Source organism: Vibrio sp. D404a (genome assembly GCF_030248535.1).
Classification (GTDB): Bacteria; Pseudomonadota; Gammaproteobacteria; order Enterobacterales; family Vibrionaceae; genus Vibrio.
Map to the genome: position 1 here is coordinate 1 of NZ_JAHGAJ010000044.1, position 115,343 is coordinate 115,343.

The following is a 115,343-nucleotide window of genomic DNA, read 5'->3' on the forward strand; positions in this document are numbered from 1 at the left end:
TTCAAATTTTTCTTTAGACACGATCGTGTTCCTTCCTAGTTATGATTCGCCACGACCATTATTGGTCGAGACGCGCCAGAAATTGCTATTTTATGCGCCAACTCTCGTTAGCGCAATATTTGGACGCATTAGATCTTTCAAAAAAATGAAAAAAATGCAGCCCTATTGTTTAACCACGCTCTGCAATGATTGCTTTTGCAACATTGTTAGGCACTTCAGCGTACTCACTAAACTCCATAGAGTAAGAAGCACGACCTTGTGTCGCAGAACGTAAATCAGTTGAGTAACCGAACATGACAGACAACGGAACTTGTGCACGAATTATCTTCAGGCCAGCTGTCCCCTCGTCCATACCTTCGATGATGCCGCGACGACGGTTAATATCGCCAACAACGTCACCCATCCAGTCTTCTGGAGTAGTCACTTCAACTTTCATCATAGGCTCAAGCAGAACAGGTTGCGCTTCAAGTGCACCCGATCTGAAAGCCATAGAGGCAGCGATTGTAAACGCCATCTCACTTGAATCTGTTTCATGGTAAGAACCATCGTATAGTGTAGCTTTGATATCCAGAACTGGATAGCCAGCAAGCACACCATTGTTCATCTGCTCTTCAACGCCTTTAGCAACTGAAGCGATAAACTCTTTTGGTACCGTACCATTGGCAATTTCATCCACGAAGACAAAGCCTTCGCCAACTTCTGATGGTTCCAGTTTTAGCCACACGTGACCGTATTGACCTTTACCACCGTGTTCACGGATAAATTTACCTTCCGCTTTCGCTGTACCACGAATTGTTTCACGGTAAGCCACTTGCGGGTTACCAACGTTGCAGTTCACGCTAAATTCGCGCTTCATACGGTCAACGATGATATCTAAGTGTAGTTCACCCATACCAGAAATCAGAGTCTGACCCGTTTCGTCGTCCATATCGACGCGGAACGATGGATCTTCTGCTGCTAGCTTAGCTAGAGCGATCGTCATTTTATCTTGGTCAGCTTGCGAGCTAGGTTCTACAACGATTTGGATAACTGGATCTGGGAATTCCATGCGCTCAAGAACAATCTTATGGTTCTGATCACACAGAGTTTCACCCGTGGTCACATCTTTCAGGCCGATAATAGCGGCGATGTCACCCGCTCGTACTTCTTTTACTTCTTCACGCTTGTTCGAGTGCATTTGTACAATGCGCCCTAGACGTTCACGTTGTTTTTTCACTGAGTTGTAAGCAGTTTTACCACTTTCAACTACACCAGAGTAAACACGGATGAAAGTTAAAGTACCAACAAATGGGTCGGTTGCGATCTTAAATGCAAGTGCAGAGAACGGTTCGTTGTCATCTGCGTGGCGCTCAGCTTCATTCTCATCTTCATCGATGCCCTTGATTGCTGGTACATCAACTGGAGAAGGAAGGAAATCAACCACTGCATCAAGAACAGCTTGTACGCCTTTGTTTTTGAATGCACTACCACAAGTTGCTAGCACGATTTCGTTATTAAGGGTACGAGTACGAAGACCTTGTTTGATCTCTTCTTCTGATAGCTCACCTTCTTCAAGGTATTTGTCCATCAGTTCTTCAGACGCTTCAGCCGCAGCTTCAACAAGTTCTGTACGATATTCTTCAGCCATTTCTTGCATGTCTGCAGGAATGTCTTCGTATGTGAACGTCATGCCTTGGTCAGCTTCGTTCCAGTTAATTGCCTTCATCTTGATAAGATCGACAACGCCTTGGAAGTTTTCTTCAGCACCAATGTTCAATTGAATCGGAACCGGTGTCGCGCCTAGGCGATCCTTGATCTGTTCAATAACACGCAGGAAGTCTGCGCCTGTACGGTCCATTTTGTTAACGAAAACCATACGTGGAACTTGGTACTTGTCAGCTTGACGCCATACTGTCTCTGATTGAGGTTCAACACCAGATGAGCCACAGAACACAACAACGGCACCATCAAGTACACGCAGAGAACGTTCTACTTCGATAGTGAAGTCAACGTGTCCAGGAGTGTCGATGATGTTGATACGGTGATCTGGGAATTGAGCTTCCATACCACGCCAAAACGTAGTGGTTGCTGCTGAAGTGATTGTGATACCACGTTCTTGCTCTTGCTCCATCCAGTCCATGGTTGCTGCACCATCGTGAACTTCGCCGATTTTGTGAGAAAGACCGGTATAGAACAGAATACGTTCACTTGTGGTTGTTTTACCTGCATCTACGTGAGCAACAATACCGATGTTACGGTAGCGCTCAATAGGAGTTTTACGAGCCACGGTTGAATCCTCTTAACTTAGAGACTTAGGGACTATTGCTATACCCAGAGTAGTTGCTAAAAAAGCATCCCTCTAGAAATAGCAATAGTTCCTAGCATACGCATAGGAACTAAAGAAGTGCTGCAAGGAACCTTGCAGCACTGAAAAGGTATTACCAACGGTAATGTGCGAACGCTTTGTTTGCGTCAGCCATGCGGTGAACGTCTTCACGTTTCTTAACCGCAGTACCTTTGTTCTCAGACGCGTCTAGCATTTCAGCTGCTAGGCGTTGAGCCATAGATTTTTCACCACGCTTACGCGCAGCTTCAACTACCCAACGCATAGCAAGTGCGTTACGGCGAACCGGACGTACTTCTACAGGTACTTGGTAAGTTGAACCACCTACACGGCGAGATTTAACCTCTACCGCTGGGCGAACATTTTCAAGAGCTTCTTCAAATACAGCTAAGTGATCTTTACCAGATTTCTCAGCCATTGCATCTAGTGCAGTGTAAACGATTTTTTCTGCAGTAGATTTCTTACCGTCAACCATTAGGATGTTAACGAATTTTGCCAGCAGTTCAGATTTGAACTTTGGATCTGGAAGGATCTTACGCTGACCGATGACGCGACGACGTGGCATGGATTTTCTCCGTTGTCTTCTTCAGGTTATCCAAAACTTTTCAGTTTCTTCAAAAATTAAAATTAATTTAGTGTTTGGCCTTACTTAACGGATACCATTAAGATTTTGGACGCTTAACACCGTACTTAGAACGACCTTGCTTACGGTCGTTAACGCCAGCACAGTCTAGTGCGCCGCGAACTGTGTGGTAACGTACACCCGGAAGGTCTTTTACACGACCGCCACGGATTAGAACAACACTGTGCTCTTGAAGGTTGTGACCTTCACCACCGATGTACGAAGTTACTTCGAAACCGTTAGTTAGACGTACACGACATACTTTACGTAGTGCCGAGTTAGGTTTTTTAGGTGTAGTAGTGTAAACACGAGTACATACACCACGTTTTTGTGGACACGCTTCTAGTGCAGGCACGTTGCTTTTAACAACTTGCTTTGCACGAGGCTTACGTACCAACTGGTTAATAGTTGCCATTAACTAGCTCCTGAAATTTACTTGAAAGTAAGCTTTGTGAAAAATCTATCCCTAACTACACGTGGCAATTAGGGACGCAAAATTCTATTCAGCAGTGGGATGTGTGTCAAGAAATATACAGATCTTTTTTAGCCATCTAGAGCTAAGGATGCTCTATTGCACTGAGAAATGCGGCTAAACGCTACCAAGTGATGGACTGTTGGTGCTGTTCTGTCAGGGTGACAAACCCTAAGTAGTCGACTTTATCTAAAGACTCTGGCACCAAACCTTGCAAACCACGACTCGTCAGATCGGCTTGTAACACAGAGAGTTCTTCCACTGCCATTAACTGATTGGCGAGTTCATGGCTTGGTAGTACCGCATAAACCGCATCTTCCGTTAATAGTAGGTGTTCACCCGGCTGGCGATAAGCCAACGCGAGCGTAAGTTTTTCAATCGTCTTGATGATATGCAGCATCTTCAGCCCTTAAAACGTCAGTATCTGGTCGCATTGAGCAAATTGTTGCGCCATAGCGTTTGGCGCAAGTGCTTTAGTATCAATGATGAGTTGCTCACTGGTTAACCCAAAGCGCTGTAAGCTCTGCTCACACACGTACACCTGCTCGATATCGTAAAGCTCCATCAACTTAAATGCTGCGATGTAATCACGTGATAAAGACTCACTAGGTTGCTGGTGCTCGAGAAGTTGAGTCACACCATTGCCAACAAAGAACACGGCGATCTCTTCGGTGTAAGCGGATGCTGCTAACAGTGCATCCAAACCTTCTCGCCCAGAAGCCGTGCTGTGCGGAAAGCTGTTAAAGACATATCCTAACTTTTTCAAAACTGTACTACCCTATCTTGAGTCAACATCGCCTCTGCAAGACTACCTAACCCGGCCTGCTCGAAGCCAACAGCCAAGTTGTGGCTCTCTAACTGGTGCTGGTTTGCCTCTTCTTGGCTCACGACACCTCGACGTAAGGCTGCAGCAACACACGTCTCCATACGGACGTCATGCTGTGTTGCTAACTCTTGCCATGCGCCAGCGAGATCAAACTCATCATTGGCTGGTACCGTCAACGCGGAGCCATTACTCACGCCATCTTGATAAAAGAAGACACTCTTGAGTTGGTGTCCTCTTTCTATTAAAGCCATTGCAAACTGATAAGCATTTTTCGCAGACTGGGAGCCGTAGATGGACCCATTAACTAACAGGGTATACGTTAGGCTTGAACTCAACTCTCATCATCCTCTGTTTTACGCTGACGGATATACAAGTAGACGGTATGTTTAGAGATGTTCAATCGCTCGGCCACACGGTTAATAGCATCTTTGATATCAAAGATCCCTTTGTCGTATAGCTCCATTACGATTTGACGGTTCTTGGTGTTGTTCGATACCGACTTATCCGCATTAATCTCTTCGATTGTGCGCTCTACGGTTTGGTCTACCAACTCTTCAACATCACTCGCGAAGTTCACTGAAGACGCAGCTTCATCCGCATCTTGGGTCGGCATGAAAGATTGCAGCACTTGTGAGAATGGGGCATCAAGGTTTACGTTGATACAAAGCAGGCCGATAACGCGGTCATCACCATTACGGATCGCTACCGTGATCGATTTCATCAATACGCCGCCTTTCGCGCGGGTAAAGTACGAGCGTGAGAAGTTACGCTTAGAGCCTTCAATATCCTTAAGCATTTTTAGCGCAAGGTCGGTAATTGGAGAGCCCACCTGACGACCGGTATTCTCACCGTTGGCAATCTTAATCGCAGAGGTATTGAGATCCTCTAACGAGTGCAAAACGATTTCACAAAACGGACCAATAAGACTTGCGATGCCATCAACGACGGCCTCATAAGATCTTAGAATGATTTTATCGTGTTCACTGAATGGCATGACATTGACTGATTCCATTTCAAGTAACACATCCGCATTGACTGTTTCTGTAGTAGTCACTTAATTCCTTACCTTCGTGTGAAAAATCAACAAATTTATGTAAGTTTATCAGAAAATTTTAATTGCACACCTAGCTAACATTGCAACTAGTGATTTAGAACAAGTTAAAAAACCAAATACTCAAAATGAAAGCATAAAAAAAGGCCTAACTGAGTTAGGCCTTAGAACACGTTGAGAAATGCTTACTGTGCAGCTGTTTCTTCTGCGTTATCAATCTTCAGTAGCTCAACTTCAAATACAAGCGTTGAGTTTGCTGGGATTGTTGGCGTGTCTTGCTCACCGTATGCTAGCTCTGGCGGGATAACGAACTTGTACTTAGAACCCACTTGCATCAGTTGAACACCTTCAGTCCAACCTGGGATTACGCGATTTAGTGGGAACGTTGCTGGTTCGCCACGATCGTAAGAGCTATCAAACTGAGTACCGTCTGTTAGCGTACCTTTGTAATGTACTTGAACAGTGTCAGTGTCTTTTGGAGACTCACCTTCAGCCGCTGTCATTACTTGGTATAATAGGCCAGTGTCAGTTTTCTGAACGCCTTCTGTTTTCTCAAACTCAGCGCGGTAGTCTTCACCCGCTTTCTTAGTTTCTGCTGACTTCTCTGCTGCTTGAGCTTGCATTGTTTCAGCTACACGTTGGTCAAGAGCTTCAAGTGCCGCGCGCGTCTCTTCTTCGTTCAGTGCAGTGTTGCCTGCGAATACATCTTCGATACCTTGAAGTACCATCTCTTTGTCTAGGTTAATACCTAGCTCGCTTGGCTTATCAATGCTTGTGCTTAGGTAGTTTGCAAATGAAACACCGATTGCGTAAGCCGCTTTGTCGTCTTCTGTTTTAAAGTTTACTGCTTCAACTTTCACTTCTTCGACTTGAGGAGCTTCTGCCTTTGGTTCTTCTTTCTGACAACCAACTGCTAGCATAACCGTCGCGGCAAGCAGTGATACTTTTAAAACTGATTTCATGAATACTCCAATTAATGGCCAAGCCATTGGTTATTGTGCACAAATCTAGTGATTAGATTGGTGTGAATGCGTTAGTTATAACAATATACTAGTTCTATGTCTTTTGACACAAACCGGATTGTTAGACGTGATGCGAATATTTTTTCACTCATTACTATATGCAATTGTCATCACTCTGTTAAATGGATGTTTTTTCTTCCAAGAGGATGATCAACGTTGGGATATTGAACCCAATGGTGCCACCAGCTTTGCGCTAAGCAGAGACGGTCGCTTTGCCCTGCTCTACTCCCAACAAAAACACTTGCTGCTTTGGGACTTGGCGGAAAACCAAGAGCTCGCTCAGCTTGGCCAACAAGACCAAGTTAGCTCCCCAATTACGCGCATCAAGATCTCTGACAATGGTCGCTATGCGGTGACAGCCAGTCAGATGAACTTTGCCGTTTGGGATCTCACTTGGACGCAAGCCGAGGGACTTTGGTCGATCTCTGACGGACTGATCCGCGATGTCGACATCTCCAGTAATGGCGAGAAAGTCTTGCTCGGGTTATCAAACGGTAAAGCCATCTATGTGGACTTAGTCACTGGTCGTCGCCTAGAGTTCCTCGCGCACAGAGAAAAAGTCAATTCTGTCTCGCTCTCTTCCAATGGGCGCTACGCACTTTCAGGCGGTAATGACTACAAAGCCTACCTTTGGGATACGGAAACTGGGCTGGTACTGCGCACCTTCGAGCACGAACAACGCGTCGTTCGTGTGGTGCTACAACGCGACGGTGAATTGGCCTTCACCTCTGACGGTGGAAACCAAGCCATTGTTTGGGATCTAAAAACAGGCGAGCCACAAGCCGAGCTGCAGAGTTGGTCACGTCAGCTCATTTTCTCTACCGCTCGTTTTTCTGATGACGGCACGCAATTGGTTACGGGTACACCATCGAGCCAAGTCAGTATCTGGGATACTCAAAGCGGCAAACGGATAGCTCGCTATGACGCCGAGCCATTAAAAGATGCTCGCCCTCCCCGTGCCGTAGTGTATGATGCAGCCTTTGATAATCAGAGCCGTGTAATATCGGGAACATCAGCGGGCATTGCCCAAGCTTGGAATGTGGATTAAGAACGATGACAGAGAAGCGAGTTGAACAACTAGAGAGCCGAGTGAATGACCTAGAGTGTCAACTGGCTTTCCAAGAACAGACCATTGAAGAGCTCAATGAGGCGCTAAGCCAACAACAATTGCTGATCACTAAGATGCAAGACCAAATGAAATACGTTGTCGGTAAGGTTAAGAATATCGACGGCTCTAATCTGGCTGATGCCTCAGAAGAGACGCCACCACCGCACTACTAATATCTAGATGTGCGCGAATAACTATCGGTACTAAAAGAATTGCTATCGATACCAAAAAGGGTGACCGCGAGTCACCCTTTTTGTTTTATTTTAATCAGTTAACGACTAAGCCTCGCCTGCAAGGCCGCTTAATCATCGGCGTAGATTTTCACCTCAACCACACCGTTGACATCAACGCTCGCACGATACATTCCAGAGCTGTTCATGCCGAAGTGAATCTCACCTTGGCCATCAATGGCAATTAGGCCACCTTCACCACCCATCGCTTTCAATTCACCTTGGATGATATGTTCACATGCAGTATGAACGTCTTCTGTGAGATAACGCATACGGGCAGCTACATCACTCGCGACCATTTTTCTTAGGAAGAACTCACCCATCCCGGTTGTAGAAACCGCAACATTACCATTTTCAGCGATAGTGCCCGCACCAATGATTGGCGAATCTCCAACACGTCCGTACTTTTTATTGGTAACCCCACCGGTACTGGTCGCCGCAGCTAGATTACCGGCTTGATCTAATGCTACAGCGCCAACCGTGCCGTACTTTTCATCATCTGGGTATTTCTCGGCGTGTTGCTCATCATATTTCGCTTCAGATAGGGCAAAGATGCCTTTCTCTTTCATTGACTGCAGTTGATCGTAACGGCGCTCGGTAAAGAAGTAATCTTGCTCGGTAAACTCATATTCGTTCTCGAAGGCAAACTTCTCTGCACCTTCACCAATCAATAACACGTGATCACTCTTTTTCATCACATCGCGCGCTAACTCAATTGGGTTGCGAATGTGTCGAACTCCAGCCACCGCCCCCGCATCCATTTCTCTACCATGCATCACAGATGCATCCATCTCGACGAATTCGTCATGTGTCAGTACCGAACCTTTACCTGCATTGAAGTGTGGGCTGTCTTCCATCACTTTCACCGCAGCAACAACCGCATCCAATGCATCACCACCTGACTCAAGGATTTGATGTCCCGCCAATACGGACTTTTCTAATGCTTCAACGATGCCAGTTTTAAGTTCATCACTCATCTGCTCGCGTAAAATCGTTCCAGCGCCGCCGTGTATCGCGATAGAAAAAGGGTGTGACATAGATGCTCTCCATTTGCCTGTCTTGGTCTTTTGCTTACCAATACCATAATCATTGAGCTGTGTCTGGTAAAGGCGAATAATTTAGGTCAGCCAGCTCGAAGAGTCTGTCTCAAAAGTAACGATGTAAACCCGCATCGACAACGCCCATACAGCAGATACAAAAAAGCCTCCACGAGGGAGGCTTTCTATATTCAGCTTGGGTTCACTAATTAGTGAGAACCACAGCCACCGCCACCGCAGCAGCCTTCTTTTTTCTCTTCACCGTGGTCGTGACCTTCGCCACCACAGCAGCCGCCTTCGTGGTCGTGACCAGCTTGGTGGATGTGACCGTGTTGAATCTCTTCTTCAGTCGCTTCACGAACCGCTACTACTTCAACGTCAAACGTTAGTGTTTGGCCAGCAAGCATGTGGTTTCCGTCAACAACAACTTCGTCACCGTCTACTTCAGTAACTTCTACTGGGATTGGACCTTGGTCTGTGTCTGCTAGGAAACGCATGCCAACTTCGATCTGCTCAACACCTTGGAATACGTCTGCTGGTACACGTTGAACTAATGCATCGTTGTGCTCACCGTAAGCGTCTTCTGGAGTCACTGTTGCAGAGAACTTATCGCCCGCAACTTTGCCTTCAAGCTCTTTTTCAAGACCTGTGATTAGGTTGTTATGACCGTGAAGGTAATCTAGTGGAGCTTCTGCAGTTGATTGGTCAACTACTACGCCATCTTCAAGTTTCACTTGATATGCAACACTAACTACTACGTTCTTTTCAATTTTCATGAGAGCTCCAAGGAGGTTTGGACTAAGCTCCAACAAATGAGCTTAGGAAAAATTCTGTACCGGGACATTATGGGGATCAATTAACGAAACTCAATCATTCCGGCTTAAAAATACCGATCATTTCTTGATTCGCGTGTTCAGATTTCTCTACAGTTTTCGGTTTACGTTGCTCTGTAAAGTCACAATCCACACACTCCACCAGCTCAATATTGTTCTCAACCCACCAGCGAAGCGTGTCTTGGCTACTACAACTTGGGCAGCTTGCGCCGGCAATAAAGCGTTTCTTCTGTTTCACGTTATCTATCCTTTACAACTTGGATGCATGCCATTTGGTGATGGCTGTTATCTTATAATTTTACAAGCAATGAGTTACTGCCAGTAGTTTCGAGACTGATGGTCGTTTTCCATCTCATGCCCGAAGATTTCTTCCAACTCTTTGCGAGCCTCTTTGGCTCTTTGCGCTAATTCAGTGTCTTCATTGTGCTGAGGGAGAAGATCTTTCAGCATGGCATTATCGAGTTTACGGAAGTGCGCCTCGGCACGCTTCGCTTTATACGGGTGCATGCCGAGCTCAGTCAAAGCTTGCCTGCCTAAGTCTAACGCCCCTAGGAAGGTTTCACGAGAGTAGTTGGTCACACCGTGGTTCAATAGTTGATAAGCTTCAACACGACTTCGAGCACGCGCCAAAATTTTTAGGCGTGGGAAATGCTGACGACACAGGTCGACCGTTTTCATGATCTCATCTGGAGAGTCTGTACAAAGAATAATAGCTTCGGCTTTATCCGCGCCGGCTGCACGCAGTAACTCCAAGTGCGTGGAATCGCCATAAAACACCTTGTAGCCAAACTTTCTCAGGATATGGATTTGGCTCGCGTCACTCTCAAGGATGGTGATACGAATCTTATTGGCGTACATCAAACGTCCAATGATCTGACCAAAACGACCAAAGCCGGCGATGATCACGCGAGGGCTGCGATCGACCACATCAGATGACATCGCATTCTCGCTGATCTGGTTCAATTGGCGCGCAAAGAACTTATCTTGCAGCTTCAGCATTAGAGGTGTAGTCACCATCGACAAGCTGACCACAACCAGTAGGAACGAGACTTGGTCAATGCTCAAAATGCCTTGAGCGCTAGCAGCCGTGAAGATAACAAAAGCAAACTCACCACCTTGGCTCAAGATCATCGCCATACGACTGCGCGCTTTGGCTTGAGTCCCAAAAATACGAGCAAGGGCATAAAGTACGAGACCTTTCATGACGACCAGTGAGAGCACCGCCATCAAGATGGCAAATGGGCTTTCTGCGAGTAGCCCAAGGTTCACCGCCATACCCACAGAGATGAAGAATAACCCAAGTAACAGCCCTTTGAATGGTTCAATCGCAATCTCTAACTCATGACGATACTCGCTCTCAGCCAGTAGTACACCTGCTAAGAAGGTGCCGAGTGCCATTGAGAGGCCAATCTGCTGCATGATGACGGCAATACCAATCACCAGAAGCAGCGCAGCGACCGTAAACAGCTCACGAACACCGCTCAATACAACGTAGCGAAACAGCGGGCGAAGTAGAAAGTGACCACCAACGAGTAAGCCAATCACACCCGCGAGCATCCAAATCATGTCAGCCCAGCTACCGCCCGTATTACCTGCAAGCAATGGCAACATCGCCAGCATAGGGATCACCGCGATATCTTGAAATAACAGCACCGCAAAACCAGACTGCCCTGCTTCTTTGCCGCTCAGTTCTCTCTCTTCAATAACGCGCAAAGCGATTGCCGTGGAAGAGAGTGCAAGGCCCATACCGATCACTAGGCTAGTTTGCCAACTCAAGCCAAACAGACACGCGACGCCAGTGATCAGCAAGGTTGTTATGACAACTTGGGCGCCACCGAGCCCGAGTATCGGCCCCCGCATGGTCCAGAGTTTTTTGGGGTTCAGCTCCAAGCCGATGAGAAAGAGCAGCAACACCACCCCGAACTCGGAGAAGTGTAGGATGGCTTCTACGTCACTGATAAGCCCGAGTCCCCACGGACCAATCGCCACACCCGCTAGTAGATAACCGAGTACCGAGCCCAATCCAGCACGCTGAGCAATCGGAACTGCAACCACGGCCGCCGATAGGAAAATCACACTGCTCTGGAGGAATTCATTGGTTAAAGCCATTACTGAGCCTCCTCTTGGTTCTCTTCAAGAAGTTGCAATGGATCCCTTAACCAATTGCGGTAAGACTCAGCATGTTGATAACGCGTCATATCCGATACGTTTCTTGCCCAGTGCAGAACTAGAGGGTCAAGCCAGTGCATTTGACACAAGGCTGCCGTTAGCTCAAAGGGTTGCAAGATCTCTTGTAATGGATATTTATTATAGCCCGAAGCGCCAAATGCCTCTTCTTTACCACCTGTCGTGATCACACTGCGCCAGTACTTACCTTTGAGTGCACTCTGCTCACCAAAGGCAAACCCTTTACCAAGCACACGATCAAACCACTCTTTGAGAAGAGCAGGACAAGAGTACATAAATAGAGGGTGCTGAAAAACGATGATGTCATGCTCAAGCAGTAGATCATGCTCGAATGGGACATCAATAAAGAAGTCTGGATAGGCCGCATACAAATCATGAATTTTAACATGTCCGAGCGACTCTATTTTTTTCAGCATCACTTGATTGGCGATTGAGGTTTGAGGCTCTGGGTGTGCAAAAATCACCAAGACCTTGGGTACTGTGTTATTTGTAGATAACAAATCACTCATTCCTTTGAAACATTCCTTACAGGGCAGACGGTGGCAATGCCAAGAAAATTCTAACAAAAGTTATTAATATGTTATTGGCATCATAACCCAATTTGCATTGTGATCGACTTTTATCTGGTTTCCGCCTACTATGCAGGCGTCTGTTCACCTCTTAATTCATTGCGATTTCTATGATTACTTTCTCTGATATTCAACTACTGCGCGGCGGTAAACCACTCCTAGACCAAGCCTCTGCCACTCTACACCCTGGCGACAAAGTGGGTTTAGTCGGTAAAAACGGTTGTGGTAAGTCCACACTGTTCGCTCTGATCAAAGACGAGCTGTCGATTGATGCAGGGTCATTCAGCAAACCTGCGCACTGGGAGTTGGCTTGGGTTGCTCAAGAAACGCCAGCGTTAGAAAGAACGGCAATTGAATACGTGATAGATGGTGATCGCGAATACCGTGGCCTAGAAGAGCAGCTACTCAAAGCAGAGCAAGCGGACAACGGCACCCTAGTTGCTGAGCTCCACGGCAAAATTGAGACCATCGGTGGCTACAGCATTAAGGCGAGAGCGGCTGAACTGTTAGACGGCCTAGGCTTTAGCCAAGACCAAATGACTTGGAACCTGACTCAATTCTCAGGTGGTTGGCGTATGCGTTTGAACTTGGCGCAGGCTCTATTGTGTCGCAGTGATCTACTGCTACTCGATGAACCGACCAACCACTTGGACTTAGATGCGGTAATGTGGCTAGAACGCTGGCTACAAACCTATCCGGGTACACTGATCCTGATCTCGCACGATAGAGACTTCCTTGATCCAATCGTCAATCGCATTGTTCACGTCGAGAACCAAAAGCTAAATGAGTATACGGGTAACTACTCGTCGTTCGAGAACCAACGTGCGCAAAAGCTTGTTCTGCAACAAGCGATGTACCAGAAGCAGCAGAAACAGATGGCGCACATGCAGAGCTACATCGATCGCTTCCGCTATAAAGCATCGAAAGCTCGCCAAGCACAAAGCCGTATCAAGGCACTCGAAAAAATGGAGCAAGTGCTGCCAGCTCAATTTGATAACCCATTCAGCTTTGAGTTTAGGGAGCCTGATGCCCTGCCGAATCCAATCTTGATGATGGATGAAGTCTCTGCAGGCTACGATGACAATCTGATCCTTGAAAAGATCCGCTTGAACCTTGTTCCGGGTAGTCGAATTGGCCTACTGGGTCGAAACGGTGCAGGTAAATCAACCTTGATCAAATTGCTGTCTGGCGATCTTAAGCAACAAGCCGGTGAACTGAGTTACTCGCAAGGGGTGAAGATCGGTTACTTCGCTCAGCATCAACTAGAAACACTTCACCCAGAAGAGACGCCACTGCAACACATGATGCAGATTGCGCCTAAACATACTGAACAACAGTTGCGTGATTACCTAGGTAGCTTTGGCTTCCAAGGCGAGAAAGCACTGGATAAAGTCGCGCCATTCTCTGGTGGTGAAAAGGCTCGTTTGGTTTTGGCTCTGCTAGTTTGGCAGAAACCGAACCTATTGCTACTCGATGAACCGACCAACCACCTAGATCTCGATATGCGTCAAGCACTTACCATGGCGCTGCAAACGTTTGAAGGGGCAATGGTGATTGTATCGCACGATAGATATCTACTGCGTGCAACGACCGATGACCTATACCTAGTGCATGACCGTCAAGTTGCACCTTTTGATGGTGACCTAAACGACTACTATAAATGGTTAACTGACCAGCAAAAAATCGAGCGCAAAGAGGCGCAAGCGCAGGCTCCAGCTAAAGATGGCGCAAACAGTGCGGCAGCTAAGAAAGAGCAGAAACGCCGTGAGGCAGAGTTTAGAAAACTGACAGCACCACTGCGTAAAAAACTGACCCAGTTTGAGAAACAAATGGATAAGTTCACTGCAGACCTCGAAGACGCTGAACAGCAATTGTCAGACACTTCGCTGTATGAAGCGGAAAATAAAGCTAAACTTAACCAAGTACTCGCACTGCAAGCCACCAGCAAATCTCAACTTGAAGAGGTTGAAATGGAATGGATGTCGATCCAAGAAGAGCTTGAGCAGATGGAACAGGATATGGAAAGCTTATGAGTTCAGAGCATGCACCGAACACACTGACACTAGAGAGACTCTGGCAGTTTAGCCTGAGTTACTACAGTGCTCGCGGTGTGAAGGATGCATGCCTAACCCTGCAGAACCAATATCACGGTAACGTCAACTTGCTGCTGCTTCTCAAATGGCTTGATGAGCAGCAGTTGGCCTTCGCCGAGACCGAATGGCACCATATTCAGCAATGTTTAGGTCGTTCGGAATCACTACTGCTCAGTTATCGTGAGCTGCGCAAACACCTCAAGCCTCATGTGGTCGACTCACTCTATCGCGAAGCGCTTCAGTTTGAGCTTCAGCTAGAAAAGCAGCAGCAGTCTGACCTCGTCGACTGCATTAATCGTACTGTGCTTACCCCAAATACCGAAACACCACTGGTGTTGCAATATTGTCGCCTACTGTCGGCAGACGCACTTTATGGGTGCTTCTCTAAGCCTTCACCGTCGGCAGATCAAAGTGCAACGCTCTGAACATCTTGATACAGCACTTAAGATTCAACACATTAGCTGCGTCAATTCTTGGTCAACACTCATCACTCACCACTTGCACACCAAGCTAAGATAGACCAAGCTCAAAGAGAAACGCGAGTGATATCTCAGCCACAGAGAATGATGGAACCTCTACTATGACAATTTTTACCGCTGCGACTGGCCTATCTAACCCTCACCTTCAGACCTTGGTCCCTAGGTTTATTCGCAAGCAGGCGCTGTTTCATCCCCACTGGCAAACACTAGAAACTCCGGACCATGATTTTCTCGATTTAGCATGGAGTGAAGACCCAGGCAATAAAGGGCTAGATTGCAAACCCATTTTCATTCTATTTCATGGCCTTGAGGGGAGCTTTGAGAGCCCGTACGCCAATGGACTGATGAACGCCTTTGCCGAAGATGGTTGGCTGTCTGTGATGATGCATTTTCGTGGCTGCAGTGGTAAACCGAATCGCTTAGCTCGTGCCTACCATTCCGGTGAAGTGGAAGATGCGCGCTTTTTCTTAAGAAACCTGCATGCTCAGTTCCCTAATAACCCAAAGGTGGCTGTCGGTATCTCATTAGGCGGTAACATGTTGGCCAACTACTTGGTTGAGTATGCAGACGATCCACTGCTCTCTGCAGCGACTATAGTCTCTGCCCCATTTGATCTTGCCAGTTGCTCGAGTCGCATTGAACAAGGCTTCTCTAAGGTCTACAAAAAATACCTGTTGAACTCACTAAAATCGAATGCGTTGAAGAAAGAGAAACTGCTCTCTGAAAAGCTCGGCATTAGTGCAGACACGATCAAGAAGATCGAGAAATTATATGAGTTTGATGACCTGATCACCGCGCCACTGCATGGCTTTAAGAATGCACAAGATTACTACGCGCAATGTTCCGCTTTGCCCAAGCTGAATAAGATCAAACTGCCAACACAGATCATTCACGCCAAAGACGATCCATTCATGACTGATGATGTGATCCCTAAATTCATTCTGCCGGATAACATCGATTATCGACTGTTCCAGAAAGGTGGTCACGTTGGCTTCATTACAGGCAGCACCCTTAAGCCAAAGTTTTGGTTAGAAGAAGCGCTACCTGCCTACTATGAAAGCATTCAAGATTCGGCATAATAGCGCCACGTTGAGTCGGACTTAACCCTACTTAACAACATATTCCAAACCTATCCATGAACATAAAAGAGAGATGTATTTATGATCATTCCATGGCAAGACATCGCCCCTGAGACTCTAGAAAACTTGATCAAAGAGTTTGTACTTAGAGAAGGCACCGACTACGGCGATGTTGAAATTTCACTGCAATCTAAAATCGACCAAGTGAAGCACCAGCTGCAATCCGGTGAAGCCAGTATTGTCTTTTCTGAGCTTCATGAAACGGTCGATATTCAGCTCACTAAACGCTTCTAGGCTGCCAATAAAAAATAGCCGTGTTATAGTGGAAAACGATTGCTAACAAGTAAGTTATTCTAACGACAAGGGTTGTCATGTCCGCTAAACATCCAATTATTGCGGTTACAGGTTCTTCCGGAGCCGGTACCACCACCACCTCAGAAGCCTTCCGAAAAATGTTCAATATGATGGACGTGAAGGCTGCTTGGGTTGAAGGCGATAGTTTCCACCGCTTTACTCGTCCTGAGATGGATGTCGAAATCCGCAAGGCGCGTGAACAAGGAAAACACATCAGTTACTTCGGCCCACAAGCGAATGACTTTGGTGCGCTTGAGGAGTTCTTCCGTCAATATGGCAATGAGGGTACCGGACAAGTCAGACGCTACCTGCACACCTTTGACGAGGCGGTGCCTTATAACCAAATGCCGGGCACCTTCACTCCTTGGCAGGAGATCCCTGAAAACTCAGATGTGATGTTCTATGAAGGCCTGCATGGTGGCGTGGTTGATGGCGATGTTAACGTCTCACAGCACGTTGACCTGTTGATTGGCATGGTGCCTATCGTTAACCTTGAGTGGATTCAAAAATTCGTTCGCGATACAAGAGACCGCGGGCATTCACGTGAAGCAGTAATGGATTCGATCGTCCGCTCAATGGATGACTACCTCAACTACATTACCCCACAGTTCTCACGCACCCATATCAACTTTCAGCGAGTACCGACCGTTGATACCTCTAACCCGCTTAACGCGAAGGGCATTCCGAGCCTTGACGAAAGTTTCGTAGTTATTCGCTTACGTGGTATCAAGAATGTCGATTTCCCGTACCTACTCGCTATGATTGATGGCTCATTTATGTCACGTCACAACACGCTTGTTGTGCCTGGCGGGAAAATGAGCTTTGCTATGGAGCTCATCGTAAGACCTATCTTGCAACAGCTCATCGAAACGGGAAAAATTGGCTAACGGAATGGCGTTCTGGTTGATTACTTTTCATACCGTGATCATGTGCACAATTTTGCGTAAAAAATCGTAGCTTGGTCACGATTAAAATCAAGAAATAGTGACTGAAAAAGGATACTATTCTTAACCGAAACACAAGATAGCTTGCAGCACCGAACAAGTGCTCTTATCCTAAGAAGTCAAATTCAGGCTTAGCTAAAATATGGAAAGCGGCAAGCATACCCTGCAGAGGAAGTGAGATATTATGGTTCTAGGTAAACCTCAAACCGATCCAACATTAGAGTGGTTCCTTTCACACTGTCATATTCATAAGTACCCTTCAAAAAGTACTCTGATTCACGCTGGTGAAAAGGCTGAAACCTTGTACTACATCGTGAAAGGTTCTGTGGCAGTTCTTATCAAAGACGAAGAAGGTAAGGAAATGATTCTTTCTTACCTAAACCAAGGCGACTTCATTGGCGAACTTGGCCTATTCGAAGAAGACCAAGAGCGTACTGCATGGGTTCGTGCAAAATCTCCTTGTGAAGTAGCTGAAATTTCTTTCAAGAAATTCCGTCAACTTATCCAAGTGAACCCAGACATCCTAATGCGTCTTTCAGCGCAAATGGCAAGCCGTCTACAGGTTACAAGCCAAAAAGTAGGTGACTTAGCGTTCCTTGACGTAACTGGTCGTATCGCACAGACGCTACTAAACCTAGCGAAACAACCAGATGCAATGACGCACCCAGACGGCATGCAAATCAAGATCACTCGTCAAGAGATTGGCCAAATCGTTGGTTGTTCTCGTGAGACAGTAGGTCGTATCTTGAAGATGCTAGAAGAGCAAAACCTAATTTCTGCTCACGGTAAGACTATCGTTGTTTACGGTACTCGTTAATCCCGATTAACTGAGCAAAAATTCAAAAGCCACCAAATGCGAATTTGGTGGCTTTTTCTTTATCGATAGAAGATACGAGATACGAGATACGAGATACGAAAAGAACTCACAGAGTCCTATTTGTAAACTGTCTCGAAGAGAAACGTATCGCACCTCTAGGGCAACCCAGTGCTCGTATCTTTCTTTAACCGTTGGTGCTCTCGAAGATTTTGTCGGCCGATGCGGCAACAAAACCTGTGTAAAGCTCACCATTGGCCATTGGGTAGCGCTTAGCAAACTCGTAGAAGCCCCCAGGAATCAGCTCAGCACCTTCAGAGAACTCAACCTTAACTTTGTCTGCCATTGTTGATGATTGCTCCAATAGCACCTCTGGAGAGCCTTTCACTTGACCACCAGCACTGTTGATCGTGAAGCCGGAATCGCTCAGGTGATCATTCACTGCTTGTACTTCGGTAAAATCATTCAACTGATTCACACTCACCGTAAAGTGATTAGCACCGTAGCCATGTGCAGCTAGCCAAGAAGCGTATTCACTCTCTGTCGCCAACTGTTTGAAATCTTCATAACTTAGGTCCCATAAACGACCACCGTATAGGAACGCCTCTCCCTCTAACTTGCTTGCATCCACTTGCGCGACCAACTTAGCCACAATCGCTTGTAGCTCTTCAGAACACTCTTCAACCTTAAGTTCACTGATGAACACCTTAGGTTGATTCGGGTCTGGATGCTCAAAGTGTTTTGCGACCAGTTTCTTGCTTTCAAACAGGTAATCACCATACGCCTTATAACCGAGCGCCAAGAATGGCTTAGCCAAAGTCTCAATTCCCAAAGGCGCAACATTAAATGTACGCAACGCAATATGGTCGTTGATAAGGTCTTCCTCTTCTTTCAGCAGCTGATGTACCTTCTCAGCTGAGGGGCAGAGGCGTACGATATAATCATCCCACAGGGATTTGAACAATAGGTCGGGTGTCATGGTGACTCCTTGTCGGGTTCTAGCGAGCTAGAGGATTGGATTAGAAAGAGAGTGGCTGCGACAAAGCGTCAACAGCCATCAGCTTGTGACATACTTATTTATAATTATATCTCGCTGGATCTAACGCCCAGAGAGTGGTTCAAAAGGAGGCGTAACTTCCCTGCCCCCACTTGAGATTTACGTGTTCAGTTACAGCTCGACACCCGGGCTAAATGTTGCTGGCAATTGAGTTTCACCACCTTCCATTGAAGCCATTGGATAAGCACAATAATCAGCCGCATAGTAAGCGCTTGGACGTAGGTTGCCAGAAGCACCCGGACCACCAAATGGTGCATCGCCGCTAGCGCCTGTAAGTTGGCGGTTGCGGTTAACAATACCGGCACGGATATGATCAACGAAGTATTCCCACTCAGAATCGTCTGTTGATACAAGACCTGCAGACAAACCAAAACGTGTATCGTTCGCCAATTCAACCGCTCGCTCTAGTGACTCATAACGAACAACCTGCAGCAGTGGGCCGAAGTACTCTTCGTCTGGCAGCTCTGCAATGTTAGTTGCATCGATGATGCCCGGAGTGACGAATGCAGCTTCACCAGCTTTCGCTTCAACTAGGCTTACACCACCTAAAGATTGCAGATTTGCTTGCGCATCTAGAATGAACTTAGCCGCTGCTTCTGAAATTTGTGGCCCCATGAAAGGCGCTGGCTCAGCAAAAGGCTGATCGACTCGAATCTTCTGAGTTGCCGCTACCAACTTCTCTAGCAGCAGGTCGCCTTTCTCACCGACAGGAACATAGAGACGACGTGCACACGTACAACGTTGACCCGCACTGATGAAGGCTGATTGGATGATGGTGTACACGGTTGCATCCGCATCGCCATAGTGATCACTGATCACCATTGGGTTGTTGCCGCCCATCTCAAGCGCCAGCATCTTACCCGGTTGACCCGCGAATTGACGGTGCAGGATGTGCCCCGTATTGGCACTACCTGTGAATAGCACGCCATCAAGACCTTTCGCATCCGCCAGTGCAATACCTGTCTCTTTGGCACCTTGCACTAGGTTGATAACGCCAGCAGGAAGGCCCGCTTCTTGCCATAGTTTCATTGCAAACTCACCCGTCCAAGGTGTTTGCTCTGAAGGTTTGAATACAACCGTATTACCAGAAAGTAGTGCTGGCACGATATGACCATTAGGTAGATGGCCCGGGAAGTTGTATGGCCCAAAGACTGCCATTACACCTAGGGGACGGTGACGCAGAACGATCTGGTTACCTGCCGCTTCACGAGATGATTCACCAGTACGGTCGTGATAAGCACGAATTGAGATAGCAATCTTGCCCGCCATTGCACCCGCTTCAGTGCGCGTTTCCCAGATTGGCTTACCGGTTTCTTTGGCAATGATCTGTGCGATCTCTTCGCTGTTCTCTTTCACTTTCTCTGCAAACTTCAGCACAATCGCTTCACGCTCGGCAAAGCTAAGCTTCTTCCACGTCAAAAATGCTTCACGCGCTGCGGCAACCGCTGATTCCACTTGTGCAGGTGTCGCGCTGTCGCCCTGCCATACTACTTGGTTGTCGTATGGGCTAACTGATGTCATCGCTTCGCCTTGACCGGCTACCCATTGCCCTGCAATCCACTGAGTCATACTTCTATCCTTCTTTGACTAACCATCAAGCTCTATTGAGCCAACATACGAACAAAATCGCCTTCTTGAACTTCCAAAGCTTTTGCCACATTTGGCGCAAGAATCACTTTACCGCTAGCTTGGTCATAAGCACCTTTAGCAGCGACCGCGCGGAAGTTTTCAAATGAGGTGTTACCAATTAGGTAATCCTGAGAGCTTGCATGCTCACTAATTTCTACCTGAGCACGAATTGAATGACGCACCGATTCGATATTACGCAAGTCACACTCAACCGTTGGGCCTGCATCGAAGATGTCGACGTAACCACGGTTGGTGAAGCCTTCACGCTCAAGCAGCTTAAGTGCTGGACGGGTGTTGTCATGTACTTGCCCAATCACGGCTTGTGCTTCTGGGCTCAGCAGGTTGATGTAGATCGGCAGCTTCGGCATTAAGTCAGCGATAAACCCCTTCTTACCGATACCGGTTAGGTAGTCTGCCAACGTAAAGTCAATCGAGAAAAAGTGCTCTTGCAACCACTGCCAGAATGGAGAATTACCTTCGGCATCTGATACACCACGCATCTCAGCAAAAATGGTTTCAGAGAAGCGCTCAGGGTGCTCTGCCATAAGTAGGAAACGACACTTAGACATTAAGCGACCGTTTAACCCTTTGCGGTAATCAGGGCGCAAGAAAAGCGTACAAATTTCGCTGCAGCCTGTGTAGTTATTACCAAAAGTCAGTAGCTTAACGACGTTATTTACTTTAAGTCGTTGCGAAGAGTGCACCACTTTGCTGATGTGGTAAGAGTAGAAAGGCACGTCCCAGCCAATCGAGGCTTCAATGCCCGTTGTGCCAGCCACTTCACCCGTTTCAACGTCAAAGCCCACCATTAGGTAGCCTTCATCACCCGGTTCGGTGACGTTTTCTTTAGCAAAGCTGTATTCAGAGTGTGTAATTCGATTGGTTAACAGTTCTTCGTTAACCGGAAGAGATGTGAATCCATGTCCTGACTCGACCGCACATGTGTGTAGCGCATCGTAATCAGATAATTTAATTGGGCGTACAACAAGCATCATTATTCCCTCCAGATGCAAAACAGGCCCAAAACTAGAAGCTTGGGCCTTGAGCTGTGCGTCATGGGATCGCTCTTGTGGCGATCATTCCTATGACGCCGCTTGAGGCTTACACTAGTGAAGCGATCGCTTTATCTAGTTTTGCTAAGCCCTCTTCAATTTCTTCTTTAGTGATCACCAGTGATGGTGTGAAACGCACAACGTTTGCACCTGCAACCAGCACCATCAGACCTTCTTTACCCGCAGCAACTAATACGTCCCGTGCACGGCCTTGCCATTCGTCATTCAGCGCTGCGCCTAATAGCAGGCCTTTACCACGAACTTCACTAAAGATTTGATACTTTTCATTAATCTTGGTTAGACCATCACGGAACAACTGTTCACGAACCTTCACGCCCTCTAGCGTTTCTGGCTGGCTAACAACATCAACAACCGCTTCTGCAACCGCACATGCCAGTGGGTTACCACCGTAAGTTGAACCGTGAGTACCCACTTTTAGGTGCGTCGCAAGCTCATTCGTTGTCAACATTGCGCCAATTGGGAAACCGCCACCAAGAGATTTTGCTGTGCTCAAGATATCTGGCGTAACACCTAGACCTTGGTACGCGTAAAAGTTACCGGTACGACCGTTACCCGTTTGAACTTCATCAAAAATAAGTAGCGCGTTGTGCTTGTCACACAACTCACGAACTGTGTTCACAAACTCAGGCGTTGGAGAAATGATACCGCCCTCACCTTGTAGAGGTTCCATCATGATGGCACAAGTGCGATCAGAGATATACGCTTCTAGCGCTTCGATATCATTGTACGGAAGGTGAGTAACATCACCTGGCTTAGGACCAAAGCCATCAGAGTAAGCTTCTTGACCGCCCACAGTTACAGTAAAGAATGTACGACCGTGGAAGCCTTGTTTGAATGCGATGATCTCAGATTTTTCTGGACCATGAACGTCCGCTGCCCAGCGACGTGCAAGCTTCAATGCTGCTTCGTTCGCTTCTGCACCAGAGTTTGCAAAGAACACTTTCTCTGCAAAGCATACGTCTGTTAGCTTTTTAGCTAGACGCAGTGCTGGTTCGTTAGTCATAACGTTACTTAAGTGCCACAGCTTATTTGCTTGTTCAGTCACAGCATCAACCATTGCTGGGTGACAGTGACCCAAACAGCTCACCGCAATACCACCAGCGAAGTCGATATACTCACGACCTTGCTGATCCCAAACGCGTGCCCCTTCCCCTTTTACTGGGATCATTTCCATTGGGTTATAACAAGGCACCATGACCTCATCAAATAGACTACGTTCCACTTTATTTTCCACTGTCATCACACATTCCTTCTCGATACTGCAAGCTTCGCAAAATAAGCGTAATGGTTCATATCTGAGACAAAGGTATTTTGTCTCGCCATCATCCTGCTGCAGCATTATATTTACATTTAATTAACCTTTTCAATAGTAGATTATTCTTTCACCACGTTAAACAAGCAGGTGAACGTTACTACCTATGACTATTTATGCATCAACATATCTATTTTATGAAGCTTTTTTTGCTATGAGGGACTTATAAGGGCAACAAATGTAGGCAGAACAAGCGCTGGAGGGGGATTGAAAGGATATAACGCGAATAAGTTTGCAGCGGCTAAAAAACCACACTTATTCTCTATAAATGTTATAAAAAGTGATCAGCGTCAGAAGGATTCAAACGCTCAGCGAGCAAGAAAATTAGCAAGCAACTGGTGTCCTTGCTCTGTTTTAATCGATTCAGGGTGAAATTGAACCGCGTCGATAGGTAAAGTCTTGTGTTGGTAGCCCATGATCTCATCCATACTGCCATCCTCAAGTTCCGTCCATGAGGTCAACTCAAAGCAGTCTGGTAGGGTGCCGTTCTTTACAACTAAGGAGTGATAACGAGTCACGGTCAGTGGGTTGTTGAGCCCTTTAAATACACTGGTGCCAGTATGACGAATTGGCGAGGTTTTACCGTGCATCACTTGTCTAGCGCGCACCACTTCTCCACCAAATACTTGAGCAATGGCTTGATGCCCTAAGCACACACCTAAGATAGGCAGCTTACCTGCAAAGTGCTCGATTGCTGCAAGTGATATTCCCGCATCGTCTGGGGTGCAAGGTCCCGGAGAGATCACAAGGTGATTTGGGTTGAGCGCTTCAATACCGGCAATATCAATTTCATCGTTGCGCACTACCTTAACCTCTGCACCCAACTCACAGAAGTATTGGTACAAGTTGTAGGTAAAAGAGTCGTAGTTGTCGATGATAAGTAACATACGTAAATCGTAACCGTATTGAAGAGAACAAGAGGGTGTGTATTGTGCAGTAAGAGATTAGAAAGGCAAGTCTTTCTCTTTATTTCCTATTTAAACTAAGGCAATAAAGAAGAGGCGCACTAGGCGCCTCATTTAGGTTTTTATAGATTAGTTACAATCTTTCGCAAAGATAGTATCAACCCAGTGTGGGTTATCTACGAATGGGTTACGGTTGCCCTGAATCTTTTGAATTTTGCTGTTGCGGTTGAATTCAAAACTATCGACAGGATCTTGTTCATTCCACTTTAGAAGTGCACACACATTACCTAAAGCAGTACCATTATTGGCAACTGTAGGCACCAATTCGAGATCTGGAGTGTCAGGATCATTACCTTCATAACGCGTCGCCATATAAAACATCATGCGGGCAACATCACCTTTTACTGCATCACGAGGCTCAAATGAATTGCTGCTTACGTAGTTACCTGGTGCTTCCGCAATTTCCGTACCGCCTTCATCAAATTCATGGCTACTACGTTTGCTGTTCACCGATTCATCCGTTGGACGCAAGTGGTGAATATCTGTGTAAGCATAAGGGCCTTCATTTGGGAAGCCGCCATTAGATTTAGGGTAAGTATGCTCACGGTTCCAGTTATCTTGACCAAGGTTACCTTGACCGCTTCTCTGGCTTTTCTCTTGAGAACGACCAGTATACATAAGAATCACATTTGCACTATTGTTAGGATCTTCATCCGTTATACCTAGCGCTTTCCAAACATCCATTGCATCAGGTGAAGAGTTATCGGTATAAGGAAGTTTCGTAATACCCGTAGAAATAATGGCATTCAGAGCCGCTTTCAGCTCATCGCCTGTTTTGTTCAATGCGCTGTCGTAGTAGCCATCAGGGTTGTGTACTTCGCCCGGTGGAACCGGTGGCTCAACAATCGTTGTTTGGCAAGTTACCTTAGGTAGTGTGCCGACAACATGGGGATCATGTGCTTGTTCATATGCCGCATTAACACTGAATGCACACGGGATAAGTAAAGTCAGTAGTGTCTTTTTCATACTTTTCATTAGGGGCGACAAAGCCCCTACTCCTTAATGCAATCAGGTTACTTGTTAAAACGACGACGTAGGAAGCCAAGTCCTAGTAGGCTCAATAGACCGCCTAGACCAAATGAGCCACCATCACTGCCAGAGTCACTCATTTGAGTAATCGACACTTGCTGCGTTTCAATCACTTTACCTTCAACAGCCGTAGTCACGGTGTATTCACCCACTTCTAGACCTGAGATAGGTACTTCCGTCCAGCCAAGTGCAATCTCAAATTGGTCAAGCACATCTTTTTGAACATTTGAAGAAGTCGCGACAAACGCTTGAGTTGCATTGTTGAAGCTCACCGACACTTCGTCACCCACTTTTAAGTAAGCAGAGTCAGAGTATTTAGTTAGATCAACAAAGTGCTTAAAGGTACCGCCACCGATAGGCGCCTGTGGACGAGGCTCGTTAATTGGCTCATCAGGAAGTTCGACTGGCGTACCCGGCTGCACAGGTTGGTCTGGATCAGGGAATACTGGGTCAACAGGATCAATTGGTTTACCCGCAAAGGCAATCGATAGTACAACTGGGTCATGGCCTGCTGCGCGGAATGAATCAGAGTACGCTTGACCCAGTTCGTGCTTAGCGTCCAGCGTTTGAGATTCACCAGCATTGATATTCCAATGGGTTGCACCAACAACCTTCGATTTAAGTCCTGCAGAAGTCAGAATGTAGTCAAGGCTACCATTCTCATCTCCTTGAACGACGTTGTAGCTATTTGGATCTACAATCTCCATTACGTTCTCAAAACCGTAGCTATCAGCAACAACCACACCTTCTTCGTGTAGAGATTCATCACCGATGAAGGTTTTTTCAGCCGTCTTGATTTCATAGTTTTCAGGTGCGCCTGAACGATCAGTCAGTACTGTGATTGCATCTTCATTATTGAACGCATTTAGGCTACCAAGAATAACTTTTTCGCCTTCCATTTCAGCCAGTTTTTGGCCTAGATAATCCGCAGCAGACACACGTAGATTCTCACAGCCGCCTTGGCGATCGTCGTCCGATGTATCTTCTAGACAAACTTGTTCTTTATCTGCAAAGTGGTTAACCGCAACCACAAGTTTCTCTTCACGATCTTTGAATGAGAATACCGGCACAACCGCAGCATGCTGAGTCGTAAACTCACCATTTTCCGCCTCTTGCTTCGGCATAGGGATCACTTGTAGCGAATCTAAGCCAACTGTACTCGGACGGAAAATTACGAAGTTCGCTGTCGCTAGCTCACCTACAGTTGTTAGCCCTTCACTGCTAGCAATGTTGTACTGCTTAGCCTCTGGAAGATCAGCATTAAGCTGAGTTACTAGGTAAGAAATCGCAGAGCTCTCTTCAAAGCCGTTGTTTTCAATTTCCATCAAACCAACAATATCAGCATCAAGTGCAGTTAATGCCGCAACAAGCTTCGCGGTTTGATGATCAAACTGAGTTGAATCCTGCGCACCAGGTGTCGCATCGAACGCTAGGAAGTCATTGCTCTCACCGCCACCTTGCAAGCTATTGAAGTACTCTTGAGCGTTAAACGTTGCGATACGAACGTCGCCCTCATCAACTTTAGGTGCTAAGTCACGGTTGTTACCACGTGCAATGAAAGTATCGTTGTTCGCATCTTCTGTTACGTAGAAGCGGTAGTCTGAATAAGAGTACCCGAGCACACCTTGAAGGTTACTTGCTCGGTCGCCAACTCGGATAAAATCTTCGGTTGAACCATTTTGGTCAATGTCAGTTTTAGCAAAGTCTGGGTACCACGCTGGTGCGCCAACCGTATCTTTCTTAAATGACTCAACCACTAAGCGTGCATCATCATTACAGTCCGCAGCTTTTGCGGCTTCGTCAGTCCCCGGGAAATTCGCTTGGTTCGGGTGAACACTAGCTTTGCCTTGGCTAAGAACAAGGTTATAACGCTGTGGCCCTTCATCCATGCTATAGCTGCGTGATACTTTCATATCTGAGGTCGAAGTTAGCTTCACTAGCATCCCTTCATGACGCTCTAAAGTGAAATCAAACTCAGCATCGCTATCAAGTTGCGTAAGTTCTACTGGAGAAATAGTACCAGTGCCATTTTTCACCACCGTTGTTGCTGGGATCTGAGTCCAACCATAGTTTTCTTCAACAGGACCAGTTACCAGTACCTTGTCACCTACAACCAAGCCGGTTACATCTGCAACAACAAAAATACCGTCAGACGTATTTGGATCAGAATCTGGCTTTTCATCTTGCATGAAGAAGCCAATTGCGCCATCAGTATCCAAAGCTTCTGCTTGAATCGCTGTGATCACACCTTCTACCGTAAACTCTTCGTCCGAAATGAATTTACCATTTGCTGGATCTGTGTGTGGTGACGCCCAAGATTTACCTTGAAGGTCACTGATTAAAGTGTCTGGTGTTGGGTCAGGGTCGGGATCTGGCGTGCCACCACCAAGATCAACGTTACCAATATCGGTCCAGTCATCTTTTGAAAGTTCTTCAAACTTAGTATGGTCATAAGCGGTGCTAGCCGTCATAACTATTCGTTTAAGAGTTTTATCTTTGTTGTAATCTGTGTCATCTACATAACCTAAGATGTCAACAATTTCACCATCTTTAAATAAAGCTAGTGAATCATCACCACTAAAATATGTAATATCTCCTGTATCATCAGCTTTATCTAAAAGGTCTTGAACAGAAGATGAATTAGCAATTACAAAAGTTTGGCCTGGCTCTAGCGTTACTGAAGAAAGATCGTAAGGGTTTTTCCATTCCCCAGCACCATTAAACTCTACCATTAATGTGTAACCCGTCAGTGTAGCTGTAGCACCTCCAACGTTCGCAATTTCAATGGCTTTGTTATTTGAACTGCCTTCGACAACTTCCGTAATCAGTATATTGGGAGCCCCTTCATCCAGTTCGACCTTGCCTAAATCACTCCAGTCATTTTTATCAGCTGTAGCATCAAACTTTGCTGCGTCATATACAGTACTAGGAGAGAAATCAATACGTTTTAAGGTGAGATCTTTGTTGTAATCGACATCGCCCAATACACCAATGAGGTCAACAAGAGCCCCATCTTTATGCACCGCGATAGGGTCATCGCCATTAAAGTTGGCAACTTGATCGTCAGTAATATCAGCAACTGCGAGTATAGCTGGATCAGCATCAGGGTGAGCAACAACCAGCGTTTCACCAGAGTTCAATGTATAATCTGAGAGATCTAAACTACTCCCCCACTCACCTTTACCGTTTGTATCTTTTAAGAGCGTATATCCCGCTAGCGATGTGGTGGCATTGCCTACATTCGCGATCTCGATAGCTTTGTTAAAGCTGGAACCTTCGGTTGTTTCCGTAATAACAATATTCGCATTTGCCATAGGCGCAATAACCGCACCAACAGCAATCGCTATTAAACTTTTTTTCATGTTTGAACCTCAAAGGTAAACAGATTTATATCCATATCAGCCAAGGTAACGTTGTGTTTCCTCAGCTCTACTCAAAAGAAAGGGTTAGTAAAAATTACTAACCCTTTTATCAATTACTGACGACGGCGGCGTAGGAAACCAAGACCAATCAGTGACAACAGAGCGCCGAAGCCGAAGCTACCACCAGAACCATCGTATTCAGGTATTACTGGGCTAACATTGCTTGAATCACGCTTAGTGATATCCGCTTTCATCGACATAGAGTCAATCACTTGAGCCGCCGATGCACCTGCGCTTTGTGCCGCGGCACGATCACCTGTTAGCTTCATTGAGATGGTGTAAGTACCAGTATCAAGACCAACCACATCAAACATTACAGTTTGAGCACCTGAATCAGATAGCGTTACTTTTGGTAAACTCACATTTTTCGGACGAGGAGAAATCGAGATCTCTGCTACATCACCAGACTGCGCGTCTGCAGATACAGGGAACGCGATATCAGCACGGCCACTCTTAATAGCAATATTTACATTCGTTTCACCAGATTCACCATATTTGTAACCTAGAGAAACCATTGCAGGATCGTGGTCTGAAGAGCGAATTGGTGTTTCAGCGTAGAATGGGTTACCTATTTCATTCGGCTCTTTCTTGTAGTTACTGTAATCATTCAACGATGATTCAGCTGCATTGATATGCCAATCAGCCGCATCAACTAAACGATCTTTTAGCGATGGCGTGATTAACAGGTGATCCAATGAACCAATTTCGTTGTTGTATGAGTAACTCCAAGCGGTTTTGCCTGCTGGGGTTTTCAAGTCAACCGCATTTAGGTAGCCAAATGTTGTCGTGATCTTTTGACCATTCTTTTCAAATACTTCATCACCAATAAAGGTGTGGCTTGAAGCATAGATGTCTTTCTTAGTTGGGTTGTCAGTAAGAACCAACATAGGATCTTCATAGGTGTATGAGTTCATGTCACCTAGAACAACCTGATCACCACCAATTTTCGCCATCTCTGTACCTAGCTGGTAAGCAGCTGACACACGGAAGTTCTCACACGAACCTTGGTAGTCATCGTTACGAACATCATCATTTACTGGGTCAAAGTCGTCCCATGTTTCCCAACCAACCCAGTCTTCATGACACGTAGAGCCTTTAGATTTTAGGTGGTTAATTGCTACCGTTAGTCGTTTACCTGTGTTGATAACTTTAAACGTTGCTGCAACAGTATTACGTTGGTAGTTGTCACCACTTTCACGAACCGCACCATCGCCATCAACGATAGCACCGCCTTCAGGGTACTCGACTAATGGAGCGTGCTGCTCTGGCATTTGGATAATTTTACCAGAAACAATCGATACCTTAGATGGACGGTAAATAACTGCAGAGGTGATTGCATCTGTACCTACTGTGTCATTTTCATCAAGGATGGTATCGCCGTTTTTGTCAAAGCCTACAAATACATAACGATTATGAATTGAGTCTTGATCACCACGTTTTGCGTAATCTTCTTCCGCATAGTTCGCATTAACTGCAGCTAAGAGCTCTTTAAGTGCACCGAAATCACCAAAACCGTTATTTTCGATTTCCATCAAGCCCAAAATATCAGCATCTAGGCCGTAGATAGCCTTAACAATCTTGGCTTTTTGACGCAGGTACTCTTCTTCTGATTCTGCGCCGCGGTTGTCACCAAATTGGTTATCACTGCCACCATAAGGAGAGTTAAACAGGTTCAATACGTTTTGTGTTGCGACTTTAATGGTAAAGCCACCATCGAACTCTTCGTTGACGATGTCATATTCGCCAGTGTCATCACCGTAACTATTTTTCTTCGACTCTGGGCGTGGTGTATTTGGCGTAATATCAGATGTTTGCATCTGGAAGCCACCCGCTGCAGGATCTTTAACCACTAGACGGTACTCATCGTAGGTGTAAGCAATCACACCTTCAACGTTCTTAATACCATCATTAATTCGAATTGGGTTATCGTAGCTAAAGTCAGCGTAGTAAGGGATATTACCGTTACTTGGTGCTTTTTCACTCTCTAAGAATAGAGTCGCATCGCGGTTTTGTTCGATCTTAGCAATCGACTCGAAGCTGCCCGCTACGTACTCTTGGTTAGGGTGGAAGTTTGGCTTTTCATATGCAAGTGCAAGGTTATTACGGAATTGACGCTTGTTGTAAAGCTCAAAGTCGAAGGCAAAGGCTCGCGTTACGCGCATATCTTGATTGCCCGTTTTAGTATCGTCCATGTCCTCAACTAGCTTAACGAACATACCTTCGTGGCGCTCAAGTGTTTTCGCAAAAGATGCACCGTCTTCAGGGATACGTTTCAACTCAACTGGAGCAGGAGCTGGAATAGTGCTGCCTGTTGCTACCCAATCTTCAGTTAGGTTAAATTGTGTTTGGCCATAGTATTCACGAACGGTACCAACAACAGTAACCTCTGCACCAACTACTGGCAGGTTATCTTTTGCGTAAACAAACAGGCCGTCTGATGTTAGTGGGTTTCCATCGTTATCGTATAGGAAAAAGCCTTTAGAAAGGGCACTGCCAGCACTTGGTAGCGCATAACCAACATAAGCGGTTAGCTTATAAGTTGCTTCTGTTTCGTAAAATTGATCTTCTTTTAGTGGCGTTCCAAACTCAGCCTCAACAAACGGAGAGAACATGCCTGTACCTTGCACTTCTGCCAGTGTCGTTTCTACTGGTGGCGGTGGCGGTGGCGGCGGTGTTAGTAGTGTCGAGTCACCTAGACCATCAAATGTGTCTTTCGGTTGTTCAACCCATGCTCTCGGGTCATAGCTACTATTTGGGGTTGTTGCATCAATGCTTCGCACAAATGTTTTATCACTTCCCCAGTACTCACCTGTTAGGCCAATTAGATCGTGAACTTCACTGTAGCTACTTTTCTTTGCGATGAAAACAGTATCATCACCATTAAAAGTCATTGAGTTGTAAAAGCCACTCTCATAACCATGAGCTTCTACTACTGCACCAGAGTTTGCTGCAATTGCATCTTTTAATGCTTGGGAAGCATCTTCATTAATGATCGTTAACGTACCTTTCGCCGGAACAGTTTGCCCATCAAGAAGGTGCCCTTTCGTCTTTGACTGGATTTCATTTGTGTACTTAGCATCTGCTCTAAACAAAGTGTAAGTCGCATCAAAAGTGAAATCTGTATCACCGGTATTTAGTAACTCAATAGCCTTATTATCATCTGAGCCTTCAACATACTCAGAAATAATAATATTATTGATGTCCGCCAGTGCCGCGCCGCTAAGCACACTACTAATCGCACCAGCAAGTAGAGTCATTTTTTTATTCATTTCGATATCTCTCTGATTTAATTAGAAGTAAACACGTGCGTAAGCGTAAGCGTCTTGAGCAGCTTCACCAGTATTCCACTCAAGTGCGATAACACTAGAACGTGTTGGACGGTAGTTGACACCCAATGTGCCCCATACGCGCTCATCACCCCAGCTGTGCTTGTCGTTGCCACTTGCTGCTTGCTCATTGCGATTGTCAATCGCCCATTGCTCATACTCTTCGTAGTTGTATGAAGCAGTGAACTCCCAATTATCAGTAAACTGGTACTTCGCGGAAGCCAGGTAACCTTTGTTCTCTAGAGTTTGAAAATCATTGTTCACGTAAGTTTTCTCACCGGTAACAGGATCAACTGAAACCAGTGTTCTTGACTGTGCAATATCTTCTTCTTCGAAGAACGCATTAACACCAAGGTGGAAAGTTTCCGTAACAGCAAGGCGTGCGCCAGCACCTAGTAGACGCTGCTCGCCATATTTTGATTTACCATCAGAGCCACCGCGACCTTCCGCACCAGCTACGACAGAGAAGCGATCGCCAAAGTAACCAATGTAACCATTCACAATTTCGCCAAGTTCAGAACCCGAAGAGGATTCAGCACGGTTGGTGTATGACGCGCCCACTTTGATCGCACCAAAGTATTTACCTTCATACTTTGCGGTCATGTCTTGGTCGCCCGCTTCACCGGTTTCAACCGTGGTATCGAAAGTGAAGTCGCCCCACTTGTCGTAGTCATCAAATGCAGTATCGGTTAGACCTACCTCTACGTAGTGTTCTTGATTCTTGCTCTTGTACAGGTCATATCCAATAAAGACCTTGTCGATCGCCAGAACCATATCACCTGAACCGTATTCCCAGTTCTCACGCTCATAATCCAGCTCTAAGCGATAGTGCATCTTGTCTTGTTTGCCCTTCACACCCATGGTTGCGAATGAGTCATCAATGAAGGTTTGGTCTGCGTAAAACTCACCGTATTCATAGTTGGCACCAATATGACCACCAACACCCACCTCTCCATAAAGTTTTACGAAGTCACCATTTTCATCTTCATAAATAGTTACGGCATTTACAGCCGATGCCATGAACAAAGAAGAAATAGCCAGCGCCACTGCATTTCTTTTTAACATCACTTATTTCCTTAAATTCAACACTCGTAATGGAATATCGTTCCAAAGCCAGTTAGCGCGCAGAAATTCCAACCATTTATTTTATAAATATGGTTTCGATTGAAATTTACGCGTGAAAAAGCACAGATTCACAAGAGTGATTCTGAATGTAGCCAAGCTTACTCAGTTATATTAAACCTGTGTAATCTCTTACTTTTATGTAATTAGATAAAGCGATAAACACCATAAATGGGGTTTGTTTCACATTTATGTCGCTGATATTACGAGTGTGATTATAAATTCAACAGAATGAGTGATGTGTAATAGAGCTTTTTGTCTAAATTTCTAATATATTGCTCAAGATCTCAGAAATTTAATTTACTTGGTGATAACTGATTTATTAATAATGTCAGATTTTTAGATCTTAAATAATTGGTACAATATAACAATTAAGGTGTGTTTGATTACGCAGGCTTACAAATATATTTATTAGTTACCACAAAAATATATTTAACTGGTGAATACTTCGATTTTATAAATCAAACCTAACAGAAACAAAAAAGCCCCTGCACTAGACAGGGGCTTTAGCAATGATTTAGCAGTTGAATACTATGGGCGAGTCACAAAACCTACTGCTTCGTATGCTTTCTTCAGCGTTACTGCTGCGCGCTCTGAAGCTTTTTCTGCACCCGCTTTCATTACTGCGTCCATGTAGGCACGGTCAGCACGGATGCGGTGGTATTCTGCTTGAATTGGCTCAAGCATCTCAACAATTGCAGCACCCACATCTTTCTTGAATGGACCGTACATTTCAACGCCTTGGTACTGCGCTTCGATCTCTTCGAATGTTTTACCTGTTGCTGCTGAGTAAAGGCCCATCAGGTTAGAGATACCCGCTTTGTTTTCCCAATCATGAGCAATACGTGGTGGTGTTTCTGCATCCGTTTGCGCTTTGTTGATCTTCTTGATGATCGACTTAGGCTCTTCTAGCAGAGTAATCACGTTCTTACGGTTGTCGTCTGACTTAGACATCTTCTTGGTTGCATCTTGTAGGCTCATTACACGTGCATTCACTGTTGGGATGTACGGTTCTGGCACTTCGAAGATTGGCTGCTCTGGTGAGTAGATGTTGTTGAAGCGAGTCGCGATATCACGCGCTAGCTCAAGGTGTTGCTTTTGGTCACTACCTACAGGTACTTGGTGAGCACCGTAAAGCAGGATGTCTGCAGCCATCAACACTGGGTAATCAAACAGACCTACGTTTACGTCGTTTGAGTGACGCGCAGATTTGTCTTTAAACTGAGTCATACGGCTCAGTTCACCCATTTGTGTGTAACAGTTAAGAAGCCAACCAAGTTGAGCATGCTCTGGTACGTGAGACTGAACAAATAGCGTGCTCTTCTTTGGATCAACACCGACAGCAAGACAGATAGCTAGTGCGTCTAGAGTTGCTTCATGCAGCGCTTTAGGATCTTGACGAACCGTGATCGCGTGAAGGTCTACCACACAGTATTGGCAATCGTAATCATCTTGCATCTGTTGCCATTGACGTAGAGCACCCAAGTAGTTACCGATACTTAGTTCACCAGATGGTTGAACACCACTCAATACGATGGGCTTGCTCATGGTTTTAATTCCTTTGCTTATTCGCTAAGTTTATTGACCGCTTAGCTTCTTAACTTAAATATAGAAAAGCCGCACAGCTCTTCTGTACGGCTCATCCAGTGTACTCATTGACAAGTATTTTGCCAGTAGCTTAACTAACTTTTGTACGCTTTATGCTGAAACGAGAACAACATCGAGCAATTGAGCGACACTATCAGCCACATAGTCAGGATTTGATGCTGAAATAGGCTCACCGTGGTTGTAGCCGTATGTCAGACCAAACGAGTGACAACCTGCATTCTTCGCCGCTTTAATATCATTACTAGAGTCACCAACCATCAACATCTCTTCCGCTTTCACATTGTGTTTTTCTAGTAACCAGTTTAGCGCGACTGGGTTCGGTTTCTTTTCTGGGAACGAGTCACCGCCAAGTACATCAACAAAGTACTTGTCGATGCCGTGTTGCGCGAGAACGTCTGGCACAAACTTCGATGGTTTGTTAGTTACCAATGCCATGGTAAAGCCCGCTTTGTGCAGCTCAGCCAACGTCTCTTTTACTGACGGGTAAAGATGGCTCAGCTTGTGGCCGCCTTGCTCGTAGAAATCATCAAACAAGATACGCGCTTTCTTCAGAAGCTCTGGTTCTAAGCTTGGGTCAACGGTTAGGTTGCGGCTGAGCGAACGTCCAATAAGCACGTCAGCACCATTACCAACGTAGTCACGAACTTGTTCTTCACTCACTGAAGGGAAGCCTAGCTCCTGACAAGCTTGGTCAGCAGCGACTGCCAAATCAGGTACGCTGTCTAACAAGGTTCCATCTAAATCAAAGGCGATCAGTTTTATTGAGCTTAATGACATCTTACTTTCCTATTCATTATATGCGTCTCATGTGTTGAGCAATAAGACGTAAAAAGGGGCCAATCAGCCCCTTTATCTAAATTCTTTAGTTTAGGTCAACAGACCCTAGTTCTACTTTTATGCGTTTACTTTTGCAAGCTCTGCACGCATCTCATCAATGACTTCTTTGTAATCTGGCTGATTGAAGATAGCTGAACCCGCAACGAACATATCTGCGCCCGCTTCTGCGATTTCACGAATGTTATCAACCTTTACGCCACCATCGATCTCTAGGCGAATATCGCGACCTGATTCATCGATCATCTTACGAACAGCACGCAGCTTATCTAACGTGTGAGGAATGAACGATTGACCGCCGAAACCTGGGTTCACAGACATCAGTAGAATCATGTCTACTTTGTCCATGATGTAATCTAGGCAAGATAGAGGCGTTGCTGGGTTTAGAACCACGCCCGCTTTACAGCCGTGCTCTTTGATCAGCTGTAGAGTGCGATCGATATGCTCTGATGCTTCTACGTGGAAGGTAATCATCGATGCACCAGCTTTAGCAAACTCAGGCACGATGTTATCAACCGGCTTCACCATTAGGTGAACATCGATTGGAGCGGTAATACCGTAGTCACGCAGTGCTTTACAGATAGGCGCACCAAAAGTCAGGTTAGGTACGTAGTGGTTATCCATCACATCAAAGTGCACAACGTCGGCACCCGCTGCGAGTACTTTTTCAACGTCTTCACCAAGACGAGCAAAATCTGCAGACAAAATTGATGGAGCGATTAGAAAATCTTTCATACCAAACCTCTTAAGAGTAAGTAAATTGCAAGTTCACCGCCTTGGCGACATCTCATAAACAAATACAAGACTCAATCGCAAGACTATTTGGTGCGCAATTCTACCTAACCGATGACAGAGATCCTAGCAGTTCAAGAGAATTGTTTATCAAAGTGCCAACTCAGCAGCTGGCATGAAGGGGGGATATTTCTAAGAGCGATAAACGGGTACAGATGTATCAGATTACTCTACAGCCTGCTGTTTTTTTCAGCGTGGAACAAGGCCAATAACTCATCAACTTTATTACGACCAGCGCCGTTACGACTGATAGTACGCTTCACCTTCACAACATTAAGGTCGGCACCGTGGTATAGGCGACGAGTCAGCGTCGTATCGTGGTTCGAGATCAATACTGGAATACCGCGTTCCATCGCCGTTCTTTCTGCGACATCAGCCAGTGCAGCTTGGTCATCTAACGAGAAACCATTACCTGCGTAAGAGGTGAAGTTTGCCGTGTTAGAAAGTGGCGCATAAGGAGGATCACAGTAAACCACGCATCCCTTACGAGCACGACTAAAGGTTTCACTGTAGCCTTCGCAGACAAACGTCGCTTTTTTGGCTTTTTCAGCGAAGAACTCAAGTTCAGCTTCTGGGAAGTAGGGTTTTTTGTAAGAGCCAAATGGCACATTAAAACCACCTTTTTTGTTGTAACGACACAAGCCATTAAAACCAAAGCGGTTCATGTACAAGAATGCCAAAGAACGATACATGACATTATCAGTATCATTAAATTGAGCTCGAATATCTAAGTACGCTTCTTTGCGGTTGTTCTCGGGGCAGAACCAGCGCTTTGCCTCCGCAATGTAGGTCTCAGGATCGGTCTTGAGGAGATTGTACAGGTTGATAAGATCAGGGTTGATGTCAGCCAGTAGGTATTGGTCGTAATCTGTGTTCAAAAACACAGAACCTGCACCAACAAACGGTTCCACCAATTTACGAGCAGGCGGCAGGTGACGTTGGATGTCTTCAACTAGGCCATATTTACCACCAGCCCATTTTAGAAAGGCACGCTGCTTTTTCATTTACTGCTCTATCTATCAACTCAAAAATACGGCTGCGGAATGTAACATATTTTGAGACTAAGCTCAGGGTTATTTCGCACGTTCTATCTCTCTATGCACCTGATTCATCGATTTTGCCCAAGGTTCCAACTGTTGAAGAGGTTTTGAGAGTGTACTTACCGCATCTCGCGCCACCTGAATGGTTGGGAAATCTTGATAGGTGACAATAAACCACTCGGTGTCATTTCGAACCGTTGGGTAGATACGCACATCGTCAGCGATGTCGTATTTTTCAATGAAAGCCTGAACATCTTCCAGCTCTGTCATTGCCCCCAGTTGCAGAGTATAAGCTCTTGGCGACAAGGCTTTGAGTTCATCTCTTGCGAACGAAAACGTGATGGTTTTCGCTGGTGCTTGAGCCGCTTCTTGTGCTGCCAATTCGGCTTGCTCACGCGCAGATCCGTCATCATCGCTTGAAGCCTCTAGTGCAGCCTGAGAAGGGGTTACTAAAATCTCGCTTGGTGAACTGTTCGCTTCCACTGCGTCTTCAATGTTTTGCGTATCGACACTCTCTGGCTTGCCTTCCAATAGAGCATCAACAACATCAGAGGTGATAACGACTCTTTGTTGAGTATCTTGCTCTGCACCGACACTGACTGTCTCTTCAACTACAACAGGCGGTAACGATGAGGTATCGTCTTCAGCACCACGGTAGTTGTCATTGTCATCAGAATCTGGCGCAGTTACATCTTCTAGATTCTGGTCGTTTCGACTGGTTTCCGTTTCAAACGTCGGGATAGCCGTTTGTTCAATTGGAGCAATCAGCGATTCCGCTTTATCGTCCGGCGTTGGCTGACTTAGCATCCACCAGTAACCACCACCAATCACAACCAAAAGCAAAGCGACCAAAATCATAATGTTGGTTGGTGAGCCAATAATTGAGCGAATAATAATCCTTTTTTCCACTTTTAACTCTCCCAGAGCCATTAACTCACCCGGTAGAGGCGCTGCTTTCCTAAATGCGCTTCGTACTCGGTTTTCCATATCATCATCAACATAGCGCACCACCAACGACTCAAAAAACTGCAACGCTTCTTGCTCCGACAGCGGGTCAATTTCAAGATCAATCGGTTTATGCTCTTGCCCGTAACTCAAGCGAGTGAGTAGCGCGTCCAAATGTCCTGCTTCAGAAAACAGCACAATATTGATTGTCCATTGAGGATTGTTTTGCGCCTCTAGGACCAATAACCACAGTTCAGAGATCAGCACTTCTGACAAGCGGTGAGCATTATCGACCACGATCACCACATCGCACGAATCACCATCGAGTATTCGCGTTAGGCTTTCACTAAGGGAGTCATGTTGATTGAAAAGCGGATCTGAAACGATTTGGCTCAGAATGAGCGCGCGGCGTTGTTGGTCATCTTGATTAGGGTGACAAAACAGTAGGCATTGATTCTTATCGGTTGCCCATGCCTCTAGGTAGCGTTGCGCTAGCCATGTCTTTCCTGAACCGGGTTGCCCCGCCACAGTCACTAAGTTTGAACCAAAATTGGTGAGTAGGCGTAACCGCTCGAGCAGTTCAACCTGAGACTCTAACTCCAATACTCTTAATTCATGAGCCAAACTCATTAGGCTTCCCTACAGACAAATCAATCAAACGCCATGATGATGACTCTGAGCCATGATAGCCCAGAGCAACATTACTTCTTGCTTAGAGAGTACGACAGAAATCAATCGCTTGTTTGATGATGTCCTGAGGTACATCTGCAACCACCTCAGCCGTACCAATGCTGGTTGGTAGAACGAGACGGAGCTGACCTGAAAGCACTTTTTTGTCACGCATCATGTGCTGCATAAAGTCTTCAAAAGACATGCTTTCTGGTGTGTGAATCGGCAACTTCGCACTCTTGAGTATAGAGATAATACGCTCAAGTTGCTGTTCGTTAATCAAGCCCTGCAGTTGCGCCGTTTTCGCCGCCATCACAGTGCCCGATGAAACCGCTTCTCCGTGCAGCCAATTACCATAGCCTAGTTCTGCTTCAATCGCATGACCAAATGTATGACCTAGGTTCAATAACGCACGGATTCCCGACTCTTTCTCATCTTGAGCCACAACCTCAGCTTTAATCGCACAGCAGCGTGCAATCGCCGTTGTTAGGGCTTGTTCGTCAAGTTGATACAGCTTATCGAGATTCTCTTCTAACCAGCTAAAGAAGGCTTCGTCATAGATGATGCCGTACTTGATCACTTCAGCAATACCGGCAGCAAACTCGCGCTCTGGCAGTGTGGATAGACAGTTGGTATCAATGATCACCGACTTCGGTTGATAGAAGGCGCCAATCATGTTCTTACCCATAGGATGGTTAACCGCAGTTTTGCCACCTACTGATGAGTCCACCTGTGAAAGCAGAGTCGTTGGAATCTGAACGAAATCAATACCGCGCTGGTAACAAGCCGCAGCAAAACCGACAAGGTCACCAATCACACCGCCACCCAAAGCAATCACCACCACATCGCGGCTGTGATTTTCTTCAAGCATGTAGCTCATTACGGTGTTAAAGGTTTCAAGCGTTTTGTATTGCTCGCCATCAGGCAGCTCAAGTAGAGATGCTTGACAGCCAACATCACTTAAAAGCGATAGGATTTTATCGGCATACAAAGGAGCTACCGTGACATTACTGATCACGACAACTTTTTGCTTCCCAGATAAAAAAGAAAGGTACGCCGGGTCTTCAAATAACCCGGCGCCAATAGAGATAGGGTAGCTACGCTCAGCTAGATTGACCGTAATCCGTTCCATGGTTTGCTCTCCGAAAAAATTGAACTTAACGTTCTTCTAGCATTTTTACGATCTGGTTGGCTACCACTTTTGCACTTTGATCGTCTGTACGAACTGTGTAGTCCGCTACTTCTTCATACAGTGCGTTGCGAGACATTGCTAGATCTTCTAGCACATCACGCGGGTTATCCGTTTGAAGTAGAGGGCGCTTCTTGTCGCGGTTTGTGCGCGCAAGTTGCTTTTCAATTGTTGTTTCAAGGTAAACAACAATACCTCGTGCAGATAGACGGTTGCGATTTTCTTTGCTCATTACTGAACCACCGCCTGTCGCAAGAACAATACCTTGCTCTTCAGTCAGATCGTTGATTACAGATTCTTCGCGTTTACGGAAACCTTCTTCACCTTCTACATCAAATACCCAAGCGATGTCTGCGCCAGTGCGCTCTTCGATTACAGTATCAGAGTCTAGAAACTCCATGTGCAGTTGGGAAGCTAGGTGTCTACCAATTGTACTTTTGCCGGCGCCCATTGGGCCAACAAGAAAAATATTGCGTTTCTCAGCCATGTTTAGCAGTAATTTACAACGTTAATTCAATGACATCGCCACAAGGTAGGTCAGTACTAATACTGAAATTAAAAGGCCCGTGGCACCAATTCCTCACAGATAATTCGTGATAAGACCCGAAATTATCAAGGTTAGGTGCCACTAATGCAACTTTATTTTTGATCTAATTGTTCCTTATTGAATCACAACTTTAGGTGTAACAAAGATCAACAGTTCACTTTTCCCTACATTTTCATAGCTTCGACGAAATAATGCGCCTAAAAGCGGTAAATCCCCAAGAACGGGAACCTTATCCACCGTGTTGCTGACACTGTGTTGGAAAATCCCCCCTAACACGACAGTTTCACCGTTATTCACCAATACCTGGGTACCAATTCTCTGTGTGTCTATCGCCACCGCCTCACCAGTGCCCGTTTTCACCACTTGTCCCGGTCTATCCTGTGTCACACTCAAATCCAGAACTAAGCGATTGTCTGGGGTGATTTGTGGCGTCACCTTTAGACTCAGCACAGCTTTCTTAAACGCCACCGATGTTGCGCCACTTGAAGAGGACTCTAGGTAGGGAATCTCTGTCCCTTGCTCAATATAGGCGGGCTTTTTGTTGGTCGTGATTAAGCGCGGGCTGGAGATAATCTCCGCTTTAGACTCTTGTTGCAACGCTGATAACTCAAGATCAAGCAAGGTATCGGAGCCCAGCTTAGCCACCTGAAACGCGATACTCGACGCATTCGGAGATGTTGCACCGAGATTGACGTTGAGGTAGTTATCTATCGCATCTGATTCACCACTATCGTCATCACCATCATAAGGTTGAATCGTTGGGTAGTTGCCTTCGATTGAGCCGCCTACTTTGAAACTGCCATTGGTTGAGGAGATGCCCCAACGAACCCCCAGCTCATCAAGGTTACCCTCAGTTACTGTGACTATTCTCGCTTCTATCTGTACCTGCTTAACCGGAATATCCAATGACTCCACAATCTCTCGAATCACCGAGATATTCTCGGATAGCTCTCTAACTAACAGAGAGTTGGTCCGCTCATCTATAGTGATACTCCCCCGATCTGAGAGCATGCTTACCACTCCGTCACCACCAATCATCTCGGCGATATCAGAGGCCTTAGCAAAATTGATTTTGATGATCTCAGATTTCAGCTCCCCCAGCTCCTCTTCTAGACGTGACTTTTCAAGGGCTTGTTGCTCACGCAGATCCAACTCAGCCCGAGGCGCCACTAAAATCACATTGCCATCAACCCGCTTATCCAAACCTTTAACCTGCAGGATGATATCTAGCACTTGCTGCCACGGCACCCCATCTAACCGCAAGGTCAGGTTACCCGAGACAGAATCCGAGACCACTAGGTTGAACTCGTTATAGTCAGCGATAAGCTGTAGGACATTACGCACAGGGATATCTTGGAAGTTAATCGAGATAAGCTTGCCCTCTTTTTCAAGGATGCTTTTCTCTGGCTCAGGTTCATTCACAACGGGCTGACTGATCACAACCTCGATTTCTCGCCCTTTAAGCTGATATTCATAATCGTAATCGGCACTGATGGAGGCCAACAATCGAGTGCTCGGGGCTTCCCTAAAGACCTCAATCTCATCGACTAGGGTGGAAAAGTCCTTCACATCCAGCAGGTAAAGTTTGTCGTCTGAAACCTCAGTATTAAGCAGTTCAATACTCAAGCCTTCTTGGGCTTTTTGCACGTCAACCACAGTACTGCTTGATGCCAACTTGATGATAATCACCGCTTCACGCGCTTGATTAACCCGAAAATCGATATTGAGTAATTCATTGGTCATCGTTTGTGCGCTCGCCCCAGCAGTGACGCAAAACAGCAACACAACGAAAATAACTTGCTGCACTCGGTTCATTATCCGATTTATTCCTTTAATCATATCTACATCTCTATCCACGACATGTGGTTGGTTTATTTGAGTGCTAAGCGGACATTGCGTCGATGCCAACAACCTAGACCATCTGGAAGGGTTTCATTAATCAATACATACTGACTGGTGACCTTGGTAACGCGTCCATTGTTCAAGCCGATAAACTGCCCTTTTTGGACTTTAACAACGTTACCTTTGGGCGTTTGGACAAGACCCGACACCTGACTGCCACTGCCCATCACCCCTTTGAGCCTCAGGTTGCTCAGCGGGTACTTCTCCAGTTTCCCAGTGCGTTTACGCTGACTCGGCTGCCAACAATCTTTCTTAACCTTGGGCTGACTGTGAACGATCGCCTCTTTGGGCAATTCGAAAGGAGGTCGTTGGGTTCTTTTTTGGTATTGCGCTGCTATAAATTCAGAAGCGGGTACGAGTTGATCGACATCTTTGCGTGCCCGCGCCTCAACTTGCACTACAAAGTCCTCAAGTGAGTCTTGATTCGCTTTACACCCCACCACCGTCGATATCGCAAGAAAAAGCATGAGTGTTTTAGCGGGACTCATCTTTCACCTCCGCCTTAAACTGGTAGGTGTATGCTCGAACACGAAAATGCAGCGTGCTGCTCTCTTGGCTGACCCTTTGCCAGGTCACGTCATCGAAGCTAATTATGCGCGGCAGTTTGGCAATCGCTGCCGAGAAATCACCAATCTCATGATAATCACCGGTCAATTCAATATTGAGAGGCAGTCGATATAGGAAGGCCTTGTTTTGTTTCTCGCCCCAATCAATGCGGGTGAAGGTGAGTTTATTGTCTAAACCAAGCTCATTGACCGAGGCGAGCATACTGGCCAACTCCTTTTGAACAGGCAGTTGTTCGAGAAGGTAGTCGTAACGACTGGTCAACTCATCCAATTGATTCTGCAGCGCAGGTAGAGTGGCCACTTTGTTGGCTTTAATACGAAGGGTCGTTTTTAGTGTCTGCTCTTGCTGCTTCATCTGCTCCAGTTCGTCGTTGAGTGGCATCACATAAAACCAAGTACCAAACCCCTGAATAACCAGCATCAATAAAACAATCACTAGCAACTGCGGCAATAAAGGCCACTCGGTAATCTCATCAACATCGAGGTCTTGCAGATTAACCATGTGACGCCCCTTGTGTATTACGAGCTGCTTGAGCCTCTTCTATCGACGGTGGCACAAAACCAAACGAGACCTTGAAGGTTTGGAACTCTTTATTGAAGCGCTTGCGGTTGTGCACAATCGAGTGCATCTCGACATTTTTGAGTGAAGGAGAGCGTTCTAGATTATCGAGCATGGTGGCGAGTCGCGCGGTGCTATCACTGATCCCCGACATCTCAATCTCTTTGCCATTCATCTTGATCTTATCGACGTAGACGCCCTCTGGGATCAGTTCCGGCATCAGATTCATGAAGTGCGTGGTTTTGTTGCGTCCAGATTGAAGAGACTCCACCACATCCAAGCGAGTCAGGATCGCCTTGTGTTCTCGCTCTGCGACTTTAAGAGAGCGAATCTGTTTGTCGAGTTGGCTGATGTATTGCTCTAAGTAGTTAAGTCGCGCCTGCTGGCGTCCCTTCTCTTGCTGGAAATAATACCCCACCGCCCACTGCCCCATAACAGCAACCAAGGTGCCTAGAATCACTAATTGAATGAAGCGCTTCTTGTGTTGTGCTCGCAGTTCATCCCGCCATGGCAGCAGATTAATTTGATGCAACATGCTTCACCCCTTGCCACTTCAAGCCACTAACTGCCATACCAGCAGCGATACCAAAGGCATGACGATCCATACTCTTATAGCGTTTATTGGAGGCTCTATTTTCAAACAGCGCTAAAGGATTGAGTGATTCGCAGGCGAGCTGAAAGTGGCGCTCCAATTGTTCGGCCAATAGCGGAGTTTCTGCTCCCTCACCCGTCAACCAAATCCCTTTCAATGACTGCATTGAATTGACCGAAGCATAAAGCTGAAACTGCCTTTTGAGCTTCTCAATTAGACTGACCGTAAAGGCTTGAGTCTGTTGAGCAGAGCCAAAGCTATTTGCCGCCTCATCACCAGAGTCATTTTGATAGAGAGCTTGCGTACCGAAGGCGATATCTTTGAAAAAAGGCACTCCGCTTTGAGAAATCAGGCCAAGCGATGTTTGGGTCACCCCAATATCGACCAGCATCCAGCTCTGCTTCTCGGGATAAAGTCGGGTGGCTAACTGCCAGATGTTGAGGAGACCGTGGGCTTGGGTATCAACAACGATTGGTCGGAACCCTGCCTTGGTCAGCGCCAAAGAGCGACTCTCGACCACCCCTTTGCGCGTCGCATACACCTGATAATTGGTGGTTGACCCGTTACCAAACCGGTTATCATCCAGTTTGACAAAATCCAGACTCAGTTCTTCAATAGGAAAAGGGGATTGATGGGCAAAGGTTTGATAGATAGAGAACTCTTTTTCTCGGTCTTCAAGCTCACTTTCTATCTGCAATACCTTACTAATAACGGTATTATCAGGCACTGAGATGGCCGCATGACGACAGCCAAACGGTAAGCCTTTCCTAAGTTCTTTGAGTTTCTTTACAGTTTTCTGATACTCCAAGGTGTGGTTATCTGTGAAAATGTCGTCCGTAATAGGCAGTTCTTTGTACCCCACTAAGGCATACAACTCTCCAACGGGCTTTAAAACCACAGCTTTTATGCTGTGATTGTTTATATCTATACCTGTAACTAATGATGAACCCATACCAGCTCCTGACATGCCCAGCATTTCGTTGCTTATATAGGGGTTGTGATTATTAGTTAAATAAGCGTTAATAAACGAAAGCTAAGTTTTTAGCCTAGAGTACAAGGGTTTGCTGCTTATCAGCCTTAACTAATCAGGGATTATCCGGTGAAGTTCATAAAGCGATTATTCATATTTACATTGGTTTGCATGATTCTTGGAGTCAGTACAATTTTTGGGTTTTATTATTACGTAAAACCAGAATTGCCAGATGTCGCGACACTGCGTGACGTTGAACTTCAAACGCCAATGCAAGTCTTCAGTCAAGACGGCAAATTGATCTCTCAATTTGGTGAGAAGCGACGCAACCCAGTCAGCTACGATGAGATTCCTCGTCACCTAGTAGAGGCACTGATTGCAACTGAAGATAGCCGTTTCTACGACCACCCAGGTATTGACCCGATTGGTATTACTCGTGCTGCGATTGTTGTTGCTATGTCTGGCTCAGCAAAGCAAGGTGCGAGTACCATTACTCAACAGCTTGCGCGTAACTTCTTCTTATCTAATGAGAAAAAGATCATGCGTAAGATCAAAGAGATCTTCATCGCGATCCACATTGAGCAACTGCTGAGCAAAGAAGAGATCATGGAATTGTACGTGAACAAGATTTTCTTGGGTCACCGTTCTTATGGTTTCGGTGCAGCTGCACGCGTTTACTTTGGTAAAGACCTACCGGACCTCACCCTAAGTGAACTCGCGACATTGGCGGGTATGCCAAAAGCGCCATCAACCATGAACCCTATCTACTCATTAGAGCGTGCGACCAATCGTCGTAACGTGGTTCTAGGTCGTATGTTGGATGAAAAATACATCACCCAAGAAGAGTACGATGAAGCGCGTTCCGAAGAGCTTGTCTCTAAGTATCACGGTGCTGAAATTGAGCTAAGCGCACCGTATGTCGCTGAGCAAGCACGTGCATGGATGGTTAGCCGCTACGGTGAAGACGCCTACACATCAGGCATGAAAGTCTACACAACGGTAGACTCTACCCTGCAAGATGCTGCAAACCGCGCTGCCATCACTAACCTGCTTAACTATGATGAGCGACACGGCTACCGTGGTGCTGAGAAAGTACTGTGGGAAACGGCGCAATCGGCGTGGGATCAAGAGCAGATTGTTAAACACTTAAGATCACAACCAACCTATGGCGACCTAACACCAGCGGTTGTTACTAAGGTTGATGCTCAAAGTGCACACGTGTGGGTTAAGAACCAAGGCGAAGGCGTTATTGAGTGGCAAGGCATGAATTGGGCACGTAAATTCTTGACCGATGATCGTCAAGGTCCAGCGCCTTCCAACGCACAAGAAATTCTAGCGGTCGGTGAACAGATCTGGGTTCGCAGTGAAGCCATTTCTGGAAAAGAAGCCACGGCAGAAGAGAGTGAAGAATCCACTGAAGTCGCTGCTGTTACGCCTGCCAACTGGCGCTTAAGCCAAGTGCCAAACGCCAACACAGCGTTTGTTGCGATGAACCCAGACAACGGTGCTGTACTGTCTATGGTGGGTGGCTTTAACTTTGTTCACAACAAGTTCAACCGTGCAACTCAATCTATTCGTCAGGTTGGTTCTGGTATCAAGCCGTTCATCTACTCAGCGGCAATCGATAAGGGTCTAACCCTAGCGTCACTGATTAACGATGCACCGATTAACCAGTGGGATAAGAGCCAAGGCACGGCATGGCGTCCGAAGAACTCACCACCAACGTATGTCGGCCCTACTCGCCTTCGCATTGGCTTAGCACAATCGAAGAACGTGATGGCAGTACGTGTCCTACGTGAGGTTGGTCTAGACGATACACGTAACTACCTAACTCGCTTTGGTTTTGATATTGATGAAGTGCCTCGTTCTGAGACTATCGCACTCGGTGCGGGTAGCTTAACGCCAATGAAAGTGGCGCAGGGTTACTCAGTATTCGCAAATGGTGGTTACTACGTAGAACCTTTCTACATCAGCCGCGTTGAAAGCCCATTCGGCGACGTTGAGTTTGAAGCATCACCAAAAGTGGTTTGTCACCAAGATTGCGAAACTAATCTAGAAACAGACCCAATCGCTGATGAGTTTGCAGAGCAAGATGTGGATGCAGAAACACAATATGCGCCACAAGTGATCTCAGAACAGACGGCTTTCCTCGTTCGTGAAATGATGTACAGCAATATCTGGGGTGGCGGTAACTGGCGTGAAGGTACCGGCTGGAACGGTACAGGTTGGCGTGCTCAACCACTTAAACGTCGTGATATCGGTGGTAAAACCGGTACCACCAATGACTCAAAAGATACTTGGTACAGCGGTTATGGACCGGGCGTCGTGGCAACAGTATGGGTCGGTTTTGATAACCACAACCGCAACCTAGGTCGTACAAAGAACAACAGTAATCTAGGCAAAGGTCAGATTACTGGTGCAGAAGCTGGGGCGAAAACCGCTCAACCAGCTTGGGTTGATTTCATGGGCTTGGCGCTAAAAGATGTACCAGCACAGCGCAAAGATATCCCTGAAGATATTGTTCGTGTGCGCATCGACCGCGAGACGGGCCTATTGACCAATAAGTCTGATGGTTCTTCGATGTTTGAGTATTTCGTGAAAGGCACAGAGCCGACCGAGTACATTACCGAGCGCTTTGGTGATGATATTTACTCATCGTCAGGTGATGCCGAAGAAGAACTCTTCTAAGGCTAACACTAGCAATCAATTAAAAGGGCTGATACCAAAAGTATCAGCCCTTTTTTCTATCGGTCAGATTGCCTGAGAGAGATTATTTTTCTAACTGAGTCTTAATCGATTCAGCGAGCTGCTCAAAGCGCCCACGCAGTGGAGAACCCGGTCGGTACGCCACCACAATACGACGTGAAGGCGTTGGGTTCACCGCAGGTACGTAACACACCCCGTCCTTTTTCTTCTCGGTCGGTAGAGAGAGTTCAGGCAGTAAGGTGATACCTGCACCAGCGGCAACCATGTTACGCAGAGTTTCCAGACTGGTCGCTTTAAAGCGCTCATCATCGCGCGCTCCTGCTGCAAAACAGAAACCTAACGCTTGGTCACGCAGACAGTGTCCATCGCCCAATGCCAATACTGTTTTACCATTGAGTTGGAGCATATCAACGCTCTCTTGCTCGGCCCATTCATGATCGCATGGAACGGCAACACTTAATGGCTCATCGTAGACATCGATCTCTTTAAACGCCGCCGTCTCATCGACCGCAGCCAAGACCAAACAATCTAGCTTGCCATCTTCCAGCTGGCTTACGAGTTGATGAGTTTGCGCCTCATGAAGATACAGTTCCAACTCTGGAAACTGCTCTTTGAGTTGCGGAATAATCTTAGGCAAGATGTATGGCCCAACCGTCGGAATAAAGCCAATATGCATCGGTCCTGTCATGGCATCACCATGGCCGCTCGCCATATCTTTAAAGGTTTTCACCTCGTTCAAGATACGCTTTGCTTGTTCCACCAGCTGCAGGCCAGACTCAGTAAAAATAACCTTCCTTGGGCTACGTTCAGTCAACTGTAATCCAATTTCTTCTTCAAGCTTACGGATCTGACCGCTTAAAGTTGGTTGACTGACAAAGCACGCTTCTGCGGCTTTTCGAAAATGTTTGTGCTCGGCTAAAGCCACCAAGTATTCAAAGTCACGAATGTTCATGATCGGTCTCTTACCTAGGGTGTAAAGAACGCATTTTCTTTAAAAGAATACTCTTAATAGAAAATACCTATCAAAACCATAACATCAAACGATTAGAGCTATCAAAGATTTTATCTAATAATGGGCTCAACAAAACGAAACAGAGCGCAGAAAAACGCTAAGCTCTATACGAACCAAATTAAAAGTAATCTCTAAGGAAACCATTATGTTTGCATCTAAAGAAGGTCAATCAATTCCTCAAGTAACATTCCCTACTCGCCAAGGTGATGCTTGGGTGAACGTTACAACAGAAGAGCTATTCAAGGACAAGACGGTTATCGTATTTAGCTTACCAGGCGCTTTCACACCGACATGTTCTTCAAGCCACCTGCCTCGTTACAACGAGCTTTACTCTGTATTCAAAGAAAACGGTGTTGATGACATTCTGTGTGTATCGGTAAACGACACATTCGTAATGAACGCTTGGAAAGCAGACCAAGAAGCAGAAAACATTACCTTCATCCCAGACGGTAACGGTGATTTCACAGACGGCATGGGTATGCTAGTTGAGAAAAACGACATTGGCTTCGGCAAGCGTTCATGGCGCTACAGCATGCTGGTTAAAAACGGCGTGGTAGAAAAAATGTTCATCGAAGAAGACGTACCGGGCGACCCGTTCAAGGTTTCTGATGCAGACACTATGCTGAACTACATTGCACCAGAGCACAAAGAGCAAGAGTCAATCACAGTATTCACTAAGCCAGGCTGCCCATTCTGTATGAAAGCAAAACAGAACCTAATCGACAAAGGTCTGAACTACGAAGAAGTGGTACTAGGTAAAGATGCAACAACTGTGAGCCTGCGCGCTATCTCTGGTCGCTCTACGGTTCCTCAAGTATTCATCGGTGGTAAGCACATCGGTGGTAGCGAAGAGCTAGAAGTCTACCTAGGTTAATCATAACCGACCTGCTAGCCCATGCACCTATGGGTTAGCTAACCCTATCGGGTTGAATTGAGCTTGTGGCTCGCTATATCCGCAGTCACAAGCTAAACCTAATAAAACAAACCACAAAACGTCACTGTCCTGACTCTCCGATCACCATCAGAGTTGGAGGGATTCGTGCAACTTCCATTTAGCCATTACGAGAAATTACTATGAAACAAGTCAATGTAGATGTCGCAGTTATCGGGGGCGGTACAGCTGGTCTAGGTTCGTACCGTGCTGCAAAAGCACACACTGACAGTGTCGTGATGATTGAGGGTGGTCCATACGGCACCACATGTGCTCGCGTTGGTTGTATGCCTTCTAAGTTGCTGATTGCGGCTGCAGAAAGTGTTCACCAAATCGAAAAAGCACCGGCATTTGGTGTTCACCCACAAGGTGAAGTCATCATCAATGGCCACGAAGTAATGGACAGAGTGAAACGCGAACGTGACCGTTTTGTTGGTTTTGTTTTAGAAGGCGTGGATGAAATACCAGAGCAAGACAAAATCGTTGGCTACGCAAAGTTCTTAGACGACAACACACTGCAAGTGGATGAGCACACGATCGTGAATGCGAAACGCATTGTGATTGCGACAGGTTCTCGCCCTGCCTACCCAGCGGTATGGAATGAGCTGGGTGATCGCCTGATCATCAATGATGACGTGTTCAACTGGGATAATTTACCAGAGTCCGTTGCCGTATTTGGCCCGGGTGTTATTGGCTTAGAGCTTGGTCAGTCGCTGCATCGCTTAGGCGTGAAAACTAAGCTGTTTGGTTTAGGCGGACAGGTTGGCCCAGTTACCGACCCAGAGATCATGGCGTACGCCGATAAAGCCTTCAATGAAGAGTTCTATCTGGATGCTGACGTGAAAATCGAAAGCATGAAGCGTATTACCACTGAATCAGGTGAGCCACGCGTTGAAATTCAATTCATCAATAAGCAAGGCGAACTAGAAACTAACATCGTTGAATACGTGCTAGCTGCAACAGGCCGTCGCCCAAATACGGACAAGCTTGGCCTAGAGAATACCTCTCTTGAGCTTGATGAACGTGGTGTGCCAGTTGCCGACCACTACACGCTGCAAACATCATTACCATCAGTGTTCATCGCTGGTGATGCAAGCAACCAACTGCCTCTGCTGCATGAAGCTGCAGACCAAGCACGCATTGCCGGTGACAATGCAGGTCGCTTCCCAGAGATTCGTGCCGGCCTGCGCCGCTCAAAAATCTCAGCTGTTTTTTCTGACCCGCAGATCGCGATGGTCGGTGAAAGCTACAAAGAGATCACTACCCGCTTGGGCACATGTGGCTGTTTCGCTACCGGTGAAGTCTCTTTTGAGAATCAAGGTCGCTCGCGAGTGATGCTACGAAACAAAGGTATTCTGCACGTTTACGGTGAGCAAGGTACCGGCCGCTTCCTTGGTGCCGAAATGATGGGACCAAACGCCGAGCACTTAGCGCACCTGTTGGCTTGGGCGCACCAGAACAAAATGACAGTGTCTGAAATGCTGGACATGCCTTTCTACCACCCAGTGATTGAAGAGGGTGTTCGAACTGCACTGCGTGACCTCAATGCGAAACTGCACCTTGGTCCAGAGATGGTGAAACACTGCCTAGACTGTGGTCCAGGTTGTTAAGTCTTCCATCACGCCCATGAGATACGAAAAAGGAAAGCCACTGGCTTTCCTTTTTGTTTTTTGGCTAAACGCGTCAGTAAGTAAAACTCTAACTCGTCATTCCAGAATCGAGGAACGAGATGTCTGGAATCTCTTACGTTACTCGAAACTTAACAGCAGCTGCTGTTCTTCTCTGCCGCAATAACCGAGATCTCAACCAATAGCGCTTCGCGAGCCATGTCAGCAGTTACACAAGCGCGAGCTGGTGCGTGACCTTCTGGAACCCATGCGTCCCATACTGCATTCATCTCTTGGAAGTCATCCATAGTTTTCAGGTAGATCGTTGCCGACAGCATGTGTTCTTTATCACTGCCCGCTTGCTCAAGCAGAGTCTCAACCTTGTCTAGCATAGTTTGAGTTTGCTCTTTGATACCTTGAGTTGCGTCTGCACACACTTGGCCACATAGGTAAATCGTGCCGTTGTGCTTAACGATACGGCTCATACGTTGTTTGGTTTCTTGACGTTCAATCATCACTTTCTCTCTCGGTGTCACCGTGATTAACCATAGGGTGACGTGTTATTATCAAAGGCTAATAGCATAACGCGAATTCCACCCAAGATGACATGTAAGCACTGTAATAAAAGCGAAAAAATCCGCGACAAACTCGGTCGATGCCAACGCTGCATGAATCAGCTGACGATATTGTCGATTCTCAGCTGGGGGGTATGGTGGTTGTTTTTCTTAGACCAGCCCAAAAGCATTAACGCAATTGCACTGGCCATGGCTGCAAGTGCCTTTAGTGGCCTGCTGATGATCCATTGGATCATGAAGTGGTTGATCCTGCCCAGGCGAGACAGAAAACGGAAATCAAAGGCTAAATAGGGTCGTAAATAGCAGGCATAAAAAAAGCCCTGAAGCCAATCGGTTTCAGGGCTTTCTTAGAAAAATCTAAGAAAAAGCAGTGGTACTTTAATAGACCGAGCTTTTCTTAGTTTGTTCCCAAAAAAATGATCTTTTTTTATCTTTTTTCGAAGAACTTTAAAATCAACACCTTATGCAACATTGACCTTAGCAATTACTTGTTCAGCCAGGTTCACTTCCAACGCAACTTCATCGCAAGCATGCTGACGAGGACACTGGTCGCAATCTTTAAGCACTTTCTCTGGAAGTAGCGACTTCGATGTTGGCAAGAAGTCATGCTTCATAAAGAACTCTGGAGTACGAGTCAGTACAAAGACTTTCTTGATTGCCATTTGGCGCGCTTTCTCAACCAAGTGCTGAACAATCGCTGTGCCCTGCCCTTGACCTTGCCAGCCAGCCTCAACACCTAGAGAACGAATTTCCGCTAAACCAGAGTCATAGACATAGAGCGATGCACAACCCGTCACTTCACCATGATGCTCAGCTACCGCAAATGAGCCAATATCACGCACAAGTTCGTTACGAGAACGCGGTAGGTTTTCACCCATATTCGCCCAGTAAGCCACCATGCCTTCCAACGCTTCAACATCGGTCAAGCGTGCAGGACGCACCTTAACAATCGAGGTATCACGCTGCGCAAGACGCTTCTCTGCTTGGTCAACAGCGTAAGCCACCTGTTTTGGTGATACGCCACCCAATGCACTACGCTTCTCAAGGCACGAATCAATGGTTAGGATGTCATACACATCCTCTTCAATCACCTCAGAGAACTCTTTCATCTCTGCGATGGTTAACTCTTCCAGTGCGCAGCCTTTCGCAATCGCCGCGACAACCGTTACACCGACAATATGGTGTGCTTCACGGAAAGGAATGCCCTTCGCTACTAGGTAATCAGCTAGCTCTGTTGAGTTTGCATAACCTTGTTTCGCCGCTTCTAGGGTACGTTCACCGTTCACTTTAATGCCGTCGAAACACAGCGCCGCCATTTCCATACAGTCATTCCAAGTATCCAGAGCATCAAACAGCCCCTCTTTGTCTTCCTGCATGTCTTTGTTGTAGGCAAGTGGCAGTGCTTTCACTGTCATCATCATGCCAGCCAGTGAGCCGTAGACACGGCCGGTTTTACCACGGATAAGCTCCAGTGCGTCTGGGTTTTTCTTTTGTGGCATCAGAGATGAACCTGATGTCACGGTATCCGCTAACTCGATGAAGTTCGATTCACCAGAGTTGTAGAAAATCATGTCTTCTGCAAGACGCGAAAGGTGAAGCATAGAGATAGAAGCAATCGACATTAGCTCCATCACATGGTCACGATCCGATACTGAATCCAGTGAGTTACGCGTTGCACGACGGAAACCTAAGTTGTGAGCTAACTCTTCACGGTCCATCGGATACGCAGTACCAGCGAGTGCGCCAGATCCCAACGGACAGGTATCCAAACGCTTGATCGCGTCACTCAGACGAGAATAATCACGCTCAAACATCTCAACGTACGCCAGACACCAGTGAGCAAAGGTAACAGGCTGTGCACGTTGAAGGTGGGTATAACCCGGTAGAACGGTTCCTTGATGCTGAGCAGCCACATTAACCATTTGGCTTTGTAAACGATCCAGAGCTAGCAATAGCTGATTACCCTGCTGACGACACCATAATTTAAGGTCGGTCGCGACTTGGTCATTACGAGAACGGCCAGTGTGAAGCTTTTTGCCAAGGTCACCGACCTTGCCGATCAACTGCTGTTCTACCCAGCTATGAATATCTTCTGCATCTGAGCGTAGAATCTGCTCAGGATCTTCCATCACTTCCAACTTGAGTTCATTTAGCGCCAGCTCAAGCTTTTGCTGTTCTTCTTCAGTTAGAACATTGACTGACAGTAGAGCTTTTGACCAGGCAATAGAGCCTACAATGTCTTGCTCAGCCAAGCGGTAGTCAAAACGAAGTGAATCGTTAAAGTCTTTAAACCGTGTATCTGCTGCTTGGGTAAATCTCCCGCCCCATAATGCCATTGTGTCTCTCCTAATTGCCCAGTGCTCACTGTTTTTGCAAATGATAATTCTGATTAATATTCAGTATTTTTCTGATGGTTTAAACTTACGGCAAATCAAATTAAAAATAAAGTATTAATTCATTATTTCTACATATTTATTCACCGGGTAACCTATAGAATCGATTTCTACAGCCATAAGGTGGGATTATATGTCATTCAACTGTAAAAGCCGATGCTCAATCACCAAACAAAAAGCCCACTCGCTAAACCAATAGCGAATGGGCTATGAACAGTTTCCAGTATCTTAAGTAACTGTATTCGTTACTTTTGGCTGTTTAGAGCACGGATACGGCTTGATAGAGAGTAAAGACGGATGAAGCCTTCTGCATGGCTTTGGTCGTAAACTTCGTCTTCACCAAAGGTTGCAAACTCTTCTGAATATAGGCTGTTGTCAGAACGCTTTTGAGTCACAGTTGCATGGCCTTTGTAAAGCTTAACAACGACTTCACCATTCACGTCTTGTGCTAGCTCGTCTGTCGCAGCAAGGATTGACTTACATAGCGGAGTGAACCAACGACCATCGTATACAAGGTGAGAAGCTTTAACGCCTAGCTCTTCACGGAATTCGAATGCGGCTTTGTCTAGCACAAGTTGCTCTACTGCACGCAGTGCTTCCATGATGATTGTGCCACCCGGAGTTTCGTAACAGCCACGAGACTTCATACCAACAAGACGGTTCTCTACGATATCGATACGACCAACACCGTGCTTCGCGCCCTTTTCATTTAGGTAAACCAGCGCGTTGTATGGCGTCATTGCTTCGCCATCTACCGCGACTACTTCGCCTTTTTCTACTTTCAGCGTTACTGTTTCAGATTCGTTTGGTGCTTGCTCTGGATCTACCGTCCATGCCCAGCAATCATCATTTGGTGCATTCCATGTGTCTTCTAGAACGCCGCCCTCTGTTGAGATGTGCCATGCGTTCGCGTCACGAGAGTAGATCTTAGTCAGAGAAGCAGTACAAGGAATGTTACGCTCAGCTAGGTAATCCAGACACTCTTCACGGCTCACTAGATCCCACTCACGCCATGGTGCAATTACGTGTAGGTCTGGTGCTAGTGCAGCAAATGCACCTTCAAAACGTACTTGGTCGTTACCTTTACCGGTACAACCGTGACACAGTGCATCAGCACCTACTTTACGTGCTACTTCAACCTGTGCTTTAGCAATAATTGGACGAGCCATCGACGTACCTAGAAGGTATTTGCCTTCGTAGTAAGCGCCTGTTTTTAGCGTTGGGAAGATGTAGTCTGCAACCATCTCTTCTTTTAGATCTGCGATGTAACACTCAGATGCACCAGACGCTTTCGCTTTCTCTTCAATGCCTTCAAGCTCTTCTGCGCCTTGACCAACATCGGCCACGAACGCCACTACTTCACAGTCGTAATTCTCTTTTAACCACGGAATGATTACCGAAGTATCTAGACCGCCAGAATAGGCTACAACAACTTTATTAACTTTAACCTTGCTCATTTGAGTTTCTCCTAAATTCCCGGGCCTGCACTTTGGCGGTCAGTTCCTCGGGGGTTATCCATTCGACTTAAATTATTCTTTAACTTCACTTACTGAGTTCAGAAGCTACTGAGATGAAAACACCTTACTGCGGTAGAAATTGAGTACCGATGCTCTCACCTGAAAATAGTTGTGCCAGTTTGTCTGGGTAGCGCCAGGTTGCGACTTCAATTGGACGACCAAGATCATTGGCCGCTTCGAGTGCCGCTTGCACTTTCACGATCATGCCATCAGTGATGACTTTGCCTGCAATCAGTTCGTCTGCTTGCTGCTGGTTAAGGCTTGGAATCAGGTGCCCCTTACCATCAAGAACACCGCTCACATCTGACAGCAGTACCAGTTCTGCATCCAATGCACCCGCGACAGCAACCGCCGCTTGGTCTGCATTGACGTTCATCAGTTGACCTTGGTCAGTCAGACCGATCGAGCTAATGATTGGCAGTGCGCCCGTATCAAGGATCGCTTGCAGAACCTGAGAGTTACCCGGCGCTGCTTTACCTACGGCACCCAATTCAGGATCTAACTCGCTTACCTGACATAGGCCGCCATCAGCAAGGCTTAGACCTACAGCATTGAGGCCATCTTTGATCGCTTGGCCTTGAAGAAGCTTATTTGCTGTTCCTGCTAGTGCGCCAGCAATCACAGGAATCTGATCATAAGGCGTCACACGTAGGCCCTGCTTTTTTACGGTCTCTAGATTGAGCTTGCCCATCAGCTCATCAACCAGGTAGCCACCGCCATGAACGATGACGATAGGTCGCTGCGCTTGCTGTTTGTACAGTGAAATTGCCCCGAAAAGCTTGCTCAACGTTTCGCTACAAGACAGTGCAGCGCCACCTAACTTTATGATTAATGGTTGATTATTTTGGCTCATTAGAGAATTCCTTACACTAGCGCAGTTAATGGCGCAAAGCCATACCGTAAATTTAAACACTGCATCGCTTGGCTAGATGCACCCTTCAATAAGTTATCAATCGCTGAAACAACGATGATGTGTTGACCCTGAACCTTCCATCCCAAATCACAGAAAGGAGTATGTTCAATGTCTTGAATTCTTGGCAGTGTTTCTTCGAGCAGTCTCACTGCCGGCTTATCTTGGTAAGCAGTAGCAAACGCCTGCTGTACTTGCTCTTCAGTCACGCCATCTGCCAACTTCATGGTGATGGTCGCTAAAATGCCACGCTTAAAGTTTCCTAGGTGCGGCGTAAAAATAACATCGCAACCCAAGTGCGCTGCAATTTCAGGTTGATGACGGTGATTGAATACACCGTAAGGCTGCAAGCTCACTTCACAGAAGCTATTGACCATGCTTGCCTTGCGACCTGCACCACTTACACCACTGGTTGCGTTAATCACAGGCCATTGGTTCTCATCTAGCAGCTTGCTTTCTACCAAAGGCTTGATTGCCAGTTGAGAAGCTGTTGGGTAACAACCTGCGACAGCAACCAATTGTGCTTCTTTAATTTCAGCTTCATTCCACTCAGCCAGTCCATAGGCAGCGCTATCTAGCCACTGCTCATGCTGATGCTCAAAGCCGTAAAAATCTTGATAGAAGTTCTCACCCTTAACTCTGAATGCGCCCGAAAGGTCGAACACTTGGCAGCCCTGCTCTAGGAAAACTGGTGCAAGGTCGTGACTCACCTCGTGTGCCGTTGCCAGAAAAACCACATCACTCTGCTTAGCAACCTCGGCTGGATTCGTCAGCGGCTGTACCGGCATATCAATCATGCCTGCTAGCTTGCCGTGTAGTGCAGCAATAGGTTTACCAGCGTCTACACTATTGGCTGAAACATATAAACCTGATAGCGTGAGCTCAGGGTGTCTGTTTATCATTAGAGCCAGTTCTGCTCCTGTGTAGCCGCTTGCGCCAATGATCGTGGTTTTCAACATCTCAACACATCCATTCTTGAGTTAAGTTACATTTCAAATTTGACTAATCATACTTAATTTTTAGCTTTATTTGATTTTTTATTCAGTAAATATGATTTAATATGTGTTTTACCGCCTTATGGTTTTTCTGTCAATAGTAGAAGTGAAGATATTATGCAATTACCGAGTTTTCTTGAGGTCTACCAAGGCCTAATTTCAACCGACTCCATCAGCTCTACTGATCCGAGCTGGGATCATGGCAATGAAAAGGTCATCGAAAAAATGGCTCAATGGTTTAAAGACCTAGGCTTTAGCGTTGAAGTCGTAGAGGTAGAGCCGGGCAAGCATAATATGGTGGCAAAGATGGGCTCTGGTGAAGGCGGCTTACTATTAGCAGGCCACAGCGACACCGTTCCATTTGATGAAGGACGCTGGAACTTCAACCCACACGCACTGACTGAGCACAACAATCGCTTCTACGGATTAGGCACGGCAGACATGAAAGGCTTCTTCGCCTTTATCTATGAAGCGGTAAAGAAGATTGACTGGAGTAAGCAAACCAAGCCGCTCTATGTACTGGCGACCTGTGATGAAGAGACCACCATGCTCGGCGCACGTCACTTCACTGAAAATGCACCGTTTAAACCGGATTACTGCATCATCGGTGAACCAACCAGTCTCGTACCTATCCGTGGACACAAAGGCCACGTGGCAAATGCAGTGCGAGTCACCGGTAAATCCGGTCACTCTTCAGACCCAGCATTAGGCGTCAACGCAATTGAGATCATGCATGAGGTATTGTTTGCCTTGATGCAGCTGCGAGACAAGCTGATTAAAGAGTACCACCACCCGGGCTTTGCGATTCCTAGCCCAACTCTGAACCTAGGCCATATTCATGGTGGCGACAGTGCCAACCGCATCTGTGGTTGTTGTGAATTGCACTACGATGTTCGCCCTCTGCCGGGTATTAGCTTGGATGGTTTAGACAACATGTTACGCAGTGCGCTTAAGGAAGTGGAAGCGAAGTGGCCGGGGCGTCTTGAGATCACGCCATTGCACGAGCCGATTCCGGGGTATGAGTGTCAGCACGATCACCCATTCATTGGTGGCATGGAGTCGGTATGTGAAACCGAATCACAAACTGTGAACTACTGTACTGAAGCTCCTTTCTTGCAGCAGCTGTGTCCAACGCTGGTGCTAGGGCCGGGTTCGATTGACCAAGCCCACCAGCCAGATGAATTCTTGAGCTTTGACTTCATCGATCCAACCATCAATATTTTGAGTAAATCGATTTATAAATATTGTTTCTAGCTATTGCGCGATAACTCAATATCGCTCGCACTATCGAACAAAAGCGACCTAGAAAGGTCGCTTTTGTGCTGTTTTAACATCATCATCATGAATTTGTAATTAAATTTCACCTTCGTTCTCTCAGAAAAGAAAATATCCGCCTTCCCCATTTATCAAGCTAATAATTGCAAACTTAGGATGCTTTATTTGACTAGATACAGCAGTTTTCGCTAGATTGTGTACCTAACAAGGAACAATGGATGTAATTTTTTTACGAGGCAGGATGACAATGAACGAGAAATACGCCGCTCTCAAGAGTAACGTAAGCATGCTAGGACGCTTGCTAGGTAACACTATTCAAGACGCGCATGGCGACGTAATCCTAGAGAAAGTGGAAACTATCCGTAAACTTTCCAAGTCAGCTCGAGCTGGTAACCAAACTGACCGCGATAGCCTAGTTGAAGAGATCAAAAATTTACCGAACGAGCAGCTCACGCCAGTCGCTCGTGCTTTCAACCAATTTCTAAACCTCACCAACATGGCAGAGCAATACCATACGATTTCTCGCCACTGTGAAGAGCACGTTTGTGAACCAGACGTACTTCAATCTCTGTTCTCTAAGCTAAACCAAAATGACATCAGTAAGCTCGATGCAGCTCAAGCTGTACGCGACCTTAACATTGAGCTGGTGCTTACCGCGCACCCAACCGAAATCACTCGTCGCACCATGATCAACAAGCTAGTTAAGATCAACGAGTGTCTATCTAAGCTTGAACTTAGCGACCTATCAAACAAAGAGCGCGTCAAAACCGAGCGTCGTCTAGAGCAACTGATCGCTCAAGGCTGGCACTCAGACGTGATTCGTCAACAGCGTCCTACTCCGCTTGATGAAGCGAAATGGGGCTTTGCGGTTGTTGAAAACTCTCTTTGGGAAGCGGTGCCTGACTTCCTGCGTGAAATGGATGGCCGCTTGAAAGGCTTCCTTGGCGAAGGCCTTCCAATCGATGCGCGCCCTGTTCACTTCTCGTCTTGGATGGGCGGCGACCGTGACGGTAACCCATTTGTAACCCACTCAATCACCAAAGAAGTACTGCGCCTATCTCGCTGGAAGGCAGCTGACCTTTACCTAGGTGACATCAACGAGCTGATCACTGAACTGTCGATGACCAAGTGCAACGACACCGTTCGTGAACTGGCTGGTGATGAGCACGAGGCCTACCGTGCGATCCTTAAGAGCCTACGCACGCTGCTTACCGACACGCTAGAAGTGCTAGATGCGAAACTGCACGACGCAGAAGTACCGAAGAAAACAACACTACAGAATATCGACCAACTGTGGACACCACTGTATGCGTGCTACAAGTCTCTGCACGAGTGCGGCATGGGCGTAATCGCTGACGGTTCACTACTGGATACGCTGCGTCGCCTTAAAGCCTTTGGCGTTCACTTGGTTCGCCTTGATATTCGCCAAGAAAGTACGCGCCACTCAGATGTACTGTCTGAGCTAACACGCTACCTAGGTATTGGCGACTACGACCAATGGAGTGAGCAAGATAAGATTGCTTTCCTAACCAACGAACTTAGCTCGAAACGCCCGCTGCTACCACGCGATTGGGAGCCTTCAGAGCAAGTTAAAGAGGTTTTGGACACCTGTAAGGTGATTGCTGCACAGCCACGTGAAGCCTTTGGTGCTTACGTTATCTCAATGGCACGCACAGCATCGGATGTACTGGCTGTTCACCTATTGCTGCAAGAATCAGGCTGCCCGTACCGCATGGACGTATGTCCTCTGTTCGAAACGCTCGATGACTTGAACAACTCAGAAGCTGTAATGAAGCAGCTAATGGGCATTGACTTGTACCGTGGCTTTATCCAGAACCACCAGATGGTGATGATCGGTTACTCTGACTCAGCGAAAGATGCGGGTGTAATGTCTGCAGGTTGGGCGCAGTACGATGCAATGGATAAACTGGTTAAGGCATGTGAAGAAGAAGGCATCGAGCTGACTCTCTTCCACGGCCGTGGCGGTACAGTAGGTCGTGGTGGCGCTCCAGCGCACGCTGCACTCCTTTCTCAGCCACCAAAGAGCTTGAAAGGCGGTCTACGTGTAACAGAACAAGGTGAGATGATTCGCTTTAAACTGGGTCTACCCGACGTTGCAGTGAACAGCTTTAACCTATACGCAAGCGCGATCCTAGAAGCGAACCTACTTCCACCACCAGAGCCGAAGCAAGAGTGGCGCGATCTGATGGAAGTACTGTCACAGGTTTCTTGTGAAGCGTACCGCGGCGTAGTTCGTGGCGAAGAGAAATTCGTTCCTTACTTCCGTCAGGCAACCCCTGAACTAGAGCTTGGCAAGCTGCCTCTAGGCTCTCGTCCAGCGAAACGTAACCCTAACGGTGGTGTTGAGAGCCTGCGCGCTATTCCATGGATCTTCTCTTGGAGCCAAAACCGTTTGGTACTTCCAGCATGGTTGGGTGCCGGTGAAGCGATTCAGTACTCAGTCGACCAAGGTCATCAAGCCCTGCTCGAAGAGATGTGTCGTGAATGGCCATTCTTCTCGACTCGCTTGGGTATGCTTGAGATGGTTTACTCGAAGTGTAATATGGAAATCGCTAAGTACTACGACCAACGTTTGGTTGACGAAGAGCTACTTCCGCTAGGTGAGAAACTTCGCGAACAGCTGCAAAAAGACATCAAAGCGGTACTAAATGTAGAGAACAATGAGAACTTGATGCAGAGCGACCCTTGGGGACAAGAGTCCATCCGTCTGCGCAACATCTACGTTGAGCCATTGAACATGCTGCAAGCCGAGCTTCTATACCGTACTCGTCAGAGTGAAACACCACCAGCAGAGCTAGAAGAAGCACTAATGGTGACCATTGCGGGTATCGCGGCAGGTATGCGCAACACCGGTTAAGCAGAATAATATTCTAAATAGAGTACAAAAGGTCGCCTATAGCGGCCTTTTTATTTCACCCAACAAACACTATTGAGTCTTTTATCAGTTTTTTGGGTTATTTTGTCCATGTATTCTACTTTATGCTTATTATTTAGATATACTACTGCTCCGCTGCGAGAACACTCCAATCAAAATATTTCGTGGCATCGGACTACGCAAGCTAGTCCAACTAGGTGATAAACGGCTTTATAAGGTGACATAACCAACAACAAAGAGTGTTGGTGCAACTTAGACATAACCCAATATATCGTGCCGCAAGAAGCACACTTGATGTTTAAGTTTTTGTTTACTGTTTATTGACCATTTGGATTGAAGACATGTCATTACCACACGTAATTCTAACCGTTTTAAGTACACGCGATGCTACTGGTTACGATATCACTAAAGAATTCTCAGCAAGCATTGGATACTTCTGGAAAGCTAGCCACCAACAAGTCTACCGCGAGCTCAATAAAATGGCTCAAAATGAACAGGTGACTTGCGTACTAGAACCTCAAGAAGGCAAACCTGACCGTAAAGTTTACTCAATCACAGACGCTGGCCGTCGTGCACTAGGCGACTGGTTCGAACAACCAACCGCTCACCCAACTGTGCGTGATGAGTTCTCAGCAAAATTGATGGCTTGTGCTGTTCAGCCATCTGCAGCTTATCAAGTACAGCTTTCTGAGCTGGTTGAAGAGTCTCGCAAGCTGGTTTCTCACTACAAAGAGATCGAAGCGGCTTACTACGCAACGCCGTCAACTTTAGACAAGCAAGCGCGTCTAGAGCGACTAACATTGCGTCGTAACCTACTGATCCGTGAAGCTTGGATCATTTGGGCTGAAGAAGTTCTACTAGAGCTAGAAACGTTAGCGTAAGTTAGACACTGGTAGCTTTCACCAGTAATTAGATAGGCAAAAGGCTTGAATACTGAGTATTCAAGCCTTTTTTGTACCCACTAGGAAGGGTTTTAATTTATAGCGCTGCTACTTGAGGACGTACGCCTAGCGTATGACAAAGTGCGTAAGTCATCTCAGCACGGTTTAGCGTGTAGAAGTGGAAATCCTTCACCCCTTCACGGCTTAGTGTTCTTACCATATCAATCGCTTGGCTCGCACCCACTAGCTGACGCGTTGTTGGATCATCGTCTAGGCCTTCAAACTGCTTCGCCATCCAACCCGGTACTTTCACGTTGTTCATCGCCGCAAAGCGTGATGCTTGTTTGAAGTTAGATACAGGTAAAATGCCCGGTACGATCTCAACATCGATGCCTGCAGCCACACAGCGGTCACGGAAACGTAGGTAGCTCTCAACATCAAAGAAGAACTGAGTAATCGCACGGTTGGCACCCGCATCAACTTTACGCTTTAGGTTAAGTAGGTCCGCTTGCGCACTTTTTGCCTCTGGGTGAACTTCAGGGAAAGCGGCGACTGAGATGTCGAAATCATGGCGTGCTTTAAGCAGTTCAACGAGGTCAGAGGCATACATCTCTGGCGCACCGCCACCAGGTGGAATGTCACCACGTAGAGCAACAATGCTCTGAATGCCATTCGCCCAGTAGTCGTCTGCGATTTGAATCAGTTCGTCACGGCTTGCATCAATACACGTAAGGTGAGGCGCTGCCACTAGGCCAGTTTGGTCTTTGATCTCTTTGATGATTGAGTGGGTACGGTCACGTTCACCGGAGTTGGCACCGTAAGTTACTGAAACAAACTTAGGCTGGAGTGTTTTTAGACGGTGTACAGAATTCCACAGTGTCTCTTCCATCTTCTCATTGCTTGGTGGAAAAAACTCAAATGACACATTAATGTTGTCAGAAAGCTCAGCAATGTTCTGATTCAAAGCGTCTATGTGACTTGCGTGTGTGTATCCCATCTTACTCTCCCTGTGGCCAACTCAACCACTAAAAATCTCAAATCCTCAAACCGACGTTTAGACGTCTATATGTCCACAGAATGTATTGAATACGATTTAATGTCAACAGATCCATTATGAATTTTTCTCAAGTTGATCGTGAGGAATCTTCAAGTCGATAAGTGGATCGCAAAGCAATAATAACGTACAAAAAAGGCTGAAAAACACATTGTGCTTTCAGCCTTATTTATCTTAGTGGATAGTATGCTATTTACGCTTACAAACCATCGATCTGAGTTTTAGAACAAGCTCGACATTCTGTTCAAATCAGACTGAATCGCACCAGCCGTTACCTCACGACCCGCACCCGGTCCACGAATCACCAATGGATTATCTTTGTACCATTTGCTCTCAATCGCAAAAATATTGTCACAAGGCAGCAAGTTCGCCAGAGCATGCTCTTTCGATAGAGCCTCAACCCCAACAGTTGCCTTACCATTCTTCTCAAGACGAGCAACATAACGCAGAACTTTATGCTGAGATTGCGCTTTCTCTAGACGCTCAGCCAGCACTTCGCTAAGTACCGATGCCTTGTCAAAGAAGTCATCAACAGAAAGGTCTTGTAGCTCTTGTGGTACCAAAGATTCGACTTTAACGTTCTCCGGCTCAATATCGAGACCAGACTCACGCGCCAAAATAACCAGCTTACGCATCACATCAGAGCCGTCTAAGTCAGCACGAGGATCAGGCTCCGTTAAGCCCTGCTGCCACGCAAGGTCCACCAACTCACTAAACGGCACCGTGCCATCAAATTGTTGGAACAACCATGACAGTGTGCCCGAGAAAATACCTGACAGCGCGATGATGTCATCGCCGCTCTCACGTAAATCACGTACGGTGTGGTTAATTGGTAAGCCCGCACCAACCGTTGCGTTATAAAGCCAATGACGACTGATCTTAGCAAACGCATCTTGCACTTGGTGGTAGTACTCGCTCGATGCTGAGCCAGCAACTTTATTAGCTGAAATGAGGTGGATACCTTGCTGAGCAATGTCGAGATACTTGTCTGCTAACACCTTACTCGCAGTAACATCCAGCACCACCACTTCGTCATAGCCTTGAATAGAGCCCAGTTTAGTTAGCCATTCGCTGCCTTCATAAGCAACCGCTTCGTCACCAAAGCGCTTCACCACTGCTTGTGCATCGATGCCTTGTTCGTCATACCAATAAGTTTGACTATCAATCACCGCGACCAACTCAAAGTTCATTCCACGACGCTTTTCTAGCTCAACCTTTTGCTCAGCAAACAGTGATAGCCAGCTCGAGCCAATGTTGCCCTTGCCACACAGCGCAATCGCAACGCGCTTCTGAGCTTGGAACAACTGAGAGTGGATGCCTTTAACTAGGATATCGGTTTCAGATTTGCGCACCACAGCAACCAGACTTAATCGAGAGCGAGACTCAGAGATAAACTCAACCGGTGCACTCTTTAATTGTTGGTAGAAACCATAGCAATGATTCGGGTTCTTAGTCACACCCGCACCAACCGCGGCAACCAGCGAGAAGCCCTCTTTAAGTTTGATTTCAGCTTCGATAGCGTGGTCTTGCAGATACTCCAACGCTCCACCTGCGATCTCTTCGGTGTAAGCGAGACGCAGACAGTTTTGATCCGCTTGTAGCTCATAGGCCAGTGGCTCTAGCTGAGCACGCTTCAACCCTTCTAGCACTTCGCTTTCAAGGCGTTCAAAGTCATGACCGTGACCAAAGGTCAGCTGAATCAGTAATACATCATCTAACGACGTAATGATCTTAGCGCCGCGTCCCGACGCCAATACACGCTCAATCTGGGTAGAACCAGACTCAGGCTGATAGCTGCAGCGTAGGCTAAGATCCATCGCACTCTGCGCGACAGGTTGTAGTGTACGACTGTGAAGTACAGGTGCCGCCAGACGTGCTAGCTCACTCGCCTCATCTAAACGTAGCAAAGGCAGCAGACAAGCATCCGAGACCAATCTTGGGTCAGCACTGTACACGCCGGCAACATCACTCCAGATGGTCACACGATCCACTTCAGCCAGTGCGCCAATCACCGTTGCAGAGTAGTCTGAACCATTACGGCCCAGCAGTACCGTTTCGCCAATGCTGTTTTGAGCCATAAAACCGGTAATCACCACGCGACAGTGCGCGTGTTGAGCTAGAGATTCTTTGATCAGGGCGTATGAGCGAGCGCGATCCACTTCTGGTTGAGCCCCCGCTTCTGCACGAAGAAAATCACGAGCATCTTGAGCAACCGCTTGAAGGTCACTCTGGCATAGAAGAGCAGCCAACAAGCGAGACGACCAAACCTCACCATGACCAAGTACCGCTGCTTTTTCTGCCTCATTCAGCGGTGCTGTAAGCTCACCTAACGCGGTAAACTCGAGTTGAAGACTTGCTGTCAACTGTTCAGCCGCTTCACCGTCTAGCAGCTCTGAGACCAACTCCAGTTGGAATTGACGCAGCGATTGCAGACACTCATGAGCCAAGCGGCCATCTTTATCCAGTGCCTCTAAGAATTCGATCAATCGGTTAGTCGTTTTGCCTGCCGCAGACACCACCACTAAATCGGTGTCATTCGAGTACTCTTTAAGAATACTCACGACACGCTGATAGCACTCAGGGTTTGCCAAACTGCTACCACCAAATTTATGCAATTGGCGAAAATTAGCCATTACTTGCTCTCCCCGTTCTCAATGAACTGTTGTGCTTTCGCGAAAGCTTGTTCAAGGTCAGCAATCAGGTCTTCTGCATCTTCTAGACCGACTGACAATCTCAATAGCTGATGAGAAACACCCGCCTCAGCCAAGGCTTCTTCACCCATTGCGCGGTGTGTCATTGAAGCAGGGTGACAGATCAGACTCTCAACACCGCCCAAAGATTCTGCCAGTGAAAACAGCTCCAGCTCGCCAACAAAGTGCTTAAGCGCCTCAAAAGAACCCGCAAATTCAAAACTCAGCATAGAGCCAAAACCCGATTGCTGCTTCTTTGCGATTTCATGACCCGGGTGCTCCGGTAGGCTTGGGTGATAAATGGTATCAACCAAAGGTTGTTTCTGTAGCGCCGTTAGAATCTCACGTGAGCTCTCTTCATGGACACGCATACGCGCACCTAGGGTACGAATACCACGTAGCGTCATGTAGCTATCAAATGGTGTCCCCGTCGCACCAATACAGTTGCCCCACCAAGCCAGCTCTTCAGCATGCTCTTCCGTTTTGGTGATCACAACGCCGCCAATCACATCTGAGTGACCATTGATGTATTTGGTTGTAGAGTGAATAACAAAGTCCGCACCCAGCTCTAAAGGCTTTTGGAACACAGGTGTCAAAAAGGTGTTATCGACCGCCACTAGCGCACCCACCTCTTTCGCCTTGCGGCAAGTCTCTGCAATATCCACCACGCGAACCAACGGGTTAGATGGCGTCTCTAGTAAGATCAACTTAGGCTTGAGAGCGATCGCTGCATCGAATGCTGCTTGATCCGATTGATCCACAAACAGCACTTTAAAATCGCCTTTTTGTGAACGAGTGTTAAACAGACGGTAAGTACCACCGTAGCAGTCGTGTGGCGCTACGATCAGGTCATCACTACCGAGAAAAGCAGAAACCCACAGATTCAAAGCAGAGGTACCACAGTTAGTGACCACAGCTCCCTTACCAGACTCCAATTCAAACAGCGCTGTCTCTAGCAAACCACGGTTTGGGTTGCCTGAACGCGTGTAGTCATACTTAGGCACTTCACCAAAAGCGGGAAAACCGTAGTTAGTCGACAGATAAATGGGTGGAACTACGGCATGATGTTGAGTGTCTGACTCGATACCAGTACGTACGGCGATGGTTGCTGGTTTCCGGCTGCTCATAGGTGTTTCCTTACAGGTTTTGGCGTCTGAGAGTCACAGCGGCTTGTCGGGGTTTTGCGGCTGTGTTAGATATATGTTATTCACTTTACTTTCATAAGAATGAGACGTCAACACTTCTAGACGTCTATATGTCTTTGCTTATGGCGGTAAATCCCGCTAAAATCACCCCTATTAATTTAATCTAACAACTAAAGTGATGAAGGTACGCAATGGCCGACTGGAATGGTGAATACATAAGCCCATATGCTGAGCATGGAAAGAAAAGCGAACAAGTAAAGAAAATTACAGTTTCTATCCCTCTAAAAGTGTTGAAGGTTCTCACTGACGAGCGTACTCGCCGCCAGATTAACAACCTACGCCATGCAACGAACAGTGAACTGCTATGTGAAGCTTTTCTACATGCGTACACGGGCCAACCACTACCAACGGATGAAGACCTGCGTAAAGACCGCCCAGACGATATCCCTGCTGAAGTGAAAAAGCTGATGACAGAGATGGGTATCGAGTTCGAAGCGTTTGACGAAGAATAAAAATAACTCAGTCACTACCTTCATATTTGATTCGCTTTAGCTGAGCCATATTGATTGCCGAAATCATCTAACATGAATTTCAGGCATAAAAAAACCGACTCCAGATGAGTCGGTTTTTTATTATTCTCTTCGCTCTACTGCACGACGATTACGCCATCCAGTCTCTATGACATATGCATCTACGACATATGCTCCTATGCCATATAGTTTGCTGGCATCTCGATACGAGCCACACCAGAATCAACCGCTGCTTGAGCAACTGCTTTTGCTACGCGAGGCAATAGACGTGGGTCCATTGGCTTAGGAATAATGTAACCATTACCAAACTCAAGCGCTTCTGCACCTGCTGCTTTTAGTACGTCTGCAGGAACTTCTTCTTTCGCAAGTTCACGAATCGCTTCCACTGCCGCTAACTTCATTGCATCGTTGATTTCGCTTGCACGAACATCCAATGCGCCACGGAAGATGAATGGGAAACACAGAACGTTGTTTACTTGGTTCGGGTAATCACTACGGCCAGTACCCATGATAAGGTCGCTACGAACTTCGTGAGCAAGCTCTGGCTTGATCTCTGGATCTGGGTTAGAACACGCGAATACGATCGGCTTGTCAGCCATCAGCTTCAGCGATTCTGCTGGTAACAGGTTAGGACCTGATACACCTAGGAATAGGTCTGCACCTTCAATGACATCTTCTAGAGTACGCTTGTCAGTGTTGTTCGCGAACAGCTGCTTGTATTCGTTCAGATCGTCACGACGAGTGTGAATCACACCTTTACGGTCTAGCATGTAGATCTTCTCACGCTGCGCGCCACACTTGATCAGCAGTTCCATACACGCAACTGCCGCTGCACCAGCACCCAAACAAACAATCTTACACTCTTCCAGCTTCTTACCTTGAAGCTCAATCGCGTTCAGCATACCCGCAGCTGTTACGATCGCCGTACCGTGCTGGTCATCGTGGAATACTGGAACGTCACAACGCTCGATTAGACGGCGTTCAATTTCAAAACAGTCTGGTGCTTTGATGTCTTCTAGGTTGATGCCACCGAATGTATCGGCAATGTTCGCTACTGTATCTACGAACTCATCGATTGTGCGGTGTTTTACTTCAATATCGATAGAATCTAAACCTGCAAAACGCTTAAACAGGAGCGCTTTACCTTCCATTACTGGTTTAGAAGCAATAGGACCTAGGTTACCTAGGCCAAGAATCGCTGTACCGTTAGAGATAACTGCAACCATGTTGCCTTTACCTGTGTACTTATAAACGTTATCCACGTTCTGTGCGATTTCACGAACTGGCTCAGCCACACCTGGGCTGTAAGCAAGGGCCAGATCTTCTGCAGAATTTGCAGATTTTGTCAGTTCAACGGCAATTTTGCCCGGAATTGGGAACTCATGATAATCAAGAGCTTGCTGACGGAATTGTTCTTGAGGTGATAGTTCTTCAGATTGAGCTTGGAGAGTGTCATCAGACATGGGTGTAGGTTTCCTAGAATATTATTATTTGGGGGAATCCATTTTATATTAATGGATGTACTTCAAAGTTCCTAGGTGGTAAAGCCCCCTGTCTCATTAAAAAACGAGAATTCACTACTAATAAGACCAGTGCCCAGTTGAAATTACTAAACGCCAGATAACAAAAAAGGACACCGAAGTGTCCTTTTTCATGTCTACTAAGCGAGAATTACTTCTTGCTAGATAGAGCACCGAAACGCTTGTTGAAGCGATCTACACGGCCGCCTGTATCAACGATACGTTGCTTACCAGTGTAGAATGGGTGACATTTGTCACATACGTCTAGGTGGATAGAATCTTTACCTAGAGTAGAGTTGAATTCAAATGTGTTGCCGCAAGAGCAAGTAGCTGTTACAGCTTTGTATTCTGGGTGGATACCAACTTTCATGGGAAAACCTCAATTAGGCCGTGTCGCCATCCGATTCTAAGCCGGACACCACACGTTGTTAAAAAATAGATTAAAGACACCGCATCTCACGAAAACGTGATAAAGCCATACCTTTAAGGCGCCGTATAGTAATGAATCTGTGAGGCAGGATCAACCAGTTTGGATGATTTTTTCGCCACTATTATACGATTTCTTCTTTTATTGCCTTTTTATGCTTTGCATAAGTACATCGACCACTTTCATCGGCGAACTGTTTCTCGAATTTAGCGCCCTTATCCTTTAGACTGGTCGCCCTGCACTCTCCAGAATTAACAAGCGAATCTATGCGTCCAACGATAGCCCGAGTGGCTCTGCCAGTCCCTTTAGACAGACAATTTGACTACAAAATCCCAGGTCATCTGTTTCCTATCATTGGTGGACGTGTATCGGTTCCTTTTGGTCGTCAAACGCTCACCGGCATCGTGACCGCACTAGTGAACGAATCAGAGTTTGAGTTCGACAAGCTTAAGCCTATTAAAGCGCTGCTGGATAACCAACCTGTATGGCCCGACTCGGTCTACTCCTTGTTAGTATGGTGCAGCCAGTTCTATCAATACCCGTTAGGCGAAACCTTTGCTAACGCACTCCCAAGCGCACTGCGTAAAGGAAAACCAGCTGACTTCGCTACACTCGTCGAATGGCAAATAACACCATCAGGCAAAGACCAACTGATGCAAGGCTTTGGACGCGCAGTCAAACAAGCCAAAGTGATGCACTTGCTTGAGAATGGCCCAGTGCCACATCAAGAGTTTATTGACCAAGAGATCTCTAGCTCGGTACTCAAAACCCTTGAAGAGAAAGGCTGGATTGAATCACGCGAGAAAAAGCCTACTCGTTACGCTTGGCCAAGCGATCTTGAAAACGACCAAGACAAGCCAAAACTCAACGAAGAACAAGCGATCGCGATTGCAACGGTGAATAGCCAAACCGACTTTGGCTGCTTCCTATTAGAAGGGGTTACGGGTTCGGGCAAAACAGAAGTTTACCTAAATATGATTAAGCCGGTGCTGGAGCAAGGCAGACAAGCCTTAGTTTTGGTTCCTGAAATCGGCCTGACCCCACAAACCATCAACCGCTTCAAGAGACGCTTCAATGTACCCATCGAAGTAGTACACTCGGGGTTAAATGACTCTGAGCGCCTCAACGCATGGTTATCTGCTCGCGATAAAATCGCAGGCATTGTGATTGGCACTCGCTCGGCGCTGTTTACGCCGTTTGCTGACCTCGGCATCATTATTGTCGACGAAGAGCATGACGCGTCATATAAACAACAAGATAGCCTGCGTTATCATGCTCGTGATGTGGCTATTATGCGCGCCCACAAAGCGCAGATTCCAATTGTGCTTGGCTCAGCAACCCCTGCATTTGAAACCCTACACAACGCGCAAGTTGGCAAGTATGGCCATCTGACATTGAGCTCACGTGCGGGTGCAGCCGTACCAACCACTAACAAGGTTCTGGATGTTAAGGGGGAGTACCTTGAGAGCGGCTTATCGGCCTCATTGATTGCTGAGATGCAAAGACACCTCAAGTCCGGTAACCAAGTGATGCTGTTCTTAAACCGTCGTGGCTTCTCTCCAGCATTGATGTGCCATGACTGCGGTTGGACGGCAGAGTGTAAGCGCTGTGATGCCTACTACACCTATCACCAATACAGCAATGAGATACGCTGCCACCACTGTGGTTCTCAGCAGCCCATTATACACCACTGCCAAGGGTGTGGTTCATCGAATCTAGTTACGGTCGGTGTCGGCACTGAGCAGCTTGAAACCCAACTAGGACAGCTATTCCCTGAATACAAAACCATTCGTATTGACCGCGACAGTACTCGCCGTAAGGGCAGTTTAGAGAATGCACTAGAATCCATTCGTCGTGGTGAATACCAGATTTTAATCGGCACTCAGATGCTGGCCAAGGGGCACCACTTCCCAGACGTCACGCTGGTTGCGCTGCTCGACGTCGATGGCTCGCTCTACAGCAGTGACTTTCGAGCTTCAGAGCGATTAGCTCAACTCTTCATTCAAGTTGCCGGTCGTGCTGGGCGCGCAAGTAAGCCGGGCGAAGTGATTCTGCAGACGCATCACCCAGAACATGGCTTGCTGCAGGCACTACTGCATAAAGACTATAACCACTTTGCTCAGACCGCGCTGGCCGAGCGAAAGCAGGCGATGCTGCCACCCTATACCTTTATGACCCTGTTCCGCGCAGAAGCGAATGACCCACACCTTGTTGAAGAGTTCTTGAGACAGGTGCGCCACACTTTAGAATCGCACCCACTGTTTGACCAGTTCTGTATGGTACTTGGGCCAACGCCTGCCCCACTAGCAAAACGAGCAGGGAAATCGCGCTGGCAGCTGATTTTGCAGACGCAAACTCGCTCACTAATGCAGAAGCTATTAATGAGTGCAAAACCTGCGATAAATTTGTTGCCCGCCGCAAAAAAGGTACGCTGGTCGCTCGACATTGAGCCGCAAGATCTCAGCTAAACCTTACTGGGTTAAAATTAATGATAGGTTTATTCACAGATATTTCATATTTATCGTGAGCAACTTCACACTAGTCATGTGATTTTTGTTAATCTAGCCGTAACTTTGTGTCCGCTAAACACATAAAATATTGCAATAAAAAAAGTGTTAGCAACACTTTCATAATATCAATCAATTATATAACTATTCACGCCTTAGTCAGAGGCAGCAAAGGAATTAGAGAGGGTTTAATTTATGGCGACAATGAAGGATGTTGCCCAGTTGGCAGGTGTCTCTACAGCGACGGTATCACGAGCGCTAATGAACCCTGAAAAAGTATCGGTGACCACTCGTAAGCGAGTTGAAACAGCGGTACTCGAAGCTGGATACTCACCCAACACTTTAGCTAGAAACTTACGTCGCAACGAATCTAAAACCATCATCACTATCGTTCCTGATATTTGTGATCCCTACTTCGCTGAAATCATTCGCGGCATTGAAGACGCAGCCGTCGAAAACGACTACTTAGTTCTACTCGGTGACAGCGGACAACAAAAGAAACGTGAGAGCTCATTCGTAAACCTCGTCTTTACGAAGCAAGCGGATGGCATGTTACTGCTCGGTACCGATCACCCATTCGATGTCAGCAAGGCGGAACAGAAAAACCTACCGCCAATGGTCATGGCGTGCGAATTTGCCCCAGAGCTTGAGCTACCAACCGTTCACATCGATAACTTAACCTCTGCATTTGAGGCAGTGAACTACCTTGCTCAATTAGGCCATAAACGCATCGCGCAAATCTCAGGTCCAACATCGGCAACCCTATGTCAGTTCCGTCAGCAAGGCTATCAACAAGCACTGCGCCGAGCAGGGGTTACTATGAACCCTGCCTACAGCACCGTGGGTGACTTTACCTTTGAAGCAGGCGCACAAGCGGTGCGTCAACTGTTGGCACTGCCAGAGCAACCCACCGCCATCTTCTGTCACAATGACGCAATGGCGATTGGTGCGATTCAAGAAGCGAAGAAGCTGGGTCTGCGAGTGCCACACGATCTCTCAATCGTCGGTTTCGATGACATCCAATTTGCACAGTACTGCGATCCACCGCTGACCACCATTTCACAGCCTCGCTATGAGATCGGTCGCCAAGCGATGTTAATGATGCTCGACCTTCTTAAGGGCAACGATGTTCAAGCGGGTTCTCGCCTACTTGAAGCAAAACTGGTCGTTCGTGGCAGTACGGCACCACCCCGCCTTTAGTTCATGAAAATAGACACATAAATCTGCGGCACATTTTGATGTGCCGCTTCCATTTCTACACTATTATCCTCGCGCATTCTGGATTACCATGGGTGCAGAATCACCAACATTTGAAAGACTTGTGGCTAATAGAGATTATGTGAAGCGCGGTCGTGGAAACAACCGCACGACGAAAAAACCTGCCCCTCGCCGAAAACCATGGCGCAGTGGTCTTTTGGCGATCTTACTTGCTGGCGGCTTTGGCTACGGCTTGTATCTATTGAGCAATGATCCTGAGCCACCACCGCCGACTGTGGTGACAAAGCCCAAGCCAAAACCTAAGCCAGCTAAGGTTATCCCGCCGCCACCAGAGGAGAAGTGGGATTACGTTGAAACCTTGCCAAGCCGTGAGGTGGAAGTTAAAGCCAAAGAGCAGCAGATTTCGAAGATCCCATATATCATGCAGTGTGGCGCTTACAAAACCTCTGCTCAAGCTGAAGCGCGCAAGCTGGACATCGCCTTCCAAGGCATCTCAAGTGAGATCCGCAAAAAAGAAGGCAGCAGCTGGTATCGTGTGGTACTTGGCCCATACAAGCTTAAACGAGACGCCGAGCGCGATCGCCACAAGCTACAAAGAGCTAAGATCGAGCCGTGTGCGATTTGGAAAGACCAATAAAGATAATCATGAAAACCTCCGCTTTAGGAGGTTTTCTCTTTTTCAGCCTCCGCGCTTTTCTGCTATCTCATCAGCAATAATTACCCCACATCTACCAAGGCAACTTGAATTCTCAGTAGGCCATCCTCATATTGTTTTTATACCCAAAGATAAAAAGATAAAGAGGCCCTACTCGTGACTACCATTGTATCTGTACGTCGTAATAATAAAGTCGTCATCGCGGGTGATGGACAAGTATCTCTAGGCAACACAGTAATGAAGGGCAATGCCCGTAAAGTGCGTCGCCTATACAACAATAAAGTACTGGCTGGTTTCGCTGGCGGTACTGCAGACGCTTTCACGCTATTCGAAAAATTTGAAAGCAAACTGCAAATGCACCAAGGCCACCTGACCAAAGCTGCCGTTGAGCTTGCGAAGGATTGGCGTAGCGATCGCGCCCTACGTAAACTGGAAGCCCTACTGGCCGTAGCTGATGAAACTGCGTCTTTGATCATTACTGGTAACGGTGACGTAGTGCAGCCAGAGCATGACCTGATTGCGATCGGTTCAGGCGGTAACTTTGCACAAGCGGCAGCGACAGCCCTACTAGAAAACACCGATTTAGATGCGCGTGAAATCGCAGAGAAGTCACTGACCATTGCTGGCGACATCTGTGTATTCACCAACCATCACCACACTGTTGAAGAACTAGAAAGCACCGTTGAGCTACCGAAGCCGGAATAAGACTCAAACCAATATTGCATCCAACAGTGACTCAAGAATTAAGGAATAAACATGTCTGAAATGACCCCTCGTGAAATTGTTCATGAACTGAACCGCCACATCATTGGCCAAGAAAACGCGAAACGCTCAGTAGCAATCGCTCTACGTAACCGCTGGCGTCGTATGCAGCTTGAAGAGAGCCTGCGCGTTGAAGTTTCACCAAAAAACATTCTTATGATTGGTCCAACGGGCGTTGGTAAGACTGAAATTGCACGCCGTCTAGCGAAACTGGCGAACGCACCTTTCATCAAGGTAGAAGCGACCAAATTCACCGAAGTGGGCTACGTAGGTAAAGAAGTAGAGACCATCATTCGTGACCTAACCGACGTTGCGATCAAGATGACTCACCAGCAAGCGATGGAAAAAGTAAAATTCCGCGCTGAAGAGCAAGCTGAAGACCGTATCCTAGATGCTCTACTGCCACCAGCACGTGACGCTTGGGGTCAAAACGAGCAAGCCGATGAAAGCTCATCAAACACTCGTCAGATTTTCCGCAAAAAACTGCGTGAAGGTAAGCTAGACGACAAAGAGATCGAAATCGATGTTGCTGCACCGCAGATGGGCGTTGAAATCATGGCGCCTCCAGGCATGGAAGAGATGACCAACCAACTTCAAGGCATGTTCCAAAACCTTGCAGGCGACACTAAGAAGAAGCGTAAGCTTAAGATTAAAGACGCATTCAAGGCACTGACTGAAGAAGAAGCGGCGAAGCTGGTTAACCAAGAAGAGCTGAAAGAGAGCGCAATCTACAACGTTGAGAACAACGGTATCGTATTTATCGATGAGATCGACAAGATCTGTAAGCGTGGCGACAGCTCTGGTCCAGACGTATCTCGCGAAGGTGTTCAGCGTGACCTACTGCCTCTGATTGAGGGCAGCACAGTATCAACCAAGCACGGCATGGTAAAAACTGACCACATCCTATTTGTGACTTCAGGTGCATTCCAAGTGGCTAAGCCATCGGATCTCATCCCTGAGCTACAAGGTCGTCTGCCAATCCGCGTTGAACTTGAAGCTCTATCAAGCAATGACTTCAAACGCATCCTAACAGAGCCAAAAGCGTCTCTGACTGAGCAGTACACTGCACTAATGAAGACTGAAGAAGTCGACGTTGAGTTCACTGAAGATGGCATCACACAGATCGCAGAAGCAGCATGGCAAGTAAACGAAACCACAGAGAACATCGGTGCGCGTCGTCTACACACGGTTATGGAACGTCTAATGGATGAAATCTCATTCGAAGCGACCGACAAAGCGGGTAGCAAGCTTGTCATCGATGCGGATTACGTGAAGTCTAAACTGGGCGAATTCGTTGAAGACGAAGATCTAAGTCGCTTCATTCTGTAGCACAAAAATATCCAACTTGTTGCTCTAACGCAAAGAAACAGCAAGCTGATAGCGTATTTCAAGGCCCACTCTCGAGTGGGCTTTTTATTACCCAAAAAATGAGCGTATACTCAAAATACGGTATGACACTGTGTCCTTACAACGACAAATAGACCTACGATGAAACAATCTCTACTGATTTGGCTTGATGCCGCACGACCAAAAACTCTGCCTCTCGCACTCGTCTCTATTCTTACAGGAAGTAGTTTAGCGTTCGCCAGCGATCAGTTTTCTTTATCTATCGCTTTGTTGGCTTTTCTCACCGCCACTCTGCTGCAAATCCTTTCCAACCTCGCCAACGACTACGGTGATGCGGTAAAGGGTACCGACAATGACAAACGCTTGGGACCAATGCGTGCGATGCAGTCGGGCGCCGTCTCGGCCGCAACCATGAAGCAAGCCATCATTTTGAACATCGTATTCACTATGATTGCAGGACTTATCTTAATCTTTCACGCCCTGACCTCAATTGAGAGCATCCTCTCGTTCATTGGTTTAGGTGTATTAGCGATTGCGGCTGCGATTGCCTATACGGTAGGTAACAAACCTTACGGCTATATTGGCCTAGGAGACCTGTCGGTATTCATCTTCTTTGGTCTGCTTGGCGTCTCTGGGACTTACTTCTTGCACACTGGACACGTAGAGCCAAGCTTGTTCCTACCGGCTTTAGGGTGTGGTTTGATGGCGGTTGCCGTACTCAACATCAACAACATGCGTGACATCGAAAACGACAGCGAATGTGGTAAGCGCACCATGGCGGTTCGACTCGGTCAACGCCGAGCCAAGCAGTATCACTTCATGCTTCTCAGTGTGGCAGTAATCGCGTTTGCTAGTTATCTGCTTATTCAAGACAAACCCGCTTGGATCAGCCTGCCATTTTCATTGAGCATTATCGCTATCTATAAACACGGTAAGGCCGTTTGGAATACGGAAAAACCTGCACAGATTGCGCCAATGATGCCCGTCATCGTCAAATGCTCACTGGTGACTAACTTATTGTTTGCTGGTGTTGTTGTAGCTCAAACTCTATTGACATAATTCAGACTAATCATTGCAAAGGGATCGAGCACCGATATACTCAAAGTAAGCTCATTGTTCAAAAGGTACGCGAATGGAATACAACACTTCAGCACTGTGCGACATCTATCTAGACCAAGTGGATGTGGTAGAGCCGATGTTCAGCAACTTTGGTGGGAGAGCCTCCTTTGCTGGACAGATCACGACATTGAAATGCTTCGAGGACAACGCACTGATCCGTTCCGTGCTCGAACAAGACGGTCTAGGACGTGTGTTGCTGATTGATGGTGGCGGTTCATTGCGTAAAGCGCTGATCGATGCTGAACTCGCGCTGCTCGCCGAAGACAATGAGTGGGAAGGTATCGTCGTGTATGGCTGCGTTCGTGAAGTGGACGAGCTAGAAGACATGAACTTAGGTATTCAAGCTCTGGCCTCTATCCCGGTTGGTGCCGTTCAAGACGGTGTGGGTGAGGTTGATATCCCAGTCAACTTCGGCAGTGTTAGCTTCCTGCCTGAAGATTACCTCTATGCCGATAACACAGGCATCATCCTCTCGCCGGAACCGCTCGACGTTGAATTTGAACTCGACGCCGAAGAAGACGAGAGCGAATAGAACAAACAAAAATGCCCGCTAACTGATTAGCGGGCATTTTTATTGTCAGCGTATTATCGCGAACGCTATGGATTACTCTACTTCGTCCATTTTGCCTAGTAGGTTGCGAATGCGATCTTGCCATGCTGCATGCTCTTGCTGCATTTGCTGAGTTTTTTGCTCTAGCTCTTCACGGCTTGCTTTTAGCTCACCAGCTTCTGTCGCTAGTTGCTGTTTCTCTTCTTTTAGCTCTTCTACTTCCATTTGCAGAAGTGCAATAGTATCAACTGCTGTTTGAATTTTTGCTTCTAGTTGCTCTAGTACTTCAAAAGACATTCTGGCCTACCTTTAAGTTATCCATTTGATGTTGAAGGTTCACTCCACTTATTGCCCCATTCTACTCAGCGAAGCACGGATAAACACTCTATATATTCGATATTTTGCGCCATTCGATGAAAAAAACATCGCTTTTTACCGAATATTGACGTTATTTGTGTCAGCACTGTTAGCTCACTGATTATTTCAGTGAATATTTTAAAATTTCCCCACTGTTTTGATCGTGAACAAAGCCACAAAAGCAAAAAAGCAAACGTTTCCTTTGAACTATGGTAAAATCCGCCGCGAAATTTCTATTCCCCCTTTGAAAATTTTGGAGTCCGCATGAAACGCGATTTAGCAATGGCATTTTCTCGTGTCACTGAAGGTGCAGCACTAGCAGGTTATAAATGGCTTGGCCGTGGTGATAAAAACGCTGCCGATGGTGCCGCAGTAGAAGTCATGCGTAGCCTACTGAACAAAACCGAAATCAGCGGTGAAATCGTGATCGGTGAAGGCGAAATCGATGATGCACCTATGCTGTACATTGGTGAGAATGTGGGTGTTGGTGGCGATGCTGTTGATATCGCTGTTGACCCAATCGAAGGGACTCGTATGACGGCGATGGGCCAGTCAAACGCACTGGCTGTACTGGCAGCCGGTGAAAAGGGCAGCTTCCTAAAAGCGCCTGATATGTACATGGAAAAGTTAGTGGTAGGCCCTGGCGCTAAAGGTGCCATTGACCTAGAAAAGTCACTGAAAGAGAACCTAGAGAACATTGCAAAAGCGCTTGGCAAATCGCTAGATACTCTGGTTGTGACTACCCTAGCGAAACCTCGTCATGACGAAGTGATCGCAGAGATGCAAGCGATGGGCGTACGCGTATTTGCAGTGCCAGATGGTGACGTAGCCGCGTCTATCCTAACTTGTATGCCAGACAGCGAAGTCGACGTAATGTACTGCATCGGTGGCGCACCAGAAGGTGTGGTATCAGCAGCGGTGATTCGTGCACTAGATGGCGACATGCATGGCCGCCTACTTCCGCGTCACGAAGTGAAAGGTGACAACGAAGAGAACCGTAAACATGGCGAACTTGAGCTTGAGCGCTGTGCTGAAATGGGCGTAACCGCTGGTATCGTTCTGAAAATGGAAGACATGGCACGCAGCGACAACGTTGTGTTCTCAGCAACGGGTATCACTAAGGGTGACCTACTAGAAGGCATCACTCGTCAAGGTAACATTGCTACCACAGAAACTCTGCTGATTCGTGGTCGTTGCCGTACAATTCGTCGCATCAAGTCGATTCACTACCTAGAGCGCAAAGATCCAGAAGTGATCGGTCATATTCTTTAATAGAGACCGTTATTCGATTCTCTCTAAGGCTGGCACACTCGTGCTGGCCTTTTGTTTTTATACCATGCTGATTTCATGGCTATAGTAAATGGTTTGCTTTATTAATACCTTGCCTCATAATAGTAGGGTTCATAAGGTAGGGATTGTATGAAAACGAGCGACAGAATTTTACACACCATCAAGCGCCATGGAGCCGTGACTGCTAAACAGCTTGCACAAGAGTTTGGCATGACCACCATGGGAGCAAGGCAGCACCTTCAAAGCCTTGAAGATGATGGGATTCTGGCGTTTCATGACGTGAAAGTAAAAGTCGGCCGCCCAACGCGCCACTGGTCACTGACACAGCAAGGCCACAACCAGTTTTCAGATCGTCACGGTGAGCTCACTATTCAGTTTATTGATGCCGTTGAGAACCTTTTTGGTAAAGAAGGACTTGCTAAAGTTGCCGCAGAGCGTGAGCAATCTACCCTCAAGCAATACCAACAAGCTTTAATCGGTTGTGATGATCTCCTTAGCAAACTGCAGACCCTCACTCAGTTGCGTGAAGACGAAGGCTACATGGCAGAACTGCACAATGAAGGCGATCACTACGTCTTGATTGAGAATCACTGCCCTATCTGTAAAGCTGCTACGCGCTGCCCAAGCCTGTGCCAATCAGAGCTGAATGTGTTCACCGAGCTGCTTAAAGATGACTGTAATATCAGTCGCTCAGAGCACATCATTGCAGGCGAACGTCGCTGCACTTACACCGTGATTCCCTTTTAATCACGCTACAGGCCACTGTCTCAAATTTGAGAAGATCTCAAACTGAACAAAAAATAACCAAATTTCTTTCTTAAGCTTAAAGCATCTCACTCACGATGCATTACTAAGGAAAGAAAGATGGGACATCCTCAACCCGATCTCAAACTGCCTCCTTTCGACGAATTGGTTAAGCTTGCTCAGCGTGACCCAAAAGCGTTCAACCAACTCAAACATGATATGTGCGAGCAGATGATATGTTCCGCTTCCAATATCATGCAAGACCGACTGCGCGCCCAGCAAAGCCACATCGATTTGGTGGTGAGCCGTTGTAAGAACCCACACCATACTAACGTGGTGTTGATGCGAGAGCTCCGTTGTCAGGTGTGTAAATTCCAAGAGGCACTTCAAGGCAACGGCGCAATATCAGAGCCACCAACCGCCAATGTTATCCCCTTCAAACCTAAATCAGTAGACTGACTCTCAAACAGACTAACCCTTAGGGAACAGGCACAAAAAAGGAGGCGCAATGCCTCCTTTTCTTAAATCTGTTATACGCTAGGTTGCGAGTTACTGCGGCTCATCACCATAGTCGTTACGACCTTCCGTACCCTTCAACAAGCCACACTCCACTAAGATCCACACACCACACACCAGTGCAGCAACCGTTGCAACCATATGTAGTGGAGAGACAGTATCTGTGGTTGTAGCGGCCATTGGCGAGGCCAAGCGGCCCAACACCAAAGGCACATTCAGCAGTAGCCACATGTTTGATTTGTTACGGTCGTGCCAACGCTTCGCCGTTACCGCTAGGTCTGGAATAACCAACATCAACAAAAATACAGGTAATAAGATGTAAGAGTATGCAGGGAACAGCACCGAAATCCCTGATGCAAAGCCTGTGATGGCTACGTAATAGAATACGTTCCAAATCCAATAGGTTTTTCGGTTGATTCTTCCTTTAAAGGAAAACAGTAACTCTTTCATCGACATCTTAAATACACTCTAATTTGGATGCGGCCAAACTGGGCTGCAAAAATTAATTGATCACTTTTTGAAAACAGTTGATGTCCATATCACGAATGTTCACTGTCAGGCTTCTTACATGGCTAGCTTGCTCTTGCAGTACCACCATTAGCGCGCGTGACAGCTCTCTTTTCTGCTCTTCAGTACGGCCAGAAAGTAACTCAAAACTGATATGAATAAAGTCCACACTGTCGTCCTCTTCCCCAACAAGCCAATTATGGCAACGCAGTGAACGGGACTTAACAGAAGGCGCATCAAACAACCCACAGTGTAATGCAACTTGATGGAGATCTTCTAGCAAACCTTGTACATTCACTCGCTCATCCACCGAGTTTGAGTACTCAAGAACTAAATTTGGCATGGTTACTTCCTATTCTTCACGCAATCGTTTGTCCTTTAATATCAATTAACCGTGAAAAATCCGAGGAGTTCACTATTATTCTGTCTGTTGGATCACTGATATCTGTCTATTATCTACTCTGACCAATCGATAAGATCCCATAAAGACATGACCACAATCATGATCTAACGCGTTTTATCTGTTATATTCTTACGAAGATTTTTTACATTAATTGATTAAATACGGAGATATTCCTATGCGTCGTCCTGTAGTGATGGGTAACTGGAAACTTAACGGTAGCAAAGCAATGGTAACTGAGCTGCTAACTGGTCTTAACGCTGAACTTGAAGGCGTTGAAGGTGTAGACGTAGCAGTAGCTCCACCAGCACTTTACATCGATCTAGCTGAGCGTCTTATCGCAGAAGGCGGTAACAAAATCATCCTAGGTGCACAAAACACTGACCTAAACAACAGCGGTGCTTTCACTGGTGACATGTCTCCAGAAATGCTGAAAGATTTCGGTGCTTCTCACATCATCATCGGTCACTCTGAGCGTCGTGAATACCACAACGAATCAGACGAGTTCGTTGCTAAGAAATTCAAGTTCCTACAAGAGAACGGCCTGAAGCCAGTTTTCTGTATCGGTGAATCTGAAGCTCAAAACGAAGCTGGCGAAACTGAAGCAGTATGTGCACGTCAAATCAACGCAGTTATCGACGCTTACGGTGTTGAAGCTCTAAACGGCGCAATCATCGCTTACGAACCAATCTGGGCTATCGGTACTGGTAAAGCAGCAACAGCTGAAGATGCACAACGCATCCACGCTTCTATCCGTGCAATGATCGCAGAAAAAGACGCAGCAGTAGCTGAGCAAGTAATCATCCAATACGGTGGTTCTGTTAAGCCAGAAAACGCTGAATCTTACTTCGCACAACCAGACATCGACGGTGCTCTAGTTGGCGGTGCAGCTCTTAACGCAGCTGGTTTCGCAGCTATCGCTAAAGCAGCAGCTAAAGCAAAAGCTTAATTTAGACTTCTCAGTTTAAATTAAAGAAAGGGTCAACTTAGGTTGGCCTTTTTTATTGCCTGCAGTTTAGTCACGTCCTCCTAATTCAGCCTGTTTCTTTAGACACAAAAAAACCGCTGACAATGCAGCGGCTCTTTACATTTTTAGACCAAGACCGGCTTAGAATAGCTCTTCAGCAACCTTGAATAGGTCTGAACGATCTGGGTTTTGCATGTTCTCGATACAGTCGATGATATCGTGGTGAACAAGCTGTTCTTTCTCGATACCAACACAACGACCACCGTGACCTTCTTTAAGTAGGTGAACGGCGTAGTTACCCATGCGAGAAGCCAGTACGCGGTCGAATGCTGTTGGGCGACCACCACGTTGGATGTGACCAAGAACCGTTGCACGAGTCTCACGACCTGTCGCTGCTTCGATCTCTTTCGCGAGCTCATTCGCATCCATCATTAGCTCAGTCAGAGCGATGATTGCGTGCTTCTTACCCTTGGCAATGCCATCTTGGATGTTTTGGATAAGTTGCTGTTTATCTAGGCCAGTTTCTGGAGTAATGATGTATTCACAACCACCCGCGATCGCAGACATAAGGGTAAGGTCACCACAGTGACGGCCCATGATTTCTACGATAGAGATACGTTGGTGAGAAGATGATGTATCGCGTAGACGGTCGATGTTGTCGATAACCGTGTTTAGCGCTGTTAGGTAACCGATTGTGTAGTCAGTACCTGCGATATCGTTATCGATAGTGCCAGGAAGACCGATACATGGGTAACCCATTTCAGTTAGCTTCTTCGCGCCCATGTAAGAACCATCACCACCTACAACAACAAGTGCTTCGATGCCGTGTTTCTTCAGGTTCTCGATACCTTTTTGGCGAACTTCAACTTCTTTGAACTCAGGGAAACGTGCAGAGCCTAAGAAAGTACCACCACGGTTGATTACGTCAGAAACACTAGAGCGATCTAGCTTCTTGATGCGATCTTCAACCAGACCTAGGTAACCATCGTAAATGCCGTAAACTTCGATACCAGCAGACAGTGCTGTGCGAACAACACCACGTACCGCCGCGTTCATACCAGGTGCGTCACCGCCACTTGTTAAAACACCGATTTTCTTAATCATGCTCACCCTCAATATTTGGGAATTTATTATTCAATTCTTGCTCTTGCTGATTGTATATCAACAAGATTTTAAATCTATATTTGTGCGCTATGTTACATTTACTCAACAGGAATACCACTCAAATCGCACAAAATTATGTAACTTTTCTACTTCTGTAGGAGTATTACAGTTTTAGTCAATAACTTTGTTGATTCACATCAGAATCAACATTAATTGTTATCGGCTGGTTTTTATATCACCAAAGTATTAGTGAATTTTACTCAATGTAGCCCAAAAATACCTCACTTACCATTTAGGCTAAATGAAGAATATACCTACCAAGATTGAAACTTTTGTTGCTTCTCTGGGCCAAACACCACCGAATACGGATCTTGGTGAATGAGTACATCAGCATCTGGGAAAACCGATAGTAACTTGTCCTCAACTTCATCAGAAATGCGATGCGCTTCAATAAGTGGCATCTCATCTTGCAGCTCTAAGTGCAACTGAATAAAACGAATTGGGCCAGAGCGTCGAGTTCTTAACTGGTGTACGCCCAATACCCCTTCGATACTCAGCGCAGTTTCCTTAATTTGAACCAGCTCTTCATCGGGGAGTTTTCTATCGAGCAGAGACTGAATCGCCTCCATCACCATTTGATAAGCGCTGTAAAGAATGTAGCCACCAATCGCCACGGCAAAAATCGGGTCTGCTTGACCAAAGCCAAACCAGCTCAAACCTAACGCCAGCATGATGGCAGCGTTCATATAGAGATCCGATTGGTAATGAAGGGAGTCCGCGGCGATCGCTTGGCTACCGGTTTTCTTGACCACGTGTTTTTGAAAGCGGACAAGACCAAAGGTCACTAAGATGGCGAATAGGCTGACGTAGATACCAAGTTCTGGCGAATTAAGTTCTTGTGGTCTAAAGAAGCGATCAACCCCGTTGAGAATCAGGAAACAGGCAGAACCGGAGATAAACATCGCCTGTGCTAAGGCCGCTAGTGATTCGGCTTTACCATGACCAAAGGTGTGTTCCCTATCAGCGGGTTGCAGCGAGTAACGCACCACCAATAGATTGACTAATGAGGCGGCAATGTCGAGCAGTGAGTCGACCACTGAGGCCAATAGGCTCACTGAACCTGTCACCCACCAAACAGCAACTTTTACGACCAATAAGAGTGTCGCTACGATAGTGGCTGCCCAAGCCGCAAGTGTCACAAGACGAGCATATTCTGCTTTCATATTCTGGATGTCATTGGAAACATTGCTCAAAGTATAACCTGACAACAACCGATTGAATATGATCGCTAATCACTTAAATTTTTGTAATCGCGATCAAAAAAAGCGACACATGGCCGCTTCTTTCGTTTTGCTCATCTCACTCACGTGTGGTGTCACGCTCAATGATTAGCTGTTTTTGTTAGCACGCTTTTCCATTTTTTCAGCACACTTATTCATGCGCTCTTGCTGCAGTTCAGTCAGCTTAGTTTTTTGCTCTGGCGTTAGCACGCTCAACATCTCGTGTTGTTTCTTCAACATAGTCACGCGACGCTCTGTTTGTTTATCTACCATTTGGCTCGCAAGCTCATTCGCTGCTGCTTCATCGAAGGTATCAGCTAGAACAAGCGCTTGAACTTGTTCGCGGTGCGCCTTCATCTCTGCCATTTTTTCAGTCTTGTTCGCAGAACGCTTCTCTTTCATTGCAGCTCGGTCAGCTTCACGCATCTCTTTCAGTTGGTCTTTCTGCGCATCAGTCAGGTCTAGTTGACGCATCATTTTCTTGTCGAAGCCGCCACATTTGCCATGCATGCCTTTGTGGTCACCCTTATCACCACCACCAAACGCATACGCACTTGCTGTACCAAACACTAGTGGAAGAGCTGCAGCTGCTAGTACAAGTTTCTTAGTCATTTTCATAATCTTTGCCTCAAATTGGTATAATCATTTGTGTGTCTGCGTCTGTTGGTCAGCGCTTGAGTATAGAATAGAAGCTCACACGTAAAGCAACGTGTAGAAAGCGTAAAGAATCGTAAAGAGTGCAAATTGACGAATAGTTAGCAGTTATTATTTAGGTGTAAACAACACAACAAGGTTCTCCCTATGGCAAATATCCTCCTCATTGATGACGACACGGAACTGACCAGTCTATTGAAAGACATTCTAAGCTTTGAAGGCTTTACGGTAACCGAAGCCAACGACGGTTACGCTGGTCTTGAGGCTATCAATAGCGACATCGATCTTATCTTATTGGATGTGATGATGCCTAAGCTCAATGGGATGGAGACCCTTAAGAAACTGCGTGAGTCATGGGAGACCCCAGTACTAATGCTGACAGCGAAAGGTGAAGAGATTGATCGTGTGATCGGGCTTGAGCTTGGTGCCGATGACTATCTGCCAAAGCCATTCAGCGATCGTGAACTGCTGGCTCGTATCCGCGCCATTTTAAGGCGTACTCAGTCCAACACCAGCTCAGAGAAAGCGGCTACCAGCGACTGTATTCGTTATCAAGATCTTGTTGTCTACCCCGGTAAGCAAGAGGCTTATTGCAGTGAGAAGCTGCTTGATCTCACCACCACTGAATTCGCCCTGCTGAGCCACCTGATTCAAAACCCGGGACAAGTGATCACTAAAGAGTCTCTGAGCTTGGATGTTCTCGGAAAAAGATTAGCAGCCTTTGACCGTGCGATTGATATGCACATCTCTAACTTAAGAAAAAAGGTGCCTGAGCGTGTCGATGGCAAGGCTCGCATTAAAACTCTGCGTGGCCGCGGCTACTTATTGGTTGAGGAAGATTAATGCGCTTACCTAAAATCACCAGCTTATATGGACGTATCTTTGCGATCTTTTGGTTCACCATGTTACTGGTGCTTTTATCCGTGCTGTCTCTGCCACACCTAGACCCACGTGTGGCGCGCGAGGTTCCTACAGAACACTACGACAAACTCACTCGTATCGCTAAAGCGACAGAGAAGCGTTTTGCTGGTGAAGACAACCTTGGCAAGATTGTTTTTCAGCTTGAGGGGCCACCTCGTAGCCGCAAAGATTCTCGCCCGCGTATCTATCTCACTGACCTAGATGGCAGTGTGTTGACCACTAAGCGCCACTCGGACTATAAGGTCAAAGCGATCCGCAACTTTGTTACTACCATTGATAATCCAGAAGTGCCGAAGCAGAAGCTGTATGGGCACTACATGGTCGCAGGTCCGATTCCGGTGGTGCTCGCCAACGAAGACCTGATGATGTATGTCAGTGTTAAGTGGAACCAGCCACCACCTTTCCTATTAAGACTGTTCGATAAACCACTGCAGCTGCTCCTCGCAGTAATGCTGGCCAGTACCCCACTGTTACTGTGGCTTGCTTGGGCACTGAGCCAACCGGCTCGACGCCTCGAACGTGCGGCGCAGCGTGTGGCAAAAGGTGAGTTTGAGGTCGACCCTACACTTGAGAAAGGTACTTCCGAATTCCGCCAAGCTGGGGAGAGCTTCAACCAAATGGTAGAAGCGGTAAACCAGATGATTTCTGGACAACAACGACTGCTGTCCGACATCTCTCATGAACTGCGTTCACCCCTGACCCGACTGCGTATGGCCAATGCACTCGCTATTCGTAAACAGGGCGAAAGCCAAGAGTTAGAGCGTATCGATACAGAGGCTCAGCGACTAGAGCAGATGATCAGTGAACTACTGACACTGTCTCGAATGCAGGTCGACAGCCATATCACTCGCGAGATTCAACCGCTTTCAAGCCTGTGGGAAGAGATCTTAAAAGACGCGGAATTTGAAGCAGAGCAGATGAACAAGGCTCTCACCTTCTCTGAGATCCCAGATCGTTCGATCTCAGGCAACCCGAAGCTATTGATGAGCGCACTCGACAACATCATTCGTAATGCGATCTACTATGGTAAAGACACGGTCGATGTACAGATGAGCGTTAAGCAAGACGTGCTGACTCTTGAAGTTCATGACGATGGTGATGGCGTACCTGAGGCTGAATTAGAATCCATATTCCGCCCATTCTATCGTGTCTCAACCGCACGCGATCGCCACTCCGGCGGAACTGGGCTTGGGCTGACCATCACAGAAAGTGCGATTCGTCAGCACAGTGGTACCATTGTCGCGAGCCGCAGCCAGCTTGGTGGATTGCAGGTCAAAATCACACTGCCAATCGTGCCGCAATAATAACCTCACAAAGATCTAGTTGATAATGAGATCTATTATCATTAAGGTAAATCCTCTAATTAAGGAGGATTTACCATGTCACACACCTTTCCAGAACTACCTTACGCCTACGATGCCCTAGAGCCTTACATTGACGCAAAGACAATGGAGGTACACTACAGTAAGCACCATAAGACCTACTACGATAAGTTCATAGCGGCGATTGCTGGCACCGACTTAGAGCAGCAACCTCTAACCGAGATCTTTGCCAATATCTCAAAACACTCTCCGGCGGTACGTAACAATGGCGGTGGCTACTACAACCACATCCTATATTGGAACTGCATGTCTAAAGACGGCGGTGGTGAGCCAAGCGGCGATCTAGCCAAAGACATTCTTGCAACGTTTGGTGACTTAGAGAGCTTTAAAGATCAGTTCGCTCAAGCCGCTATCAACACCTTTGGCTCGGGTTTCGCTTGGCTTGTCGTGAAAGATGGTGCGCTAAAAATCGTCTCTACATCTAACCAAGATAACCCTTGGATGGACGCAGTAGATAGCCAAGGTGAGCCAATTCTAGCGCTCGACGTTTGGGAACACGCGTACTACATCAGCTACCAGAACCGCCGTCCTGACTACATTAATGCATGGTGGAATGTCGTGAACTGGGATGCCGTTGCAGAAAACTACGCACAGGCATTAGCAAACAAAGCGTAATCGTTCGGTGGCAACTGTACTCACTCAGCTTGCCACCGTATACTCAAGCTACTTTTTATCTATCCAGTGAACCAGTATGTTTGATATCGCGCTTTACGAACCTGAAATTGCACCTAACACAGGTAACATCATTCGCCTTTGTGCTAACTGTGGTGCCAACCTGCATCTGATTGAGCCACTCGGTTTTGATTTAGAAGAGAAGAAAGTTCGCCGCGCGGGTTTGGACTACCACGATTTGGCTCGTGTGAAGCGCCATAAGAACCTAGAGGCCTTTCTAGAGTACCTAGAGAATGAACGCGAGGGTGACTTCCGTATTTTTGCGTGTACCACCAAGACCACTGGCCATCACGTGGATGCGAAGTTTCAACAAGGTGACGTATTGATGTTTGGCCCTGAAACTCGCGGCCTGCCTGCCGATCTGATTGAAAGCATGCCGATGGAGCAGCGTATCCGCATTCCAATGATGCCGGACGCGCGTAGCCTCAACCTATCCAATGCCGTTGCGATTATCGCGTTTGAAGCGTGGCGACAAATGGGCTTTGAAGGCGCGGTTTAAGCCAACTTACTCTTAAAAAATAACTAAAATCTTCATAGACAACCGGGATCTTCAAAGACAACCGGCTCTCACAGACAATAAAAAAGGCTCTCTCCTTTTGTTCTAATAAAGAATAAAGGAGAGAGCCTTTTTGATGGTGAGGTAGCAATTAGTTCAAGCGGTTACGATCGTTGTTATCGTCATCTTTCTTCTCAAACTCGCCCTCAAAGGTGTTACCGCCCTTGGATTGGTTAAATGGGTCTTCACCGAATGGACTTTGACCAAAGCCAGCGTGACCACCGGCATGGAAACCACCTGACACATTCTTCACGACCATTTTTTCCATAAGCTTTTTCGCAATCGCGGCGCGCGGTGCTGGCAGTAGCACCAACATACCCAGCGCATCGGTCATAAAGCCCGGAGTTAACAACAGCACACCTGCCACCGCAAGCATCACACCTTCAAGAATTTGTTGTGCAGGCATTTCACCTTGCTGCAGACGGCCTTGAACCGACATTAAGGTTTGAATCCCTTGGCTGCGAACCAATGACGCACCGACAAATGCCGTCACTAGCACCAAGGCGATTGTTGGCCACAATCCTAAGAAGCCACCAACTTGAATAAATAAGCCGATCTCGATGATAGGCACAAAGATAAACAGTAATAATAAGATAGGAAACACAAGCCCTCCTTTGTTGTGTTCAGTGTACGTTGAAAGCTCTCACGAACTCAAATTTATCCTGTAAATAAGCGTGTCTCACACTCAAAAAATTGTTTGCACAAGATTGACGAAACAAAAGCAAAAAAGGTGATCAACTTACTATTTTTATGCGCTAGGTACAGTATTATGTGCCACATAAGTCAGGACGGATTTATCAGCCCAAAATTCTAGCGAACGGAGTTTCGCCTAAAGAATAGGCTAATAACTAACTATATTATCAGAATAATTCTCTAAGGATCCTGTTATGGCTACTCAATCTAAAGCTCCTGTTGAAGCTCCACAAGCCACTCGTCTCGAAGAAGATCTATTAGGTCAACGTCATGTTCCGGCAGATGCTTACTACGGCATCCACACTCTACGCGCTATCGAAAACTTTAACATCTCAAATGTAACTATCTCAGACGTGCCTGAATTTGTGCGCGGCATGGTGATGACTAAGAAGGCTGCCGCTTTAGCAAACAAAGAGTTAGGTGTAATTCCTAGCGAAGTAGCGAAGCACATCATTGCAGCGTGTGACCTTATCCTTGAAACCGGTAAGTGCATGGACCAATTCCCTTCAGACGTTTTCCAAGGCGGTGCGGGTACCTCTGTAAACATGAACGCGAACGAAGTGGTTGCGAACGTTGCTCTTGAATTGATGGGCAAAGAGAAAGGCCAGTACGAGTTCATTAACCCGAATGACCATGTAAACAAGAGCCAATCAACAAACTGTGCATACCCAACAGGTTTCCGTATCTCTGTGTTCAACAGCGTACGTAAACTTATCGATGCTATCGAGTACCTGAAAGGTGCATTCGAGCTTAAGAGCCAAGAGTTCAACACGGTTCTAAAAATGGGTCGTACTCAACTGCAAGATGCAGTGCCAATGACTGTGGGCCAAGAGTTCCACGCGTGGGCAGTAACGATCAACGAAGAGATCAAAAACCTAGAGTACACCTCTAAGCTTCTTCTTGAAGTTAACCTAGGTGCAACGGCGATCGGTACTGGTCTAAACGCGGCACAAGGCTACCAAGAGCTAGCAGTTAAACACCTTGCAGAAGTAACGGGCCTAGAAGTTTCTCCAGCTGAAGACCTAATCGAAGCAACGTCAGACTGTGGTGCATACGTAATGACTCACGGTGCGTTGAAGCGTCTAGCGGTGAAACTGTCTAAGATCTGTAACGACCTACGTCTACTTTCTTCTGGTCCACGTGCGGGTCTGAATGAGCTGAACCTTCCTGAGCTTCAAGCGGGTTCTTCAATCATGCCAGCTAAAGTAAACCCTGTTGTTCCAGAAGTGGTAAACCAAGTGTGCTTTAAAGTACTTGGCAACGACAACACGGTTTCTTTCGCAGCAGAAGGTGGTCAGCTACAGCTGAACGTAATGGAACCAGTCATTGCACAGAGCATGTTTGAGTCTCTAGATATTCTAACCAATGCTTGTGTGAACCTACGCGACAAGTGTGTAGATGGCATCACAGTGAATAAGGAAGTGTGTGAAGCGCACGTATTCAACTCAATCGGTATCGTGACTTACCTAAACCCATACATTGGCCACCACGAAGGTGACATCGTTGGTAAGATTTGTGCAGAAACCGGTAAGAGCGTTCGCGACGTCGTTCTAGAGCGTGGTCTACTGACTGAAGAAGAACTTGATGACATTTTCTCAGTTGAAAACTTGATGCGTCCTCAGTATAAAGGCAAGCGCTACGAGTAAGTATTGAAAACAGGGCTCCAAACGGAGCCCTTTTTTAGGCTTTGAACTGATTAACCACAAAATATTGATGGTTTTATCACAGAGCTCAATCTCTCGGTGAGTTTTAGCCATAGGTTCTATTATTTGAACACTCAGTGGCGAGTTTTCAGATAATAAAATCTACAAATGAGGTGTTACTATGATTGCAGTAGAACTGTTCGTTGTCCTACTCTTTATCTTTTTAGGGGCCAGAATTGGCGGTATTGGTATCGGCTTTGCCGGTGGTGCCGGTGTTATCGCACTGTCGCTAATCTTAGGCGTTCCAACCAGCCAATCTTTTATCCCAATTGACGTTATCCTGATCATCATGTCAGTTATCACTGCGATTGCAGCAATGCAGGTTGCAGGTGGTATGGACTGGTTGGTTCAGATTGCAGAAAACTTTTTACGCAAACATCCTGAACGCATTACCTTTTATGCACCTATCGTGACGTTCTTGATGACACTGATGGCCGGTACGGGTCACACAGCGTTCTCTACCCTTCCTGTTATCGCTGAAGTAGCAAAAGGCCAAGGTGTTCGTCCATCTCGTCCACTGTCTATTGCGGTTGTTGCTTCTCAGATTGCGATCACGGCATCACCAATCTCAGCAGCCGTTGTCGCGTTCGCAGCAATGCTTGCGCCGTTCGGTGTTGACTACCTAACGCTACTGATGGTTTGTATCCCTACAACCTTCATCGCTTGTATGGTTGGCGCAGTCGTTGCGAACTACATGGGCAGCGAGCTCAAAGACGATCCTGTTTACCAAGAGCGTCTAGAGAAAGGTCTCATCAAGCTAGCAACAGAAGAGAAGCGTGAAATCCTTCCAACTGCGAAGAAAGCGACTTACATCTTCCTAGCGGCGATTGGTTTCGTGGTGTGCTACGCAGCGGCTATCTCTAGCTCTGTTGGCTTAATCGAGAACCCAGCACTGGGCCGTAACGAAGCGATCATGTCGGTGATGCTGGCAGCAGCAGCGGCAATCGTTCTGTTCACTAAAATTGATGCAGCGAAGATCTCTTCAGCGCCAACGTTCCGTTCTGGTATGACTGCATGTGTCTGTGTACTAGGTGTAGCTTGGTTAGGTTCAACGTTTGTAAACGCACACGTTGCTGAAATCAAAGACGTTGCAGGCGCGCTACTGGCTGACTACCCATGGATGCTGGCACTGGTTCTGTTCTTCGCTTCTATGCTGCTTTACTCTCAAGGTGCAACAACGGTTGCGCTAATGCCAGCAGCTCTTGCGATTGGCGTAGCACCACTGACAGCCGTTGCTTCATTTGCTGCGGTAAGTGCACTGTTTGTACTTCCAACTTACCCAACGCTATTGGCAGCGGTTGAGATGGATGACACGGGCTCAACGCGTATCGGTAACTTGGTATTCAACCACCCATTCTTCATTCCGGGTGTGGTGACTATTGGTACTGCTGTTGCTCTTGGCTTCGGTTTCGGTGGTTTATTCATTTAATCACACCCAATCGTTGATGAATTGAAAGAGGGCCTTGGTGCCCTCTTTTTTGTTTTCCGTTCAAATTCGAGACATTCCAAACCAAGGCTTTACACTTCATTCGCAACATTTTGAAACTTTCTGGTCAGAGTTTCGGTCTGATTGAGTTAAAATCGCTGTTAACTTAATCAAGACGATCTCATTTATGCGTGTATATCTCACTCTGCTATTTGTTGGGCTACTTTCTGTCTCCACCTCAGCCCTTGCGCTCTTTGGTAATAATGACCAAGGCCTAGAACTCAATGCCGGTAGCAATACCTTTGTTCCGGTTGATCAAGCTTTCCCTTTTAATTATTACCAGCAAGACGACAAGATCTTAATCGACTGGCAAGTTAAAGAGGGCTACTACCTCTATCAACACAGTCTTGATTTTACTGGACAAAACCTCGCTATCGGCCCAGTAGAGATGGAGGACGGACAACCACATCAAGACGAATTCTTTGGTGAGGTGAGCATTTATACTCAGCCGTTGTTTGTGCAGGTCCCACTACAGAGCTACCAAGACGGTTCTCAGCTGGTTGTTAAGTATCAAGGCTGTGCCAAAGCCGGTTTTTGTTACCCACCTGAAATTCGCGTCTTAGATATCGAGCCATTTACGCCGTCAGCAAATGCAGCTGAAGGGGCGACTGAGCAAGGTATCTCTTCAAACTCCGCGACATCAGAGCCTGTGACATCAGAACCGACGCTATCTGAACATAGCGTAGAAGAGCGCAACACAACTCCAGCCTCAAAAGAAGCAGGGCTTGCTGAACAGTTAGGTGACAGTTGGTGGACACCGCTTCTATTCCTGGCCTTAGGTGTTGGCCTCGCCTTCACGCCATGTGTCCTGCCTATGTACCCGATTCTAACAGGCATTGTGTTGGGCGGTGGTAAACTAAGCCAAGGCCGAGCGCTGATGCTGTCGTTTATCTATGTGCAAGGTATGGCGCTTACCTACACCCTGCTTGGTCTTGTGGTCGCATCCGCGGGTATGCAGTTCCAAGCGGCGATGCAGCACCCTTATGTACTGATTGGCTTAAGTATTCTATTCGTGGCATTGGCACTGTCGATGTTTGGCGTCTACAACCTTCAACTTCCAAGCAGTGTTCAGACTTGGCTCAATAACCAGAGCAACAAGCAGCAAGGTGGCAATACTCTAGGTGTGTTTGCGATGGGTGCGATCTCTGGCTTGGTGTGCTCACCATGTACTACGGCGCCGCTATCTGGTGCTCTACTTTACGTGGCACAAAGTGGCGATCTGTTTACGGGTGGTATTGCTCTGTATGCGTTGGCAATGGGCATGGGTATCCCACTGATGCTAGTCGCCGTATTCGGCAATAAGTTGCTGCCGAAAGCAGGCAGCTGGATGGACAAAGTCAAAATCGTGTTTGGCTTTATTCTACTGGCAGCACCTATCTTCCTATTGGAGCGCATTCTTCCTGAGTTTTGGGCAACGGTATTGTGGTCAGCACTGGGTTTTGTGGCCTTTGGTTGGCTATATCACAGCAAAAATTCCCTACCATTCGGTGGTTGGAAACAGAGTGCAGTCGGCATCATTGCCATGCTTGGACTGTTCGCATCGGCTCAACCGGCTCTGAATTACTGGTTTGCAGAAAAGAGTGCTGAGCAGACTGCTCAAATTGAATTTGCTCGTATCAATACCGTAGAAGAACTTGAGATCCAGTTAATAGAGGCGAAGAAGTTAGGCAAACCGGTGATGCTCGATTTCTATGCTGACTGGTGTGTCGCGTGTAAAGAATTTGAAAAGTACACCTTCCACCAAGCCGATGTTGAGAACAAGCTGTCCAACTTTGTGTTGCTTCAAGCAGACGTGACGCGAAACATGCCACAAGATATTGAACTGCTTAAACAAATGCAGGTCCTTGGTTTACCAACCATTGAATTCTGGGATGGTGAGGGTAACCATGTTCCAAATGCTCGTGTGACTGGTTTTATGAACGCTGAAACCTTCCTGCAGCACATGCAGAGCCACCAGCTGTAACGCGTTTTACCCATAAATAATCAGCCGCGGTTTATTTCTCAAATGAGGAGTAAAGCGCGGCTTTTGTGTTTTTATAAATGCTTTCGACATCCGCCTCTCAGCAAAAGTGGATATGCTTCAGACTTTTAGTGCATAAATATTGTCCGCATAGTCAATCGGGACAATAATAAATGTTAACTAAATTGTTAAAAGTATGAACGTCATGGACTCGACCTACACCATCATCATTGCTGATGACCACCCTCTGTTTCGTAACGCCTTGTTTCAGTCAGTGCACATGGCGATCAGTGGCGCGAACCTTCTCGAAGCCGACTCTCTGGACGCTTTGTTAACACTTCTCAAAAAAGAAGACGAGCCAGATCTGCTGCTGCTCGACCTCAAGATGCCGGGTGCCAATGGCATGTCTGGCCTTATTCAGCTGCGCGCCGAGTATCCAGACTTACCGATCGTGGTTATCTCTGCCAGTGAAGATGCGAGCGTGGTGACGCAAGTGAAGAGCCATGGTGCGTTTGGCTTTATTCCAAAGTCGAGTGATATGCGTGAGTTGGTGAGTGCATTGAATCAGGTCTTAAATGGCGACCCGTTCTTCCCAGAAGGCTTAATCACCAATAACGCAGCTTGTAGTGATCTAGCGGAGAAAATTGCGACTCTAACACCACAACAATACAAGGTATTAGGCATGCTTTCCGACGGCCTGCTGAATAAGCAGATTGCCTATGAATTGAATGTCTCGGAAGCGACCATCAAGGCACACATGACGGCCATCTTCCGTAAACTGGACGTGAAAAATAGAACTCAAGCAGTGATCTTGCTGCAAGAGGTTCACAATTAAGCGTCACTTATATCCTCTTCTAAAGTCGTCTTAGGCAAACATAAACCCAGCTTGACGACTTTATGATCCTCTATCTCCGCAACCACCCAATTGATGTCATGCCACTCAAAGCTATCACCCAATACAGGGTGAGGACCAAGTTCGCGTTCCGCTAATTGTTTGAGTGTCATCTCTCGCTCTTCTTCAGAACCCAACTCAATGCCATAACAGTCACTCACAGCAGCAATCGACAAGCCAACCTCAAGGAAGAAATCACCAAAGAATCGCGCAGCTTCTTCAGCCTCGGGCGCTTCACTGAACAACTCACTTAAGCTGTCTAAATCTTTGTCTTGACCGAGCACACAAAGAATATCGTTCGCCTCTAATACTGTGCTACCCGACGGGTGCAGCAAGGCATCTTGTCGAAACAGTGCCGTAATGCGTGTGCCTTCCGGCATCGATAAGCGCTTAAGCGGCTCACCGACACACCACTTCTCTTCTTTGAGCTTGTAGACAAACATCTCCCACTCACTGGTCGGGTAGATCTCGATACCAGTACGTGAAACCGGTGTCGGCGTTGGCGGTAAGGTAACTTGCGCCAGCCTCGCAACTTTCATCAAGCTGCCACCTTGAACAACCAGCGACACCATAACCACGAAGAAGGCGATGTTAAAATACAGCTGAGCATTAGGCAGACCCGCCATCATCGGGAACACCGCCAAAATGATCGGCACCGCACCACGCAAGCCAACCCAAGAAACAAACCAGCGCTCCTTGGTGGTAAAGCTTCGAAACGGCAGCAGACCTAACCAAACCGACAACGGGCGCGCAAACAGAATCATACCGAAAGCCAATGCCAATGCAGGCAGTGCAATATCCATCAATGTCGATGGTGTGACCAATAAACCCAGCACCAAGAACATCACGATTTGACTTAACCAAGTCATGCCATCAAGAACATTAAGAATCGAATGTCGAGAACGCGTTGGACGGTTACCAATAAACAAACCCACTAAGTAAATCGATAAGATGCCACTGCCGCCAAGCATGTTAGAGAAAGCAAACAGAGCTACACCGCCGCTGAGTACAAGAATCGAATAAAGACCATCAGCCAGTTGTACTCGATTGATAAGGCTCCATAGAACCCAACCGCCACCAAGGCCGATAAGGGTGCCGACACCAAACTGCATCGCGAAGCTTTTCAGCAGGAAGTTCATGCCCATCTCAGCATCTGGGGTGCCAAGTAGCGCAATTAAGGTGACCGTTAAGAAGACCGCCATTGGGTCATTGGTCCCCGACTCTATCTCTAAGGTTGAGCCAACGCGCTCGTTGAGACTCTGCCCTTTAAGTAGAGAAAACACCGCTGCGGCATCGGTCGAGCCCACAATCGCCCCAACCAAAATACCCTGCATCAGTGACAGGTCGAATAGCCAAGCCGCCATTAAGCCCGTAAGAGTGGCGGTACAGGCTACGCCGATTGTGGCTAACGAAAGCGATGGCCAAAATGCGACTTTGAAGCTCGCTACCTTAGTGCGCATCCCCCCATCAAGCAGGATCACGGCAAGCGCTAAATTACTCACCAAGTAGGTTAATGAATGATCATCAAAATTGATGCCACCAGGACCATCTTCGCCCGCCAACATGCCAACGAACAAAAAGATCAGAAGAATCGGAACACCCAATCGTGAGGACACTTGTGAGAAAAGTACACTGATGGCGATAAGCACCGCACCAGTCAAAAATAAGTGATTGATAGTTATTGCGTCCAATTCATTCCCCCAAAGAATAAAACTCATAATTTAAGCATGTCGAGTTTCTGCTATTAAGCAAGAAAAGAGCCCTAAAAGCAGCGTAATTACTATAACAAACTTATATTTACCTGAGTGTCATAAACAGGACTAAATACTGATTCTCTGTCACTTAGTTGTTAAATTTTATTACTTACCCACTAATTCCCCCCTGTTTGTTAGACCTTTGGCTAATTTAACAACATTGCAACATCACACTTTTAGGCTGAGGTGAGCTGTAATCCCCATAAAACAAAGACTTCCTACTCTTTTTTCCCCGACTAAAGTTGCACAGATTCCTTGACTTCTCCTTGCTATATTTCAAATCGTAACATTACGTTAACACAACAACATTCTACGGAATCGTAATAAAGGAGAAGGCAATGGCGTTCGAATCAACAGAACATGCTCAAGCCTATTGGAAAGAAAACTTGGGAATTATGGGGACTCTGCTGGCCATCTGGTTTGCAGTGTCTTATGGCGCTGGCATCTTATTTGTCGATGCGCTTAACACCGTACAACTGGGCGGTTTCAAGCTAGGGTTTTGGTTCGCTCAACAAGGGTCGATCTACACCTTTGTCGCCTTAATCTTTGTTTACGTAGTGCGTATGAATGCGCTCGACAAGAAATACAACGTACAGGAAGACTAGAGGTTTAGAACATGGATATTCAAACTTGGACGTTTATTCTCGTCGGCATCACTTTTGCACTCTACATCGGTATTGCTATCTGGGCTCGTGCTGGCTCAACCAGTGAGTTCTACGTTGCAGGCGGTGGTGTACACCCAGTAGCAAACGGCATGGCAACAGCCGCGGACTGGATGTCAGCAGCATCATTCATCTCAATGGCAGGTATCATCTCATTCGTTGGTTACGACGGTGCAGTATATCTAATGGGTTGGACAGGTGGTTATGTACTACTTGCACTCTGTTTAGCACCTTACCTACGTAAGTTCGGTCAGTTTACGGTTCCTGATTTCATCGGTGAGCGTTACTACTCAAAAACGGCGCGTATGGTAGCGGTATTCTGTGCAATCTTCGTATCATTCACGTACGTTGCAGGCCAGATGCGTGGTGTGGGCGTTGTATTCTCACGTTTCCTAGAGGTTGATATTAACCTAGGTATCATCATCGGTATGGGTATTGTGTTCTTCTACGCAGTACTTGGTGGCATGAAAGGCATCACTTATACGCAGGTAGCTCAATTCTGTGTCCTCATTTTCGCTTTCCTTGTGCCAGCTATCTTTACCTCAATCATGATGACAGGTAACCCGCTTCCACAAATCGGTATGGGTTCAACGATTTCAGGAACGGACGTTTACCTGCTCGATAAACTGGATGGGTTAACCGAAGAGCTCGGATTTACCGCCTATACCGAAGGTAATAAGAGCATGGTGGATGTATTCTTCATCTGTGCTGCTCTAATGGTGGGTACTGCGGGTCTTCCACACGTAATCATCCGTTTCTTCACGGTACCAAAAGTACGTGATGCTCGTATCTCAGCGGGTTGGGCACTACTGTTCATCTCACTACTTTACACAACAGCACCAGGTGTAGCCGCGTTTGCTCGTGTAAACATGATTGAGACAATCAACGGTCCTGACATGCAAGGTGTTCCTGCAGCAGAAGCACCAAGCTGGTACAAAAACTGGGAAAGCACTGGTCTAGTGGGTTGGGAAGATAAGAACGGCGATGGCAAGATGTTCTACTCGGGCGATGAGCGCAACGAGATGAAGATCAACCGTGACATCATCGTACTGGCTTCTCCAGAGCTAGCAAAACTACCAAACTGGGTTGTAGCACTACTGGCAGCCGGTGGCCTTGCAGCCGCACTATCAACAGCCGCTGGTCTACTATTGGTAATCTCAACATCCATCTCGCATGACTTGTTGAAGAAAGGCTTTAGACCGAACATGACCGACAAGCAGGAGCTATTAGCCGCTCGTCTGGCAGCCATGGTCGCGATTATTGGTGCAGGTTACTTGGGTATTAACCCACCAGGCTTCGTAGCGCAGGTAGTAGCGTTTGCCTTCGGCTTAGCCGCAGCGTCCTTCTTCCCAGCGATTATCCTAGGTATCTTCTACAAGAAGATGAACAAGGAGGGTGCGATTGCAGGTATGTTGGCAGGTATTCTATTTACCGCGTCATACATCATCTACTTCAAGTTCATCAACCCAGCAGCAAGTACACCAGATAACTGGTGGTTCGGTATCAGCCCAGAGGGCATCGGTACGCTAGGTATGTGTCTGAACTTCGTAGTGTCTATCGCGGTGAACAAGGTGACAGCTGAAGTACCACAAGACGTACAAGAGATGGTTGAGAACATCCGTTACCCTAAAGGTGCAGGTGCAGCTCACGACCACTAAGCCACAAGGCTTAAAACATAAAATGAACCAGTGCTTACATTGTAGGGATTAGGTACTGATTCTCAGAAAGCCGATACATCATGTATCGGCTTTTTCTTTTTGTCCCGCCATTTATGAAAAGAAAGGGTTGTTTTTAAAATCTCATTTGATAATAATTATCATTAACATCTAATTAACGATGGCGAGAGATTGATGCAGGAACAGCAACTTATCTATTCAACTTTTTACAAAGCGCAAGACCGCTTTCTGGCTCCCGATGTGATTGAGGGATATGAGCCCAGCACAGTACAAAGCTACATTGACTGCAGTCTAGAGCTTGCGCTTCAGTATGAAAAAGATAGTGATCATGAAAACATCTTACTGTGCGAACTGTTCCTTCGTCAGTTGTTCTTCCATCTTATCGAGGCAATCGAATCCCCTAAACGCAGTCTGACATTTCGCCGTATCTGTCTTGATTCGATCCATACCCCTTTGTTTTGCCTCAAGCGTCATTACTACCAACAACCTAACGGTAAACAGAAGTATTTACCGCTCCAACAAACCCTACAACAAGTCCAAGCTCCACTTGGCTAACAAGGATCCAGCATGACCCAAGAATTTCGAATCGAAAAAGACAGCATGGGTGAAGTAAAAGTGCCAGCCAATGCACTTTACCAAGCACAAACCCAGCGCGCCGCTGATAACTTCTCTTTCAGTTCGCACACGATGCCTGCCAGCTTCATTCAAGCACTGGCTTTCATCAAACAAGCAGCCGCTAACACCAATGCACAATTGGGTCATCTTGAGGGCGATATTGCTCATGCCATTATCGATGCCAGTCAAGAGATCATCGATGGCCAACACCTTGAACAGTTCCCTGTCGATGTCTATCAAACCGGTTCAGGCACCAGCTCGAATATGAATGCCAATGAAGTGATCGCCACTTTGGCTTCACGCGCACTGCAAGGGGATGTTAGCCCGAACGACCACGTGAACATGGGCCAGAGCAGCAACGATGTGGTACCGACAGCAATCCAAGTCAGCGTGGCATTAACGGTAGAGAAGCAGCTACTGCCAGCACTTGCACACCTATCAGATGTGTTAGCCACTAAACAGATGCAGGTTGCCGATGTGGTCAAGACAGGTCGCACTCACCTAATGGATGCCATGCCAATCACTCTCGCTCAAGAGTTAGGTGGTTGGAAATTCCAAATTGACCATGCAAAACAAGGTATTGAGTTGAGCTTGGAGGCGGTAAAAGCACTCGCTCAGGGTGGAACAGCGGTCGGAACCGGGATCAATGCCGATCCGCGATTTGCAGATGCCTTCGCGCACAACCTATCTCAAACAACGAAATTGCAATTTAGTTCGAGCGAAAACTTCTTCTTTAATCTCAGCAGCCAAGATGCGATCGTTGCCCTATCTGGACAGCTTAAAACCGCAGCAGTTGCGATCATGAAGATCGCAAACGATCTTCGCTGGATGAACTCTGGCCCACTGGCTGGCCTTGGTGAAATTGAACTGCAGGCGCTTCAACCAGGCTCTTCTATCATGCCAGGCAAAGTAAACCCTGTGATCCCAGAAGCAGCAGCAATGGCGGCAGCGCAAGTGATTGGTAACGACACCACCATCACAGTCGCAGGTCAATCTGGCAACTTCCAACTCAATGTGATGCTACCTGTCATTGCACACAATGTGCTTGAGAGCATCGAACTACTGAGCAACGGCTCGGTGGCACTGGCAGATAAAGCCGTATCTACCTTCACCGTTCGTCAAGATAACCTTGATGAAGCCCTCGCGAAGAACCCGATTCTAGTGACGGCACTCAACCCAGTTATTGGTTACCTAAAAGCCGCAGACATCGCCAAAAAGGCGTACAAAGAAGGCCTGCCAATCTTAGATGTAGCAGAACGTGAAACCGACATCCCACGTGAAGAGCTAGCAAGCTTATTGAACCCAAGTCAGCTGACTAAAGGCGGAATTGCCGGCTAATCAAGCCCAATAAAAAAGCGAAGCCGGAGTTGGCTTCGCTTTTGGCCTACTATGATCCAAATGCTAATTAAGCGACACGATTGAGTACTGCTCTTAGCTTGAGTGGCTTAACTGGCTTGGCAATAAAGCTGAAACCATGCGCTTTGATGGCCGCTAACATGTCATCGGTACGATCCGCACTGATAATCACCCCTTCGAAACTATCACCCAGTCTCAAGCGGCATTGCTGCAGAACTTCGAGGCCGGTGCGCCCATTATCGAGTCGATAATCCGAGAAGATCACATCCGGTTGCCAACTGTCTTCCAGACACTTCAAGCTCTCAACCAGATCCCCCGCAGTTCGTACATCGCATCCCCAACGACCAATCAGGTTCTCCATGCCGACCAGAATGTCTCGCTCGTTATCCACACACAGGATTTTCAGTTGGGCTATTTCGCTGTTGACGGTCGGTGCCGCCACTTGCGGTGCAGTAACCACCTTCTCAGCTCGTGGCAAGGTAATCGAGAACACGCTACCTTCATCGGGCCACGAGCGCATCGAGATTTCATGCCCGAGTACGTGTGCAATACCTTTCGATATCGCTAAGCCAAGTCCAAGTCCCTGATCGGAACGTACTTGGCTACCACGGGTAAACTCTTCAAAGATCTCTTGCTGTTTATCTTCATCGATACCAGTGCCGTTATCCCATACGTCAATACGCACTCGACCATTCACACGCCGTGCACCCAATACAACTTTACCACTTGGGTTATAGCGAAACGCATTGGTCAAAAAGTTCTGAATCACGCGACGCAGCAGTTTCGGATCCGACTGAATAAACAGCGATGATGGCACCATATGAAAATCGATATTCTGCTGCCCTGCCAAGGCGCTAAATTCTGCATTAAGGTTGGACAATACATCATTGATAGCAAAACCATGAACATTGGTTTCTAGCTTTCCCGATTCCAAGCGCGAGATATCAAGCAAGTCACCAATCAAGTCCTCTGCCGCACCGAGTGCACTCTCGATGTGCGAAGAGAGTTGCTTAACTTCTTGCTCTTTCGCAACCTCCGACAACGAAGAAGCAAACAATCGCGCCGCATTCAATGGCTGCATTAAGTCGTGGCTCACCGCCGCTAAGAAACGTGATTTGGATTGCGACTCTTGTTCTGATATCTGCGTTGCTTTCACCAAGCGCTGGTTGAGCTTTTCAAGCTCTTGGGTTCGCTCATGAACGCGAGTTTCCAAACTTTCATTGGCATCTTTTAGCGCCTGCTCCGCCTGTCTAAACACCGTGATATCGGTAAAGCTCATTACAAACCCGCCACTCGGCATCGGGTTACCTTGCACCTCTATCACGCGTCCATCCGGTCGTACCCTTGATGAAGTGTGGCGCGTACCATGCTCTAGGTGGAAGATGCGTCGCTTCACATGATCTTCAGGGTCGCCCGGGCCACACAGACCTTGCTCCGCATTATGACGAATCACGTCGGCAATTGGCCGTCCGACCTGAATCAATCCACTGGGGAATTCAAACAGCTCAAGGTAACGCTGGTTCCAGGCCACCAAACGTAATTGTTGGTCGACTACTGCAATGCCTTGACCTATATGCTCAATCGCTCCTTGTAGCAATCCACGACTGAAATCATACAATTCAGAGGCCTCATCAACGATGGTTGCCACCTCTTCAAGCTGCATGTTTCTTCCCTGCAAAGCGGAAGTAAGTACTAACTTAGCCGAAGAGGCACCAAACACCCCCGCCAGTACACGCTCGGCATGACGAATCAGGCTAGCAGGTGATTGTTGGTTGGGTAACAGCGGTTGACCTTGCTGCTGCCAATACGCTTGAAAGGCACTCTTAGCACGCTTGCGCCCAACAAAACGAGATGCGAGCATCTCTAGCTCTGCAACGGTAACCCGGCTTTGATAAAGGCTCATGTTCTCGTTTTCAGGCAAAGGTGCACCAACAAATGCCGCTGATTGTAAGCGCTCACTTAGGCTTGGTCTGGTCGACAGCGACACCACCACATAACAGAGTGTATTTACGGTTATGCTGAGTACGATACCCCAGTTAGAGCTGCTGACATCCAAGTTCGCTAACAGGTCGGGTGGCGTGATCAGCCACAGCAACAAATTGCTCTCTTGGTCACCCGCGAGCATGCTGGTTTGGCTCATCAAGGTAATCAACCAGATGATAGAACCAAACAACAGGCCAACATACACGCCTTTGCGATTACCCAAGCGCCAATACATTCCGCCAATCAACGCTGGCGCAAACTGTGCAATCGCGGCAAACGAGAGAAAACCTATCGCAGAGAGTGAGTGAATACTATCTAATGCTTGATAGAAGCCCCATGCGCCTAGCAGCAACAATAGGATAAGCGCACGGCGAATCACCAACAGCAACCCAGAGAAGTGTCGGTGAGTGCGCTGAGTCAGTCGCATCCGGCGCAGCAATAACGGCATCACCAGATCATTGGAAACCATGATCGCCAGCGCAATCGTAGAAACGATCACCATGCCACTCGCGGCCGAGGTGCCGCCTAAAAAAGCCAGCAAGGCGATATTATTTGCGCCTTCCGCCATTGGCAGGCTAATCACATAGGTATCGGCAGGCATGCCCGTCAAGAGCCCTTGCCCTGCCCAGGCAATCGGCAATACAAACAGTCCCATCAAGATCAGGTAAACCGGGAATAGCCAACGCGCGGTATGCAGGTCTTGTGGCCTTTCATTCTCCACCACCATGGTATGAAACTGCCTTGGCAGACACACGATCGCCAGCATGGTTAAAACCGTGTGGATAATAAGAGTGGGAATATTGGGCGACTCATAGGTCTGCGCAGCGACCTCAAGCAAGTCAATTTTATCGCTGCTGGTCGCTAGGTAGATGATGAACAAGCCGACAATCAAAAACGCCACCAGCTTAACGATCGACTCAAACGCGACCGCCATCATCATCCCACGGTGATGCTCGGTATTATCAATATGACGCGTACCAAACAGCATGGTGAATATCGCCAGCGCACCGACCACGAACCATGAAACGTGATAATCCTGATACCCAAAATCTTGCGCCAGACTCGGCGCAACAATATCCAGCCCCATGGTGATGCCACGCAGCTGCAGGGCAATATAAGGCAGAATACCAACTACCGCGATGATGGTTACTGTTACCGCTAGCCCTTGTGATTTGCCATAGCGCGCAGCAATAAAGTCGGCAATTGAGGTGATGTGTTCGCGCTTGGCAATAACAATAAGCCGCGCCAAGATCCGCCAACACAAAGTAAAAACCAGAATTGGGGCTACGTAGATAGGAAGAAAAGACCAAGGGTTATTGCTGGCCTGCCCCACGGTGCCGTAAAAGGTCCACGAGGTACAGTAAACCGCAATCGACAAGCTATAGATCCACGGTCGCCAGCGCGACAACCAGCGCGTCTGTCGGTCTCCATACCAAGCAATTAAAAACAGCACCCCCAGATAGGCGAGTGAGACGGGGATTACGATCCATCCTTGCATTGCGAGTCCTTTCTTTCCATAAAAAACCTCTCCATAAGGGAGAGGTTTCATTTAACTAAGGAAGTGTCAGCAACACAATCAGGTCGATTAATTTCTGTGCTTCAGGCTCTAATTCTCTGCTTTCGCTGGTACTGCATCCAAATCAACATCGACCACGGAACTGCGCTCATCCAACTTAATAAACAGAGCCAGTACACCCATTGCCGCCATCACCCAGAAAATGTTCGCGCCCCACAATTCATAACCCCAACCACTCAGAGTGGTCATCAATGCGATAAACGCACCAAGCGGAATCGCATTATAGAGTGCTTGCAGTGCCACCATCTTATTCTCTTCTTCAGATTGTATATACTGAATGGCAGCAATGTGTGCCATTGCGAATGTCACACCATGCAGCAACTGCACTAATACCAAGCCGAAGATATCGGTTGTCGATGCCGTAATACCCCAACGTGCAATCACGCCCAGCGCAGCAATAACAAATAGCGTTCTGAGTGCCATCCCAGAGAAGAGACGCTTACTCAATGCAAACACCCCCACTTCAGCAACGACACCTAAGCTCCACAAGTAGCCGATGATGGCTTCGGAGTGGCCCGCTTCCTTCCAATAAATCGCGCTGAAACTGTAGTAAGCAGCGTGACTGCCCTGCAGCAGCGCCATCAACGCAAGGAACTTCACAACCGAGCGCTCACGCATCAATGCTCCTAACTTTGGACGTACTTGGTGCTGTTCGGATTGCGTCACTGGCATTAGGTTCGGGTTTCTCATTGCCAGTATCAGAGATACAAACACACCAGCCAATGCCGTATATAAAATCATATCAGTGCCATACTGCGCCACCAGATAGCCAACTACAGTTGAGCCTGCAATAAAAGCAATCGAACCCCAGAGTCGTGTGCGGCCATAGTCCAATACCTTAAGTCGGCTGTAGTAGTTCGCCATCGCATCAGACAGTGGCACAACTGGTCCACAACAGAGGTTAAACAAGATGGTCGCTAGCAGCATTAATAGGAAGCTACCACCGGTAAAGAAGTGAAACGCGACAAAAATCAGCGCAGCTAAACTCAGCCAGCGCAGCGCAGGCATTAAGTGCTCCGCTTTGTGGACACGCGGTGTGATCAACAGGTTCGCCACACATCGCGTCGCAAAACCCACACCAATCAATACACCAATATCACCTGCCGACACCCCTTGGTCTTCGAACCATAATGCCCAAAACGGCAGATAGACACCGTAAGCGAAAAAGAAACCGATGAAATACTGAGATATCCATCCATAAGGGGAAGGGTTAAACATATATATACCTATATAAACGATTGCAAAGAGGCAGCGGAGATTATGCCTCTACATAATCATATGAAAAAGGGAATAATTACTGCTTTGAGTTTCCTTGTTATCAATGACTGCATCGCCGAGGAAAATCGTACGTTTAGACTAAAGTCGTCTGGAGCTTCAGTGAGTTTTTGTCAGACTTAACTTTAGGTTCTTCACTCTATCTGCGACGCTTATGCCTGATAAATTTAATATGCAGCACCCACCCTTTGATAGCTTGTCTGAGGCTGAACAACTGACCCTGCGCTCTGCACTCGATGTGGTCTACTATCGTGCTCAAGAAACCATACTCGAAGCGGGTCGCCCAAGTCGTCATCTGCATATTTTGATTAAAGGTGCAGTGGAGGAGCGAGCAGGCCAAGATGGAGAGATTTACGCCCACTATGCCAACGACGATATCTTTGATGTACGCAGTCAATTTGAACCTCACACTAAGCACCAATACATCGCACTAGAGGATACACTCAGCTACCTGCTTCCCACTGACGTATTCCTTGAGCTTTATAATGCCAATGGTCAGTTTGCTGCCTACTTTGATAACAACCTTGCTAAGCGCAAAGAGCTCATAGAGGCCGCCAAGCAGCAGCAAAACTTGGCTGAATTTATCCTAACCAAAGTCGACAATTCGATTTATCACCCACCTCTGATCCTAGAGCCTAATCAACCTATCAATGAGGTAACAAGAACCCTTAAAGAACAAGGGCTCGACTCGGCTTTAGTTCGTTTAGCCTATGATGATCTAAAAGCTTTTGGATCATCATGTACCCTACCTTACTCTATCGTCACACGGACCAATTTATTGCACGCTGTGATGCTCGAGAATTACCCCCTTGATGCGCCCGTCGGTGAGATAGCGACCTTCCCTGTTTTGCATGTCAATGATGGTGATTTCCTGTTTAACGCCATGATTAATATGACGCGTAATCGGGTAAAACGCTTGATGGTTTGTGATGGGCAAGAAGCGGTCGGCATGCTCGATATGACACAGATACTGAGTGCCTTCTCGACCCACTCTCATGTACTGACTCTGCGAATAGCTCGCGCCACCAGCATTGAAGAGTTAGCTATGGCCTCCAACAAACAGCGTCAATTGGTTGAAAGCTTAATCAGCAATGGCATTCGAACGCGCTTTATCATGGAACTGATCTCTGCGGTTAACGAACAGATTATCGAGAAAGCTTTTGAACTGATTTTGCCTCCGGCACTGCAAAACCACTGCTGCCTGATTGTTCTCGGCTCAGAGGGACGCGGAGAACAGATACTCAAAACAGACCAAGACAACGCGCTGATCATTCAAGACGGTTTAGAGTGGCACCACTGTGAAGCTGTAATGGCCGAACTGACCCATACCCTGCAACAGCTTGGTTACCCGCTCTGCCCAGGCAATGTGATGGTGAATAATCCGAAATGGGTGCACTCACAACAAGGCTGGAAGGAAACACTATCCCAATGGGTGAAGAAGGCAACTCCCGATACGGTCATGGACATCGCCATTATGGCAGACGCTCATGCAGTAGCAGGCAATCGAGAGCTATTGCAACCGGTTAAAGATCATTTGAGAGATTTAATGGTGGGACAAGAACTCATACTCACAGAGTTCTGCCGCCCTGCCCTGAACTTCTCTGTACCGCTATCTCTGTTTGGTAACGTGAAAGCGTCGAAATCAGGGTTAGACATAAAACAAGGAGGCATCTTCCCTATCGTTCATGGTGTAAGAGCGCTCAGCCTTGAACACGGCATCAGTGTCAACAACACCTTCGAACGTATCGAAGCACTAGTAGAAAAGAATGTTCTTGAACGAAGCACTGCAGACAACCTCAGCGAAGCGCTCAAACAGTTCTTCAAGTGGCGTCTATCACAACGTTTATCGCAGCAGCACAGCAGCAACAAACTCGACGTGAAACTCATGGAGCGCGCAGACCGAGACCTATTAAGGCACAGTTTGCACGTTGTGAAAAAGTTTAAGCAATGGTTGGGCTATCACTACCAAATTAGGGATTAGATCACCATGAACCGATTAGTACGCTATTACTGGTATCGAAAGCTCAAAGGGTCGCCCTATCGGGATCTCTTCACCACCAATTCAGGACAAGAGTTGGTGTCACTCGATTGTGAAACCACCAGCCTAGATCCAAATCAAGCGGAGCTGGTCTCAATTGCAGCGACCAAGATTGTCGGTAACCGCATCATCACCAGTCAGCCGTTTGAGGTCAGATTAAGAGCGCCACAATCTCTAGATTCCAACTCCATCAAAATCCATCGTATCCGCCATCAAGATCTCAAACATGGTGTCGAAGAGAAAGAGGCAATTATGGCGTTGCTCGATTTCATCGGTAATCGACCTTTGGTGGGATATCACATCCGCTACGACAAAAAAATACTCGATAAAGCGTGTTTAAAACATTTTGGCTTCCCGATGCCTAATCCGTTAGTAGAAGTGAGCCAGCTCTACCAAGAAAAACTCGAAAAACACCTGCCCAATGCCTATTTTGACTTGAGCTTAGACACCATTTGTCGCCAGCTCGACCTGCCACTGCCCACCAATAAACACGATGCATTACAAGACGCTATCTCGGCTGCACTGATTTTTGTGCGTCTGCAACACGGCGATCTGCCCCGCCTCAACTCTTCTTATTCGTAATTCAACCTTTGCGAATAAATGGAACGATCCAACTCTCAAAAAAACACTTAACTCGCTATTTTTTAAGTAGAAACCCTCTTCTCATCCTAAAGTCTAATTGTGGAAATGGCTCGGCTAGCCGACAGTGATAACACAACGACAGTCCACTAACTTGACTTAGAAACTGAACATAAAGGAAGTTGCCAATTCATTAAGAATGTAGGCACAAGGAGAGATGCAATGAGTGAAGCCCACGTTTATCCGGTAAAAGAAAACATCAAAGCAAATACGCACGCGGATAATGACACTTACCTAGCCATGTACCAACAATCTGTTTCTGACCCTGAAGGTTTCTGGGGCGAGCATGGAAAAATCGTAGATTGGATTAAGCCTTTCACCCAAGTGAAAAGCACTTCATTTGACCCAGGCCACATCGACATTCGCTGGTTTGAAGATGGCACACTCAACGTGTCTGCTAACTGTATTGACCGCCACCTTGCTGAGCGCGGTGACGATGTTGCCATCATCTGGGAAGGTGATGACCCAGCTGACGACAAGACGCTGACTTTCAATGAACTGCACAAAGAAGTGTGTGAGTTCTCTAACGCACTTAAAGAGCAAGGCGTACAGAAAGGCGACGTCGTGTGTCTGTACATGCCAATGGTGCCAGAAGCGGCAGTTGCGATGCTTGCTTGTACACGTATTGGCGCGGTTCATACTGTGGTATTTGGTGGTTTCTCACCAGAAGCACTATCAGGCCGTATCATCGATTCTGATTCTAAAGTCGTGATCACTGCGGATGAAGGCGTTCGTGGCGGCCGCGCTGTTCCTCTTAAGAAGAATGTCGATGAAGCATTGACCAACCCAGAAGTGAAAACCATTCAGAAAGTTATCGTCATGAAACGCACAGGCGGTGACATCGATTGGCACGAACATCGTGATGTATGGTGGCATGAAGCAACAGCAAACGTATCTTCAGAGTGCCCACCAGAAGAGATGAAAGCAGAAGATCCCCTGTTCATCCTGTACACGTCAGGCTCAACAGGTAAACCTAAAGGTGTTCTACACACAACGGGTGGCTACCTAGTTTACGCTGCAATGACCTTCAAGTACGTATTTGACTACCAAGAGGGCGAGACCTTCTGGTGTACTGCGGATGTGGGTTGGATCACTGGTCACACATACCTTATCTACGGTCCACTGGCGAACGGCGCCAAGACAATCCTATTTGAGGGCGTACCAAACTACCCAAATACTAGCCGTATGAGTGAAGTGGTTGATAAGCACCAAGTCAACATCCTATACACGGCACCAACCGCGATTCGTGCTCTGATGGCGAAAGGTAACGAAGCAGTTGAAGGCACTACGCGTAGCAGCTTACGTATTATGGGTTCGGTAGGTGAACCAATTAACCCAGAAGCGTGGGAGTGGTACTACAAAACCATTGGTAACGAGAACTCACCGATTGTTGATACATGGTGGCAAACCGAAACGGGCGGCATCTTGATCGCTCCTCTTCCGGGGGCAACAGATCTAAAACCTGGCTCTGCAACTCGTCCATTCTTCGGTGTTCAACCTGCCCTAGTGGATAACATGGGTAACATCATCGAAGGCGCGACCGACGGCAACTTGGTTATCCTAGATTCATGGCCAGGCCAAATGCGTACCGTTTATGGTGACCATGAGCGCTTCGAGCAGACTTACTTCTCAACCTTCAAAGGCATGTACTTCACTAGTGATGGTGCTCGTCGTGATGAAGATGGTTACTACTGGATCACAGGCCGTGTTGATGACGTACTGAACGTATCTGGCCACCGTATGGGTACGGCAGAGATTGAGTCAGCTCTGGTTGCCTTCGACAAGATTGCCGAGGCTGCGATTGTGGGTATCCCTCACGACATCAAAGGCCAAGCAATTTACGCTTACATCACGCTGAATGATGGTGAGTTCCCAACAGCTGAACTACATAAAGAAGTGAAAGACTGGGTACGTAAAGAGATTGGTCCAATTGCCACACCAGATGTGCTGCACTGGACAGACTCTCTACCTAAGACACGTTCAGGTAAGATCATGCGTCGCATCTTGCGTAAGATTGCAACGGGAGACACGGGCAACCTTGGTGATACGTCGACTCTGGCTGACCCAAGTGTGGTCGACAAGCTGATTGCAGAGAAAGCCGAGTTAGCTTAATACTCGCAGCTCATTTAACGCCTCAAGTCACAACCATGTTTACTTGAGGTGTTTAAAACAGAACCAACCGTAAACCGTCACTCATGTGGCGGTTTTTTTATGCCTGATCTTGATCTCAAATATCCTGCCTTAAATTAAGGCTAAGCGCGTTTTTTGTTAAGTTGGTAACAATTCCGCCCTATTTGATTAGGAGATTAGACCAGTAAATTGCTGCGATTTGCGCTGAATTAGCTATAATCTGGTTCTATTTTTTAAAATCGGTCGTTTTGCCCCTAGTAAAACGGCGTGATTTGTAAATAAAATGGGACATTCACACTCATCGTCACGATAAAGGAAGATAGCCCCACAATGTCTACAAAGTTTCGCATTCTAGTTCTAAATGGCCCAAACCTTAACCTTTTAGGCCTAAGAGAGCCCGCACATTACGGTTCTCAAACACTTGACCAGATCATTAGCTCTCTAACCGAGCAAGCGAAAACACAAGATGTTGAGCTGTCTCACTTACAGTCAAATCGTGAGTACGAGCTAATAGAAGCCATTCACAGCGCATACCAAAATGTTGATTTTATTATTATCAACCCTGCAGCGTTCACACACACCAGTGTGGCACTGCGCGATGCTCTGCTTGGCGTAGCAATCCCTTTTATTGAAGTGCACCTATCGAATGTACACGCACGTGAACCATTCAGACACCACTCATACCTTTCTGATAAAGCAGAAGGCGTCATTTGTGGGTTAGGCGCACAAGGCTACCAATTTGCTTTGACCGCTGCGATTAACAAGCTTCAGTCAAAGTAACGAACATAACCGAACTAATAGACACCAGCTCCAGTCATTGAGCATGGTTAATTAACAAATAAGAGAAAGAAACGATGGATATTCGCAAAATCAAAAAGCTGATCGAATTGGTTGAAGAGTCTGGTATCGCAGAACTAGAAATCTCTGAAGGTGAAGAGTCAGTACGCATCAGCCGTAACGGCACTGCTCCTGCAGCAGCACCAGTTCAATACGCAGCAGCGCCAGCACCTGTAGCAGCACCAGCTCCTGCAGCGGCTCCAGCTCCTGCGGCGGCTCCAGAAGCAGCTGAAGCTCCAACGGCAGTAACTGGTCACCAAGTTCTTTCTCCAATGGTTGGTACTTTCTACAGCGCGCCAAGCCCAGATGCAAAACCATTCGTTAAAGTTGGTCAACAAGTTAACGCTGGCGACACTCTATGTATCGTTGAAGCGATGAAGATGATGAACCAAATCGAAGCGGACAAGTCTGGTGTTGTAACTGCAATCCTAGTTGAAGACGGCCAACCAGTTGAGTTCGACCAAGCTCTAGTAATTATCGAATAATAGAGAAGCCTCATTATGTTAGATAAATTAGTAATCGCGAACCGTGGTGAAATTGCACTACGTATTCTGCGAGCATGTAAAGAGCTAGGCATTAAAACGGTAGCTGTTCACTCAACAGCTGACCGTGACCTTAAGCACGTACTGCTTGCAGATGAAACCATTTGTATCGGTCCAGCTCGTGGTATCGATAGCTACCTGAACATCCCTCGCATTATCAGTGCGGCAGAGGTAACAGGCGCTGTTGCTATTCACCCTGGCTACGGCTTCCTATCTGAAAACGCAGACTTTGCTGAGCAAGTTGAGCAAAGCGGTTTCATCTTCGTAGGTCCTAAAGCTGAAACTATCCGCATCATGGGTGATAAAGTTTCTGCAATCACGGCAATGAAGAAAGCTGGCGTACCTTGTGTACCGGGTTCTGACGGCCCACTGAACGACGACGAAGCAACTAACAAAGCTCACGCTAAGCGTATTGGCTACCCAGTAATCATTAAAGCATCTGGTGGCGGCGGTGGTCGTGGTATGCGTGTTGTACGTTCTGAAAAAGAGCTAACTGAAGCAATCGCAATGACACGTGCAGAAGCAAAAGCATGTTTCAACAACGATATGGTTTACATGGAGAAATTCCTAGAAAATCCACGTCACGTTGAAGTACAAGTGATTGCTGACGGTCAAGGCGGTGCTATCCACCTTGGTGAGCGTGACTGTTCTATGCAGCGTCGTCACCAGAAGGTTGTTGAAGAAGCGCCAGCACCAGGTATCACTGCAGAAATGCGTAAGTACATTGGTGAGCGTTGTACTCGTGCTTGTCTTGAGATTGGCTACCGTGGTGCAGGTACTTTTGAGTTCCTATACGAAAACGGTGAGTTCTACTTCATCGAGATGAACACTCGTATCCAAGTAGAGCACCCAGTAACTGAGATGGTTACCGGTGTTGACCTAATCAAAGAGCAACTACGTGTTGCTGCGGGTCAGCCTTTGTCTTTCACTCAAGATGACATCAAGATCAGCGGTCACGCTATCGAGTGTCGTATCAATGCGGAAGACCCAGATAAGTTCCTACCTTCACCAGGTAAGATCGAGCGTTTCCACGCTCCTGGTGGCATGGGCGTACGTTGGGATTCTCACATCTACACGGGCTACACAGTACCACCTCACTACGATTCAATGATTGGTAAGCTGATCACTTACGGTGAGAACCGCGATGTAGCGATCTCTCGTATGAAGAATGCTCTAGGTGAGATGATTGTAGAAGGCATTAAAGTGAACATCCCTCTACAAGAGTCGATTATGAACGACGAGAACTTCCAACACGGTGGTGCAAACATCCACTACCTTGAGAAGAAACTTGGTCTTCAATAATCGGTTCATTTAAGAACATCACGAAATGCCCACCTCGGTGGGCATTTTTATTTCTAATAATTTCATCAATACAAGCAACTGAAAATAAAGAGTTAAATAGGTCAATTTCATACTTCCATCTCTGTCTCCCCTCGATATTTCTGATCCTTTAATCAAACAAGTCGTAGATCTGTGTGATGTAAAAATCACCTGGAGACAAGACAATGAAACTGGCTAAATCCTTTGCAATCGTGACTGCAATCAGTGCCGCAATAGTGGGTTGTGGCGATGATGATACACACGATATTTCGGCAGCAGACTCTTCCTATCTTCGAGTCTTTCATGCCGCCCCTGATGCTCCCAAAGTTAATGTACTTCTCGATGGGCAACCAGCTCTACAAAACGTTGATTACCAACAGTCATCAGGACAAATTTCTGTTCCCTCTGGCGACCATACCGTCCAAGTCGACGCCATTCTCGCT

At 46.9% G+C, this 115,343-nt stretch carries 101 protein-coding genes (1 of these 101 running past the window's edge); 46 read left to right on the forward strand and 55 right to left on the reverse strand.

The window, feature by feature from the left end; translation table 11 throughout:
- Positions 1–169: 169 nt before the first annotated feature.
- From fusA to fkpA, 8 genes are all read right to left on the reverse strand, one after another.
- Positions 170–2,266, reverse strand: coding sequence for an elongation factor G (gene fusA, locus KI655_RS21585; protein ID WP_285408559.1), 2,097 nt, complete (start codon positions 2,264–2,266; stop codon positions 170–172).
- 151 nt (positions 2,267–2,417) lie between these two features.
- Positions 2,418–2,888, reverse strand: coding sequence for a 30S ribosomal protein S7 (gene rpsG / locus KI655_RS21590; RefSeq protein WP_004737195.1), 471 nt, complete (start codon positions 2,886–2,888; stop codon positions 2,418–2,420).
- A 97-nt stretch (positions 2,889–2,985) separates the two neighbouring features.
- Complete coding sequence (gene rpsL / locus KI655_RS21595; RefSeq protein ID WP_004399892.1) at positions 2,986–3,360, reverse strand: 30S ribosomal protein S12; 375 nt, start codon at positions 3,358–3,360, stop codon at positions 2,986–2,988.
- Positions 3,361–3,541: 181 nt separating this feature from the next.
- Positions 3,542–3,817: a sulfurtransferase complex subunit TusB gene (gene tusB, locus KI655_RS21600; protein WP_285408574.1), complete on the reverse strand. Its 276-nt coding sequence runs from the start codon at positions 3,815–3,817 to the stop codon at positions 3,542–3,544.
- A gap of 9 nt (positions 3,818–3,826) precedes the next feature.
- A complete protein-coding gene (gene tusC / locus KI655_RS21605; RefSeq protein WP_285408576.1) occupies positions 3,827–4,183 on the reverse strand; it encodes a sulfurtransferase complex subunit TusC in 357 nt (118 codons plus the stop codon).
- Positions 4,180–4,578, reverse strand: coding sequence for a sulfurtransferase complex subunit TusD (gene tusD, locus KI655_RS21610; RefSeq protein WP_285408577.1), 399 nt, complete (start codon positions 4,576–4,578; stop codon positions 4,180–4,182). The genes tusC and tusD overlap by 4 nt, the downstream gene beginning before the upstream one ends.
- Positions 4,575–5,297, reverse strand: a complete 723-nt coding sequence (locus KI655_RS21615; RefSeq protein ID WP_032550043.1) for a transcriptional regulator — start codon at positions 5,295–5,297, stop codon at positions 4,575–4,577. Before KI655_RS21615 ends, tusD begins: the two co-directional genes overlap by 4 nt.
- Positions 5,298–5,479: 182 nt before the next feature.
- A complete protein-coding gene (gene fkpA / locus KI655_RS21620; RefSeq protein WP_285408579.1) occupies positions 5,480–6,256 on the reverse strand; it encodes an FKBP-type peptidyl-prolyl cis-trans isomerase in 777 nt (258 codons plus the stop codon).
- 130 nt (positions 6,257–6,386) lie between these two features.
- Between fkpA and KI655_RS21625 the strand changes: the two genes are divergently transcribed.
- The gene (locus tag KI655_RS21625) at positions 6,387–7,364 is read left to right on the forward strand and encodes a WD40 repeat domain-containing protein (protein ID WP_285408580.1); all 978 of its coding nucleotides are present in this window, start codon (positions 6,387–6,389) and stop codon (positions 7,362–7,364) included.
- A gap of 5 nt (positions 7,365–7,369) precedes the next feature.
- Positions 7,370–7,597 carry a SlyX family protein gene (locus KI655_RS21630; protein WP_285408581.1) on the forward strand — a complete coding sequence of 76 codons (228 nt, stop codon included), beginning with the start codon at positions 7,370–7,372 and terminating at the stop codon, positions 7,595–7,597.
- 128 nt (positions 7,598–7,725) lie between these two features.
- Here the strand turns inward: KI655_RS21630 and KI655_RS21635 are convergent, their stop codons facing one another.
- From KI655_RS21635 to kefG, 5 genes are all read right to left on the reverse strand, one after another.
- The gene (locus tag KI655_RS21635) at positions 7,726–8,691 is read right to left on the reverse strand and encodes an isoaspartyl peptidase/L-asparaginase family protein (protein ID WP_285408582.1); all 966 of its coding nucleotides are present in this window, start codon (positions 8,689–8,691) and stop codon (positions 7,726–7,728) included.
- Positions 8,692–8,900: 209 nt separating this feature from the next.
- Entirely contained in the window at positions 8,901–9,467 is a 567-nt protein-coding gene (slyD, locus tag KI655_RS21640) for a peptidylprolyl isomerase (protein WP_285408584.1), read from the reverse strand.
- 94 nt (positions 9,468–9,561) lie between these two features.
- A complete protein-coding gene (locus KI655_RS21645) occupies positions 9,562–9,762 on the reverse strand; it encodes a YheV family putative zinc ribbon protein (RefSeq protein WP_285408585.1) in 201 nt (66 codons plus the stop codon).
- A 74-nt stretch (positions 9,763–9,836) separates the two neighbouring features.
- Complete coding sequence (kefB, locus tag KI655_RS21650; RefSeq protein ID WP_285408586.1) at positions 9,837–11,633, reverse strand: glutathione-regulated potassium-efflux system protein KefB; 1,797 nt, start codon at positions 11,631–11,633, stop codon at positions 9,837–9,839.
- Entirely contained in the window at positions 11,633–12,220 is a 588-nt protein-coding gene (gene kefG, locus KI655_RS21655) for a glutathione-regulated potassium-efflux system ancillary protein KefG (RefSeq protein ID WP_285408587.1), read from the reverse strand. The genes kefB and kefG overlap by 1 nt, the downstream gene beginning before the upstream one ends.
- 170 nt (positions 12,221–12,390) lie before the next feature.
- On the opposite strand from kefG, the gene KI655_RS21660 reads away from it, so the two are divergent.
- The 6 genes from KI655_RS21660 (at position 12,391) to crp (ending at position 18,046) form a co-directional block, all read left to right on the forward strand.
- Positions 12,391–14,313 (forward strand): ABC transporter ATP-binding protein, encoded by a 1,923-nt coding sequence (locus KI655_RS21660; RefSeq protein ID WP_285408588.1) that lies wholly within the window; start codon positions 12,391–12,393, stop codon positions 14,311–14,313.
- Positions 14,310–14,798, forward strand: coding sequence for a TIGR02444 family protein (locus KI655_RS21665; protein WP_285408589.1), 489 nt, complete (start codon positions 14,310–14,312; stop codon positions 14,796–14,798). Before KI655_RS21660 ends, KI655_RS21665 begins: the two co-directional genes overlap by 4 nt.
- 155 nt (positions 14,799–14,953) lie before the next feature.
- The gene (locus tag KI655_RS21670; protein WP_285408590.1) at positions 14,954–15,931 is read left to right on the forward strand and encodes a hydrolase; all 978 of its coding nucleotides are present in this window, start codon (positions 14,954–14,956) and stop codon (positions 15,929–15,931) included.
- An 81-nt stretch (positions 15,932–16,012) separates the two neighbouring features.
- A complete protein-coding gene (locus tag KI655_RS21675) occupies positions 16,013–16,225 on the forward strand; it encodes a YheU family protein (RefSeq protein WP_285408592.1) in 213 nt (70 codons plus the stop codon).
- Between the two features lie 77 nt (positions 16,226–16,302).
- Complete coding sequence (locus tag KI655_RS21680) at positions 16,303–17,172, forward strand: phosphoribulokinase (RefSeq protein WP_032550028.1); 870 nt, start codon at positions 16,303–16,305, stop codon at positions 17,170–17,172.
- Positions 17,173–17,413: 241 nt separating this feature from the next.
- Entirely contained in the window at positions 17,414–18,046 is a 633-nt protein-coding gene (crp, locus tag KI655_RS21685) for a cAMP-activated global transcriptional regulator CRP (protein WP_004410522.1), read from the forward strand.
- Between the two features lie 184 nt (positions 18,047–18,230).
- On the opposite strand, the gene KI655_RS21690 is transcribed toward crp, so the two are convergent.
- The 21 genes from KI655_RS21690 to pilM all read right to left on the reverse strand — a co-directional run bounded on the left by KI655_RS21690 (position 18,231) and on the right by pilM (position 45,173).
- The gene (locus KI655_RS21690; RefSeq protein WP_285408595.1) at positions 18,231–19,022 is read right to left on the reverse strand and encodes a DUF1338 domain-containing protein; all 792 of its coding nucleotides are present in this window, start codon (positions 19,020–19,022) and stop codon (positions 18,231–18,233) included.
- Positions 19,023–19,211: 189 nt separating this feature from the next.
- The gene (astD, locus tag KI655_RS21695) at positions 19,212–20,669 is read right to left on the reverse strand and encodes a succinylglutamate-semialdehyde dehydrogenase (protein WP_285408596.1); all 1,458 of its coding nucleotides are present in this window, start codon (positions 20,667–20,669) and stop codon (positions 19,212–19,214) included.
- A gap of 32 nt (positions 20,670–20,701) precedes the next feature.
- The gene (gene astA, locus KI655_RS21700) at positions 20,702–21,721 is read right to left on the reverse strand and encodes an arginine N-succinyltransferase (protein WP_285408744.1); all 1,020 of its coding nucleotides are present in this window, start codon (positions 21,719–21,721) and stop codon (positions 20,702–20,704) included.
- Positions 21,722–21,830: 109 nt separating this feature from the next.
- A complete protein-coding gene (locus KI655_RS21705) occupies positions 21,831–23,042 on the reverse strand; it encodes an aspartate aminotransferase family protein (protein ID WP_285408597.1) in 1,212 nt (403 codons plus the stop codon).
- 380 nt (positions 23,043–23,422) lie between these two features.
- The gene (locus KI655_RS21710; RefSeq protein ID WP_285408598.1) at positions 23,423–24,001 is read right to left on the reverse strand and encodes an aminodeoxychorismate/anthranilate synthase component II; all 579 of its coding nucleotides are present in this window, start codon (positions 23,999–24,001) and stop codon (positions 23,423–23,425) included.
- A gap of 147 nt (positions 24,002–24,148) precedes the next feature.
- Positions 24,149–25,045: an endonuclease I family protein gene (locus KI655_RS21715; protein WP_285408600.1), complete on the reverse strand. Its 897-nt coding sequence runs from the start codon at positions 25,043–25,045 to the stop codon at positions 24,149–24,151.
- A gap of 47 nt (positions 25,046–25,092) precedes the next feature.
- Positions 25,093–28,470, reverse strand: a complete 3,378-nt coding sequence (locus tag KI655_RS21720) for an ExeM/NucH family extracellular endonuclease (RefSeq protein WP_285408602.1) — start codon at positions 28,468–28,470, stop codon at positions 25,093–25,095.
- Positions 28,471–28,583: 113 nt separating this feature from the next.
- On the reverse strand, positions 28,584–31,799 hold the full coding sequence (locus KI655_RS21725; protein ID WP_285408604.1) for an ExeM/NucH family extracellular endonuclease: 3,216 nt from the start codon (positions 31,797–31,799) through the stop codon (positions 28,584–28,586).
- Between the two features lie 21 nt (positions 31,800–31,820).
- Positions 31,821–32,921, reverse strand: coding sequence for a porin (locus KI655_RS21730; RefSeq protein ID WP_032550016.1), 1,101 nt, complete (start codon positions 32,919–32,921; stop codon positions 31,821–31,823).
- A 588-nt stretch (positions 32,922–33,509) separates the two neighbouring features.
- Entirely contained in the window at positions 33,510–34,526 is a 1,017-nt protein-coding gene (gene trpS / locus KI655_RS21735; protein WP_004737171.1) for a tryptophan--tRNA ligase, read from the reverse strand.
- A gap of 150 nt (positions 34,527–34,676) precedes the next feature.
- On the reverse strand, positions 34,677–35,363 hold the full coding sequence (locus KI655_RS21740; protein WP_285408605.1) for a phosphoglycolate phosphatase: 687 nt from the start codon (positions 35,361–35,363) through the stop codon (positions 34,677–34,679).
- Positions 35,364–35,480: 117 nt separating this feature from the next.
- The gene (rpe, locus tag KI655_RS21745) at positions 35,481–36,155 is read right to left on the reverse strand and encodes a ribulose-phosphate 3-epimerase (protein WP_285408606.1); all 675 of its coding nucleotides are present in this window, start codon (positions 36,153–36,155) and stop codon (positions 35,481–35,483) included.
- 227 nt (positions 36,156–36,382) lie between these two features.
- Positions 36,383–37,216, reverse strand: coding sequence for a Dam family site-specific DNA-(adenine-N6)-methyltransferase (locus KI655_RS21750; protein WP_285408607.1), 834 nt, complete (start codon positions 37,214–37,216; stop codon positions 36,383–36,385).
- A 69-nt stretch (positions 37,217–37,285) separates the two neighbouring features.
- Entirely contained in the window at positions 37,286–38,827 is a 1,542-nt protein-coding gene (locus tag KI655_RS21755) for an SPOR domain-containing protein (protein WP_285408608.1), read from the reverse strand.
- A gap of 82 nt (positions 38,828–38,909) precedes the next feature.
- On the reverse strand, positions 38,910–39,998 hold the full coding sequence (gene aroB, locus KI655_RS21760) for a 3-dehydroquinate synthase (protein ID WP_285408610.1): 1,089 nt from the start codon (positions 39,996–39,998) through the stop codon (positions 38,910–38,912).
- A gap of 25 nt (positions 39,999–40,023) precedes the next feature.
- Positions 40,024–40,542 (reverse strand): shikimate kinase AroK, encoded by a 519-nt coding sequence (gene aroK, locus KI655_RS21765; protein WP_285408611.1) that lies wholly within the window; start codon positions 40,540–40,542, stop codon positions 40,024–40,026.
- 174 nt (positions 40,543–40,716) lie between these two features.
- The gene (locus KI655_RS21770) at positions 40,717–42,441 is read right to left on the reverse strand and encodes a type IV pilus secretin PilQ (protein WP_373417306.1); all 1,725 of its coding nucleotides are present in this window, start codon (positions 42,439–42,441) and stop codon (positions 40,717–40,719) included.
- Positions 42,442–42,473: 32 nt separating this feature from the next.
- Complete coding sequence (locus tag KI655_RS21775) at positions 42,474–42,992, reverse strand: pilus assembly protein PilP (protein ID WP_285408612.1); 519 nt, start codon at positions 42,990–42,992, stop codon at positions 42,474–42,476.
- Positions 42,979–43,572, reverse strand: a complete 594-nt coding sequence (locus KI655_RS21780; protein ID WP_285408613.1) for a type 4a pilus biogenesis protein PilO — start codon at positions 43,570–43,572, stop codon at positions 42,979–42,981. The genes KI655_RS21775 and KI655_RS21780 overlap by 14 nt, the downstream gene beginning before the upstream one ends.
- On the reverse strand, positions 43,565–44,164 hold the full coding sequence (locus tag KI655_RS21785) for a PilN domain-containing protein (RefSeq protein WP_285408615.1): 600 nt from the start codon (positions 44,162–44,164) through the stop codon (positions 43,565–43,567). Before KI655_RS21785 ends, KI655_RS21780 begins: the two co-directional genes overlap by 8 nt.
- Positions 44,148–45,173, reverse strand: coding sequence for a type IV pilus assembly protein PilM (pilM, locus tag KI655_RS21790; protein ID WP_285408616.1), 1,026 nt, complete (start codon positions 45,171–45,173; stop codon positions 44,148–44,150). Before pilM ends, KI655_RS21785 begins: the two co-directional genes overlap by 17 nt.
- A gap of 147 nt (positions 45,174–45,320) precedes the next feature.
- Between pilM and KI655_RS21795 the strand changes: the two genes are divergently transcribed.
- The gene (locus tag KI655_RS21795; protein ID WP_285408617.1) at positions 45,321–47,879 is read left to right on the forward strand and encodes a PBP1A family penicillin-binding protein; all 2,559 of its coding nucleotides are present in this window, start codon (positions 45,321–45,323) and stop codon (positions 47,877–47,879) included.
- Between the two features lie 82 nt (positions 47,880–47,961).
- Here the strand turns inward: KI655_RS21795 and oxyR are convergent, their stop codons facing one another.
- Positions 47,962–48,849, reverse strand: a complete 888-nt coding sequence (gene oxyR / locus KI655_RS21800) for a DNA-binding transcriptional regulator OxyR (protein WP_285408618.1) — start codon at positions 48,847–48,849, stop codon at positions 47,962–47,964.
- Positions 48,850–49,054: 205 nt separating this feature from the next.
- Between oxyR and KI655_RS21805 the strand changes: the two genes are divergently transcribed.
- A complete protein-coding gene (locus KI655_RS21805) occupies positions 49,055–49,783 on the forward strand; it encodes a glutathione peroxidase (RefSeq protein WP_285408619.1) in 729 nt (242 codons plus the stop codon).
- A gap of 200 nt (positions 49,784–49,983) precedes the next feature.
- On the forward strand, positions 49,984–51,450 hold the full coding sequence (locus KI655_RS21810) for a dihydrolipoyl dehydrogenase (RefSeq protein ID WP_285408620.1): 1,467 nt from the start codon (positions 49,984–49,986) through the stop codon (positions 51,448–51,450).
- A gap of 149 nt (positions 51,451–51,599) precedes the next feature.
- On the opposite strand, the gene KI655_RS21815 is transcribed toward KI655_RS21810, so the two are convergent.
- The gene (locus KI655_RS21815) at positions 51,600–51,962 is read right to left on the reverse strand and encodes a RidA family protein (RefSeq protein WP_032549991.1); all 363 of its coding nucleotides are present in this window, start codon (positions 51,960–51,962) and stop codon (positions 51,600–51,602) included.
- A gap of 87 nt (positions 51,963–52,049) precedes the next feature.
- Here KI655_RS21815 and KI655_RS21820 point away from each other — a divergent pair, with 87 nt between their 5' ends.
- Positions 52,050–52,313, forward strand: a complete 264-nt coding sequence (locus KI655_RS21820; RefSeq protein WP_285408621.1) for a DUF3624 domain-containing protein — start codon at positions 52,050–52,052, stop codon at positions 52,311–52,313.
- Positions 52,314–52,483: 170 nt separating this feature from the next.
- Here KI655_RS21820 and argH read toward each other — a convergent pair whose 3' ends face one another.
- From argH to argC, 4 genes are all read right to left on the reverse strand, one after another.
- Positions 52,484–54,358 (reverse strand): argininosuccinate lyase, encoded by a 1,875-nt coding sequence (gene argH / locus KI655_RS21825; protein ID WP_285408622.1) that lies wholly within the window; start codon positions 54,356–54,358, stop codon positions 52,484–52,486.
- A 302-nt stretch (positions 54,359–54,660) separates the two neighbouring features.
- Positions 54,661–55,872, reverse strand: coding sequence for an argininosuccinate synthase (locus tag KI655_RS21830; protein ID WP_285408623.1), 1,212 nt, complete (start codon positions 55,870–55,872; stop codon positions 54,661–54,663).
- Positions 55,873–55,996: 124 nt separating this feature from the next.
- Positions 55,997–56,785: an acetylglutamate kinase gene (gene argB, locus KI655_RS21835; protein WP_285408626.1), complete on the reverse strand. Its 789-nt coding sequence runs from the start codon at positions 56,783–56,785 to the stop codon at positions 55,997–55,999.
- 11 nt (positions 56,786–56,796) lie between these two features.
- Positions 56,797–57,801, reverse strand: coding sequence for an N-acetyl-gamma-glutamyl-phosphate reductase (argC, locus tag KI655_RS21840; protein WP_285408627.1), 1,005 nt, complete (start codon positions 57,799–57,801; stop codon positions 56,797–56,799).
- Positions 57,802–57,954: 153 nt separating this feature from the next.
- On the opposite strand from argC, the gene argE reads away from it, so the two are divergent.
- From argE to KI655_RS21855, 3 genes are all read left to right on the forward strand, one after another.
- A complete protein-coding gene (gene argE / locus KI655_RS21845) occupies positions 57,955–59,091 on the forward strand; it encodes an acetylornithine deacetylase (protein WP_285408628.1) in 1,137 nt (378 codons plus the stop codon).
- A gap of 262 nt (positions 59,092–59,353) precedes the next feature.
- Positions 59,354–61,990, forward strand: coding sequence for a phosphoenolpyruvate carboxylase (gene ppc / locus KI655_RS21850; protein WP_285408629.1), 2,637 nt, complete (start codon positions 59,354–59,356; stop codon positions 61,988–61,990).
- 359 nt (positions 61,991–62,349) lie between these two features.
- Positions 62,350–62,889 carry a PadR family transcriptional regulator gene (locus KI655_RS21855; RefSeq protein WP_285408630.1) on the forward strand — a complete coding sequence of 180 codons (540 nt, stop codon included), beginning with the start codon at positions 62,350–62,352 and terminating at the stop codon, positions 62,887–62,889.
- Positions 62,890–62,986: 97 nt separating this feature from the next.
- Here the strand turns inward: KI655_RS21855 and metF are convergent, their stop codons facing one another.
- The 3 genes from metF to KI655_RS21870 form a co-directional block, all read right to left on the reverse strand.
- The gene (gene metF / locus KI655_RS21860; RefSeq protein ID WP_285408632.1) at positions 62,987–63,886 is read right to left on the reverse strand and encodes a methylenetetrahydrofolate reductase; all 900 of its coding nucleotides are present in this window, start codon (positions 63,884–63,886) and stop codon (positions 62,987–62,989) included.
- A gap of 278 nt (positions 63,887–64,164) precedes the next feature.
- A complete protein-coding gene (locus tag KI655_RS21865) occupies positions 64,165–66,576 on the reverse strand; it encodes a bifunctional aspartate kinase/homoserine dehydrogenase II (protein ID WP_285408634.1) in 2,412 nt (803 codons plus the stop codon).
- Positions 66,576–67,760 carry an O-succinylhomoserine (thiol)-lyase gene (locus tag KI655_RS21870; protein WP_285408635.1) on the reverse strand — a complete coding sequence of 395 codons (1,185 nt, stop codon included), beginning with the start codon at positions 67,758–67,760 and terminating at the stop codon, positions 66,576–66,578. Before KI655_RS21870 ends, KI655_RS21865 begins: the two co-directional genes overlap by 1 nt.
- A gap of 209 nt (positions 67,761–67,969) precedes the next feature.
- Between KI655_RS21870 and metJ the strand changes: the two genes are divergently transcribed.
- Positions 67,970–68,290: a met regulon transcriptional regulator MetJ gene (gene metJ / locus KI655_RS21875; protein WP_004415993.1), complete on the forward strand. Its 321-nt coding sequence runs from the start codon at positions 67,970–67,972 to the stop codon at positions 68,288–68,290.
- Positions 68,291–68,484: 194 nt separating this feature from the next.
- On the opposite strand, the gene KI655_RS21880 is transcribed toward metJ, so the two are convergent.
- Together KI655_RS21880 and rpmE are read right to left on the reverse strand one after the other, a co-directional pair.
- Complete coding sequence (locus KI655_RS21880; RefSeq protein WP_285408651.1) at positions 68,485–69,771, reverse strand: malic enzyme-like NAD(P)-binding protein; 1,287 nt, start codon at positions 69,769–69,771, stop codon at positions 68,485–68,487.
- Between the two features lie 208 nt (positions 69,772–69,979).
- Positions 69,980–70,198: a 50S ribosomal protein L31 gene (gene rpmE / locus KI655_RS21885; RefSeq protein WP_032549979.1), complete on the reverse strand. Its 219-nt coding sequence runs from the start codon at positions 70,196–70,198 to the stop codon at positions 69,980–69,982.
- A 323-nt stretch (positions 70,199–70,521) separates the two neighbouring features.
- Between rpmE and priA the strand changes: the two genes are divergently transcribed.
- The 7 genes from priA to rraA all read left to right on the forward strand — a co-directional run bounded on the left by priA (position 70,522) and on the right by rraA (position 78,395).
- Positions 70,522–72,723 carry a primosomal protein N' gene (gene priA, locus KI655_RS21890; RefSeq protein ID WP_285408654.1) on the forward strand — a complete coding sequence of 734 codons (2,202 nt, stop codon included), beginning with the start codon at positions 70,522–70,524 and terminating at the stop codon, positions 72,721–72,723.
- Between the two features lie 234 nt (positions 72,724–72,957).
- The gene (gene cytR / locus KI655_RS21895) at positions 72,958–73,962 is read left to right on the forward strand and encodes a DNA-binding transcriptional regulator CytR (RefSeq protein ID WP_285408655.1); all 1,005 of its coding nucleotides are present in this window, start codon (positions 72,958–72,960) and stop codon (positions 73,960–73,962) included.
- Between the two features lie 121 nt (positions 73,963–74,083).
- Entirely contained in the window at positions 74,084–74,617 is a 534-nt protein-coding gene (locus KI655_RS21900; RefSeq protein WP_285408657.1) for an SPOR domain-containing protein, read from the forward strand.
- Positions 74,618–74,791: 174 nt separating this feature from the next.
- Positions 74,792–75,340 carry an ATP-dependent protease subunit HslV gene (gene hslV / locus KI655_RS21905; protein WP_150893224.1) on the forward strand — a complete coding sequence of 183 codons (549 nt, stop codon included), beginning with the start codon at positions 74,792–74,794 and terminating at the stop codon, positions 75,338–75,340.
- 51 nt (positions 75,341–75,391) lie between these two features.
- Complete coding sequence (gene hslU, locus KI655_RS21910; protein WP_285408660.1) at positions 75,392–76,726, forward strand: HslU--HslV peptidase ATPase subunit; 1,335 nt, start codon at positions 75,392–75,394, stop codon at positions 76,724–76,726.
- Between the two features lie 159 nt (positions 76,727–76,885).
- A complete protein-coding gene (locus KI655_RS21915; RefSeq protein WP_285408661.1) occupies positions 76,886–77,803 on the forward strand; it encodes a 1,4-dihydroxy-2-naphthoate polyprenyltransferase in 918 nt (305 codons plus the stop codon).
- 73 nt (positions 77,804–77,876) lie between these two features.
- The gene (gene rraA, locus KI655_RS21920) at positions 77,877–78,395 is read left to right on the forward strand and encodes a ribonuclease E activity regulator RraA (RefSeq protein WP_285408663.1); all 519 of its coding nucleotides are present in this window, start codon (positions 77,877–77,879) and stop codon (positions 78,393–78,395) included.
- A 72-nt stretch (positions 78,396–78,467) separates the two neighbouring features.
- On the opposite strand, the gene zapB is transcribed toward rraA, so the two are convergent.
- Positions 78,468–78,710 (reverse strand): cell division protein ZapB, encoded by a 243-nt coding sequence (gene zapB, locus KI655_RS21925; protein ID WP_285408664.1) that lies wholly within the window; start codon positions 78,708–78,710, stop codon positions 78,468–78,470.
- Between the two features lie 324 nt (positions 78,711–79,034).
- Between zapB and glpX the strand changes: the two genes are divergently transcribed.
- The 3 genes from glpX (at position 79,035) to KI655_RS21940 (ending at position 81,263) form a co-directional block, all read left to right on the forward strand.
- The gene (gene glpX, locus KI655_RS21930; RefSeq protein WP_285408665.1) at positions 79,035–80,042 is read left to right on the forward strand and encodes a class II fructose-bisphosphatase; all 1,008 of its coding nucleotides are present in this window, start codon (positions 79,035–79,037) and stop codon (positions 80,040–80,042) included.
- 147 nt (positions 80,043–80,189) lie between these two features.
- Entirely contained in the window at positions 80,190–80,807 is a 618-nt protein-coding gene (locus KI655_RS21935) for a metalloregulator ArsR/SmtB family transcription factor (RefSeq protein ID WP_285408667.1), read from the forward strand.
- 117 nt (positions 80,808–80,924) lie between these two features.
- On the forward strand, positions 80,925–81,263 hold the full coding sequence (locus KI655_RS21940; RefSeq protein ID WP_285408668.1) for a DUF3135 domain-containing protein: 339 nt from the start codon (positions 80,925–80,927) through the stop codon (positions 81,261–81,263).
- A gap of 90 nt (positions 81,264–81,353) precedes the next feature.
- Here KI655_RS21940 and KI655_RS21945 read toward each other — a convergent pair whose 3' ends face one another.
- Both KI655_RS21945 and KI655_RS21950 read right to left on the reverse strand, forming a co-directional pair.
- Positions 81,354–81,776 (reverse strand): DUF805 domain-containing protein, encoded by a 423-nt coding sequence (locus KI655_RS21945; RefSeq protein WP_285353854.1) that lies wholly within the window; start codon positions 81,774–81,776, stop codon positions 81,354–81,356.
- 46 nt (positions 81,777–81,822) lie between these two features.
- A complete protein-coding gene (locus KI655_RS21950; protein ID WP_285353855.1) occupies positions 81,823–82,170 on the reverse strand; it encodes a 5-carboxymethyl-2-hydroxymuconate Delta-isomerase in 348 nt (115 codons plus the stop codon).
- Positions 82,171–82,405: 235 nt separating this feature from the next.
- On the opposite strand from KI655_RS21950, the gene tpiA reads away from it, so the two are divergent.
- Positions 82,406–83,176, forward strand: coding sequence for a triose-phosphate isomerase (tpiA, locus tag KI655_RS21955; RefSeq protein ID WP_285408670.1), 771 nt, complete (start codon positions 82,406–82,408; stop codon positions 83,174–83,176).
- 159 nt (positions 83,177–83,335) lie between these two features.
- On the opposite strand, the gene pfkA is transcribed toward tpiA, so the two are convergent.
- The 3 genes from pfkA to KI655_RS21970 all read right to left on the reverse strand — a co-directional run bounded on the left by pfkA (position 83,336) and on the right by KI655_RS21970 (position 86,196).
- Positions 83,336–84,298: a 6-phosphofructokinase gene (gene pfkA, locus KI655_RS21960; RefSeq protein ID WP_285408671.1), complete on the reverse strand. Its 963-nt coding sequence runs from the start codon at positions 84,296–84,298 to the stop codon at positions 83,336–83,338.
- A gap of 314 nt (positions 84,299–84,612) precedes the next feature.
- Positions 84,613–85,521, reverse strand: a complete 909-nt coding sequence (fieF, locus tag KI655_RS21965) for a CDF family cation-efflux transporter FieF (RefSeq protein WP_285408672.1) — start codon at positions 85,519–85,521, stop codon at positions 84,613–84,615.
- 165 nt (positions 85,522–85,686) lie between these two features.
- Positions 85,687–86,196: a CpxP family protein gene (locus tag KI655_RS21970; protein WP_285408673.1), complete on the reverse strand. Its 510-nt coding sequence runs from the start codon at positions 86,194–86,196 to the stop codon at positions 85,687–85,689.
- A gap of 183 nt (positions 86,197–86,379) precedes the next feature.
- On the opposite strand from KI655_RS21970, the gene KI655_RS21975 reads away from it, so the two are divergent.
- The 4 genes from KI655_RS21975 (at position 86,380) to trmL (ending at position 89,706) form a co-directional block, all read left to right on the forward strand.
- A complete protein-coding gene (locus tag KI655_RS21975; protein ID WP_285408675.1) occupies positions 86,380–87,075 on the forward strand; it encodes a response regulator in 696 nt (231 codons plus the stop codon).
- A complete protein-coding gene (gene cpxA, locus KI655_RS21980) occupies positions 87,075–88,457 on the forward strand; it encodes an envelope stress sensor histidine kinase CpxA (protein WP_285408677.1) in 1,383 nt (460 codons plus the stop codon). Before KI655_RS21975 ends, cpxA begins: the two co-directional genes overlap by 1 nt.
- A 75-nt stretch (positions 88,458–88,532) precedes the next feature.
- The gene (locus tag KI655_RS21985) at positions 88,533–89,150 is read left to right on the forward strand and encodes a superoxide dismutase (protein ID WP_285408679.1); all 618 of its coding nucleotides are present in this window, start codon (positions 88,533–88,535) and stop codon (positions 89,148–89,150) included.
- Positions 89,151–89,226: 76 nt separating this feature from the next.
- Positions 89,227–89,706, forward strand: a complete 480-nt coding sequence (gene trmL, locus KI655_RS21990; RefSeq protein ID WP_285408681.1) for a tRNA (uridine(34)/cytosine(34)/5-carboxymethylaminomethyluridine(34)-2'-O)-methyltransferase TrmL — start codon at positions 89,227–89,229, stop codon at positions 89,704–89,706.
- 148 nt (positions 89,707–89,854) lie between these two features.
- Here trmL and KI655_RS21995 read toward each other — a convergent pair whose 3' ends face one another.
- Positions 89,855–90,367 carry an FxsA family protein gene (locus KI655_RS21995; protein WP_285408683.1) on the reverse strand — a complete coding sequence of 171 codons (513 nt, stop codon included), beginning with the start codon at positions 90,365–90,367 and terminating at the stop codon, positions 89,855–89,857.
- Between the two features lie 283 nt (positions 90,368–90,650).
- On the opposite strand from KI655_RS21995, the gene aspA reads away from it, so the two are divergent.
- The 4 genes from aspA to KI655_RS22015 all read left to right on the forward strand — a co-directional run bounded on the left by aspA (position 90,651) and on the right by KI655_RS22015 (position 96,440).
- On the forward strand, positions 90,651–92,102 hold the full coding sequence (gene aspA / locus KI655_RS22000) for an aspartate ammonia-lyase (RefSeq protein ID WP_285408685.1): 1,452 nt from the start codon (positions 90,651–90,653) through the stop codon (positions 92,100–92,102).
- A 178-nt stretch (positions 92,103–92,280) separates the two neighbouring features.
- Positions 92,281–93,588: an anaerobic C4-dicarboxylate transporter gene (locus KI655_RS22005; RefSeq protein ID WP_285408686.1), complete on the forward strand. Its 1,308-nt coding sequence runs from the start codon at positions 92,281–92,283 to the stop codon at positions 93,586–93,588.
- A gap of 184 nt (positions 93,589–93,772) precedes the next feature.
- Positions 93,773–95,608 carry a protein-disulfide reductase DsbD gene (locus KI655_RS22010; protein ID WP_285408688.1) on the forward strand — a complete coding sequence of 612 codons (1,836 nt, stop codon included), beginning with the start codon at positions 93,773–93,775 and terminating at the stop codon, positions 95,606–95,608.
- Positions 95,609–95,810: 202 nt separating this feature from the next.
- A complete protein-coding gene (locus KI655_RS22015) occupies positions 95,811–96,440 on the forward strand; it encodes a response regulator transcription factor (protein WP_076655813.1) in 630 nt (209 codons plus the stop codon).
- On the opposite strand, the gene KI655_RS22020 is transcribed toward KI655_RS22015, so the two are convergent.
- On the reverse strand, positions 96,437–98,188 hold the full coding sequence (locus tag KI655_RS22020) for a potassium/proton antiporter (protein WP_285408689.1): 1,752 nt from the start codon (positions 98,186–98,188) through the stop codon (positions 96,437–96,439). The two genes, KI655_RS22015 and KI655_RS22020, sit on opposite strands and share 4 nt — an antisense overlap.
- Positions 98,189–98,589: 401 nt before the next feature.
- Between KI655_RS22020 and KI655_RS22025 the strand changes: the two genes are divergently transcribed.
- The 4 genes from KI655_RS22025 (at position 98,590) to KI655_RS22040 (ending at position 102,542) form a co-directional block, all read left to right on the forward strand.
- Positions 98,590–98,856 carry a DUF4212 domain-containing protein gene (locus KI655_RS22025; protein WP_032549944.1) on the forward strand — a complete coding sequence of 89 codons (267 nt, stop codon included), beginning with the start codon at positions 98,590–98,592 and terminating at the stop codon, positions 98,854–98,856.
- 11 nt (positions 98,857–98,867) lie between these two features.
- Positions 98,868–100,571 carry a sodium:solute symporter family protein gene (locus KI655_RS22030; protein ID WP_032549943.1) on the forward strand — a complete coding sequence of 568 codons (1,704 nt, stop codon included), beginning with the start codon at positions 98,868–98,870 and terminating at the stop codon, positions 100,569–100,571.
- A gap of 192 nt (positions 100,572–100,763) precedes the next feature.
- Positions 100,764–101,144: a hypothetical protein gene (locus KI655_RS22035; protein ID WP_285408690.1), complete on the forward strand. Its 381-nt coding sequence runs from the start codon at positions 100,764–100,766 to the stop codon at positions 101,142–101,144.
- A 12-nt stretch (positions 101,145–101,156) separates the two neighbouring features.
- Complete coding sequence (locus KI655_RS22040; protein WP_285408691.1) at positions 101,157–102,542, forward strand: lyase family protein; 1,386 nt, start codon at positions 101,157–101,159, stop codon at positions 102,540–102,542.
- A 67-nt stretch (positions 102,543–102,609) separates the two neighbouring features.
- On the opposite strand, the gene KI655_RS22045 is transcribed toward KI655_RS22040, so the two are convergent.
- A complete protein-coding gene (locus KI655_RS22045) occupies positions 102,610–106,041 on the reverse strand; it encodes a PAS domain-containing hybrid sensor histidine kinase/response regulator (RefSeq protein WP_285408692.1) in 3,432 nt (1,143 codons plus the stop codon).
- A gap of 108 nt (positions 106,042–106,149) precedes the next feature.
- A complete protein-coding gene (locus KI655_RS22050) occupies positions 106,150–107,337 on the reverse strand; it encodes a 3-phenylpropionate MFS transporter (protein WP_285408693.1) in 1,188 nt (395 codons plus the stop codon).
- Between the two features lie 211 nt (positions 107,338–107,548).
- On the opposite strand from KI655_RS22050, the gene KI655_RS22055 reads away from it, so the two are divergent.
- The 7 genes from KI655_RS22055 to KI655_RS22085 all read left to right on the forward strand — a co-directional run.
- Entirely contained in the window at positions 107,549–109,375 is a 1,827-nt protein-coding gene (locus KI655_RS22055; protein ID WP_285408694.1) for a DUF294 nucleotidyltransferase-like domain-containing protein, read from the forward strand.
- A 6-nt stretch (positions 109,376–109,381) separates the two neighbouring features.
- A complete protein-coding gene (locus KI655_RS22060) occupies positions 109,382–110,014 on the forward strand; it encodes a 3'-5' exonuclease (protein WP_285408695.1) in 633 nt (210 codons plus the stop codon).
- Positions 110,015–110,233: 219 nt separating this feature from the next.
- A complete protein-coding gene (acs, locus tag KI655_RS22065; RefSeq protein ID WP_032549934.1) occupies positions 110,234–112,183 on the forward strand; it encodes an acetate--CoA ligase in 1,950 nt (649 codons plus the stop codon).
- Between the two features lie 348 nt (positions 112,184–112,531).
- Positions 112,532–112,981: a type II 3-dehydroquinate dehydratase gene (gene aroQ / locus KI655_RS22070; protein WP_285408697.1), complete on the forward strand. Its 450-nt coding sequence runs from the start codon at positions 112,532–112,534 to the stop codon at positions 112,979–112,981.
- A 74-nt stretch (positions 112,982–113,055) separates the two neighbouring features.
- Entirely contained in the window at positions 113,056–113,523 is a 468-nt protein-coding gene (gene accB, locus KI655_RS22075; protein ID WP_285408698.1) for an acetyl-CoA carboxylase biotin carboxyl carrier protein, read from the forward strand.
- A gap of 15 nt (positions 113,524–113,538) precedes the next feature.
- Entirely contained in the window at positions 113,539–114,882 is a 1,344-nt protein-coding gene (gene accC, locus KI655_RS22080) for an acetyl-CoA carboxylase biotin carboxylase subunit (protein ID WP_032549930.1), read from the forward strand.
- A 203-nt stretch (positions 114,883–115,085) separates the two neighbouring features.
- On the forward strand, positions 115,086–115,343 hold the start of the coding sequence (locus tag KI655_RS22085; RefSeq protein WP_285408699.1) for a DUF4397 domain-containing protein. It continues 1,116 nt past the right edge of the window; the window shows 258 of its 1,374 coding nt (coding positions 1–258); the start codon lies at positions 115,086–115,088; its stop codon lies beyond the right edge, outside the window.

Excerpts from the sequence above, each read along its gene's own strand:
- KI655_RS21880 (WP_285408651.1), bottom strand. The coding sequence starts at position 69,771 with ATGTCTGATGACACTCTCCAAGCTCAATCTGAAGAACTATCACCTCAA.
- KI655_RS21690 (WP_285408595.1), bottom strand. The coding sequence starts at position 19,022 with ATGACACCCGACCTATTGTTCAAATCCCTGTGGGATGATTATATCGTA.
- KI655_RS21625 (WP_285408580.1), top strand. The coding sequence starts at position 6,387 with ATGCGAATATTTTTTCACTCATTACTATATGCAATTGTCATCACTCTG.
- rpmE (WP_032549979.1), bottom strand. The coding sequence starts at position 70,198 with ATGAAAGTTGGTATCCACCCAGAATACAAAGCTGTAACAGCTACTTGC.
- rpsG (WP_004737195.1), bottom strand. The coding sequence starts at position 2,888 with ATGCCACGTCGTCGCGTCATCGGTCAGCGTAAGATCCTTCCAGATCCA.
- KI655_RS22040 (WP_285408691.1), top strand. The coding sequence starts at position 101,157 with ATGACCCAAGAATTTCGAATCGAAAAAGACAGCATGGGTGAAGTAAAA.
- KI655_RS21660 (WP_285408588.1), top strand. The coding sequence starts at position 12,391 with ATGATTACTTTCTCTGATATTCAACTACTGCGCGGCGGTAAACCACTC.
- pilM (WP_285408616.1), bottom strand. The coding sequence starts at position 45,173 with ATGGGTTCATCATTAGTTACAGGTATAGATATAAACAATCACAGCATA.
- KI655_RS21855 (WP_285408630.1), top strand. The coding sequence starts at position 62,350 with ATGTCATTACCACACGTAATTCTAACCGTTTTAAGTACACGCGATGCT.
- KI655_RS22045 (WP_285408692.1), bottom strand. The coding sequence starts at position 106,041 with ATGCAAGGATGGATCGTAATCCCCGTCTCACTCGCCTATCTGGGGGTG.
- KI655_RS22060 (WP_285408695.1), top strand. The coding sequence starts at position 109,382 with ATGAACCGATTAGTACGCTATTACTGGTATCGAAAGCTCAAAGGGTCG.
- KI655_RS21775 (WP_285408612.1), bottom strand. The coding sequence starts at position 42,992 with ATGAGTCCCGCTAAAACACTCATGCTTTTTCTTGCGATATCGACGGTG.
- rpe (WP_285408606.1), bottom strand. The coding sequence starts at position 36,155 with ATGAAAGATTTTCTAATCGCTCCATCAATTTTGTCTGCAGATTTTGCT.
- crp (WP_004410522.1), top strand. The coding sequence starts at position 17,414 with ATGGTTCTAGGTAAACCTCAAACCGATCCAACATTAGAGTGGTTCCTT.
- accB (WP_285408698.1), top strand. The coding sequence starts at position 113,056 with ATGGATATTCGCAAAATCAAAAAGCTGATCGAATTGGTTGAAGAGTCT.
- metJ (WP_004415993.1), top strand. The coding sequence starts at position 67,970 with ATGGCCGACTGGAATGGTGAATACATAAGCCCATATGCTGAGCATGGA.
- cytR (WP_285408655.1), top strand. The coding sequence starts at position 72,958 with ATGGCGACAATGAAGGATGTTGCCCAGTTGGCAGGTGTCTCTACAGCG.
- KI655_RS21915 (WP_285408661.1), top strand. The coding sequence starts at position 76,886 with ATGAAACAATCTCTACTGATTTGGCTTGATGCCGCACGACCAAAAACT.
- kefB (WP_285408586.1), bottom strand. The coding sequence starts at position 11,633 with ATGGCTTTAACCAATGAATTCCTCCAGAGCAGTGTGATTTTCCTATCG.
- argE (WP_285408628.1), top strand. The coding sequence starts at position 57,955 with ATGCAATTACCGAGTTTTCTTGAGGTCTACCAAGGCCTAATTTCAACC.
- ppc (WP_285408629.1), top strand. The coding sequence starts at position 59,354 with ATGACAATGAACGAGAAATACGCCGCTCTCAAGAGTAACGTAAGCATG.
- KI655_RS21725 (WP_285408604.1), bottom strand. The coding sequence starts at position 31,799 with ATGAATAAAAAAATGACTCTACTTGCTGGTGCGATTAGTAGTGTGCTT.
- KI655_RS21630 (WP_285408581.1), top strand. The coding sequence starts at position 7,370 with ATGACAGAGAAGCGAGTTGAACAACTAGAGAGCCGAGTGAATGACCTA.
- KI655_RS21945 (WP_285353854.1), bottom strand. The coding sequence starts at position 81,776 with ATGTCGATGAAAGAGTTACTGTTTTCCTTTAAAGGAAGAATCAACCGA.
- KI655_RS21770 (WP_373417306.1), bottom strand. The coding sequence starts at position 42,441 with ATGATTAAAGGAATAAATCGGATAATGAACCGAGTGCAGCAAGTTATT.
- tpiA (WP_285408670.1), top strand. The coding sequence starts at position 82,406 with ATGCGTCGTCCTGTAGTGATGGGTAACTGGAAACTTAACGGTAGCAAA.
- KI655_RS21730 (WP_032550016.1), bottom strand. The coding sequence starts at position 32,921 with ATGTTAAAAAGAAATGCAGTGGCGCTGGCTATTTCTTCTTTGTTCATG.
- fkpA (WP_285408579.1), bottom strand. The coding sequence starts at position 6,256 with ATGAAATCAGTTTTAAAAGTATCACTGCTTGCCGCGACGGTTATGCTA.
- KI655_RS21935 (WP_285408667.1), top strand. The coding sequence starts at position 80,190 with ATGAAAACGAGCGACAGAATTTTACACACCATCAAGCGCCATGGAGCC.
- pfkA (WP_285408671.1), bottom strand. The coding sequence starts at position 84,298 with ATGATTAAGAAAATCGGTGTTTTAACAAGTGGCGGTGACGCACCTGGT.
- kefG (WP_285408587.1), bottom strand. The coding sequence starts at position 12,220 with ATGAGTGATTTGTTATCTACAAATAACACAGTACCCAAGGTCTTGGTG.
- trmL (WP_285408681.1), top strand. The coding sequence starts at position 89,227 with ATGTTTGATATCGCGCTTTACGAACCTGAAATTGCACCTAACACAGGT.
- KI655_RS22025 (WP_032549944.1), top strand. The coding sequence starts at position 98,590 with ATGGCGTTCGAATCAACAGAACATGCTCAAGCCTATTGGAAAGAAAAC.
- KI655_RS21665 (WP_285408589.1), top strand. The coding sequence starts at position 14,310 with ATGAGTTCAGAGCATGCACCGAACACACTGACACTAGAGAGACTCTGG.
- accC (WP_032549930.1), top strand. The coding sequence starts at position 113,539 with ATGTTAGATAAATTAGTAATCGCGAACCGTGGTGAAATTGCACTACGT.
- KI655_RS21940 (WP_285408668.1), top strand. The coding sequence starts at position 80,925 with ATGGGACATCCTCAACCCGATCTCAAACTGCCTCCTTTCGACGAATTG.
- tusB (WP_285408574.1), bottom strand. The coding sequence starts at position 3,817 with ATGCTGCATATCATCAAGACGATTGAAAAACTTACGCTCGCGTTGGCT.
- aroB (WP_285408610.1), bottom strand. The coding sequence starts at position 39,998 with ATGGAACGGATTACGGTCAATCTAGCTGAGCGTAGCTACCCTATCTCT.
- KI655_RS22005 (WP_285408686.1), top strand. The coding sequence starts at position 92,281 with ATGATTGCAGTAGAACTGTTCGTTGTCCTACTCTTTATCTTTTTAGGG.
- KI655_RS21680 (WP_032550028.1), top strand. The coding sequence starts at position 16,303 with ATGTCCGCTAAACATCCAATTATTGCGGTTACAGGTTCTTCCGGAGCC.
- KI655_RS21720 (WP_285408602.1), bottom strand. The coding sequence starts at position 28,470 with ATGAAAAAAAGTTTAATAGCGATTGCTGTTGGTGCGGTTATTGCGCCT.
- KI655_RS22055 (WP_285408694.1), top strand. The coding sequence starts at position 107,549 with ATGCCTGATAAATTTAATATGCAGCACCCACCCTTTGATAGCTTGTCT.
- argH (WP_285408622.1), bottom strand. The coding sequence starts at position 54,358 with ATGGCATTATGGGGCGGGAGATTTACCCAAGCAGCAGATACACGGTTT.
- hslU (WP_285408660.1), top strand. The coding sequence starts at position 75,392 with ATGTCTGAAATGACCCCTCGTGAAATTGTTCATGAACTGAACCGCCAC.
- acs (WP_032549934.1), top strand. The coding sequence starts at position 110,234 with ATGAGTGAAGCCCACGTTTATCCGGTAAAAGAAAACATCAAAGCAAAT.
- KI655_RS22015 (WP_076655813.1), top strand. The coding sequence starts at position 95,811 with ATGGACTCGACCTACACCATCATCATTGCTGATGACCACCCTCTGTTT.
- glpX (WP_285408665.1), top strand. The coding sequence starts at position 79,035 with ATGAAACGCGATTTAGCAATGGCATTTTCTCGTGTCACTGAAGGTGCA.
- KI655_RS21985 (WP_285408679.1), top strand. The coding sequence starts at position 88,533 with ATGTCACACACCTTTCCAGAACTACCTTACGCCTACGATGCCCTAGAG.
- KI655_RS21870 (WP_285408635.1), bottom strand. The coding sequence starts at position 67,760 with ATGAGCAGCCGGAAACCAGCAACCATCGCCGTACGTACTGGTATCGAG.
- zapB (WP_285408664.1), bottom strand. The coding sequence starts at position 78,710 with ATGTCTTTTGAAGTACTAGAGCAACTAGAAGCAAAAATTCAAACAGCA.
- KI655_RS21755 (WP_285408608.1), bottom strand. The coding sequence starts at position 38,827 with ATGAGTTTGGCTCATGAATTAAGAGTATTGGAGTTAGAGTCTCAGGTT.
- KI655_RS21785 (WP_285408615.1), bottom strand. The coding sequence starts at position 44,164 with ATGTTGCATCAAATTAATCTGCTGCCATGGCGGGATGAACTGCGAGCA.
- aroK (WP_285408611.1), bottom strand. The coding sequence starts at position 40,542 with ATGGCTGAGAAACGCAATATTTTTCTTGTTGGCCCAATGGGCGCCGGC.
- KI655_RS21810 (WP_285408620.1), top strand. The coding sequence starts at position 49,984 with ATGAAACAAGTCAATGTAGATGTCGCAGTTATCGGGGGCGGTACAGCT.
- oxyR (WP_285408618.1), bottom strand. The coding sequence starts at position 48,849 with ATGAACATTCGTGACTTTGAATACTTGGTGGCTTTAGCCGAGCACAAA.
- KI655_RS22035 (WP_285408690.1), top strand. The coding sequence starts at position 100,764 with ATGCAGGAACAGCAACTTATCTATTCAACTTTTTACAAAGCGCAAGAC.
- slyD (WP_285408584.1), bottom strand. The coding sequence starts at position 9,467 with ATGAAAATTGAAAAGAACGTAGTAGTTAGTGTTGCATATCAAGTGAAA.
- KI655_RS21740 (WP_285408605.1), bottom strand. The coding sequence starts at position 35,363 with ATGTCATTAAGCTCAATAAAACTGATCGCCTTTGATTTAGATGGAACC.
- KI655_RS21975 (WP_285408675.1), top strand. The coding sequence starts at position 86,380 with ATGGCAAATATCCTCCTCATTGATGACGACACGGAACTGACCAGTCTA.
- KI655_RS22030 (WP_032549943.1), top strand. The coding sequence starts at position 98,868 with ATGGATATTCAAACTTGGACGTTTATTCTCGTCGGCATCACTTTTGCA.
- KI655_RS21670 (WP_285408590.1), top strand. The coding sequence starts at position 14,954 with ATGACAATTTTTACCGCTGCGACTGGCCTATCTAACCCTCACCTTCAG.
- KI655_RS21675 (WP_285408592.1), top strand. The coding sequence starts at position 16,013 with ATGATCATTCCATGGCAAGACATCGCCCCTGAGACTCTAGAAAACTTG.
- trpS (WP_004737171.1), bottom strand. The coding sequence starts at position 34,526 with ATGAGCAAGCCCATCGTATTGAGTGGTGTTCAACCATCTGGTGAACTA.
- aspA (WP_285408685.1), top strand. The coding sequence starts at position 90,651 with ATGGCTACTCAATCTAAAGCTCCTGTTGAAGCTCCACAAGCCACTCGT.
- KI655_RS21830 (WP_285408623.1), bottom strand. The coding sequence starts at position 55,872 with ATGAGCAAGGTTAAAGTTAATAAAGTTGTTGTAGCCTATTCTGGCGGT.
- KI655_RS21710 (WP_285408598.1), bottom strand. The coding sequence starts at position 24,001 with ATGTTACTTATCATCGACAACTACGACTCTTTTACCTACAACTTGTAC.
- astD (WP_285408596.1), bottom strand. The coding sequence starts at position 20,669 with ATGACTCAGTGGATTGCAGGGCAATGGGTAGCCGGTCAAGGCGAAGCG.
- KI655_RS21815 (WP_032549991.1), bottom strand. The coding sequence starts at position 51,962 with ATGATTGAACGTCAAGAAACCAAACAACGTATGAGCCGTATCGTTAAG.
- rpsL (WP_004399892.1), bottom strand. The coding sequence starts at position 3,360 with ATGGCAACTATTAACCAGTTGGTACGTAAGCCTCGTGCAAAGCAAGTT.
- KI655_RS21805 (WP_285408619.1), top strand. The coding sequence starts at position 49,055 with ATGTTTGCATCTAAAGAAGGTCAATCAATTCCTCAAGTAACATTCCCT.
- KI655_RS22050 (WP_285408693.1), bottom strand. The coding sequence starts at position 107,337 with ATGTTTAACCCTTCCCCTTATGGATGGATATCTCAGTATTTCATCGGT.
- KI655_RS21950 (WP_285353855.1), bottom strand. The coding sequence starts at position 82,170 with ATGCCAAATTTAGTTCTTGAGTACTCAAACTCGGTGGATGAGCGAGTG.
- argB (WP_285408626.1), bottom strand. The coding sequence starts at position 56,785 with ATGAGCCAAAATAATCAACCATTAATCATAAAGTTAGGTGGCGCTGCA.
- KI655_RS21705 (WP_285408597.1), bottom strand. The coding sequence starts at position 23,042 with ATGACAGTGGAAAATAAAGTGGAACGTAGTCTATTTGATGAGGTCATG.
- rraA (WP_285408663.1), top strand. The coding sequence starts at position 77,877 with ATGGAATACAACACTTCAGCACTGTGCGACATCTATCTAGACCAAGTG.
- aroQ (WP_285408697.1), top strand. The coding sequence starts at position 112,532 with ATGTCTACAAAGTTTCGCATTCTAGTTCTAAATGGCCCAAACCTTAAC.
- argC (WP_285408627.1), bottom strand. The coding sequence starts at position 57,801 with ATGTTGAAAACCACGATCATTGGCGCAAGCGGCTACACAGGAGCAGAA.
- cpxA (WP_285408677.1), top strand. The coding sequence starts at position 87,075 with ATGCGCTTACCTAAAATCACCAGCTTATATGGACGTATCTTTGCGATC.
- KI655_RS21750 (WP_285408607.1), bottom strand. The coding sequence starts at position 37,216 with ATGAAAAAGCAGCGTGCCTTTCTAAAATGGGCTGGTGGTAAATATGGC.
- priA (WP_285408654.1), top strand. The coding sequence starts at position 70,522 with ATGCGTCCAACGATAGCCCGAGTGGCTCTGCCAGTCCCTTTAGACAGA.
- fieF (WP_285408672.1), bottom strand. The coding sequence starts at position 85,521 with ATGAAAGCAGAATATGCTCGTCTTGTGACACTTGCGGCTTGGGCAGCC.
- KI655_RS21635 (WP_285408582.1), bottom strand. The coding sequence starts at position 8,691 with ATGTCACACCCTTTTTCTATCGCGATACACGGCGGCGCTGGAACGATT.
- metF (WP_285408632.1), bottom strand. The coding sequence starts at position 63,886 with ATGGGATACACACACGCAAGTCACATAGACGCTTTGAATCAGAACATT.
- KI655_RS21970 (WP_285408673.1), bottom strand. The coding sequence starts at position 86,196 with ATGAAAATGACTAAGAAACTTGTACTAGCAGCTGCAGCTCTTCCACTA.
- astA (WP_285408744.1), bottom strand. The coding sequence starts at position 21,721 with ATGCTTGTTGTACGCCCAATTAAATTATCTGATTACGATGCGCTACAC.
- KI655_RS21780 (WP_285408613.1), bottom strand. The coding sequence starts at position 43,572 with ATGGTTAATCTGCAAGACCTCGATGTTGATGAGATTACCGAGTGGCCT.
- KI655_RS21820 (WP_285408621.1), top strand. The coding sequence starts at position 52,050 with ATGACATGTAAGCACTGTAATAAAAGCGAAAAAATCCGCGACAAACTC.
- KI655_RS21715 (WP_285408600.1), bottom strand. The coding sequence starts at position 25,045 with ATGAAAAAGACACTACTGACTTTACTTATCCCGTGTGCATTCAGTGTT.
- KI655_RS22010 (WP_285408688.1), top strand. The coding sequence starts at position 93,773 with ATGCGTGTATATCTCACTCTGCTATTTGTTGGGCTACTTTCTGTCTCC.
- KI655_RS21865 (WP_285408634.1), bottom strand. The coding sequence starts at position 66,576 with ATGGCTAATTTTCGCCAATTGCATAAATTTGGTGGTAGCAGTTTGGCA.